General features: G+C 66.7%; 105 protein-coding genes, 2 tRNA genes, 1 other RNA gene and 2 pseudogenes (2 of these 110 cut by a window edge). 46 read left to right on the top strand and 64 right to left on the bottom strand.

Translation table 11 applies throughout. The features are described 5' to 3' along the window. The 5 genes and pseudogenes from ABID97_RS14765 to moeA form a co-directional block, all read left to right on the top strand. Positions 1-69 (top strand): annotated as a pseudogene (locus ABID97_RS14765) (aldehyde dehydrogenase family protein); it begins 1366 nt to the left of the window's first position. Between the two features lie 69 nt (positions 70-138). Then, positions 139-900, top strand: a complete 762-nt coding sequence (locus ABID97_RS14760) for an SDR family oxidoreductase (RefSeq protein ID WP_354399198.1) — start codon at positions 139-141, stop codon at positions 898-900. A gap of 64 nt (positions 901-964) precedes the next feature. Then, positions 965-2120, top strand: a pseudogene (gene moaA, locus ABID97_RS14755) (GTP 3',8-cyclase MoaA). Beyond that, a complete protein-coding gene (mobA, locus tag ABID97_RS14750; protein WP_354399197.1) occupies positions 2117-2764 on the top strand; it encodes a molybdenum cofactor guanylyltransferase MobA in 648 nt (215 codons plus the stop codon). The pseudogene moaA and the gene mobA overlap by 4 nt, the downstream one beginning before the upstream one ends. Next, complete coding sequence (moeA, locus tag ABID97_RS14745; RefSeq protein ID WP_354399196.1) at positions 2761-4083, top strand: molybdopterin molybdotransferase MoeA; 1323 nt, start codon at positions 2761-2763, stop codon at positions 4081-4083. Before mobA ends, moeA begins: the two co-directional genes overlap by 4 nt. A gap of 21 nt (positions 4084-4104) precedes the next feature. On the opposite strand, the gene rnhA is transcribed toward moeA, so the two are convergent. Beyond that, on the bottom strand, positions 4105-4554 hold the full coding sequence (gene rnhA / locus ABID97_RS14740) for a ribonuclease HI (protein WP_354399195.1): 450 nt from the start codon (positions 4552-4554) through the stop codon (positions 4105-4107). Between the two features lie 43 nt (positions 4555-4597). Continuing rightward, positions 4598-5365 (bottom strand): class I SAM-dependent methyltransferase, encoded by a 768-nt coding sequence (locus ABID97_RS14735; RefSeq protein WP_354399194.1) that lies wholly within the window; start codon positions 5363-5365, stop codon positions 4598-4600. On the opposite strand from ABID97_RS14735, the gene gloB reads away from it, so the two are divergent. Continuing rightward, entirely contained in the window at positions 5364-6143 is a 780-nt protein-coding gene (gene gloB, locus ABID97_RS14730) for a hydroxyacylglutathione hydrolase (RefSeq protein ID WP_354399193.1), read from the top strand. The genes ABID97_RS14735 and gloB overlap by 2 nt on opposite strands. Beyond that, positions 6140-7756, top strand: a complete 1617-nt coding sequence (locus ABID97_RS14725) for a transglycosylase SLT domain-containing protein (RefSeq protein ID WP_354399192.1) — start codon at positions 6140-6142, stop codon at positions 7754-7756. The genes gloB and ABID97_RS14725 overlap by 4 nt, the downstream gene beginning before the upstream one ends. Before the next feature lie 13 nt (positions 7757-7769). Here ABID97_RS14725 and ABID97_RS14720 read toward each other — a convergent pair whose 3' ends face one another. The 7 genes from ABID97_RS14720 to dnaX all read right to left on the bottom strand — a co-directional run bounded on the left by ABID97_RS14720 (position 7770) and on the right by dnaX (position 14004). Further along, positions 7770-8603, bottom strand: coding sequence for an ABC transporter permease (locus ABID97_RS14720; protein ID WP_354399191.1), 834 nt, complete (start codon positions 8601-8603; stop codon positions 7770-7772). Further along, positions 8600-9415 (bottom strand): ABC transporter ATP-binding protein, encoded by an 816-nt coding sequence (locus ABID97_RS14715; protein WP_354399190.1) that lies wholly within the window; start codon positions 9413-9415, stop codon positions 8600-8602. The genes ABID97_RS14720 and ABID97_RS14715 overlap by 4 nt, the downstream gene beginning before the upstream one ends. 74 nt (positions 9416-9489) lie before the next feature. Continuing rightward, positions 9490-10524, bottom strand: coding sequence for an ABC transporter substrate-binding protein (locus tag ABID97_RS14710; protein WP_354399189.1), 1035 nt, complete (start codon positions 10522-10524; stop codon positions 9490-9492). A gap of 159 nt (positions 10525-10683) precedes the next feature. Further along, on the bottom strand, positions 10684-11076 hold the full coding sequence (locus ABID97_RS14705; protein ID WP_354399188.1) for an MAPEG family protein: 393 nt from the start codon (positions 11074-11076) through the stop codon (positions 10684-10686). Positions 11077-11122: 46 nt separating this feature from the next. After that, a complete protein-coding gene (gene recR, locus ABID97_RS14700) occupies positions 11123-11713 on the bottom strand; it encodes a recombination mediator RecR (RefSeq protein ID WP_354399187.1) in 591 nt (196 codons plus the stop codon). Between the two features lie 7 nt (positions 11714-11720). Beyond that, positions 11721-12053: a YbaB/EbfC family nucleoid-associated protein gene (locus ABID97_RS14695; RefSeq protein WP_012747441.1), complete on the bottom strand. Its 333-nt coding sequence runs from the start codon at positions 12051-12053 to the stop codon at positions 11721-11723. Positions 12054-12150: 97 nt separating this feature from the next. Beyond that, positions 12151-14004 (bottom strand): DNA polymerase III subunit gamma/tau, encoded by a 1854-nt coding sequence (gene dnaX, locus ABID97_RS14690; protein ID WP_354399186.1) that lies wholly within the window; start codon positions 14002-14004, stop codon positions 12151-12153. 124 nt (positions 14005-14128) lie between these two features. Here dnaX and ffs point away from each other — a divergent pair. Continuing rightward, an RNA gene (gene ffs / locus ABID97_RS14685) (signal recognition particle sRNA small type) lies at positions 14129-14225 on the top strand. Positions 14226-14299: 74 nt separating this feature from the next. Here ffs and ABID97_RS14680 read toward each other — a convergent pair. After that, positions 14300-15172, bottom strand: coding sequence for a class I SAM-dependent methyltransferase (locus ABID97_RS14680; RefSeq protein WP_354399185.1), 873 nt, complete (start codon positions 15170-15172; stop codon positions 14300-14302). A 109-nt stretch (positions 15173-15281) separates the two neighbouring features. On the opposite strand from ABID97_RS14680, the gene ABID97_RS14675 reads away from it, so the two are divergent. Next, positions 15282-15971: a winged helix-turn-helix transcriptional regulator gene (locus tag ABID97_RS14675; protein ID WP_354399184.1), complete on the top strand. Its 690-nt coding sequence runs from the start codon at positions 15282-15284 to the stop codon at positions 15969-15971. A 24-nt stretch (positions 15972-15995) separates the two neighbouring features. Here ABID97_RS14675 and ABID97_RS14670 read toward each other — a convergent pair whose 3' ends face one another. The 3 genes from ABID97_RS14670 to ABID97_RS14660 are packed head-to-tail and all read right to left on the bottom strand — an operon-like array spanning position 15996 to position 23076. Next, entirely contained in the window at positions 15996-17234 is a 1239-nt protein-coding gene (locus tag ABID97_RS14670) for a TIGR03862 family flavoprotein (protein WP_354399183.1), read from the bottom strand. Continuing rightward, on the bottom strand, positions 17231-20494 hold the full coding sequence (locus ABID97_RS14665) for a UvrD-helicase domain-containing protein (RefSeq protein WP_354399182.1): 3264 nt from the start codon (positions 20492-20494) through the stop codon (positions 17231-17233). Before ABID97_RS14665 ends, ABID97_RS14670 begins: the two co-directional genes overlap by 4 nt. Continuing rightward, positions 20491-23076: a PD-(D/E)XK nuclease family protein gene (locus ABID97_RS14660; RefSeq protein WP_354399181.1), complete on the bottom strand. Its 2586-nt coding sequence runs from the start codon at positions 23074-23076 to the stop codon at positions 20491-20493. Before ABID97_RS14660 ends, ABID97_RS14665 begins: the two co-directional genes overlap by 4 nt. 157 nt (positions 23077-23233) lie before the next feature. Here ABID97_RS14660 and trxA point away from each other — a divergent pair, with 157 nt between their 5' ends. Together trxA and rho are read left to right on the top strand one after the other, a co-directional pair. Beyond that, a complete protein-coding gene (trxA, locus tag ABID97_RS14655; protein WP_055800184.1) occupies positions 23234-23566 on the top strand; it encodes a thioredoxin TrxA in 333 nt (110 codons plus the stop codon). Between the two features lie 182 nt (positions 23567-23748). Further along, positions 23749-25014 (top strand): transcription termination factor Rho, encoded by a 1266-nt coding sequence (gene rho / locus ABID97_RS14650; RefSeq protein WP_021007063.1) that lies wholly within the window; start codon positions 23749-23751, stop codon positions 25012-25014. A gap of 55 nt (positions 25015-25069) precedes the next feature. On the opposite strand, the gene ABID97_RS14645 is transcribed toward rho, so the two are convergent. After that, positions 25070-26128, bottom strand: a complete 1059-nt coding sequence (locus ABID97_RS14645) for an oxidoreductase (RefSeq protein ID WP_354399180.1) — start codon at positions 26126-26128, stop codon at positions 25070-25072. 156 nt (positions 26129-26284) lie between these two features. Between ABID97_RS14645 and ABID97_RS14640 the strand changes: the two genes are divergently transcribed. The 3 genes from ABID97_RS14640 to ABID97_RS14630 all read left to right on the top strand — a co-directional run bounded on the left by ABID97_RS14640 (position 26285) and on the right by ABID97_RS14630 (position 29741). After that, a complete protein-coding gene (locus ABID97_RS14640) occupies positions 26285-26554 on the top strand; it encodes a type B 50S ribosomal protein L31 (RefSeq protein ID WP_055800191.1) in 270 nt (89 codons plus the stop codon). A gap of 85 nt (positions 26555-26639) precedes the next feature. Further along, positions 26640-28391, top strand: coding sequence for a glycosyltransferase family protein (locus ABID97_RS14635; RefSeq protein ID WP_354399179.1), 1752 nt, complete (start codon positions 26640-26642; stop codon positions 28389-28391). 3 nt (positions 28392-28394) lie between these two features. After that, positions 28395-29741: an MATE family efflux transporter gene (locus ABID97_RS14630; protein ID WP_354399178.1), complete on the top strand. Its 1347-nt coding sequence runs from the start codon at positions 28395-28397 to the stop codon at positions 29739-29741. Here the strand turns inward: ABID97_RS14630 and phoR are convergent. The 7 genes from phoR to pstS are packed head-to-tail and all read right to left on the bottom strand — an operon-like array spanning position 29727 to position 36379. Further along, positions 29727-31067 carry a phosphate regulon sensor histidine kinase PhoR gene (gene phoR / locus ABID97_RS14625; RefSeq protein WP_354399177.1) on the bottom strand — a complete coding sequence of 447 codons (1341 nt, stop codon included), beginning with the start codon at positions 31065-31067 and terminating at the stop codon, positions 29727-29729. The two genes, ABID97_RS14630 and phoR, sit on opposite strands and share 15 nt — an antisense overlap. A 44-nt stretch (positions 31068-31111) precedes the next feature. After that, positions 31112-31804: a phosphate regulon transcriptional regulator PhoB gene (gene phoB / locus ABID97_RS14620; RefSeq protein WP_055800201.1), complete on the bottom strand. Its 693-nt coding sequence runs from the start codon at positions 31802-31804 to the stop codon at positions 31112-31114. Positions 31805-31832: 28 nt separating this feature from the next. Next, the gene (gene phoU / locus ABID97_RS14615; protein ID WP_354399176.1) at positions 31833-32534 is read right to left on the bottom strand and encodes a phosphate signaling complex protein PhoU; all 702 of its coding nucleotides are present in this window, start codon (positions 32532-32534) and stop codon (positions 31833-31835) included. A 15-nt stretch (positions 32535-32549) separates the two neighbouring features. Then, positions 32550-33329, bottom strand: a complete 780-nt coding sequence (pstB, locus tag ABID97_RS14610; RefSeq protein WP_055800207.1) for a phosphate ABC transporter ATP-binding protein PstB — start codon at positions 33327-33329, stop codon at positions 32550-32552. An 18-nt stretch (positions 33330-33347) separates the two neighbouring features. Then, positions 33348-34232 (bottom strand): phosphate ABC transporter permease PstA, encoded by an 885-nt coding sequence (gene pstA, locus ABID97_RS14605; RefSeq protein WP_354399175.1) that lies wholly within the window; start codon positions 34230-34232, stop codon positions 33348-33350. Then, on the bottom strand, positions 34229-35308 hold the full coding sequence (gene pstC / locus ABID97_RS14600) for a phosphate ABC transporter permease subunit PstC (protein WP_354399174.1): 1080 nt from the start codon (positions 35306-35308) through the stop codon (positions 34229-34231). The genes pstA and pstC overlap by 4 nt, the downstream gene beginning before the upstream one ends. 33 nt (positions 35309-35341) lie before the next feature. Continuing rightward, a complete protein-coding gene (pstS, locus tag ABID97_RS14595) occupies positions 35342-36379 on the bottom strand; it encodes a phosphate ABC transporter substrate-binding protein PstS (RefSeq protein ID WP_354399173.1) in 1038 nt (345 codons plus the stop codon). A 252-nt stretch (positions 36380-36631) separates the two neighbouring features. Here pstS and ABID97_RS14590 point away from each other — a divergent pair, with 252 nt between their 5' ends. Beyond that, positions 36632-38152, top strand: coding sequence for a Ppx/GppA phosphatase family protein (locus ABID97_RS14590; protein WP_354399172.1), 1521 nt, complete (start codon positions 36632-36634; stop codon positions 38150-38152). A gap of 17 nt (positions 38153-38169) precedes the next feature. Here the strand turns inward: ABID97_RS14590 and ABID97_RS14585 are convergent, their stop codons facing one another. The 4 genes from ABID97_RS14585 to ABID97_RS14570 all read right to left on the bottom strand — a co-directional run bounded on the left by ABID97_RS14585 (position 38170) and on the right by ABID97_RS14570 (position 42849). After that, on the bottom strand, positions 38170-38961 hold the full coding sequence (locus tag ABID97_RS14585; protein ID WP_354399171.1) for a hypothetical protein: 792 nt from the start codon (positions 38959-38961) through the stop codon (positions 38170-38172). A gap of 225 nt (positions 38962-39186) precedes the next feature. Continuing rightward, complete coding sequence (locus ABID97_RS14580; RefSeq protein ID WP_354399170.1) at positions 39187-39648, bottom strand: SixA phosphatase family protein; 462 nt, start codon at positions 39646-39648, stop codon at positions 39187-39189. Positions 39649-39667: 19 nt separating this feature from the next. Then, positions 39668-41806, bottom strand: a complete 2139-nt coding sequence (gene ppk1, locus ABID97_RS14575; protein ID WP_354399169.1) for a polyphosphate kinase 1 — start codon at positions 41804-41806, stop codon at positions 39668-39670. A 176-nt stretch (positions 41807-41982) separates the two neighbouring features. Next, positions 41983-42849 carry a GNAT family N-acetyltransferase gene (locus ABID97_RS14570; protein WP_354399168.1) on the bottom strand — a complete coding sequence of 289 codons (867 nt, stop codon included), beginning with the start codon at positions 42847-42849 and terminating at the stop codon, positions 41983-41985. Positions 42850-43005: 156 nt separating this feature from the next. Between ABID97_RS14570 and ABID97_RS14565 the strand changes: the two genes are divergently transcribed. The 9 genes from ABID97_RS14565 (at position 43006) to ABID97_RS14525 (ending at position 49547) form a co-directional block, all read left to right on the top strand. After that, complete coding sequence (locus tag ABID97_RS14565) at positions 43006-44685, top strand: FAD-dependent oxidoreductase (RefSeq protein ID WP_354399167.1); 1680 nt, start codon at positions 43006-43008, stop codon at positions 44683-44685. 117 nt (positions 44686-44802) lie between these two features. Next, positions 44803-45507 carry a glutathione binding-like protein gene (locus tag ABID97_RS14560; protein ID WP_354399166.1) on the top strand — a complete coding sequence of 235 codons (705 nt, stop codon included), beginning with the start codon at positions 44803-44805 and terminating at the stop codon, positions 45505-45507. Between the two features lie 35 nt (positions 45508-45542). Continuing rightward, positions 45543-45619, top strand: a tRNA-Pro gene (locus ABID97_RS14555). Positions 45620-45854: 235 nt separating this feature from the next. Beyond that, the gene (locus tag ABID97_RS14550) at positions 45855-47096 is read left to right on the top strand and encodes a tyrosine-type recombinase/integrase (RefSeq protein ID WP_354399165.1); all 1242 of its coding nucleotides are present in this window, start codon (positions 45855-45857) and stop codon (positions 47094-47096) included. A gap of 188 nt (positions 47097-47284) precedes the next feature. Further along, on the top strand, positions 47285-47824 hold the full coding sequence (locus tag ABID97_RS14545) for a hypothetical protein (protein ID WP_354399164.1): 540 nt from the start codon (positions 47285-47287) through the stop codon (positions 47822-47824). Positions 47825-47923: 99 nt separating this feature from the next. After that, positions 47924-48169 (top strand): helix-turn-helix transcriptional regulator, encoded by a 246-nt coding sequence (locus ABID97_RS14540; protein ID WP_354399163.1) that lies wholly within the window; start codon positions 47924-47926, stop codon positions 48167-48169. A gap of 8 nt (positions 48170-48177) precedes the next feature. Next, the gene (locus ABID97_RS14535) at positions 48178-48540 is read left to right on the top strand and encodes a hypothetical protein (RefSeq protein WP_354399162.1); all 363 of its coding nucleotides are present in this window, start codon (positions 48178-48180) and stop codon (positions 48538-48540) included. A 7-nt stretch (positions 48541-48547) separates the two neighbouring features. Continuing rightward, positions 48548-48718: a hypothetical protein gene (locus tag ABID97_RS14530; protein WP_354399161.1), complete on the top strand. Its 171-nt coding sequence runs from the start codon at positions 48548-48550 to the stop codon at positions 48716-48718. Between the two features lie 376 nt (positions 48719-49094). Then, positions 49095-49547 carry a hypothetical protein gene (locus tag ABID97_RS14525; protein WP_354399160.1) on the top strand — a complete coding sequence of 151 codons (453 nt, stop codon included), beginning with the start codon at positions 49095-49097 and terminating at the stop codon, positions 49545-49547. 506 nt (positions 49548-50053) lie between these two features. Here ABID97_RS14525 and ABID97_RS14520 read toward each other — a convergent pair. Continuing rightward, positions 50054-50344, bottom strand: coding sequence for a hypothetical protein (locus ABID97_RS14520; RefSeq protein WP_354399159.1), 291 nt, complete (start codon positions 50342-50344; stop codon positions 50054-50056). A gap of 319 nt (positions 50345-50663) precedes the next feature. Then, positions 50664-51038: a DUF2513 domain-containing protein gene (locus ABID97_RS14515; protein ID WP_354399158.1), complete on the bottom strand. Its 375-nt coding sequence runs from the start codon at positions 51036-51038 to the stop codon at positions 50664-50666. A 629-nt stretch (positions 51039-51667) separates the two neighbouring features. On the opposite strand from ABID97_RS14515, the gene ABID97_RS14510 reads away from it, so the two are divergent. Continuing rightward, complete coding sequence (locus ABID97_RS14510; RefSeq protein ID WP_354399157.1) at positions 51668-52615, top strand: PIN domain-containing protein; 948 nt, start codon at positions 51668-51670, stop codon at positions 52613-52615. A 2-nt stretch (positions 52616-52617) separates the two neighbouring features. Continuing rightward, a complete protein-coding gene (locus ABID97_RS14505) occupies positions 52618-55032 on the top strand; it encodes a hypothetical protein (protein WP_354399156.1) in 2415 nt (804 codons plus the stop codon). 365 nt (positions 55033-55397) lie between these two features. Here the strand turns inward: ABID97_RS14505 and ABID97_RS14500 are convergent, their stop codons facing one another. Both ABID97_RS14500 and ABID97_RS14495 read right to left on the bottom strand, forming a co-directional pair. Further along, entirely contained in the window at positions 55398-56285 is an 888-nt protein-coding gene (locus ABID97_RS14500; protein ID WP_354399155.1) for a hypothetical protein, read from the bottom strand. After that, positions 56282-59710 carry a P-loop NTPase family protein gene (locus tag ABID97_RS14495; protein WP_354399154.1) on the bottom strand — a complete coding sequence of 1143 codons (3429 nt, stop codon included), beginning with the start codon at positions 59708-59710 and terminating at the stop codon, positions 56282-56284. The genes ABID97_RS14500 and ABID97_RS14495 overlap by 4 nt, the downstream gene beginning before the upstream one ends. A 189-nt stretch (positions 59711-59899) precedes the next feature. Between ABID97_RS14495 and ABID97_RS14490 the strand changes: the two genes are divergently transcribed. Both ABID97_RS14490 and ABID97_RS14485 read left to right on the top strand, forming a co-directional pair. After that, on the top strand, positions 59900-60058 hold the full coding sequence (locus ABID97_RS14490) for a hypothetical protein (protein ID WP_354399153.1): 159 nt from the start codon (positions 59900-59902) through the stop codon (positions 60056-60058). Between the two features lie 126 nt (positions 60059-60184). Further along, the gene (locus tag ABID97_RS14485; protein WP_354399152.1) at positions 60185-61183 is read left to right on the top strand and encodes a hypothetical protein; all 999 of its coding nucleotides are present in this window, start codon (positions 60185-60187) and stop codon (positions 61181-61183) included. A gap of 274 nt (positions 61184-61457) precedes the next feature. Here the strand turns inward: ABID97_RS14485 and ABID97_RS14480 are convergent, their stop codons facing one another. Continuing rightward, complete coding sequence (locus tag ABID97_RS14480; protein ID WP_354399151.1) at positions 61458-65246, bottom strand: hypothetical protein; 3789 nt, start codon at positions 65244-65246, stop codon at positions 61458-61460. 422 nt (positions 65247-65668) lie between these two features. Here ABID97_RS14480 and ABID97_RS14475 point away from each other — a divergent pair, with 422 nt between their 5' ends. Both ABID97_RS14475 and ABID97_RS14470 read left to right on the top strand, forming a co-directional pair. Then, positions 65669-66412: a TIGR02391 family protein gene (locus ABID97_RS14475; protein ID WP_354399150.1), complete on the top strand. Its 744-nt coding sequence runs from the start codon at positions 65669-65671 to the stop codon at positions 66410-66412. After that, a complete protein-coding gene (locus tag ABID97_RS14470) occupies positions 66413-67321 on the top strand; it encodes a DUF4238 domain-containing protein (RefSeq protein WP_354399149.1) in 909 nt (302 codons plus the stop codon). It begins immediately after the preceding gene. Between the two features lie 138 nt (positions 67322-67459). Here the strand turns inward: ABID97_RS14470 and ABID97_RS14465 are convergent. Then, positions 67460-67536 (bottom strand) — tRNA-Arg (locus tag ABID97_RS14465). A gap of 189 nt (positions 67537-67725) precedes the next feature. Between ABID97_RS14465 and ABID97_RS14460 the strand changes: the two genes are divergently transcribed. Together ABID97_RS14460 and ABID97_RS14455 are read left to right on the top strand one after the other, a co-directional pair. Next, positions 67726-68040 carry a hypothetical protein gene (locus tag ABID97_RS14460; protein WP_354399148.1) on the top strand — a complete coding sequence of 105 codons (315 nt, stop codon included), beginning with the start codon at positions 67726-67728 and terminating at the stop codon, positions 68038-68040. 30 nt (positions 68041-68070) lie between these two features. Continuing rightward, positions 68071-69213, top strand: a complete 1143-nt coding sequence (locus ABID97_RS14455; protein ID WP_354399147.1) for a DSD1 family PLP-dependent enzyme — start codon at positions 68071-68073, stop codon at positions 69211-69213. A 27-nt stretch (positions 69214-69240) separates the two neighbouring features. Here ABID97_RS14455 and ABID97_RS14450 read toward each other — a convergent pair whose 3' ends face one another. Further along, the gene (locus ABID97_RS14450; RefSeq protein WP_354399146.1) at positions 69241-69555 is read right to left on the bottom strand and encodes a hypothetical protein; all 315 of its coding nucleotides are present in this window, start codon (positions 69553-69555) and stop codon (positions 69241-69243) included. A 262-nt stretch (positions 69556-69817) separates the two neighbouring features. After that, positions 69818-70645: a crotonase/enoyl-CoA hydratase family protein gene (locus tag ABID97_RS14445; protein ID WP_354399145.1), complete on the bottom strand. Its 828-nt coding sequence runs from the start codon at positions 70643-70645 to the stop codon at positions 69818-69820. A gap of 99 nt (positions 70646-70744) precedes the next feature. Here ABID97_RS14445 and ABID97_RS14440 point away from each other — a divergent pair, with 99 nt between their 5' ends. Further along, positions 70745-72598, top strand: coding sequence for a PhoX family protein (locus tag ABID97_RS14440; RefSeq protein ID WP_354399144.1), 1854 nt, complete (start codon positions 70745-70747; stop codon positions 72596-72598). 31 nt (positions 72599-72629) lie between these two features. Then, positions 72630-73019, top strand: a complete 390-nt coding sequence (locus ABID97_RS14435) for a DUF488 domain-containing protein (protein ID WP_354399143.1) — start codon at positions 72630-72632, stop codon at positions 73017-73019. A 4-nt stretch (positions 73020-73023) separates the two neighbouring features. On the opposite strand, the gene ABID97_RS14430 is transcribed toward ABID97_RS14435, so the two are convergent. Beyond that, positions 73024-73632 (bottom strand): glutathione S-transferase family protein, encoded by a 609-nt coding sequence (locus tag ABID97_RS14430; RefSeq protein WP_354399142.1) that lies wholly within the window; start codon positions 73630-73632, stop codon positions 73024-73026. A gap of 58 nt (positions 73633-73690) precedes the next feature. After that, positions 73691-74593, bottom strand: coding sequence for an SDR family oxidoreductase (locus ABID97_RS14425; RefSeq protein ID WP_354399141.1), 903 nt, complete (start codon positions 74591-74593; stop codon positions 73691-73693). Between the two features lie 148 nt (positions 74594-74741). Between ABID97_RS14425 and ABID97_RS14420 the strand changes: the two genes are divergently transcribed. Continuing rightward, the gene (locus tag ABID97_RS14420) at positions 74742-75620 is read left to right on the top strand and encodes a CoA transferase (protein WP_354399140.1); all 879 of its coding nucleotides are present in this window, start codon (positions 74742-74744) and stop codon (positions 75618-75620) included. A gap of 3 nt (positions 75621-75623) precedes the next feature. Here the strand turns inward: ABID97_RS14420 and ABID97_RS14415 are convergent, their stop codons facing one another. Further along, positions 75624-76544, bottom strand: a complete 921-nt coding sequence (locus ABID97_RS14415; protein ID WP_354399139.1) for a hypothetical protein — start codon at positions 76542-76544, stop codon at positions 75624-75626. A gap of 77 nt (positions 76545-76621) precedes the next feature. Here ABID97_RS14415 and ABID97_RS14410 point away from each other — a divergent pair, with 77 nt between their 5' ends. Further along, positions 76622-77296 carry a DUF1294 domain-containing protein gene (locus ABID97_RS14410; protein WP_354399138.1) on the top strand — a complete coding sequence of 225 codons (675 nt, stop codon included), beginning with the start codon at positions 76622-76624 and terminating at the stop codon, positions 77294-77296. 29 nt (positions 77297-77325) lie between these two features. After that, positions 77326-77709 (top strand): tautomerase family protein, encoded by a 384-nt coding sequence (locus ABID97_RS14405; RefSeq protein ID WP_354399137.1) that lies wholly within the window; start codon positions 77326-77328, stop codon positions 77707-77709. A gap of 22 nt (positions 77710-77731) precedes the next feature. On the opposite strand, the gene ABID97_RS14400 is transcribed toward ABID97_RS14405, so the two are convergent. Next, positions 77732-80107 carry a YgiQ family radical SAM protein gene (locus tag ABID97_RS14400; protein WP_354399136.1) on the bottom strand — a complete coding sequence of 792 codons (2376 nt, stop codon included), beginning with the start codon at positions 80105-80107 and terminating at the stop codon, positions 77732-77734. A 141-nt stretch (positions 80108-80248) separates the two neighbouring features. Here ABID97_RS14400 and ABID97_RS14395 point away from each other — a divergent pair, with 141 nt between their 5' ends. Continuing rightward, positions 80249-81208, top strand: a complete 960-nt coding sequence (locus ABID97_RS14395; protein WP_354399135.1) for a bifunctional helix-turn-helix transcriptional regulator/GNAT family N-acetyltransferase — start codon at positions 80249-80251, stop codon at positions 81206-81208. Here ABID97_RS14395 and ABID97_RS14390 read toward each other — a convergent pair. The 6 genes from ABID97_RS14390 to ABID97_RS14365 all read right to left on the bottom strand — a co-directional run bounded on the left by ABID97_RS14390 (position 81195) and on the right by ABID97_RS14365 (position 86951). Further along, on the bottom strand, positions 81195-82700 hold the full coding sequence (locus tag ABID97_RS14390) for a tripartite tricarboxylate transporter permease (RefSeq protein ID WP_354399134.1): 1506 nt from the start codon (positions 82698-82700) through the stop codon (positions 81195-81197). The two genes, ABID97_RS14395 and ABID97_RS14390, sit on opposite strands and share 14 nt — an antisense overlap. 16 nt (positions 82701-82716) lie before the next feature. Continuing rightward, positions 82717-83190, bottom strand: coding sequence for a tripartite tricarboxylate transporter TctB family protein (locus ABID97_RS14385; RefSeq protein WP_354399133.1), 474 nt, complete (start codon positions 83188-83190; stop codon positions 82717-82719). Between the two features lie 46 nt (positions 83191-83236). Then, entirely contained in the window at positions 83237-84244 is a 1008-nt protein-coding gene (locus tag ABID97_RS14380; protein WP_354399132.1) for a tripartite tricarboxylate transporter substrate binding protein, read from the bottom strand. A gap of 140 nt (positions 84245-84384) precedes the next feature. Continuing rightward, on the bottom strand, positions 84385-85167 hold the full coding sequence (locus tag ABID97_RS14375) for a 3-hydroxybutyrate dehydrogenase (protein WP_354399131.1): 783 nt from the start codon (positions 85165-85167) through the stop codon (positions 84385-84387). 79 nt (positions 85168-85246) lie between these two features. After that, complete coding sequence (locus ABID97_RS14370; protein WP_354399130.1) at positions 85247-86452, bottom strand: patatin-like phospholipase family protein; 1206 nt, start codon at positions 86450-86452, stop codon at positions 85247-85249. A 49-nt stretch (positions 86453-86501) separates the two neighbouring features. Continuing rightward, positions 86502-86951 carry a CHRD domain-containing protein gene (locus ABID97_RS14365; RefSeq protein ID WP_354399129.1) on the bottom strand — a complete coding sequence of 150 codons (450 nt, stop codon included), beginning with the start codon at positions 86949-86951 and terminating at the stop codon, positions 86502-86504. Positions 86952-87085: 134 nt separating this feature from the next. Between ABID97_RS14365 and ABID97_RS14360 the strand changes: the two genes are divergently transcribed. Beyond that, positions 87086-87637: a DUF924 family protein gene (locus ABID97_RS14360; protein ID WP_354399128.1), complete on the top strand. Its 552-nt coding sequence runs from the start codon at positions 87086-87088 to the stop codon at positions 87635-87637. Here ABID97_RS14360 and ABID97_RS14355 read toward each other — a convergent pair. Further along, entirely contained in the window at positions 87634-88557 is a 924-nt protein-coding gene (locus ABID97_RS14355; RefSeq protein WP_354399127.1) for a YihY/virulence factor BrkB family protein, read from the bottom strand. The two genes, ABID97_RS14360 and ABID97_RS14355, sit on opposite strands and share 4 nt — an antisense overlap. Positions 88558-88639: 82 nt before the next feature. Between ABID97_RS14355 and ABID97_RS14350 the strand changes: the two genes are divergently transcribed. The 3 genes from ABID97_RS14350 to ABID97_RS14340 are packed head-to-tail and all read left to right on the top strand — an operon-like array spanning position 88640 to position 90833. Then, positions 88640-89230: a chromate transporter gene (locus tag ABID97_RS14350; protein ID WP_354399126.1), complete on the top strand. Its 591-nt coding sequence runs from the start codon at positions 88640-88642 to the stop codon at positions 89228-89230. Continuing rightward, the gene (locus ABID97_RS14345) at positions 89227-89835 is read left to right on the top strand and encodes a chromate transporter (RefSeq protein WP_354399125.1); all 609 of its coding nucleotides are present in this window, start codon (positions 89227-89229) and stop codon (positions 89833-89835) included. Before ABID97_RS14350 ends, ABID97_RS14345 begins: the two co-directional genes overlap by 4 nt. Positions 89836-89867: 32 nt before the next feature. Continuing rightward, positions 89868-90833: an aldo/keto reductase gene (locus ABID97_RS14340; protein WP_354399124.1), complete on the top strand. Its 966-nt coding sequence runs from the start codon at positions 89868-89870 to the stop codon at positions 90831-90833. Positions 90834-90841: 8 nt separating this feature from the next. On the opposite strand, the gene ABID97_RS14335 is transcribed toward ABID97_RS14340, so the two are convergent. Continuing rightward, the gene (locus tag ABID97_RS14335) at positions 90842-91363 is read right to left on the bottom strand and encodes a GNAT family N-acetyltransferase (protein ID WP_354399123.1); all 522 of its coding nucleotides are present in this window, start codon (positions 91361-91363) and stop codon (positions 90842-90844) included. 158 nt (positions 91364-91521) lie between these two features. Here ABID97_RS14335 and ABID97_RS14330 point away from each other — a divergent pair, with 158 nt between their 5' ends. Together ABID97_RS14330 and ABID97_RS14325 are read left to right on the top strand one after the other, a co-directional pair. Continuing rightward, on the top strand, positions 91522-91692 hold the full coding sequence (locus ABID97_RS14330; protein ID WP_354399122.1) for a hypothetical protein: 171 nt from the start codon (positions 91522-91524) through the stop codon (positions 91690-91692). A gap of 112 nt (positions 91693-91804) precedes the next feature. Further along, complete coding sequence (locus ABID97_RS14325; RefSeq protein WP_354399121.1) at positions 91805-93010, top strand: NAD(P)/FAD-dependent oxidoreductase; 1206 nt, start codon at positions 91805-91807, stop codon at positions 93008-93010. A gap of 10 nt (positions 93011-93020) precedes the next feature. Here ABID97_RS14325 and rlmB read toward each other — a convergent pair whose 3' ends face one another. Genes rlmB through ABID97_RS14310 form a run of 3 tightly spaced genes read right to left on the bottom strand, consistent with a single transcriptional unit; the run spans position 93021 to position 95500 of the window. After that, the gene (gene rlmB, locus ABID97_RS14320) at positions 93021-93767 is read right to left on the bottom strand and encodes a 23S rRNA (guanosine(2251)-2'-O)-methyltransferase RlmB (RefSeq protein ID WP_354399120.1); all 747 of its coding nucleotides are present in this window, start codon (positions 93765-93767) and stop codon (positions 93021-93023) included. A 33-nt stretch (positions 93768-93800) separates the two neighbouring features. Then, complete coding sequence (locus tag ABID97_RS14315; RefSeq protein ID WP_354399119.1) at positions 93801-94781, bottom strand: hypothetical protein; 981 nt, start codon at positions 94779-94781, stop codon at positions 93801-93803. After that, positions 94778-95500 carry an ABC transporter ATP-binding protein gene (locus ABID97_RS14310; protein ID WP_354399118.1) on the bottom strand — a complete coding sequence of 241 codons (723 nt, stop codon included), beginning with the start codon at positions 95498-95500 and terminating at the stop codon, positions 94778-94780. The genes ABID97_RS14315 and ABID97_RS14310 overlap by 4 nt, the downstream gene beginning before the upstream one ends. Here ABID97_RS14310 and ABID97_RS14305 point away from each other — a divergent pair. Continuing rightward, positions 95499-96179 carry an arylesterase gene (locus tag ABID97_RS14305; RefSeq protein ID WP_354399117.1) on the top strand — a complete coding sequence of 227 codons (681 nt, stop codon included), beginning with the start codon at positions 95499-95501 and terminating at the stop codon, positions 96177-96179. The genes ABID97_RS14310 and ABID97_RS14305 overlap by 2 nt on opposite strands. A gap of 79 nt (positions 96180-96258) precedes the next feature. Here ABID97_RS14305 and ABID97_RS14300 read toward each other — a convergent pair whose 3' ends face one another. Both ABID97_RS14300 and ABID97_RS14295 read right to left on the bottom strand, forming a co-directional pair. Continuing rightward, complete coding sequence (locus ABID97_RS14300; protein ID WP_307574064.1) at positions 96259-96462, bottom strand: hypothetical protein; 204 nt, start codon at positions 96460-96462, stop codon at positions 96259-96261. A gap of 123 nt (positions 96463-96585) precedes the next feature. Beyond that, positions 96586-97779 carry a cystathionine beta-lyase gene (locus ABID97_RS14295; protein ID WP_354399116.1) on the bottom strand — a complete coding sequence of 398 codons (1194 nt, stop codon included), beginning with the start codon at positions 97777-97779 and terminating at the stop codon, positions 96586-96588. Between the two features lie 141 nt (positions 97780-97920). Between ABID97_RS14295 and ABID97_RS14290 the strand changes: the two genes are divergently transcribed. Continuing rightward, a complete protein-coding gene (locus ABID97_RS14290) occupies positions 97921-98370 on the top strand; it encodes a VOC family protein (RefSeq protein ID WP_354399115.1) in 450 nt (149 codons plus the stop codon). Positions 98371-98397: 27 nt separating this feature from the next. Here the strand turns inward: ABID97_RS14290 and ABID97_RS14285 are convergent, their stop codons facing one another. The 14 genes from ABID97_RS14285 to ABID97_RS14220 form a co-directional block, all read right to left on the bottom strand. Then, the gene (locus ABID97_RS14285) at positions 98398-98922 is read right to left on the bottom strand and encodes a phosphoribosyltransferase (RefSeq protein WP_354399114.1); all 525 of its coding nucleotides are present in this window, start codon (positions 98920-98922) and stop codon (positions 98398-98400) included. An 18-nt stretch (positions 98923-98940) separates the two neighbouring features. After that, positions 98941-100272, bottom strand: a complete 1332-nt coding sequence (locus ABID97_RS14280; RefSeq protein ID WP_354399113.1) for an adenylosuccinate synthase — start codon at positions 100270-100272, stop codon at positions 98941-98943. A 24-nt stretch (positions 100273-100296) separates the two neighbouring features. Continuing rightward, positions 100297-101457 carry an ATP phosphoribosyltransferase regulatory subunit gene (locus ABID97_RS14275; RefSeq protein WP_354399112.1) on the bottom strand — a complete coding sequence of 387 codons (1161 nt, stop codon included), beginning with the start codon at positions 101455-101457 and terminating at the stop codon, positions 100297-100299. Positions 101458-101500: 43 nt separating this feature from the next. Then, on the bottom strand, positions 101501-101689 hold the full coding sequence (locus tag ABID97_RS14270) for a DUF2065 domain-containing protein (RefSeq protein ID WP_354399111.1): 189 nt from the start codon (positions 101687-101689) through the stop codon (positions 101501-101503). Between the two features lie 18 nt (positions 101690-101707). Further along, a complete protein-coding gene (hflC, locus tag ABID97_RS14265; RefSeq protein ID WP_354399110.1) occupies positions 101708-102610 on the bottom strand; it encodes a protease modulator HflC in 903 nt (300 codons plus the stop codon). A 16-nt stretch (positions 102611-102626) separates the two neighbouring features. Further along, complete coding sequence (gene hflK / locus ABID97_RS14260; RefSeq protein WP_354401770.1) at positions 102627-104000, bottom strand: FtsH protease activity modulator HflK; 1374 nt, start codon at positions 103998-104000, stop codon at positions 102627-102629. Between the two features lie 74 nt (positions 104001-104074). Further along, positions 104075-105244: a GTPase HflX gene (gene hflX / locus ABID97_RS14255; protein WP_354399109.1), complete on the bottom strand. Its 1170-nt coding sequence runs from the start codon at positions 105242-105244 to the stop codon at positions 104075-104077. 53 nt (positions 105245-105297) lie between these two features. Continuing rightward, positions 105298-105543: an RNA chaperone Hfq gene (gene hfq / locus ABID97_RS14250; protein WP_012747311.1), complete on the bottom strand. Its 246-nt coding sequence runs from the start codon at positions 105541-105543 to the stop codon at positions 105298-105300. A gap of 163 nt (positions 105544-105706) precedes the next feature. Further along, positions 105707-107050 (bottom strand): ribosome biogenesis GTPase Der, encoded by a 1344-nt coding sequence (gene der / locus ABID97_RS14245; protein WP_354399108.1) that lies wholly within the window; start codon positions 107048-107050, stop codon positions 105707-105709. 51 nt (positions 107051-107101) lie between these two features. Beyond that, a complete protein-coding gene (bamB, locus tag ABID97_RS14240; protein ID WP_354399107.1) occupies positions 107102-108244 on the bottom strand; it encodes an outer membrane protein assembly factor BamB in 1143 nt (380 codons plus the stop codon). A gap of 7 nt (positions 108245-108251) precedes the next feature. Next, entirely contained in the window at positions 108252-108944 is a 693-nt protein-coding gene (locus tag ABID97_RS14235; protein WP_354399106.1) for a YfgM family protein, read from the bottom strand. A 6-nt stretch (positions 108945-108950) separates the two neighbouring features. Further along, on the bottom strand, positions 108951-110261 hold the full coding sequence (gene hisS, locus ABID97_RS14230) for a histidine--tRNA ligase (protein ID WP_354399105.1): 1311 nt from the start codon (positions 110259-110261) through the stop codon (positions 108951-108953). A gap of 15 nt (positions 110262-110276) precedes the next feature. Continuing rightward, complete coding sequence (ispG, locus tag ABID97_RS14225) at positions 110277-111554, bottom strand: flavodoxin-dependent (E)-4-hydroxy-3-methylbut-2-enyl-diphosphate synthase (protein WP_354399104.1); 1278 nt, start codon at positions 111552-111554, stop codon at positions 110277-110279. Then, a protein-coding gene (locus ABID97_RS14220; RefSeq protein ID WP_354399103.1) for a helix-turn-helix domain-containing protein crosses the window boundary here: on the bottom strand, positions 111551-112442 show its 3' portion. Its footprint extends 83 nt past the window's final position; the window shows 892 of its 975 coding nt (coding positions 84-975); its start codon lies off the right edge, out of view — the gene reads right to left on this strand; it ends in the stop codon at positions 111551-111553. The genes ispG and ABID97_RS14220 overlap by 4 nt, the downstream gene beginning before the upstream one ends.

Raw genomic sequence — 112442 nt, 5'->3', positions numbered from 1 at the left:
CGCGAAAAAGGCTTCGAGGCGCTGTACGGCTTCACGACACTCAAGACAGTCGCGATCAAGCACGGCTGACGCCGTATCGCGGGGCGTTGGCCGAGGCCGATACACTGCCCCGCAGCACTTATCCAGGAGACACAAACCGTGCGCGTCAAGGACAAATCCATCATCGTGACCGGTGCCGGCGGCGGCATCGGCGAAGGCATTGCCAAGCGGCTCGCGGCCGAGGGCGCCCAGGTGCTCGTGAACGACATCAACCCCGCGGCGGGACAACAGGTGGTGGAAGCGATCCTGCGCGATGGCGGCCGGGCCTCTTTCTTCGCGGCCGACGTGACGAAGTCTGCCGAGGTCAAGGCACTGGTCGAAGCCGCGGTCGAGCGACACGGCAAGCTCGATGCCATGGTCAACAACGCCGGCTGGACGCACCGAAACCGCCCCGCGCTCGAGGTCGGCGAAGACGAGTTCGACAAGTGCTACGCCGTCAATGTGAAGAGCATCTATCTTTCCACCGTGCACGCCGTGCCGGCGTTCCGTGCCAACGGCGGCGGCTCGTTCATCAACATCGCCTCGACCGCGGGCGTGCGCCCGCGTCCCGGTCTCACCTGGTACAACGGCTCCAAGGGCGCCGTCATCACCACCAGCAAGTCGCTGGCCGCCGAACTCGGACCCGACAACATCCGCGTCAACTGCATCAACCCGGTGTTCAACCCCGACACGGGCCTGGCCGCCGAATTTGCCGGCGGTCCGCTGACCGAAGAGCGCAAGGCCAAGTTCCGCGCCACCATTCCGCTCGGCCGTTTTTCCACCGCCCTGGATGTGGCCAATGCCGCGCTGTACCTGGCCAGCGACGAAGCCGCGTTCATCAGCGGCGTATGCATCGAGGTCGACGGCGCGCGCTGCGTCTAGGCCGTGCCCGAGTAGCCCTTTGCGGGTCGGCCCTTGCGCCATGGAGTAAATTGGCCGCTGCCCCATGAACAGCAAAAGCACCACCGTCATTCCGGTCTCCGAAATCGGCCGCGCGCGTCCGGCCGTCTCGGTGCCGGAGATCGCCGTGCCGGCTACGGGGCGCCTGCTCGACCGCCTGGGCCGCCCCCTGACCGACCTGCGCATCAGCGTCACCGACCGATGCAACTTCCGCTGCAGCTACTGCATGCCGAAGGACGTGTTCGACAAGGACTACCAGTACCTGCCGCACAGCGCCTTGCTGAGCTTCGAAGAGATGACCCGGCTCGCGCGCCTGTTCGCGGCCCATGGCGTGCGCAAGATCCGGCTCACCGGGGGCGAACCGCTGCTGCGCAAGAACATCGAGGGGCTGGTCGGGCAGTTGTCTGAGCTCCGCACCCCCGCCGGCGAGCCGCTGGAACTCACGCTCACCACCAATGGCTCGCTGCTGCAGCGCAAGGCGGCCGCCCTCCGGGCCGCGGGCCTGCAGCGCGTGACCGTGAGCCTCGACAGCCTGGACGACGCGGTGTTCCGCCACATGAACGACGTCGACTTTCCGGTGGCCGACGTGCTGGCCGGCATCGAGGCGGCGCTGGCCGCCGGGCTCGGGCCGATCAAGGTCAACATGGTCGTCAAGCGCGGCACCAACGAGCAGGAAATACTGCCCATGGCGCGCTACTTTCGCGACCACCACGGCGGCAAGGTGGTGCTGCGCTTCATCGAGTACATGGACGTGGGCGCCACCAACGGCTGGCGCATGGACGAGGTGCTGCCCTCGGCCGAGGTCGTCGCACGCATCGGCGCCGAATTTCCTCTCGTGCCCCTGGAGCCCAGCGCGCCGGGCGAAACCGCGCAGCGCTGGGCCTATGCCGACGGCGGCGGCGAAGTCGGCGTGATCAGCAGCGTGACCCAGGCCTTCTGCCATGACTGCAGCCGCGCGCGCCTGTCCACCGAGGGCAAGCTGTATCTCTGCCTTTTTGCCAGCGCGGGCCACGACCTGCGCCCCTTGCTGCGCGGCACCGCCCAGCGACGAAGACATCGCCTCCGCCATCGGCCACATCTGGCAGGGCCGGGCCGACCGCTATTCCGAACTGCGCGCGCTCCGCGGGCCCGAGAGCGCCGAGCAGGACGGCAACGACAACAAGGCGCCGCGACGCGTCGAAATGAGCTACATCGGCGGATGACCCCCACACAAGAACCCATTTCCCCCAGCGAGATCACCGGGCTGCTGCTCGCCGGCGGGCGCGGTTCGCGCATGGGCGGCGTCGACAAGGGCCTGCAGAACTTCAACGGCTCGCCGCTTGCCATGCACGCCGTGCTGCGCCTGGGCATGCAGGTGGGCGAGGTCATGATCAACGCCAACCGCAACCTGGCCGCCTACGAATCCTTCGGCGTTCCGGTCTGGCCCGACAGCCTGGCCGACTATGCCGGCCCGCTCGCGGGCTTCCTGACCGGCCTGGAACGCTGCGAGACGCCTTATCTCCTCACCGTGCCTTGCGACACGCCGCTGTTTCCGCTCGATCTCGCGAGCCGGATGGCCGAAGCGCTCGTCGCCGGCGGCGCCGAGATCGCCATGGTCAGCGCGCCCGAAGCCGCCGCCGAGCCCGGAGCCGCGCCGGTGCTGCGCCCCCAGCCGGTGTTCTGCCTGCTGCATACCGGGCTCGTCGAAAGCCTGGTGGAATTCACCCAGTCCGGCGGCCGCAAGATCGACGCCTGGACCGCGCAGCACCGCACCGTGCTCGTTCCCTTCGACCGGCCGGGCGATGCGCCCGACGCCTTCTTCAACGCCAACACACTGGCCGAACTGCACGCCCTCGAGAACCGATGAGCCGCATCGCCGACATCGCCGCGGTCCTCGACGGCTATGACCCCCACGCGCTGAGCGTCAGCGCAGTCCAGGCCTTCCTGGCGCATCTGGTGGCGCCGGCCGTGGTGTCGGCGCGTGAAGACGTCGGGGTGCGCGACGCACTGGGCCGCGTGCTGGCCGAAGACATCGTCTCGCCGGTCAGCGTGCCGCCGCACGACAACTCCGCAATGGACGGGTTCGCCTTCGATGGCGCGATCCTGCGCGACGACGCGCGCACGGACGAGTCCATCGAACTGCGCGTGGTGGGCACCGCGCTGGCCGGCGCTGCCGGGCGCGGCGCCATCGGCTGCGGCGAAGCGGTTCGCATCATGACCGGCGCGGTCATGCCCGCCGGGCTCGACACCGTGGTGCCGCAGGAATTCTGCAAGGTCGACGGCGAGCGCGTGAGCTTTCCGGCCAAGGCGCTCCGCCGGGGCGACAACCGCCGGTTCGCGGGCGAGGACCTGATGCAAGGCCACCCCGCCCTGAAGCGCGGCGAACGGCTGTCGCCCGCCGCACTCGGCATGGTGGCAAGCCTGGGACTGCCCTCGGTGACCGCATTCAAGCGCCTGCGGGTGGCTTACTTCTCGACCGGCGACGAGATCCTGAGCCTGGGCGACGCGCCGCGCGAAGGCGCGGTGTACGACAGCAACCGCTACACCGTGTTCGGCCTGCTCACGCGGCTGGGCTGCGAGGTCATCGACCTGGGCCTGGTGCGCGACGACCCGGCCACGCTTGCAGCCACGCTGAAGCGTGCCGCCGCCGAGGCCGACGCCATCATCACGAGCGGCGGCGTGAGCGTCGGCGCCGCCGACCACACACGCGCCGTGATGCAGCAGCTCGGCGACATGGCGTTCTGGCGCGTGGCGATGCGCCCCGGCCGGCCGCTGGCGGTCGGGCTGATCCAGCGCGAGGCGGCTTCTCCTTCGCAGCCCGGCGCCGCAGTGCTCTTCGGGTTGCCAGGCAATCCGGTGGCCGTGATGGTGACTTTTCTCGCCTTCGTGCGTCCCGCGCTGCTGCGCATGATGGGCTGCCACGAGATTGCCGCGGCACCGGCCCCGTTGCTGCGCGCGCGCAGCGCGAGCGCCATCCGAAAGAAGCCCGGCCGCACCGAATACCAGCGTGGTTTTGTCACCGCAGTGGCGGGCGCGCTGCCCGAAGTCCGCATCGCGGGCAACCAGGGCTCGGGCGTGCTGAGTTCGATGGTCGAGGCCAACGGGCTTGTGGTGCTGCACCACGACCAGGCCAATGTCGCCGCGGGCGACGAGGTCGACGTGATGATGTTCGAAGGCGCTATTTAGCTCGCCCCCACCCTTTACGCTTCAGAGCCGGCCCAGGGCCTTGTCCACGCCTTTGTTGGCGAGCATGTCCGCGCGTTCGTTGCCGGGGTCGCCCGAATGGCCCTTGACCCAGCGCCATTCGATGACATGGCCGCCCTCGGCCACCAGCTTGTCGAGTTTCTGCCAGAGTTCGACGTTCTTCACGGGCTGCTTGGTCGAGGTGCGCCAGCCCTTGGCTTTCCAGCCTCGGATCCACTCGGTGATGCCCATGCGCACGTACTGGCTGTCAAGGTAGAGAATGACCTTGCAGGGCCGCTTGAGCGCAGCCAGGCCCTCGATCACGGCCGTGAGTTCCATGCGGTTGTTGGTGGTGGCCAGCTCGCCGCCGAACAGTTCCTTCTCGGTAGTGCCCGACTTGAGCCAGGCGCCCCAGCCGCCGGGACCGGGATTGCCCTTGCATGCGCCATCGGTGTAGATCACGACTTCGTTCAAGACATTCTTCTTTCAATCATCGATCAATCGGCCATTCATCTGTTCAGTCGGTGCGGTCGGCCTTGTGCATCTTGCCCGCAATCGACACCGGCGCCGTGGCGCGTGCCGCGGCGCGGCGCCAGTCGGCGCTCAGCAGGCGCATGCCACGCACCCGCTTGACCGCCACCACGAAATACACGGCACCGAAGATCGGCCACCACCGCTCGCCGGCGGCGTCCATCCAGCGGCAGCGCTCGAGCCAGGCTTCGCTGCGCACCGCGGGCCGGTAGACGCCGAAGCGCCCCGACTCCACCTCGAAGCTCAGGAGCCGCAGCCAGTCCCGCATGCGCCAGTAGCCGATGAACTCCCCGCCCTCGGGCAGGAAGAGCTCGCCGAACCCGAGTCTGCGGTACAGATGCGCGCGGCGCTGCCGCATGCCCCACAGGCTGGCCGGGTTGAGCCCGCAGATCACCACGCGGCCTTCGGGCACCAGCACCCGCTCCACTTCACGCAGGGTGGCGTGCGGGTCATGGCTGAGTTCCAGCGCGTGCGGCAGCACCACCAGGTCGAGGCTGTTGGCCGAGAACGGCAGCGCCGCAAAATCGGTGAACAGGGCGGCGTCGCCGGCCTGGCCGGACTCGGGCAGTGCAAGCCACCGGTGCGGCATGCGGTTGGTGCGCAAGCCGTCGACCCCGGCCGCGCCGAGCTGCAGCGCGTGATAGCCGAAGATGTCCGCCACCGCCTGGTCGAACTGGGCCTGCTCCCACGCCAGGAGGTACCGTCCGGGGGGGGTCGCGAACCAATCCTGCAAACCTATAATTTGACCGCTCATGACCCTTGTTCCGCTGCCCGCCTTCGCTGACAACTACATCTGGATGCTGCAGGACGGCTCCAACGCGATCGTGGTGGACCCGGGCGACGCTCAACCGGTGTTCGACGCGTTGGCGCGCGACAAGCTGCAGCTCGCCGCGATTCTAGTCACGCACCACCATCCGGATCACACAGGCGGCGTGGCGGCGCTCCACGCGGCCACCGGTGCGCCAGTCTTCGGTCCGGCGCGCGAACGTATTCCCGAGCCCTTCACGCCGCTCTTGCACGGCGACAGCGCCGACGTGCTCGGCAGGCGCTTCGCCGTCATCGACGTGCCCGGCCATACCGCGGGCCACATCGCCTACTTTCTGGCCGCCAGCCAGGGCCAGGCACCGCTGCTTTTTTGCGGCGACACCTTGTTCTCCGGCGGCTGCGGCCGCCTGTTCGAAGGCACGCCGGCGCAAATGCTGGCCTCGCTGGACGCGCTCGCGGCCCTGCCTGGCGACACACGCGTGTGTTGTGCGCACGAATACACACTTGCTAACCTGCGTTTCGCCATGGCGGTGGAACCCGGCAATGCCGAGCTGACTCAGTACACGGCGCGTTGCGAAAACCTGCGCAGAGAGGGCCTGCCCACGCTACCCTCGCACATCGCAACCGAGCGCCGAATCAACCCCTTTCTTCGCAGCCGCGAAGCCTCTGTCCTTCGAGCGGTGCGCGAGCACGCCGGGCTTTCCGCCGATCGGGCCGAAGCCGACGTGTTTGCCGCGCTGCGCCAATGGAAAAACGACTTCCGATGAAATTTATCGCTGCTGTCTGCCTTGCAGGCTCACTGTTGCTCGCGGGCTGCGCGGGCACCACCACGCCGTCTTCCTCTTCCTCCTCCCCGCAAACAGCCGCCACTGCCGGCGGCACCGGCTCCAAGGCTTCGAGCAGCGCCGCGCCGGTCTACCCGGGCGGGACCCTCACCCCCATCACCAGCAGCGAAGCCCGTTCGCAAAGCGTCGTCACGCTCGCACCGCCCACCGACATGTGGGATCGCATCCGCCGCGGCTTCAAGATGCCCAACCTCGAGAGCGACCTGGTTCGCGACCGCGAGCAGTGGTATGCCAGCCGGCCCGACTACATCCAGCGCATGACCGAGCGCTCGAACAAGTACATCTTCCACATCGTCGAGGAACTCGAGCGGCGCAACATGCCGACCGAGCTCGCGCTGCTGCCCTACATCGAGAGCGCATTCAACCCGCAGGCCATCTCCAGCGCGCGTGCCGCGGGCATGTGGCAGTTCATGCCGGCCACCGGCACCGACTTCGACCTGAAGCAGAACATCTTCCGCGACGACCGGCGCGATGTGCTGGCCTCGACCCGCGCCGCGCTCGACTACCTGCAAAAGCTCTACGGCATGTTCGGCGACTGGCAGCTTGCGCTCGCGGCCTACAACTGGGGCGAAGGCAGCGTGAGCCGCGCCATCGCCAAGAACCAGCGCCTGGGCCTGCCCACCACCTACAGCGACCTTTCCATGCCGGCGGAAACGCGGCTCTACGTGCCCAAGCTGCAGGCCGTGAAGAACATCGTCGCCAATCCGCAGGCGTTCAACACCGACCTGCCGCTGATTGCCAACCACCCGTACTTCCAGACCGTGACGCTCACGCGCGACCTCGACGTCGAGCTGGCCGCCAAGCTGGCCGACGTGCGGCTCGAAGATTTCCGCGCCCTCAACCCCGCCGCGCACAAGCCTGTGCTGCTGGCCGCCGGCACGCCGCAGATCCTGCTGCCGTGGGACAACGCGGCCGTGTTCCAGCGCAACTTCGACGCCTACTCCCAAGGCCAGTACGCCAGCTGGACGGCCTGGGTCGTTCCCAACACCATGACGGTGGCCGACGCGGCCCAGCGCTCGGGCATGAGCGAGACCGACCTGCGCGCGCTCAACAGCATTCCGCCGCGCATGCTCATCAAGGCCGGCTCCACGCTCATCGTGCCGCGCGGCGCGCGCGTCAAGGAAGACGTGACGGCCCTCGTGGCCGACAGCGGCCACCTGAGCTTCCAGCCCGAGATCGTCAATCGCCGCACCACCGTCAAGGCAGGCCGCAATGACAGCGTCGCGAGCATTGCGCACCGCTACAAGCTCAAGCCCGACAGCGTGGCCGAATGGAACGACGTCAAGCTCAACCACTCGTTCAAGCGCGGCTACAGCGTGGTGGTGTACCTGCCGGTTCGTGCGGCACCCCAGGCTCGCGTGGGCTCGGGCGCAGCGCCGGCACACGCGGCCGTTGCCGTGGTCGGCAAGCGTGGCGGCGGTCCGGTGAAAGCCGTGGCTGCGCGTGGCGGCAACATCGTGAAGACGCCGGCCGGCAAGCAGCAGCAGGTGGTGCGCGAAAAGCGCGGCGGCACGCCGTCCAAGAAGAAGCGCTGAAACCGGCGAATCGCTAGAGCTTCTCGGTTTCTCCGCTGCGCGGCTGCCACTTCATCAGGCGTTTCTCGATCAGGCCGACCAGGCCGTCGAGCAGCAGCGCAAAGGCCGTCAACACCACGATGCCGGCAAACACGGTGTTCACGTCGAAGGTGCCTTCGGCCTGGAGGATCAGGTAGCCCACCCCGCGGGCCGAGCCCAGGTATTCGCCGACCACGGCGCCGACGAAGGCCAGCCCCACGGACGTGTGAAGGCTCGAGAACACCCAGCTGGTGGCGCTCGGCAGATACACGGTGCGCAGCAGCTGCCGCTGGTTGGCACCCAGCATCTTCGCGTTGGCCAGCACCACGGGGCTCACCTCCCGCACGCCCTGGTAGACGTTGAAGAACACGATGAAGAACACCAGCGTCACGGCCAGCGCCACCTTGCTCCAGATGCCGAGACCAAACCACAGCGCGAAGATCGGCGCGAGGATCACGCGCGGCATCGAATTGGCGGCCTTGATGTAGGGGTCGAGGATCAGGCTGGCCGTGGGCGCGAGCGCCAGCCACAGCCCGCAGGCCAGCCCGAGCACGGTGCCGATGCCGAACGCCAGCACGGTTTCGAGCAGCGTCGTGCCCAGGTGGCGGTAGATGTCGGCATTGCCCTTGAGGCCGTCGGGGAACAGCAGGTTCGGCGGCACCTCGAACGGCAGGAACCAGCTCCAGATGCGCCCCGCCACCTGTATCGGCTCGCCAAGAAAAAATGCGATCTGCTGGTTGCGCGACGCCACATGCCAGCCCACCAGGATGACCGCCAGCAGCACCAGTTGCCAGAAGCGTGCATTGCGTTCGTTGAGGCTCGGCATCATGCGGCCTTGCGGAGCTGCTGCGCGTAGCCCTTGAGCACTTCGTCGCGCAGCACTTCCCAGATCTGCGTATGCAGCTCGACGAAGCGCGGTTGCGTGCGCACCTCGGCCACGTCGCGCGGGCGCGCCAGGTCGATGGCGAACTCGCCGATCGGATGTGTGGCCGGTCCGGCCGAAAGCACGACCACGCGGTCGCTCATCGCAATGGCCTCGTCCAGGTCATGCGTGATGAAGAGCACTGCTTTTTTCTTTGCGCTCCACAGCGCGAGCACCTCGTTCTCCATCAGCTGCCGCGTCTGGACGTCGAGCGCGCTGAATGGTTCGTCCATGAGGATGATGTCGGGATCGAGCACCAGCGTCTGCGCCAACGCCACGCGCTTGCGCATGCCCCCCGACAGCTGGTGCGGATAGCGGTCGCCGAAGCCCGAAAGGCCCACGCGCGAAAGCCAGGCCTCGGCCTGATCCCGCGCCTGGGCCTCCGGCACGCCGCGGTATTGCAGCCCCACCATCACGTTGTCGATGGCGCTGCGCCACGGCATCAGGGCCTCGGTCTGGAACATGTAGCCCGCGCGCGCATTGACGCCCGCCAGCGGCTGGCCAAAGACCTTGATGGCGCCCGACGAAGGCTCGAGCAGCCCGGCGCCGACATTCAGCAAGGTGGACTTGCCGCATCCCGTGGGCCCGACCACCGAAACGAACTCCCCCGCGCGCACGCGCAGCGTGGTGTCGGCCACCGCGGTGTAGCGCTGGCCCGGATCGTCCTTCGAATGGAAGGTGCAGCTGATGGAGAGAAGTTCGAGTGCGTAGTCGGACATGGGTGGCAGCAATTCTGGCATCGGCCGCCGCAAGAAAAAACCCGGCCGAAGCCGGGTCGCGGGGACGTTCGGAGTCAGGCTTTGAACCTGTCTTTCGCGCGCCTAGCAAAATCGTTGGTGTAGGTTTTCATGAGATCGATCTTCTCGGGCTTCACGGCGGTGTCGAAACTCGAGATCGCCGTGAGCGCGGTCCTGGGCCCTTCGGCCGGCACGAGGCCGTCGGTGGCGATCGACTCGCGCACCTTGTCGAAGGATGCGAGGTACAGCGCGCGGTCGCCGAGCAGGTAGGTTTCGGGCACCGTCTTGATGATGTCGCCGGGGCCTGCCGTCTGCAGCCACTTGAGGCCGCGGACGATGGCGTTGGCAAGTGCCTGGCAGGTGTTGGGGTTCTTCTGGATGAAGTCGATGGGCGCATAGAGGCAGGCCGCGGGCATCGGACCACCGAACACCTGCTGCGTGCCCTTGAGCGTGCGCGTGTCGCTGATGATCTTCACGTCGCCCTTCTGCTCCAGCATGGTCATCACCGGGTCGGTGTTGCTGATGGCGTCGATCTGGCCCGAGCGCAGCGCAGTGAGCGCGCCGGCGGCCACGCCAACGCCGATGTAGCTCACGTCGCTGGCCTTGAGCCCGCCGCGCGACAACACCAGGTTGGCCACCATGTTGGTCGAGGAGCCCGGTGCCGAGACGCCGATCTTCTTGCCCTTGAGGTCCGGGATGCCGGCGTAGCCCGGCATGTTCTTGGTCGATACGCCCACCGCGATCTGCGGTGCACGCCCCTGCAGCACGAACGCCTGGAAGAACTGGTTCTTGGCCTGCAGGTTGATCGTGTGCTCGTAGGCGCCGGAGCACACGTCCGCCGAGCCGCCGACCACGGCCTGCAGTGCGCGTGCGCCGCCGGCGAAGTCGGAGATCTCGACATCGAGGCCTTCGGCCTTGAAGTAGCCGAGCTGTTCGGAGATGGTGAGAGGCAGGTAGTAGAAGGCGGCCTTGCCGCCGACGGCGACGGAAATCCTGGTCTTCTCGAGTTTGGCTTGCGCAAAGACCCGTGGCAGCGCGATCGTTGCGGCAGCGACTGCGGAGGCGGTAAGGAGGGTTCTGCGAGGGAACATGGAACGGACCTGCGGGGCTCTTTGATTCTTTGGAGTGAATCGAGCTTAGGGGTGCGCCCCCGTTGACTGCATCGGGGTCATCCCGTGCGGGTTTCCACGTAAGCATGAAGGCCTCTTTCGCCCTCTGTCGAACGGCCTGTCCAAGGCCTGTTTTGCCTCTTATCGCGCGAGAAAAAGAATGGCGATGTTGACCAGGAATCCGAGCGCCCAGATGGCGCTTCGCAGGCCGCCGGTGCCCTTGATGTAGGCCGCGATGTAGGCCATGCGCAATACGACATAGGCCCCCGCCAGCATGTCGAGCCGCGCCTGATTGGCGCCCAGCTGGTGCGCGATGATCACCGCGCCGATGAAGAACGGCAGGCCTTCGAAGCTGTTGGCCTGCGCGCTGTTGGCGCGCGCACGCCAGCCGTTCTGACGTGCGGCCCAGTCGCGCGGATGCGTGTTGTCGCGCGGGCCGAAGCTGCCGAGCTTGGCGATCCACGCCGCGAAATACGGCAGGCCGCAGGCAATGAACACGCACCAGTAGGCAAAGGTGAGCAGTGAGAAAGTCATTTGGGGTTGTTGTCTCCGTCAGGCGGCGGCCCCGGCCGCTGCACCATCAGCGGCGGTCGACCAGTGCGTGCGCAATGGTGCCGAGGTCCACGTATTCGAGCTCGCTGCCGGCCGGCACGCCGCGCGCAAGGCGCGTCACGTTGAGGCCACGCTGCCTGAGCGCCTCGCCGATCACGTGCGCGGTGGCCTCGCCCTCGGCCGTGAAATTGGTGGCCAGGATGACCTCGCTCACCGCGCCGTCGAGCGCGCGGTCGAAGAGCTTCTGCAGGCCGATGTCCTTGGGCCCGATGCCGTCGAGCGGACTGAGCTTGCCCATCAGCACGAAGTAGTACCCACGGAAAGCACCCGTGCGTTCGAGCGCGGCCTGGTCGGCCGGGGTCTCGACCACGCAAAGCTTGCTCGCGTCGCGGCGCGCATCGAGGCACACGTTGCAGACCGGCGCCTCGGTGAAGGTGTTGCAGCGCTCGCAATGGCGCACGTTGCCCGCGGCCTGCTGCAGTGCGCGAGACAGCAGCTGGGCACCTTCACGGTCGTGCTGCAGCAGATGAAACGCCATGCGCGAGGCCGACTTGACCCCGACTCCCGGCAGGCGGCGCAATGCATCGACCAACGCGTCGAGCGAACTGGCGTCGGCCATCAACGGCTCAGAACGGCAGCTTCATGCCGGGCGGAAGGCCCGGCATGCCGGCCGTGAGCTTGCCCATCTTCTGCTCGCTGGTTTCCTCGGCCTTGCGCACCGCTGCATTGAAGGCGGCGGCCACCAGGTCTTCGAGCATGTCCTTGTCGTCGGCCAGGAGGCTCGGGTCGATGGTGATGCGCTTCACGTCGTGCTTGCATGTCATGACGACCTTGACGAGCCCGGCGCCCGATTCGCCTTCGACCTCGATGGTGGCGAGTTCTTCCTGCGCCTTCTTGAGGTTGTCCTGCATTGCCTGCGCCTGCTTCATGAGGCCGGCCAGTTGTCCTTTGTTGAACATCGTTGGTCCTGATTGGTTGGAAATGGGGGAAGGATAAGAGATGGCGGTCGAACCGGGATGCCGCAAGGGTCGGCATGCGTTGTCAGTAGCGTCTCGGTCAGGCCGGCTTGAGCGTTCCGGGCACGATCTTCGCATCGAATTCGCGCATCAGCATCTGCACTTCGGGATCGCTGCGGATGGCCTCCTCGGCCACGCGCTGGCGCTCGTCGGCGGCCTGCTTGTTGCGGCGCGCGGGGCTGTCGACCACGCCGCCGATCTCGATGGCAAGCTTCACGCCATGGCCCAGCGCGGCCAGCGCATCGGTGAGCTTCTCGCGGGCCGAAGGCTGGTTGAGCAGCTCGCGCTCCACCCGAAGTATCCACTGGTCGACGTCGCGTGCGACCAGCTGCGACTGCAACGCCAGCTCGCGCGCCAAGGCGCTGATGCTCTCGGCCGCGATCATCTGCGTGACCGTGGCGTGCCAGAAGTCGCCATCTTCGCTGGGCGGAATCGGCGGCGCGGGCCCCCGCTGTTCGTCGGGGCGCGGCACGTCGCGCTGGCTCGGCGGCGGCTGCACCCGCATCGGGACGGCGAGCACCTTGGCGCCTGCTTCCTCCCATGGCGGAACCTCTGGCAAAGCCGGCGGCCTACCCTCGCTTTGCCGGACCGGTTCGCTCACCACGGCAAGACGCTGGCCCGCCGGTGCGGAAACGGCGGACCGCACCCCCGGCGCGGCGGCGGGAACCGGTGCCACGGCAAGTTCTGCGGGCCGCACCGGCGCTACGGCTGGGGCGGCCGAAGACGCCTTCGGGGCTTCATTCAGAGTTTTTTTTTCCGGGGACGCCCGGGAAGCGGCCGCGTCGGAAGGCTTGAAGGCCAGGAGCCGCAGCAGCACCATCGTGAGCGCCGCGTATTCGTCGGGCGCGAGACCCAGCTCTGCGCGGCCATGCAGGCACAGGCTGTAGAGCAATTGCGTCTCGTCCGCCGGCATCAGCGCCGCAAGCCGTGCCGTGTCGGCGGCATCGGGGTCGGTGGCCGAATCCGCCGACTCGGCGCGCGAAGGCACTGCTTGCAGCACCGCCATGGCCTGCAGCACGGCGGTCATTTCTTCGAGCGTGGAGGCAGCGGACATGCCGTCGCGGCGAAGCGCCTCGGACGTGTCGACCACCGTCCTGCCGTCGCCCTCCGCGAGCGCCTCGACGAGCTTGAACACATGGCCGCGGTCCACGCTCCCGAGCATCTGGCGCACGCCGGTCTCGAGCAATTCGCCGTTGCCGAAGGCGATTGCCTGGTCGGTGAGTGACAGCGCGTCGCGCATCGAGCCGCGCGCGGCGCGGGCCAGGAGACGCAGCGCCTGCGGCTCGGCCGGCACGTTTTCGGTCTGCAGCACGCTGGTCAGGTGCTCGAGCACCGTTTCAGGCGCCATCGGCCGCAGGTTGAATTGCAGGCAACGCGACAGCACCGTGACCGGCACCTTCTGGGGATCGGTGGTGGCGAGGACGAACTTGAGGTACTCCGGCGGCTCCTCGAGCGTCTTCAGCATCGCGTTGAAAGCGGTGTTGGTGAGCATGTGCACTTCGTCGATCATGAAGACCTTGAAGCGCCCCTGCACCGGCTTGTACACCGACTGCTCGAGCAGCGACTGCACCTCGTCCACCCCGCGGTTGGACGCCGCGTCCAGCTCCGTGTAGTCGACGAAGCGGCCCGAATCGATGTCCTTGCAGGCCTGGCACACCCCGCAAGGCGTGGCCGTGATGCCGCCCTGCCCGTCCGGGCCCTGGCAATTCAGCGACTTGGCCAGGATGCGCGACACCGTGGTCTTGCCCACGCCCCGCGTGCCGGTGAAAAGATACGCGTGATGCAGGCGCTGCGTGGTCAACGCGTTCTCCAGCGCCTGCACCACGTGCCCCTGGCCGACCATCTCACCGAAGGTTTTCGGACGGAACTTGCGAGCGAGCACGAGATAAGACATTGGGGGCATTCTAAAAGGGGCGGCGGCGGTCCCCCGGCCCCTTCCTACAAATCGAAAAAGACCCGTCCTTTCAAGGGTCACCGGTGACCCGGCTTTGCCCGGCCGCCGGGTTACAATGCGTGCTGACGGGCCTCCCTGCATGGTGAAGTGGCCAACCGGGTCAGGTGGGGAACCAAGCAGCCCTAACTGCGTAGTCAGTGCCAGGGGTAAGGCTCGTCAACCTAACATCGAAAAGCCGTGAGTTCTCAAGGACTTGCGCGCTCAAAAGGGGGCGGCGAAGCCCCCACTCCCACCCTCACGTGCTTCCCGCGCCGACCAGCATCTCGCACGGCCCAACGAAGCCTTCGCTGCCTTCGAACTGGCGCAGCGCCTCTTCAATGGCCTTCCAGGTTTCGGCGCGCTCGGCCTCGTCGAGACCTACCATCATCTGGTGCAGCGCCCCGAAGGATTCGCGTTCGAAGCGAACGCATTCGGCTGCGCTCGCCAGCCGCACCGGCGACGGCACCCGGCGTACCTCGATGTCGCGCAAGCCGGCCTTGCTGAACGCGGCCTCCAGCGCGCCTTCGGCACCGAGCGAAAACGGCCCGGGCTGCCCGGGCAGCGGCGCGGGAAGCCGCGCACGCTCGCGGATGATCTTCACCGGGATCGAGAAAAATGCATTGCGCTCAGGGGTCGAGTAGACGACTGCCGACACCCGCCCGCCCGGCCGCAAGGCCCGCCGCATGCCGGCAAGCGCGCGCTGCTGGTCGGGAAAATAGATCAGGCCCACGCGGCTGATCGCCGCATCGAAGCTTCCGGCCGGCAGCGTATCGAGCGCCTCGCCATCGAGTTCGAGGGTTTCGAGGTTCGACAGCCCCGCGGCCCCGGCATCCGCAGCCGCGCGTTCGAGCAAGGCCGGCGCGATGTCGGTAGCGAGCACGCGGCCACCGGCGCCTGCGCGCCGCGCGGCGCCGATCGACTGCTCGCCCGCACCGGCCGCGACGTCCAGCACCCGGGAGCCGGGCCCGATGCATGCCATGTCGAACATCGTTTCCGTCGCGTCGCCCAGCCAGCGGCCGAGAAACGGGCCCCAGCGATGCCAGGCCTCGGCGGCAGCCTGCCACTGCGCGCGGGTGGTGGTCTTGAAGGCGGCGGCGTTGAATGCCGGCGCGGCTGTAACGGTGTCCATGGTGAGTCTCCAGCGAGTGAGGGAGCCTCGAGAATGGCCGCACGGCCAAAGGTTCGCCAGTCCAGAATCTGTACTGGCACACGCGCCGCGCAAAGACTAAATTGGCGCCATGATCGACTACGGCCAGTTCTGTACCGTGGCGCGCGGCGCCGAGGTGTTGTGCGAGCGCTGGACACCCCTGGTGGTGCGCGAGCTGCTCTGCGGCAGTACCCGCTTCAACGACATCCGGCGCGGCGTGCCGCGCATGTCGGGCTCGCTGCTGGCGCAGCGCCTGCGCAAGCTCGAGGAAGTCGGCGTCATCAAGCGGGTCCAGGGCGATGGCGCCATGGCCGAATACCACCTGACCGCAGCGGGCGAGGAATTGCGCCCGATCGTGATGGCGCTGGGCCACTGGGGTGCGCGCTGGATCGGCAGCCGGCTCAAGCGCGACCAGCTGGACGCCGGCTTCCTGATGTGGGACGTCCGCCGCTTCGTGCGGGTCGACGAATGCCCGCGCGGGCGCTGTACCGTGATCCACTTTCGCTTCACCGACGCGCCCGAGGGCGAGCGGCGCTGGTGGCTGGTCGTCGATCAGGGCAGCGCCGACCTCTGCCGTGACAACCCTGGCGAGGAGCCGACGCTGATCGTCGAATCGACCGTACGGACCCTGACCGAGATCTGGACTGGCGATGCCGATGCCGAGGACGCACTGCGCGAGAGGCGCCTGCGCGTCATCGGCAGCGAATCCGACAGCCGGAGCCTGTGGCGCTGGCTGGGCCGCAGCGTGTTCGCCGACACCCGGGCCGCAGCGCGGACCTGAGGGGTTCGCAGCCGCGCAAAACCTTCAAATGCCCAGCCGCCTGATCGCCCCGCGCGCAGCAGCCGCCCCGCTGGCCATGGATGCCGTCAGCAGGTAGCCGCCGGTCGGCGCCTCCCAGTCGAGCATTTCCCCCGCCACGAACACGCCCGGCATCGCGGTCGCCATGAGGCCCGGGTCCAGCGCACCGAAGCGCACGCCGCCCGCCGTGCTGATGGCTTCGTCGATGGGCCTCGCTGCGACCAACCGTATCGGCACAGCCTTGATGGTCGCCGCCAGTTGGCCGGCGTCCTGCATGGCTTCCCGGCTCAACACTTCGTGCAACACGCCGGCCTTGATGCCTTCCAGGCCGAGCCGGCTCTTGAGGTGGCTGCTGAGCGACCGTGCGCCGCGGGGGTGCCTGACGGCGGCCAGCACCTGCTCGGCGCTGCGGTCGGGCAGCAGATCGAGCAGCAGCGTTGCGCTGCCCTGCGCTGCGATCTCGTCGCGCAGCAAGGCCGAGGCCGCATAGATCAGGCTCCCTTCGATGCCGGTTGCGGTTGCCACGAACTCGCCCTTGCGCGCAAAGCGTCGGCCCTGGCTGTCGGTGAAAGAGATTGCGACCGATTTGAACGGTTGGCCCGCAAAACGGCTGGAGAAATGTTCGCTCCACCCCGCCCCATCGAAGCCGCAGTTGGCAGGCAGCAGCGGCGCGACATCGATGCCGCGCGCTTGCAGCCAGGGCGCCCACGCGCCGTCGGAGCCCAGCCGCGCCCAACTCGCGCCGCCCAGCGCAAGCACCGCGGCATCGGCCTTCACGGCGATCTCGCCGGCCGGGGTGGCGAAGCGCAGCGATGCGGCCTCAAAGGGCCCATCGCCAAGCCAGCGATGGCGCATGTGAAACTGCACGCCCGCCGCGCGCAGCCGGTGCAGCCAGGCACGCAGCAACGGCGCCGCCTTCATGTCGGTCGGGAACACGCGGCCGGAGGTGCCGACAAAGGTCTCGATGCCGAGGCCGGCGGCCCAGTCGCGCACCTGCTGCGGTCCGAACGCCGCGAGCATGGGTTCGAGCTGCGCGCGCCGCTCGCCGAACCGGCTCATGAAGATGTCGAAGGGCTCGGAGTGCGTGAGGTTGAGCCCGCCGCGGCCCGCCAAGAGGAACTTGCGGCCGACCGAGGGCATGGCGTCGTACACGTGTACCTGGGCGCCGGATGCACTCAGGGTTTCGGCCGCCATCAGGCCGGCAGGTCCGCCGCCGATCACGGCAACGGTAGGGGAAAGAGTCATTCGAGATTTACCAGTTCGCCCTGCCCGGTCAGGAACGCGACGCGCACCGAAGCACCGGGATAGGCATGTTGCACGGCCGCGCGGTAGCGCTGCATCTGTGCGATGAGCGCCGCGTCGCGCTCCGGGCGCGCGGCAGATTTGTAGTCGAGGATCCACCAGGCGCCGCTGGCACGCTCGCGCACCAGGCGGTCGATGCGAAGCGTTTCGCCTTCATGGACCAGGGTCACTTCGTTGCCGTGCCAGTCGATCATGCGCTCATCCCACGCCCAGGCGCCGGCGCCCGCCCGGATGCGCTCGGCAAGAACCGCCGCGCCGCGTGCCTGTTGCGCGTCGAGCAAGAACTCGCGCGCGGCGGCGCGCACGTGCGCGGGCGGCAAAGCTTCGCCCGGCACAGCCCATTCGAGCAGCCGGTGCATCGCCTGGCCGAACGCGGCGGCGCGCGCATCGACGGTGCCTTCAGCGGCCTTGTTGAGGACCACGGGTTCCAGCACCGCGGGTGCGAGCACAGGCATCTTCTTCATCGGGAAACTGCCAGCGCCCGACACCAACGGCAGCACGATCAGCGGTTCGTCGGCTTCCACGGGTTCGCACATCGACGCGAGCCGCGACCACCAGCTGCCCTCGTTGGCGCGGGCCGGCTGCACCGACGACAGCACGAGCCGCTCGCGCGCCCGCGTGGTCGCCACGTACAGCCCGTTGAGCTCCTCGCGGTGCCGCGCCCGCTGCTCCTCCTCGAGCAATGCGGTGGCGCAGCCGGGCGGCGTTTTCTCGCTCGCCATGAACACGAAACGCGTGGGTGCGCTGTCGCTGCCCTTCCATTCGACCAGCACGCCCATGGTCTGTGCGCGCGGCGCCGCCGCGTCGCAGTCGAGCATGAGCACGGTGTCGGCTTCGAGGCCCTTGGCACCGTGCACGGTCAGGAGCTGCACCGCATCGGGCGCGGCAACCGACGGCGCTCGCACGCCGCCCGCGCGCAACGCACGCACCAGCGCATAGGGCGTGGCAAAACGCGCGCCTTCGATGTCCAGCGATGCCGCGACCAGCCCGCGCAGATTGGCCAGCGCGCCCTGGCGCATGGCCGAAGGCACGGCGGCGCCGAACCGGGCCAGCACATCGCCGTCGTGGAAGATCGCATCGAGCGCGTCGTGCGGCGGCAATGCGGCGAGCCAGCGCTGCCACCGCTTGAGTTTGGCGCCGGCTTCCACCAATTCGGGTGGCAGGCCCTCGCCCTTGCGGATCAATCCGAACCAGCTCGATGAAGGTTGCTCGCGCTGGCGCAGCGCCAGCTGCACCAGCGCATCGTCGCCGATACCGAAGATCGGCGACTTGAGCGCGCGTGCCAGCGAAAGATCGTGCGCGGGCGAAACCAGCGCATCGATGAGCGCGACCACGTCCTGCACTTCGGGCGCGTCGTGCAGTTCGTTCTTCTCGGGCTGCTGCACGGGAATGTGGCGCTGCCGCAATGCATCCTGCATGGCGGCCAACCGGTTGCGCCGGCGTGCCAGCACCATGATCTGCCGCGGCGGCGTGCCGTCGGCGATGCGCTGCGCGACCCAGCGCGCGGCCTGCTCGCATTCCTTCTGCAGCAGTTGCTCCTCGGGCAGCACGCGTGGCGTGACGAGGCTGTCGCGCCAGTGCAGCATGCCGTCATCGGCGTGCGCGGCTTCGGCAGTCGCATTCAGCGCGTCGCGGTCGATGGGCGGCAGCTTCAGCAGTTCGCCATCGTCATTGCGCTCGGTGGTGTGCGCGCGGTAGCCGTCGAACTCGCCGGCCTCCTGCGCGGCCAGCATGGCCTGGTTGACGAGGCCGACCACCGCGCACGCGTTGCGGTGCGTGTGGTCGCAGTTGAGCAGCTCCCCGCCCAGCCCTTCGCGCACGAACTTCTTCGCGGCAATGAACACCTGCGGCTCGGCGCGGCGGAAGCGGTAGATGCTCTGCTTCGGGTCGCCCACGATGAAGACGCGCGGCGCGCTGCCGCCGGCGCCGGTGTAGGCGCTGAGCCAGCCATAAAGCGCCTGCCACTGCAGCGGATTGGTGTCCTGGAACTCGTCGATCAGCAGGTGGGCGATGCGTGCATCGAGCCGCTCCTGCACCCAGCCCGACAGTGCCGACTGGCCGAGCAGCAACTGCGCGGCCTGTTCGACGTCGTTCATGTCGACCCACCCGTGGGTGCGCTTCACCCCGGCAAAAGCGGAGATCAGGATTCGCGTGAGACGCGTCATGCGCTGCTGGTAGAGCCAGGCCGCGTGCTGTGCCTGGGCCGCGCACAGGGTCTGGAGCTCGGCTTCCGTTTCTTGCGCGGCGGGGTATTTCTGCAGGTTCTTGGTGAGCCGGTCTTCGGCCGCAACGAAGAAGTTCTTGCGCAGGTGCGCCAGTGCCGCCGAACGGGCTTCCCGCGGCGGCTCGCCGGTGCCGAACACATCGATGATCGCCTCGGCGGCCTTCTGCGGCGTCTTGTTGGCCTCGCGGCCAAGCGCGGCGGCACGGTCGAGCCAGCGGCGCCTGGCGGCTTCTCCGCCCAGGGCATCGGTCGGCGCGTCCATGCCTTCGAGCGCGGGATGCATGGTGCTGAAATGCTGCACGGCCGACGCCGGATCGGACAGCGAAAACTCGACGCGGCGCGTGAGCGCTTCGCCCAGCGCCTTGGCGGTCTGGGAACGGCCGTAGGTGGCGACGACGGCGTAGTAGTCGGCCAGCGCCTCCTTGTCGGCCGTCACGGCCTCGAAGAACGGGCGCCAGGTGCGCGTGCGCGCCTCGGCGTCGTCCTCCAGCAATTCGTAGTTCGCGGGAAGACCCAGTTCGCGCAGCACCGCCAGCGGCGCGTTGCGCAGCAGGCCCGCAAACCATGCGTGAAAAGTGCGGAACTGCACCGGCCGGCCGCCTTCGAGCAAGCGCCTGTAGAGGCCCTTCAAGCGCGGTACGGCGGCCAGTGCAGCCGCAGGTTCCACGCCGCGGATCACGAGTTCGCGCGCCAGTTCTTCGGGGCTGCGCTCGGCGAACTGCTCGAGCCACTGGTCGAGCCGCTCGCGCATCTCGCCGGCGGCTTTCTTGGTGAAGGTGATCGCGAGGATCTCGTGCGGCTCGCAAGCAGATTCCCCCTCTTCGAGCAGGGCGCGCAGGATGCGCGACACCAGCATCCAGGTCTTGCCCGCGCCCGCGCAGGCTTCCACCGCGACCGAGCGCCGCGGATCGCAGGCGACGGTGTAGAAGGCTTCGCGCGTGACGTGCCGGCCGTTGTGTTCGTAGGCGGCGCCGTTCATTTCGCAAGCCCTCCAGCCAATGACGAAGGCTGTTCGACCTCCCAGAAATCCTTGCGGCAGAGGCCGCGTGCCGCGCAGTAGTCGCAGATCGCGCCTTCACCCAACGGCGGCAGCGCCGCGCCCTGCGAAATGCGGGCGAAGTCATCGAGGATGCCCGCGACCAATGCATCGCGCGCTTCCACCACCACGGTTTGCTCTACGGTCTGCGTGCCCGACGACTTCTCGCCGACGTTGACGTAGGCCGCGCGCAGCGTGTCGTCGGCCACCAGCGCGGCATAGAAGGCCAGTTGCGTGTCCTCGGTCGGGTCCTTGACGCGCTCCTTGGTGACCGCGGCCGACTCGGTCTTGTAGTCGATCACGAAGGCCTGGCCGTCGGGCATTCGGTCGATGCGGTCCAGCCGGCCGACCAGTTGCAGGTTGCCCAGAGGCTGTTCCTTCCAGGGCTCGGATTCGACGAACACGGCGCCGCCGGCCTCGTGCCCGGCGAGCCATTGCAGGTAGCCGTCGCGCACGGCGGGCCACGCTGCGGCGAACGGGAGAAACTCGGCATCCGACAGCGCGAACTCGCGCGTGGCGTGCCCGGCTGCCTCGGTGATCAAGGCAAGGCGCCCTTCGGCGTCATCGGTGGGCTTTTCCTTCAGCGCGTCATGGAAGTAGCCCAGCACGGCATGCAGCCAGTTGCCGAAGTCGCGCTTGTCGACCTCGGCATCGAGCTCGTCGGCGCTGCGCAAGCCCAGCTGCCGCAATGCAAAGAAGCGGTACGGACAGCGGCGCAGGTCTTCGTACACGGTGGTCGAGATGTTTCTGAGCGGCAGCAGCGCGCCGGAAGGCCTTGGATACGGCGTCGGCTGCAGCGCCACCTCGCGAGGCGCGCGCGGGTCCGCCGCAGGCTGCAGGGCGTGGTCGAGCTGCAGCGCCTGCACCAGCGGGCTCGGGCGAACCGGCTCGCCGCTCGCGTCGGACTGGCGCCACAGTATTTCGCAGCACGGATTGCACAGGGCGGCACCCCACGCCGCGCGCTGCGCGGCTTCGAGGGTCTCGCGCGCGGGCAGGCCCAGTTCGGCGCGCTGCGCCGCGCTCCAGTTGCCAGGCGGCTCGGGCGAGGCCGGCAGGCGGCGATCGTCGCACCCGGGAATGACCACGGCGCCGAACGCGCGGCCCAGCAGCTGGTGCAGCGGCAACACCACGACTTGCGGCGTGTCGTTGCCGGCCGGCGGTACGAAGCTCGCGTCTTCCAGCACGTCGCGCACCCAGGCCGTGAACTCGGCCAGCGTGTGGCGTCCGCCGGGAAACTCGTCTTCGCCCCCATGCGCGTCGGCATCGAGCCACAGCGCGCCGATCACCTTGGCGCCAGCCATGTCGGCTGCGAGCGGCTCCCACTGCCCACCGGCCGCCAGCAGCTCGCGCAAGGCGCGAAGCCACTCGGCCAGCGGTCTCGAACGGGCCATCGCCATGCGGCGGCCCTCGATGGCCTCGGTGAACGGCAGCAGCGCGATGTCCTGCGGCTTTTCGCTGCGCGCAGCCTGGCCGCACCATGCGGACCACTCGCGCACGCCTTCACGCCGCAGCCGCGCCTCGAGCGCCTCGACAGGCATCGCGTCGCCGTCGGCGCCGCTCTTGAGCCAGTCGAGCACCTGGTCGCTGCCGGCGTCGTGCGCACAGGCGCGCAGCCCGCTCATCACCGTGGCCGCGGCGCGGGTGGTGGAGAGCTTCCAGCCGGTCTCGTCGTGCGCCGTGATGCCTTGCGCCTGGAGCTGCGCCCCGATGCGCCGCGTGAGCGCACGGTCGGTCGTGATCAGCGCAACCGGCGCCCGGCCTTCGGCCAGGTGGCGGAGCACGCAGGCAGCCGCGAGCTCCGCTTCGTCTTCGGGATCGGCCGCCACATGGGCGCCGGGCGCCGTGGCTCGCGGGTCCGCAGGCACCAGCGAAAGATGAACCGCGCGGTCGGCCCACAAGGTGCAGAGGGTCTGCGTGAGCGGATCGGCCTGGAAGCCTTCGAGCACGATGAGCGCATCGACCTGCGCCCGCACGTTGTCGCGCAGCAGCACATCGGTGGCATAGCCCGAGTTGGCGGCCCAGGCCACCGCGATGCGAATCAGCGCGCTCTCGATGCGGAACCATTCCGACTCACTGCCGGCCTCGGCCACATGCGCCGCGCGCTGTGCCCATTCGCTGCCGCGCTCTTCGGGCAATGCGGCGGCCGCCAGGGGCGCCAGCTGGTAGGCCAGTTCGACCGCGCGGCCCGCCAACGCAAAACGCTCGGCCGCGAAGCCCGCCTGCGACAGCAGCGCCTGGGCCGTGACCAGGTCCTGCGCCATGTCGAATGCGATGTCATAGCCGGCGGGCAGGAAGCCGCCCGCGCTGCGCGCCCAGTTGCGCGTGGTCTCGAAGCGCGGCACGAAGCCCGGGTTGCCGCAGCGCGCCCACATGGCGCGTGCCACGCTCATCAATTGCGCGTACGGCACCAGCACCACCGTGCGCGCCGCATGCAGCTGGCGTTGCGCGATGGTGGCTGCGATGCGGGCCACGACCCCCGCGGCGGGGTCGCACCACAGGGCCTGGACGGGGTGGCCTTCGTTCATGTTCTATCGAGGGGTTGGGGAGCGTGGAGGCGCGACGCGCAAAGGGCTTTTGCTATCGGCGCCATAGCGTTCCCGCTGGCACCCCACCCCTTGGTTTCTGTCACAATGACCAGCACTTTAGCTGCACCGAAACTCTCCGCGCACAAGGACTCATCCCATGGCCAGCGACCTGATCAAACACATCTCCGATTCTTCCTTCGAAGCCGACGTGCTCAAGTCCAGCCAGCCCGTGCTGGTCGACTACTGGGCCGAATGGTGCGGTCCCTGCAAGATGATCGCGCCCATCCTGGACGAAGTGTCGGCCGCCTATGAAGGCAAGCTGCAGATCGCCAAGCTCAACGTGGACGAGAACCGCGACATCCCGGCCAAGTTCGGCATCCGCGGCATCCCCACGCTCATGCTGTTCAAGGACGGCCAATTGGCCGCCACCAAGGTCGGCGCCATGAGCAAGGCACAGCTCACGGCCTTCATCGACCAGCAGCTCGCCTGAGACATTTCAACCGGCCAGCGCGCAATGCGTTGGCCGGATGGTTATTTGCTGTCATAATCTCCCACAGATCACCGGCCCCTTCGAGGTAACCGGTTCGAGTTCCCCGGTTTGTGAAGCAGCTCTCGCTTCACATCAAACCTCCCCCCGTTTTTCCGATCGATTGCCCCGCAAGGGGTCGTTCCATGCACTTAAACGAACTCAAGGCACTCCACGTGTCTGAAGTCCTCAAGCAGGCTGAAGCGCTTGAGATCGAAAACGTCGGCCGCATGCGCAAGCAGGAGCTGATGTTCGCGATCATCAAGAAGCGCGCCAAGGCCGGCGAACAGGTCTTCGCCGACGGCGTGCTCGAAATCCTGCCCGACGGCTTCGGCTTCCTGCGCAGCCCCGACACCAGCTTCACCGCCAGCACAGACGACATCTACATCTCGCCGAGCCAGGTGCGCCGCTTCAACCTGCACACCGGCGACATGATCGAAGGCGAAGTGCGCACGCCCAAGGACGGCGAGCGCTACTTCGCGCTGACCAAGCTGGACAAGGTCAACGACGGTCCGCCCGAGCAGAACAAGCACAAGGTGATGTTCGAGAACCTGACGCCGCTGTTCCCCAAGGAACAGATGAAGCTGGAACGCGACGGCGTCAAGAGCGACGAGAACATCACGGGCCGGATCATCGACATCATCGCCCCCATCGGCAAGGGCCAGCGCGCCCTGCTGGTGGCGCCGCCCAAGAGCGGCAAGACGGTGATGATGCAGCACATCGCCCACGCCATCAGCGCCAACTATCCCGAAGTGCACATGATGGTGCTGCTGGTGGACGAGCGGCCCGAAGAAGTGACCGAGATGCAGCGCACCGTGAAGGGCGAGGTCATCGCCTCGACCTTCGACGAGCCCGCCGCGCGCCACGTGCACGTGGCCGAAATGGTGATCGAGCGGGCCAAGCGCCTGGTCGAGCTCAAGAAGGACGTGGTGATCCTGCTTGACTCGATCACCCGCCTCGCCCGCGCCTACAACAACGTCGTGCCTTCGTCGGGCAAGGTGCTGACCGGCGGTGTCGACTCCAACGCGCTGCAGCGTCCCAAGCGCTTCCTGGGCGCGGCGCGCAACGTGGAAGAAGGCGGCTCGCTGACCATCATCGGCACCGCGCTGATCGACACCGGCAGCCGCATGGACGAAGTGATCTTCGAAGAGTTCAAGGGCACCGGCAATTCCGAAATCCACCTGGACCGCCGCCTGTACGAAAAGCGCGTGTTCCCCTCGATCCAGCTCAACCGCAGCGGCACGCGCCGCGAAGAACTGCTGCTGGCCCCCGAGATCCTGCAGAAGACCCGCATCCTGCGCCAGCTCATGTACAACATGGACGAGATCGAGTCGATGGAGCTGATGCTCAAGAACATGAAGGCGACGAAGACCAATGTCGAGTTCTTCGACATGATGCGCCGAGGCGGCTGAGCCCCTCGCGATCGTCGCCGAAAGCGCGCCGTCCCCCAGGGCCGGCGCGCTTTTTTCATGGCGCCAGGGCGCGGCCCTCTCGTGCGCTGCGGGTGCCCAGGTCGAGCAGTTCCATGAGCGCCACGGCCTCCTGCGGCGGCACGGGATTGGGGCCGATGCCGAGGATGGCGTCGCGCACTGCGGCGTAGTAGTCGACGTAGTTGCCGCGGCGGTTGGGCACCGTGCTCTCGCGCACCCAGTTTTCGATCGCCACGGTCTTCAGCTCACCCTGCAATGGGTCGATGCCCCAGTCATCGCCGCCTGGGCGGCCACCGGCGCGCAATGCGTCTTCCTGCGGGTCGACGCCGTGCTTCACGTAGCTGCCGCGCGTGCCATGCAGGATGTAGCGCGGCGCGGCGTGGGCCGCCAGGGTGGTGGCGTGCAGCACCACTCGCAGTGGCGCATGGGGGCCGCTTTCGTAGCGCAGCACGGCATGAAAATAGTCCTCGACCTGTGCGCCCTCGCGCAGGACCGCGGTGTCCAGCTGCAGCGTATCGGGCTTGCCGAACAGTTGCACCGCCTGGTCGACCAGATGGGCGCCCAGGTCGACCCAGAGGCCGGACCCTGGCACTTTCTGCTCGCGCCAGCGGTCGCGCACCTCAGGACGGAAGCGGTCGAAATGCGACTCCAGGTACACCGGCCGCCCCAGCTCGCCGCGGGCCAGGAGGTCCTTGAGCGTCAGGTAGTCGGCGTCGAAACGGCGGTTCTGGTAGACCGACAGCACGCGGTTGTGGCGCCCTGCCAACAGCTCGAGCTCGCGCGCCTCGGCCGCGTCGAGCGTGAAAGGCTTGTCGACAACCACGTGCTTGCCGGCCTCCAGGGCGGCCCTGGCGACGGGAAAATGCTGGGCATTGGGCGTGGCCACCACCACCAGGTCGATGTCCGTCCGGGCGACGAGCGCCTCCACGCCGGGTACCACGGTCACGCCGGGCCAGTCGGCGTGGACCTTGTGCGGCTGCGAGCTGGCCACGGCCGCCAGTTCGAGGCCCGGAACCGCCGAAAGCACCGGCGCATGGAAGGTCTGGCCGGCAAAACCGTAGCCCACGAGGCCGGCGCGCAACGTTCTGGAGGTCATCTGTGGGGCCGCCTTTCGCTCAAAACGGCCAGTATGCGATAATCGCTGGCTCCGCGAAAAGTGCGGCTGGGCGTTTTGCCCGGCGATTCCCTTCCCCGGAACGGCCTGCCCCCTGGGCGCGCCTGTGGCTCTCGCATCGACCCCAAAGGAAATACCATGGCAAAAGAAGGCATTCACCCGAATTACCGCGACGTCCTGTTCGTCGACATGTCGAACGGCTTCAAGTTCGTGACCCGTTCGTGCGCGAACACCAAGGAAATGGGCAAGACCGACGACGGCCGCGAACTGCCTCTGTTCAAGCTCGACACCACGAGCGAATCGCACCCGTTCTACACCGGCACGCAAAAGTCGGTGGACAACATGGGCGGCCGCGTCGAGAAGTTCCGCAACCGCTTCGGCAAGACGACCGGCGCTGCTTCCAAGTAAAGCACGCGCTTTCGCATCGAGGGCAGCCCGGTTTACCGCGCTGCCCTTTTTCTTTCCCAAGACCGCCCCGCCCGTACACTTGCTTGTGAACCAGCCGACTCCAGCAATCGTTGCCCAGAGCGCCGTGCGCCGGTTGCCGCGCATCGCACTGCTGTTGCTGTGCGCCGCCTACCTCCTGCCCGGGCTCGTGGGGCGCGGCCCCTGGAAAAGCGCGGACATCACCTCGTTCGGCTACATGGCCGAGCTGGCGCGCACCACCGAAGGTATTGCACGCTGGTTCGACCCCATGCTCCTGGGCCTTCGGCCTGAAACGCCGGCGCTCATTCCCTACTGGATCGGTGCCTGGGCGATCAAGATCGCGCCCTCGTGGCTGCACCCCGACCTGGCGGTGCGCATCGTCTTTGCGCTGCTGCTCTGGGGCACCTTCACTGCCACCTGGTACGCCGTCTACTACCTCGCCCGCACCGCGCGCGCCCAGCCCGTGGCCTTCGCTTTCGGGGGCGAGGCGCGGCCGACCGACTATGCCCGCGCGATCGCCGACGGCGGGCTGCTGGCCCTGATCGCCTGCCTGGGGCTGGCGCAGCTCGGCCATGAAACCACGCCGGCATTGGCACAGCTGTTCTTCGCCTCGCATCTTTTCTACGGCGTGGCCGCATTGCCGTACCGGCGCTTGGGCCCGGTCATCGCATTGATGGTCGGCACCGTCGGCATGACGCTGAGCGGCGGTCCCGCGGTCGGGCTGGCGCTGGCGGTGGGCAGCGCGCTCTTCATGGCCTACGAGCGGCGCAGCGCCAAGGCCAAGGCCCGTGCCGATTCCGGCACCGCGTCCGATGAAGGCCCGGGCTACAGCCTGGCGGCACTGGCCACCATGGCCGCGGCCGCGCTGGTGGCCGGGGCGCTCGCAATCGGGCTGGGTTTGCTGGAATGGAAGATCCAGCTGCCGGGCCATCATCCGAGCAGCACCTCCGTGCTGTCCGACGTGCGCAGCCAGGCCAAGCTGCTGGTGTGGTTCACCTGGCCGGTCTGGCCCCTCGCCCTCTGGACGCTCTGGCGCTGGCGCCGGATGCTCACCGCGCGCCACGTGGCGCTGCCGTTCTGGTTTGCGCTGGTGCCGCTGGCGGCCACCTGGACCACCGATTATTCCGACCGTTCGCTGCTGCTGGCGCTGCCCGCCCTCGCCACGCTGGCCGCCTTCGCCCTGCCCACGTTCCGGCGCAGCGCGGCGGCGCTGATCGACTGGTTCAACGTGCTGTTCTTCAGCGGCCTGGCCGTGCTGGGCTGGATCTACTGGGTCGCCATGCAGACCGGCGTGCCTCCCAAACCCGCGGCCAGCGTGGCGCGGCTGGTGCCTGGCTTCGTGCCCGAGTTCTCGGCCATTCCCTTCGTGCTGGCCCTGGCTGCGACCATCGCCTGGTGCTGGCTGGTGCGCTGGCGCACCGGGCGGCATCGCTCGGCGCTCTGGAAGACACTGGTGCTTCCGGCCGGCGGAACGGCCCTGTGCTGGATGCTGCTGATGACACTCTGGCTGCCTTCCATCGACTACGCGCGCAGCTATGTTCCGCAGGTGCGGGCCGTGGCCGATCGGGTCGGACGGCCGAGCTGCGTGGCGGAACTGGCGCTCAGCCGCGCGCACATCGCGGCCCTGCAGCATCACGGCCAGTTCAACCTGCAGCCGCTGCTGCTGGGCACCAACTGCCCGTGGCTGCTGGTGAGCCCCGAGACCATCGAGCGGCTGCACACCATCATCCCGCTGGACCAGTGGCATTTCAGCGGCACCCTTCGCCGGCCCAGCAGCGCAACCGACGACCTGCTGCTCTATCAAAAGATCGCGCCGTAGCAAGTGACTGGCGAACGAGGCCTGATCGCGCGGCATGCCGGCACGGTGCTGGTCGGCCAGTTGGCCGTGATGGCGTTCGGCGTGACCGACACCATCGTGGCCGGACGCTACGCCGAAAGCGCGCTCGCCGCGCTGTCGGTCGGTGCGGCCATCTTCATCAGCGTGTTCGTCTCGCTCATGGGCGTGCTGCAGGCCTTGCTGCCCGTGTGGGCGGAGCTGCACGGCGCCGACCGCCGCAGCGAAGTGGGCCGCTCGGTGCGGCAGTCGCTCTACCTGAGCGGCATCACCATTGCCATCGGCATGGCGGTGCTGCTGTTTCCCGGCGCCGTGTTGCGATGGACCCAGGTGCCTCCAGACATGCGCGCGGGCGTGGAGGCCTACCTGGCGGTGCTTGCCTTCGCGCTTCCGCCCGCCTTGCTGTTTCGCCTCTTCAGCACGCTGAATCAGGGCCTCGGCAAGCCGCAAGTAGTCACCTCGCTGCAGCTGGGCTCGCTGGCCGTGAAACTGCCGCTGTCGATCTGGTTCACCTTCGGCGGCGCCGGCCTGCCCGCCATGGGGCTGGTGGGTTGCGCCTGGGCCACGCTGTGCGTGAACTGGACCATGCTGGCCTGTGCGGTGTGGCTGCTGCGCAGCAGCGCCTTCTACAGGGACTACCGCCTCTGGGAGCGCATCGAGGCACCCGACTGGCGGCAGATCCGCCAATTCGCGAGCCTGGGCATTCCGGGCGGCCTGGCGGTGCTGGTGGAGGTGACCTCGTTCACGCTGATGGCGCTCTTCATCGCGCGCCTGGGCACGGCCGCCGCTGCCGCGCACCAGATCGCATCGAACCTGCTGGCGGTGGCCTACATGGTGCCGCTCTCGCTCGGCATCGCCACCAGCGCGCGGGTGAGCTTCTGGCTGGGCGCCGGCCAAGCGGCCAAGGCCCGCCGCGCCTGCCGCATGGGCTTCGAGCTCACGGCGCTGTGTGCCCTGTTCTTCGCGGGCGCGCTGGTGGCGCTGCGCTTTCAGCTGGCTCATGTGTATTCCGACAACCCGGCCGTGATCGCGCTTGCCGCGGCCCTGCTGCTGGTGGTCGCTGTCTACCACCTGGCCGATGCGCTCCAGACGCTGTGCGTGTTCGTGCTGCGCTGCTACCGGGTCACGCTGGTGCCGCTGGTCATCTATTGCACGCTGCTCTGGGGCTTCGGGCTCGGCGGGAGCTACCTGCTCGCCTACCGGGGCCTGGGGCCGTGGCCCGCGATGCAGTCGCCGCTCGCGTTCTGGCTCATGAGCACCGGTGCGCTCGCGGTCACGGCCCTGCTCTTCGGCGCGCTGCTGCGGTGGACGATGCGGCGCTCAGCGCGGCGCTAGCAGCCGAGCTTCCCGCACGCGGGTGGCGGGGAACACCAGCGCGAAGCGGGAGCCCTTGCCCACCGTGCTCTCGATGCGCAATTCGGCGCCGTGCCGCTGCGCAATGTGCTTCACGATCGCGAGGCCCAGCCCGGTGCCGCCGGTCTCGCGCGAGCGGCTGCGGTCGATGCGGTAGAAGCGCTCCGTCAAGCGCGGAATGTGCTCCGAGGCAATGCCAGGGCCGGTATCGCGCACCGCGTATTCGCCGCGTCCGTCGGGCAGCAGCCGCCAGCTCACGGCCACCTCGCCGCCGCCGGGCGTGTAGCGGATGGCGTTGCTCAGCAGGTTCGACATGGCGCTCTGCAGTTCGGTCGGCGCGCCCGATATTTCGGATTCGGCCTCGATGGCGAACGAAAGGTCATGGCCGAGCGGCGCCAGCCGCCCCGACAGACCGCGCGCCTCGTCCTCGCATTGCGCCATCAGCGCACGGATGCGGATCCACTGGTTGCCCGAAGGTGCCGCGCTGCCCTCCAGGCGCGAGAGCGTCAGCAGGTCGTTCACCAGCGTTTCCATGCGGTGCGACTGCTGGCTCATGAGCGAGAGATACCGTGCGCGCTCCTGCGCATCGAGCGGCAGGTTCTGCAGCGTCTCGACGAAGCCCGCCAGCACCGTGAGCGGCGTGCGGATCTCGTGCGAAACATTGGCGACGAAGTCGCGCCGCATGGCTTCGGCCTGCTCCAGCGCCGTGATGTCGCGCGTCAGCAGCATGCGGCGGTTGCCCGCATACGGGTGCACCTGCACCGACAGGCGAACCGGATGGCTGCGCTGCTGCGCCTGGCCCGGGCCGGAGGCATCGATCACGACGTCGCGGCTGTAGTTCCACGATGCAAGGTAGGCCACGAAGGCCGGATCGCGCACGAGGTTCGCAAGATGCTGCAGCAGGTCGCGCTCGGCGTCGATGCCGAACTGGCTGGCCGCCGTCTGGTTGCACCATTCGATGCGGCCCTGCTCGTCGAGCAGGATCACGCCGTTGGGCGAGGCCTGGATGGCGGCCAGGAACTCCTGCAGCCGGTCTTCGGCCTGCCGCGTCTGCTGCTCGCGCTCGCGCAGCAGCTTGCGGATGCGCTCCGACAGCTCGCCCCACACGCCGGCGCCGCGCGTCGGCAGGCCGGCAGCGTCGTTGCGCAGCACGCGCAGCAGGCGCTCGGCGCGCCAGGCGTCCAGGGCAAGCCACAGCGCCGCGCCCAGCCAGGCACCCAGCCATCCGAACTTCCAGCCGAAGATGATTGCAGCGCCCGCTCCCATAACGATGGACGCTATGAGAAAAGTAGCGATACGAAAAGGCATGGCGGGCGATTATCCGCGCCCGCGGACCCTGGAGGCCGCTGCGTTCAAACCGTCACTTGGGCCGTCAGCCGGTAGCCGGCGCCGCGCACCGTCTCGACCATGGGCGAAGCCGCGCCCAGCGATTCGCGCAGCCGCTTGACGTGCACGTCGACCGTGCGTTCCTCGATGTAGACATGGTCGCCCCAGACCTTGTCGAGCAGCTGCGCGCGGCTGTGCACGCGCTCGGCGTGCTGCATCAGGTAGGCCAGCAGCTTGAACTCGGTCGGCCCCACCTTCAGTGCATTGCCCTGCCACGTCACACGGTGGGTGGCGGTGTCGAGCGCGAGCTCGCCGATCTCGACGCGTTCGGTGACCACCTCGGGCGCGCGGCGGCGCAGCACCGCGCGAATGCGCGCGAGCATTTCCTGCGTGGAGAACGGCTTCGTGATGTAGTCGTCGGCGCCCGCGTCGAGCCCGGCCACCTTGTCGGGCTCGTCGCCGCGCGCCGTGAGCATCAGGATGGGTATTGCCTTGGTGCGCGCATCCTTGCGCCACTGGCGTGCGAGCTGCAGTCCGCTCTGGCCCGGCAGCATCCAGTCGAGCAGGATCAGGTCCGGCAGGAAGGCGTCGATCTCGCGCTGCGCCGCCGCGCCGTCTTCCGACCAGATCGGCTCGAAGCCGTTGTGGCGCAGGTTGACGGCGATCAGCTCGGCGATCGACGACTCGTCTTCGACGATCAGGACTCTGGGTTTCTTCATGCTTTGCTTGTGAGTCTTGCCGCGCCGGTCAGCGCAGCGCGGACTCGATTTCCTGCATCGAAGTGTGCCGCACATCGGCACCCTTGACGATATAGATGATGAATTCGGCGATGTTCTTGGCGTGGTCGCCGATGCGCTCGATGGCCTTGGCCAGGAACAGCAGGTCGAGGCTCGCGGAGATGGTGCGCGGGTCTTCCATCATGTAGGTGACCAGCTTGCGCACGAAACCGTCGAACTCCTTGTCGATCAGGTCGTCGTCCTTGAGGATCGACAGCGCGGCGGCCGTGTCCAGGCGCGCAAACGCATCGAGCGCGGTGCGCAGCAGGCCCGACGCCAGGTCGGCCGCGATGCGCAGCTCGTTCGAGGGCAGCGCGCGGGCCGAGCCGCTCTCGATGATCGACTTGACCATGCGCGCGATCTTGTTGGCCTCGTCGCCCACGCGCTCCAGGTTGGCGGTGGTCTTGGAGATCGCGATCAAGAGGCGCAAGTCGCGCGCCGTGGGCTGGCGCCGCGCGATGATCGACGACAGCTCGCGGTCGATCTCGATCTCCATCGCATTCACGCGGTGCTCGGTTTCCATCACGCGGTCGGCTGCCTCGGGATCGAACTGCAGGAGCGCATACACCGCCTGGTGGATCTGCGCCTCGACCATGCCGCCAAGCTCCATCACGCGCGACGAAACCCCGTTGAGTTCGCTGTCGAACTGGCTGGAGAGATGTTTTTCAGTCATGTGTGCTCCTTGGCATCAGCCGAATCGGCCGGTGATGTAGTCCTCGGTCTCCTTGCGCTGCGGCTTGAAGAACATCTGCTCCGTCGCGCCGAACTCGATCAGGTCGCCCAGGTACATGTAGGCGGTGTAGTCGCTGCAGCGTGCAGCCTGCTGCATGTTGTGCGTGACGATGACCACGGTGTACTCGTTCTTCAGCTCGGCAATCAACTCCTCGATCTTCGCGGTCGAGATCGGGTCGAGCGCGGAGCACGGTTCGTCGAGCAGCAGCACTTCGGGCTTGATGGCGATGCCGCGTGCAATGCACAGGCGCTGCTGCTGGCCGCCCGAGAGGCCCGATCCGCTTTGCTGGAGCTTGTCGCGCACCTCGGTCCAGAGCGCGGCCTTCTTCAGGGCCCACTCCACGCGGTCGTCCATCTCGCTCGCGCTGAGATTCTCGAACAGCTTCACGCCGAAGGCGATGTTGTCGTAGATCGACATCGGGAACGGCGTGGGCTTCTGGAACACCATGCCGATCTTGGCGCGGATCAGCGCCACGTCCTGCTTGGACGTGAGCAGGTTCTCGCCGTCCAGCGCAATGGTGCCCTCGGCGCGCTGCTCGGGATAGAGCTCGAACATGCGGTTGAAGGTGCGCAGCAAGGTCGACTTGCCGCAGCCCGATGGCCCGATGAAGGCCGTGACCTTGTTCTCGGGAATTTCGAGGTTGATGCCCTTGAGCGCGTGGAACTTGCCGTAGTAGAAGTTCAGGTCCTTGACCGAGATCTTCGAGCGCGACGGTTGTGCGACGGTGGTTGGCATGGTTGTTTTGTTCCGGAATCAGAGTTTGTTGCGCGTGAGGACCCGCGCCAGGATGTTGAGTGCGAGCACGGCCACGGTGATCAGGAACACGCCGGCCCAGGCCAGCTGTTGCCAGTTCTCGTACGGGCTCATCGCAAACTTGAAGATCGTCACCGGCAGGCTGGCCATCGGCTGGCTCACGTCGGCGGTCCAGAACTGGTTGTTCAGTGCGGTGAAGAGCAGCGGCGCGGTCTCGCCGGCAATGCGCGCCACGGCCAGGAGCACACCCGTGACCACACCGGCACGCGCAGCGCGCAGCGTGATGCTCAAGATGACTTTCCACTTGGGCGTACCGAGCGCATAGGCCGCTTCGCGCAGCCCCGGCGGCACCAGCTGCAGCATGTTCTCGGTGGTGCGGATCACCACCGGGATCACGATCAGCGCCAGCGACAGCGCACCTGCAAGGCCCGAGAAGGTCTTGAAATAGGCCACCACCACCGCATACACGAACAGGCCGATCACGATCGACGGTGCGGACAGCAGGATGTCGTTGACGAAGCGCGTCACCGACGACAGCCAGCCCTTGGGGTTGTACTCGGCCAGGTAGATGCCGGCCATGATGCCGATGGGCGTGCCCACGAAGGTGGCCAGCGCCACCATCACGAAGGAGCCGAAGATCGCGTTGGCGATGCCGCCCGCCTCGTTCGGCGGCGGCGTCATCTCCGTGAAGGTGGCGAGCGCCAGGCCGCCCAGGCCCAGGCGCAGCGTCTCCCACAGGATCCAGACGAGCCAGAACACGCCGAACACCATCGCCGCGAGCGACAGCGTGAGCGCGATCTTGTTGACGCGGTTGCGCGCGGCAAACCTGGCCTGGCGGGTTTCGGCGAGCGCCTTGGCGCTCAGGAGGCTTTCGGCAGTGCTCACGACTTCGTTCCTTCGCTCTTCTTCATCTGGGCCAGCAGCACCTTCGACAGCGTCAGCACGACGAAGGTGATGAAGAACAGCACCAGTCCGAGATACATCAGCGCCGCCTGGTGCAGACCCGCGCCGGCTTCGGCAAACTCGTTGGCGAGCGCCGAGGTGATGCTGTTGGCGGCCTCGAACACGGAAAGAGAGTTGAGCTGGTTCATGTTGCCGATCACGAAGGTGACCGCCATCGTTTCACCCAGCGCCCGGCCGAGGCCGAGCATGATGCCGCCGATGACGCCGGCCTTGGTGTAGGGCAGCACGACCTTCGAGACGACCTCCCAGGTCGTGGAGCCCAGGCCGTAGGCCGACTCCTTGAGCAGCGGCGGCGTCACTTCGAAGACGTCGCGCATCACCGAGGCGATGAACGGAATGATCATGATCGCGAGGATGATGCCGGCCGAAAGAATGCCGATGCCCACCGGCGGACCCGACACCAGCGCGCCGAGGTACGGCACGCCGGCAAGCAGCTTCTGCAACGGCTGCTGCACCCAGGCCGAGAGAATCGGGCCGAACACCAGCAGGCCCCACATGCCGTACACGATGGAAGGCACGGCGGCGAGAAGTTCGATGGCCGTGCCCAGCGGGCGCTTAAGCCAGTTGGGCGACAGCTCGGTCAGGAACAGCGCAATGCCGAAGCTCACCGGCACCGCGATCACCAGCGCGATGAACGAGGTGGCCAGCGTGCCGTAGATCATGACCAGGCCGCCGTACTCGTTCTGCACCGGGTCCCACACGCTGCTGGTGAGAAAGCCGAGGCCGTACTTTGCGATGGCGGGCCAGGCGCCGGCGATCAGCGACAGCAAAATGCCGATGAGCATCGCAAGCGTGAGCAGCGCGGCGCCCTTGGCGGCCCAGCCGAACAGGCGGTCCGCCATGGGACCCGAGCGCGGTGCCTTGGCCGGCGGCGGCGCGGTGGCGCGGCCACGGCCGGCCGCGAGGTCGATCGAGGATGCGGAAGCAGGAAAAGTGGATGACACGGGGTGCTCCGGCAAGGCCGGGTGCGACGCATTCTCGAGCGAAGTGCTGCTCATGGATGCGCCGCTCCCGACTGGATGGTTGATGGCTTACTTGAACGCGACCGGCTTGCCCGATGCGTCCTTCACCTCGCCCCATGCCTTGGCGATCGTCGACTTGACCGCGTCGGGCATCGGCACGTAGTCGAGGTCGTCGGCCGTCTTGTCGCCGTTCTTGTAGGCCCAGTCGAAGAACTTGAGCACGGTGGTCGCGTTGGCCGGCTTGTCCTGCGCCTTGTGCAGCAGGATGAAGGTCGCCCCGGTGATGGGCCATGCGTCCTTGCCGGCCTGGTTGGTCAGCACCTGGTAGAAGCTCTTGTTCCAGTCGGCATTGGCCGCGGCGGCCTTGAAGGCGCCATCTTCCGGCGAGACGAAGTTGCCGGCGGCGTTCTGCAGCTGGGCATACACCATCTTGTTCTGCTTGACGTACGCGTACTCGACATAGCCGATCGAATTGGGCAGGCGGTTCACGAAGGCGGCAACGCCTTCATTGCCCTTGCCGCCCGCGCCGGTCGGCCAATTCACGGCCGTGCCTTCGCCGACCTTGGTCTTCCATTCGGCGTTGACCTTGCTCAGGTAGTTGGTGAACAGGAAGCTGGTGCCCGAGCCGTCGGCGCGGCGGACCGGCGCGATGGCGGCGTCCGGCAAGGCGAGCGAGCCATTCAGCGCCTTGATGGCGGGGTCGTTCCACTTGGTGATCTTGCCCAGGTAGATGTCGCCCAGCACCTGGCCGTTGAGCTTCAGCTCGCCCGGCTTGACACCGGAAATGTTCACCACGGGAATCACGCCGCCGATGACGGTGGGGAACTGCATCAGGCCCTTGGCCTGGAGCTCTTCGTCCTTCAGGGGCGCATCGGAAGCGCCGAAATCGACCGTCTTGGCTTCGATCTGCTTGAGGCCGGCACCCGAGCCGACCGACTGGTAGTTGATCTTGACGCCCGTGGCCTTGTTGAAATCGGAGGCCCACTTGGCGTACAGCGGCGCCGGAAAGCTGGCGCCGGCGCCGGTCACGTCCTGTGCGAAAGCGGGAACATGGGCGAAGACCGCGGCCACGAGGCCGGCGGCTGCAAATTTGAAAGTCGTTTTCATATGGCTTCCGTTCTAGAAGTAAGAAGTAGTCCCTTTCGGGCTTGCAACGGACTCTAGGAAGCTTGTGTGACATCGGTGTGACACCCCGCCATAGAGGGGAACCGGCACCGTTTCCCTTGCGGCTTGTGTGACGCTGTCACGCAACCGTCATCTGCCGCGCCTAGCCTCTAGCAGCTCTGCGCCAGCCATCCGGCCGCACGTGGCCGCCCGGCGCTACGATCGGGGACCCCCGCCTTCTCTCACGACAACTCCATGCAAAACGGCACCCGCCTCGCCGCAGTCGACCTCGGCTCCAACAGCTTCAGGCTCGAGATCGGCCAGGTCGACCACGGCCAGATCCACCGCACCGAGTACCTCAAGGAAACGGTGCGCCAGGGCAACGGCCTGGACAGCGCGCGCAATCTCACGCCGGAAGCCATGCAGCGCGGCTGGGACGCCCTCGCCCGTTTCGGCGAACGGCTGGCCGGGTTCAAGCGCTCGCAGGTGCGCGCGGTGGCCACGCAGACCTTGCGCGAAGCACGCAACCGCGAGGAATTCCTGCTGCGCGCGCGCACCATCCTGGGCTTCGGCATCGACGTGATCCCCGGCCGGGAAGAAGCCCGCCTGATCTACCAGGGCGTGGCCCACATGCTGCCGCACACGGACGCCTCCGACCGCGAACGCCGGCTGGTGGTGGACATCGGCGGGCGCTCCACCGAAATGATCATCGGCCGCGCGTTCGCCGCCGAGCTGATGGAGTCCTACCGCGTCGGCAGCGTCGCGTGGTCGATGAAGCATTTCGCCGAAGGCCTCTTCACCACGGCCGCCTTCCGGGCCGCCGAGGTGGCGGCCAAGGCCGTCCTGGACGATGCGCTGTCGAGCTACACCCGCGACCAGTGGGACGTGGCCTACGGCGCCTCGGGCACCATCGGCGCGGTCGGCGACGTGCTGGCCGCAGCCGGCGGCGAGCCCGGGCTGATCACCCGCGAAGGGCTCGACTGGCTCGTCGAGCGCCTGCTCAAGGCCGGCAGCACCGACAAGCTGCGCATCGACGGCATGCGCGAAGACCGCAAGGCCGTCATCGGCGGCGGCGTGAGCGTGCTGCGCGCAGTGTTCGACCTGCTCGGCATCGAAGAGATGAGGGTGGCCCAGGGCGCGCTGCGCCACGGCGTTCTGTACGAACTGCTGGAGCGCGACGACAGCGTGGCCGACATGCGCACCGCCACCGTGGCGCGGCTGGCCAGCCGCTTCTCGGTCGATGCGCAGCAGGCCAGGCGGGTGGGGGACACGGCGGCGGCGCTGTTCGTGCAGCTCACGCCCGCCGCGCGCGGCGGCAGCACCGGCAGCCGGGCCGCACGAGCCTTGCGCAAGCTCGGCTGGGCGGCACAGCTGCACGAGATCGGCACCCTGGTTTCGCACAGCGACTATCACAAGCACGGCGCCTACATCCTGGACAACACCGACGCGCCGGGCTTCGCGGTGAACGAGCTGCATGCGCTGGGCCAGCTGGTGCTGGGGCAGCGCGGAAAGCTCCGCAAGCTCGACGCCGCGCTCGACGACGAGACCTTCGTGATGCAACTGCTCTCATTGCGGCTGGCGGTGATCCTGTGCCACGCCCGGCGCGATCCGGATCCGCAGGCGCTGCATCTCGCGGCGCTCGGTGCCAGGGCCTTCACGATCGCCTGCGCACCCGACTGGGCGGAGGCCTATCCGCAGTCCGCGCACCTGCTGCGCGAGGAAGTGCTGGCCTGGCAGAAGACCAGCAACTGGCGCGTGGAACTCAGCGGCTGCTGAGCCGCCTTGCTTGCGGTTCAGTCCCTCGCGTCGAGGCCTGCCGTTCGCGTCGGCTCGCCACCGCCGGCCATGCGCGGCTCGTCTTCACCGAACATGGCCGCATAGGCCGGCTGGACGGCCTGGACGAATCCCTGCCTCAGCCCTTCCCGTGCCCCGGGAACGTCCTGCAGCAGGCCGTCATACATGTAGTAGGTGGGCGCCGCGAGGTCGGCGGTGTGGGTCGCCTGGTGCACCACGGCCTGCTGCTCGTTTCTCAGCACCTGCTCGACCGCGACGAACGGCGTGAAGCTCGATGTCGCATCCGGCGCGCCATAGGCCGCAGTGATCCGCATGGTCAAGGTGCTGTAGCCGGGCGCGGGCCGGTGCCCCAGCGCCTGCATCTCGGCGACAGGCCCGTTGACGCGAAAGGCCGGAATCAGCTTCACCTCGCGGCCGCTCTCCCGCAGGCGCGCGGCGAACTGCTCGGCAAACTGCCGGCTGAGCGTCAGGGCCGCTGCGCTGTCGTTTTTCACCGCGGCGGTGAACTCCTTGCTGCGCCTCGCCGTCCGGTCGGCCTGGGTCGCCCGGCTGCCAACCTCGAAGCCAAGCGACACCAGCGTACCGACCGGTCCCAGCAGACCGGCGAAACCCATGATGGCGGAACCGCCGCCATCCACGACCGTGAACTGGTCTTCCTCGTTGTAGAGCAGTTCGATCTTTGCAAGCGACCGGGTGGCATCGGGTCGTGGCTGCAGCGCGCCTTGCGTGGCGCTCGTTGCGCACCCGGCGAGCAAGGCCGCGGCAACGAGCAGGGGAACAAGCAATTTCATGGCGGCCTGCCGTGAAGGGCGGCTGCGCCAGCGTCCCTCGCCTCACGTCAGGTATCTCGGCGTCCAGGGCGCTGCCGCGCAGTCGCCCTGTGGTTGTAAGTTATCGATGCAATTTGTCACAAGTTGCGTCGGGCGTAGCCCTATTGTGCTACTTTTCCCGCCGAGCCGGCGCAAATTGAATCAATAAGTTAACATTTTTAGCAGATCCAGCGCTCAGCGCTTCCTTCAAAGAAGCTCGGGGGATTGGACCGTGACCACCACCGTCTGCACGTCGCCGTCGCGCTCGCGGGTGCGAATCCACCAGAGCGCGCCTTTTCTCACGGGACAGCTGTCCTGCTTGAGCCCGAGCAGCAGCGAGATGGCCTGCCCCACGGAAGGCTGGTGGCCGATCATCAGGACGACCGACTTGCCGTTCGGCCATCCCGCCGTGGCCAGCATCGCCTCGGGCGTGGTGTCGGGCGCGAGTTCGGCGCGCAGCTTGTATTTGCGGCCGAGCGCGAGCGCGGTCTGCTCGCAGCGCCGCGCGGGGCTGCAGATGATGCGGGTGCCGTCGGGCAGTTGCCGGTCGAGCCAGCCCGCCATGCGCTTGGCCTGCTTCTCGCCGCGTGGGGTGAGGGAGCGCTGCAGGTCGTCGCAGCCCTCCGTCCAGTCCTCGGCCTCGGCATGGCGCCAGAAGATCAAGTCCATGCGCGTGGTCTTTCGATCGTCAGTTGCTGGATGCATCGGGGCCAAGTCCCCGCGACGCGTATCGGTTCATCAGCGCGGTCTGTGCGCCATGCGCTTCGACCGCGCGCGAGGCGCCCTCCTCGCCCGGATGGGTGTCGCGGTCGACGCGCGTGTAGATGCCGTCGCCTCCCAGGTCCCAGGCATCGCGGCCATCGTGCAGGTAAGCCACCAGGCACTCGTCGATGAGCCGCTGGCGAAGATTGGGATCGGTCACCGGCCAGGCGAGCTCGATGCGCCGCATCATGTTGCGGTTCATCCAGTCGGCGCTGGAAAGATAGAGCGACTCGTCCTCGCCATTGCGGAAATAGAACACCCGCGAATGCTCGAGAAACCGCCCGATCACCGAGCGCACGCGGATGTTGTCGGTCAGCCCCGGCACCTGCGCCGGCAAGGTGCACGCACCGCGCACGATGAGGTCGATCTTCACGCCGCACCGGCCCGCGCGCATGAGCGCGGCGACCAGCTGCTCGTCCGTCAGCGCATTCATCTTGGCGACGATGCGCGTGGTCTCGCCTGCGGCGGCGGCCTGGCCCAGCGCGTCGATCTGCAGGACCAGGTTCTTGTGCAGGTCGAAGGGCGCGAGCCACATGCGGTTGAGCTTGGGCAGCCGGCTCTGGCTTGCAAGGTGGACGAACACCGCTTCCATGTCGGCCGTCAGCAGCGGGTCGGCCGTCAGGTGGCTGATGTCGGTGTAGAGCCTGGCGGTGCGCGGGTTGTAGTTGCCGGTGGACAGATGGCCGTAGCGGCGCATCTGCTTGCCTTCGCGGCGCGTCACCAGCAGCATCTTGGCGTGGGTCTTCAGGCCGACGACGCCATACACCACCTGCGCGCCGATCGACTCGAGCATTTCGGCCCAGTTGATGTTGGCCTCTTCGTCGAAGCGGGCCTTGAGCTCCACCACCACCGTCACTTCCTTGCCGCGGCGCACGGCCTCGCGCAGCAGGTCCATCAGCTCCGAATCGGCGCCGGTGCGGTAGATGGTCTGCTTGATGGCCAGCACCTGCGGGTCCTGCACGGCTTCGCGCAGGAACGCGAGCACGCCATCGAAGCTCTCGAAGGGCTGGTGGATCAGCACGTCGCCGCGCTGCAGCCGCTCGAAGAACGACTGCGCCGGCGACAGCGTGACGGGGTACGAGGCGGCATATGGCGGAAACAGCAGCTGCGGTTCTTCCAGCAGGTCGATCAGCTGCGTCAGGCGCGCAAGATTGACCGGGCCGTGCACGCGGTAGAGCGCCTGCGGGGGAAGGTTGAACTGCGCCAGCAGGAAGCTCGCGAGCGACTCGGCACAGCTGGCCGACACCTCGAGCCGCACCGCCTGCCCGTAGTGCCGGTGCTGCAGTCCCTGGCGCAATGCGGTGCGCAGGTTCTTGACGTCTTCCTCGTCCACGGCAAGGTCCGAATGCCGCGTGACCCGGAACTGCGAGAAGTCCCCCACCTCGCGTCCCGGGAACATGCCGGACAGGTGCGCGCGCACCACGCTCGAGAGCGCGACGAACAGCGTCTTGCCATCGGACACCTTGGCCGGCATGCGGATCACGCGCGGCAGCACGCGGGGCACCTTGACGATCTGGATCGGGTTCTCGCGCCCGAAGGCGTCCTTGCCGCCGAGCCGCACGATGAAGTTGAGCGACTTGTTGGCCACCTGCGGAAACGGGTGTGCCGGATCAAGGCCCACCGGGATCAGCAGCGGGCGCACCTCGCGCTCGAAATATTCGCTGACCCACTTGCGCTGCGCCGCGTTGCGTTCGCCGTGCGAAATGATGTGGATGCCATGTTTCGCAAAGGTCGGCATCAGCTCGTCGTTGTAGAGCGTGTACTGGCGCGCCACGAGTGCGTGGGCGGCCTCGGACAGGCGCTCGAACGACTCGATGGTGTAGCTGCCCTTGCGGTCGCCGGCACTGCTGGCGATCAGGTGCGGCGCGGCACGTACCTCGAAGAACTCGTCCAGGTTCGACGAGACGATGCACAGGTAGCGAAGACGCTCGACCAGCGGAACCTCGCGGCGATGGGCCCAGTCGAGCACGCGCTCGTTGAAGGACAGGATGCTGTGATCGCGGTCGAGCAGCGTGAGCGCCGAAGCCGCGCCCGCAAGCGTCCGGTCAGCGTGGGCAGATTGCATGGGCACTGATTCTGGAGCAAGCGGCACGGCAGCACATGTAGGCGGAAATATGACAGTGTCGCCCTCGTTTGTGACTGTTTCGTGACGCTCCCGTGACGCCTGCAGGCCGTCTTCCCGCGGCACCGTGCCGGATGAAGGCGCATGCGGCCCCGCGTGGGGCCGGGCAACCGCTGGCTTCATGCGCCGAGAAAGTGCTTGCGGTAGCGCGCCGGCAGGTCGTCGATGCGCATCAGCATCGGCAGGTCCGCGGTGTTGAAGTCCGGGTCCCAGGCCGGCGCGCCCAGCACCTTGGCGCCCAGGCGCAGGTACCCCTTGATGAGGGCCGGCGGCTCGACGTCGAGCGCGCCGTCGAGCCTTTCGACCGGCAGCGGCAGGCGCGGCTGGACCTGGTACTGGATCGGCGCCATGTGGCTGGCCGACAGCTGGCGCCAGATGCTCGCCGCCGCGTCGCCGCAGGTCACGCCGTTGTGCGACATGGGAATGCTGGCGCAGCCGATCATGGTGTCGAGCTTGTTGCGATGCATGAATCCGGCCAGCGCGCCCCACAATGCGAGGATCACGCCGCCCTGGCGATGGTCCGGATGCACGCAGCTGCGGCCCAGCTCGACCATGCGCTCGCGCAGGTCGCGCAGGCGGGTCAGGTCGAACTCGGTGTCGCTGTAGGTGCTGCCGACGCGACGAGCCTGTGCGGGCGTGAGTACGCGGTAAGTACCAATCACCTGCTGCGTCAGTGCTTCGCGCACCAGCAGGTGCTCGCAGAAATCGTCGAACAGGTCGATGTCGTGGCCCGCCAGGGGCGTGCTCACGCGCGCGCCCATCTCGCCGACGAACACCTGGTGCCGAAGGCGCTGGGCGGCGCGCACTTCGTCCAGGTGGCGCGCCCAGCTCACGGTGATGCCCTGCCTGGGATCGACGACCGGCGGCGCCGGCACGGCGGCAGGCGCCTGGGGCTGCGCGGTGCGTGCGCCCGACGGCGCCGGCCACAAGGCGCCTCGCAATCCGATCTGCGACAGCGGGAATGTCGGGTTGGGCAGTTCTTTCATGAGGAACCCTTTCTGCCGAGGGAGTCTGTTGGCTCGCGGTGAAACCAGCATGTCAGCGGCATTGCAATTGCATGACGCGGGTCACTGCCGGTTCGCACTGCAGGGGCGGGCCGCTTGGTTGTCTAATGCTGGGTCCGCGACAAGGAGCTTCTGTACATGGCCACAGCCGCAAGCAGCAATTTCGACAACCGTCTGCACCAGACCTTTCCCGTTCTCAGCGACGCCGAGATCGCGCGCGTCGCGCACTTCGGAACCGTGCAGCGCTTTGCAACCGGGGAGCGGCTGTTCACCGCAGGGGAAACCAGCCCCGGCATGTTCGTCCTGCTCAAGGGCGTGGTGGCGGTCACGCAGCGCGACGGCCTGGGGCACGTGGTGCCGATCGTGCGGCAGGGCCCGGGCGAGTTCCTGGCCGAAGTGGGCCAGCTGAGCGGCCGCCCTTCGCTGGTCGATGGCCATGCCGAAGAAGAAGTCGAAGCGTTGATCGTGCCGCCCGCGCAGCTGCGCGCGCTGCTGGTGGCGGAGGCCGACCTTGGCGAGCGCATCACCCGCGCGCTGATCCTGCGGCGCGTGGCGCTGATCGAATCCGGCGCGAGCGGGCCGGTGCTGATCGGCCGGCCGCAGTCGCCCGACATGGCCCGGCTGGAGAACTTCCTGCGCCGCAACGGGCACCCCTATCACCTGGTGGACGCGGCCGAAGACCCGGACGCCGCCGCGCTGCTGCAGCAGTACGGCACCTGCAAGCTGCTGGCCGTGTGCCCCGACGGTTCGGTGCTGGTCAACCCGGCCGAGGATGCGCTCGCGCGCTGCCTGGGCATGGTCGACACCGCGGAGCACAACGAGCTGTACGACGTCGCGGTGGTCGGTGCTGGCCCTGCCGGCCTGGCAACCGCGGTGTACGCGGCCTCCGAGGGCCTGCGCGTGATCGTGCTCGACTGCCGCGCCTTCGGCGGCCAGGCCGGCGCGAGCGCGCGCATCGAGAACTACCTGGGCTTTCCCACCGGCATCTCGGGGCAGGCGCTGGCCGGGCGGGCCTTCGTGCAGGCGCAGAAGTTCGGCGTCGAGATGCTGATCCCCGCCAAGGTCACCTCGCTGGACTGCTCGCGCGACAACGCGATGGGCAGCCTGCGCATCGCGCTGGCCGACGGCCGCGCCATCAACGCGCGCACGGTGGTGATTGCGAGCGGCGCGCGCTACCGCCGTCCCGACGTGCCGAGGCTGTCCGAGTTCGAAGGCCGCGGCATCTGGTACTGGGCGTCGGCCATCGAAGCCAAGCTCTGCTCGCAGCAAGAGGTCGCGCTGGTCGGCGGAGGCAACTCGGCCGGCCAGGCGGCGGTGTTCTTGTCGCGCCATGCGGCCAAGGTCAATGTGCTGGTGCGCGGCCCGTCGCTCGCGGCCAGCATGTCGCGCTACCTGATCGATCGCATCGAGGCCACGCCCAACATCGAACTGCATCCGCACACCCAGTTGGTGAAGCTGAACGGCGGCTCCGAGCAAGGCCTCACGGGTGCGACCTGGCGCTGCCAGGAGACCGGCCTGGAGCACGACTGCGCGGCGCGCAACATCTTCCTTTTCGTCGGCGCCGAGCCCGAGACCAGCTGGCTCGAAGGCTGCAGCGTCTCGGTCGACAAGCACGGCTTCGTGCGGACCGGCGACGCGGCGAGCGCCGGTTTTCCGGCGCGGCCGGCCACGGCGCTGGAATCCAGCGTGCAGGGTGTGTTTGCGGTGGGCGATGTGCGCTCGGGCTCGGTCAAGCGCGTGGGCGGCGCCATCGGCGAAGGGGCCGCCGTGGTCGCGCTGATCCACCAGCACCTGTCGTCGAACTCGGCCGTGGCCTGACCGGGGGCCCGCCCGCGTGCCGGCTCGGGCGCAATTCCCGCACCGGCGCGCGTTCGAATGGCCGCGTATATGCTGCCTGCCTCGCATCACCATCCCCCAATTTCTGGAGCCCGCGACATGCCCGCATCGCCCATCGAGGTCTACTCATGGCCCACCCCCAACGGCCACAAGATCCACATCATGCTGGAGGAGTGCGGCCTGCCGTACAACGCCCGGCCGATCAACATCGGCAAGGGTGACCAGTTCGCCCCCGACTTTCTGCAGATCAGCCCCAACAACAAGATTCCCGCCATCACCGACCCCGAAGGTCCGGACGGCAAGCCGATCTCGCTGTTCGAATCTGGCGCCATCCTCGTCTACCTGGCGGGCAAGACCGGCAAGCTGCTGCCCAAGAGCGACCGCGAACGCTACGAGGTTCTGCAGTGGCTCATGTTCCAGATGGGCGGTGTCGGACCGATGCTCGGGCAAGCGCATCACTTTCGCATGTATGCGCCCGAGAAGATCGGCTATGCGATCGAGCGCTACAGCAACGAGGCCAAGCGCCTTTACGGTGTGATCGACAAGCAGCTGTCGAAGAACAAATTCATCGCCGGCAAGACCTACTCGATCGCCGACATCGCGATCTTCCCGTGGCTGCGCAGCTGGGAGAACCAGGGCATCACCCTCACCGACTACCCGCACCTGAAGGCATGGTTCGACGGCATTGCCGCGCGGCCCGCCGTGCAGCGCGGCGTGAAAGTGCTGGCCGACCTGCGCCAGCCGATCACCGGCGACAAGGAGCGGGAGATCCTTTTCGGCAAGACTCAGTACGAGAAACGCTGAGAGGCTCGATATCCGGGCTAGAATAGAAGGCTTGTCGGGGTGTAGCGCAGCCTGGTAGCGCATCTGGTTTGGGACCAGAGGGTCGAAGGTTCGAATCCTTTCGCCCCGACCATAAGTAAAGACAAAGGCCGCTAGGTATATGTACCTAGCGGCCTTTTTCATTGGGAAATCCGTGACTTAGCGGACAGGGATGAACAGGGCGCTCCATTGACTGCCAGCGCCGGGTGGGGGTACAAATGGGGGTGCAAAGGGGTGATTTGGGGGTACGCAGAGCTCTGTACCCCCTCCCCCCAGCTGAAACGCCCCCGATCGCCCCCGCTGGAGCTGTACCCCTCGGAGTCGCCCCCATGTTGACCGACGCCCAATGCAGGAACGCAACATGCCCGCCAGACCGGAGGCAGGCGCGCTTCAGCGATTCCGGCGGCCTGTACCTGCAGGTCAGCCCGGCAGGATCGCGGCGCTGGTTCTGGAAGTACCGGATTGCCGGCGCCGAGAAAGCGCTGGCGCTGGGACGGTACCCCGACGTGAGCCTGACGGCGGCGCGCAGGGCTCGCGACGCCGCCAGGCTGCAAAAGGCCGGAGGCCGGGACCCGGTGGAGGCGCGCAAGATGGCCAAGCTGAAGGCCAAGGTGGTGGCGTCCGACACCTTCAAGGCCACCGCGCTGGAATGGTTCGGCAAGCATGAATCGCGCTGGAGCACCCACTACGGCATCCGCGAAAAACGCAACCTCGAGAAAGACCTGTTCCCGCTCTTCGCGGCGCGGCGTATCGGCGAGATCGAGCCGATCGAATTGCTGGCCGCGCTGCGCCGGGTGGAGGAGCGCGGTGCGCTCGACGTGGCTCACCGGGTGCTGATGACCGCACGCGCCGTCTGGCGCTACGCCGTGGCCACGGCGCGGGCACCGCGTGACATCACCGGCGACCTCAAGGGCGCGCTCACGCCGCACAAGAAGCGCCACTTCGCGGCAATTACCGACCCTGTGAAGCTGGGCGAGCTAGTTCGGGTGATCCGGGCCTATCAAGGTGGCCCGATCGTGCGCGCTGCGTTGCAACTCGCTCCGATGCTTTTTCAGCGCCCGAACGAACTGCGTGGCGCAGCATGGTCAGAAATTGATCTCGACAAGGCCTTGTGGACGGTGCCGGCGGCGCGCATGAAGCGGCGCAAGGACGGCAAGGAACACGGCGACCCGCACCTGGTTCCGCTGCCGCGGCAGGCCATCGAAATTCTCCGCAACCTGCACCCGATCACCGGGCATGGCGCCATGGTGTTCCCCGGCGAGCGGAGTCACGATCGGCCTATCAGCGACAACACCCTGCGGGCCGCGCTGCTGACCCTGGGCTACGGCCCCACCGTGCAGACCGTGCATGGCTTCCGTGCCACGGCGCGCACGCTGCTGGCCGAAGTGCTGGAGGTTGAACCGCTGGTGATCGAGGCTCAGTTGGCCCATGCCGTCAAGGACGCGAACGGCCGGGCCTACAACCGCACCCAGTACGCAAAGCATCGGGCCGACATGATGCAGAAGTGGGCGGACTACCTGGACAAGCTTGCGGCAGGTGCGGACGTGATACCGATTGGCCGCGCGGCATGAAAACCGAGGCCTCCCAGCTAGGCAGGGTGACATGTTGCCTGTCGTGCCGGCCAACTGGCCGTGACTCTCAGCCGAAATAGGCCACCACGCAGCGCCCTCCGGGCGTGGCAGGTATTTGTCCGGTTGACGGTGATCTTCGAAAACTCGCTGGCCTCACCTGGGGTCGGCATCCTCACGTGAGTATTTCTATGGACGAACCTTTTAAGCCCGCTTGGGGCGACCTTCAGGCCGAGGCCCACGTTCAGCGCGAGATATTCGATGAAGTCCACGACGCGCTCGAGGCAGCTTCATCGGGAAATGAACTTGATCGACTGCGAACGAACAGGGATCGCTGGCAGGCGCTGGCCTCGCTCTATGAAGTTCAGAACTCCGATCTGGAACGCGCGCTCTGGCGCGCTGAGCAGGAGGTGGTGCGCGCGCTGAACAGACTCGAAGAGGCCACCAAGAAGCTCGGGCGCGGGCAGCGCCGCAATCCCGTCCCCACGCGCGCAACGCAGCTCTACAACCTTGTGGAGCGGTACAGGTGGTATGCGGAGCTTGACGGCGAGTCCTTCAACTTGACGGAGGCCGTGCGTCAAGTCACTGCAAGGCTCTACGCTCAGGACGCGAGGGGCGTGCCGCTCCCTGCCGATCGCTTGGTCGAACTGGTGCGCAAACGTCTGGACTACAACCTCAACACCTACCGGAAGGTCAGGCGCCTTAGGGAGGGCCCCAGGGGGAGGGTCTGAAATTCCGATTTGTTGCCCTCTGCCCGAGAACGTCTGGAAAAAGGACATTCGCTCCTATCTCACAACGGCAAACAAGGCCGTATACGAAGGAGCACAGAAATGCCGATTCTCAGAATCCCCTCCATCAAGGCAGAGATGGGGCACCGCTCAAACGCGAGCGTCTACAACGCCGTCCGCGACGGCTTGCTCACCAAGCCGATCAAAATTGGTCAACGGGCAGTGGGGCTGCCCGACTACGAGGTCTCGGCGATCAATGCCGCGCGCATCGCGGGCAAGTCCGATGCGGAGATTCGCGAGTTGGTGCATCGCCTGCACGCCAAGCGCGCTGAACTCGTGACGCTGTAGGGGGCACCATGACCCCCAAAACAAAAGCCGTCCGGATGCTGGACACATCCCGGACGGCCACCAAGAAAAATCAACGCTGCCAGTTTACCGAGTGCCTGTTTTCTGAGCAATCGATCAACACCGAGCGCCCTGATAGCGTCAGCACAGTGGGGACCGACGTGAATGTGTCCCCCGATCACGACCAAAAGCGCTTCGCCACCCTGGCGGCCCAGTTCGCCATCGCTGGCCATGCGCTTGTTCGCAGCAGCCCCGCAGAGGGTGCTACCGCCTTCTACGCGATGCGGTGGGGCTGCATCAAGCCCCTTGCAAACCTCGACGCCTGCGAGCGCTTTTTGAATTTCATCAAAGGTGATCGCAATGTCGCCGATTGAGAACGTCTTGCTCCGCCTCGACCCCTTCAAGAAATCCGGATCCGGTTTCTCCGCGCGCTGCCCGGCGCATCAGGATCGCGGCGCCTCGCTGTCGATGACGGAGGGCGAGGAGGGTCGTGTGCTGCCGGGCCGCGCCGCGGGCTGGCCCCTTCACGAGGCGTCGCCGCCATCGGGCTGATATGGCCGGCCTGTTCCCGCGAAGCGGCAAGCCGCGCCTGGCCTGACCCGCGCTGCACGCTCGGATCGGCCGACCCACACCTGCCCGACGCGCTTCCCCCTGAAGGCCTTCGCTCCGGGTTGATGTGCGAGGCGTTGCGCGGCTGAACCGGCGGACATCGCCCACGGGATGCAATGCCCTCTGCGAGTCGTCGCATGGCCCCGTGAAGGCCTGCCAGGAGGCCCAGGACGCGTTTCGGGGCTCAGCGAGGCAAACCACCTTGCCTGATCAGCTGCACGCGCTCCTGCAGGCCATCCGTGCTTGCGGCGGTGGCGAAGTAGCAGGCAGCGCCGCGCGTTTTCAAACGGCCCCGAGACGGGCTCGAAACGGACCGAGAATGGCAAAGAAATCCTCACGCTACAAGAACGCGAACCGGGACGCAGGGCCCTTCATCGCCCTTCCCTACTCGGTGATCGATTCCCCTGACTACCGCCAGCTCAGCGTGCACGCGCGCGCGCTGCTCATCGACATCACTCGACAGCTGCGGGGTGACAACAACGGGATGCTGCTCTGCTCCCGGGCGCACATGCTCAAGCTCGGATGGAAATCCGTCGACATGCTGGTCAAAGCCAGGAACGAGTTGCTCCACGCAGGCCTGCTCTACCAGACCGTGCAGGGGCACCGGCCGAACAAGGCCTCGTGGTTCGCGGTAACTTGGTACGGTCTCGATAAGCTCAACGGATACGACGCGGGAGCGGCCGCGGGTTTCGTCCGCAGCGCGTACAAGCCGGCCATCGTCGCGAAAACGCGAGTCTTAGACCGCCCCACGGTACAGAAGGCCTCGCCGTAGTACCGCCTCACGGTGCAGAGGACACCGCCGCTGTACCGCCCCACGGTACTGTCATGGTCGTTTTTTTCCTCCTCCCTGTACCGCCCCACGGACACCATCTAGATAAGCCATCTCCTCAGGCATTGGATCCCCATGTATTGCTCCTGCCTTCTCGGCTGGCGATGCGAGGCCGGTCGCGCCTCACTTGGAGTCCGCCTTGTAGAAGGCGTGGTCATGCAGCGCGGTAGTACCTCGCCTTCGGGCACCCGCCGCGGCGCTCCGGAGGCTTCCCTCTCAAGCGGCAGAACGCGCGTCGAGCACCGGCCCGCGCCCCCGTAGCCCCCTCGTCACAGAGGGGCTGCCCCCCCCATCGACCACCCCGACGAAAACGGCTCGCACAGCGCCGCCGCCCGCGCCCTGGACTCGCGCGGCGCCCAAGCACCATGCACCATGCACCATGCACCATGCAGCCCAGACCCGCACCACCCATCCCGCTATCGAGAGCACACCACCACCGCGCTCACACACTACCGGAGGGCGGTGGTCATGTGTTGACGAAGGACGAGCATGGCGTCGTCGTACCGGGCTGGTCGGCGTGGGTCGGTGCCTGCGATCAGGTGCTCGGCCTTGAGCATGTTGCGGCTGACCTCGCCCTTCCAATCGCCCTTGTCGCGTCGCAGCCCCGCCGTGAGGTCCAGGCAATCGTTGAAGCTGGTGGCGTCCATGTACCAGTCGGAGAGCGCGGCGATCTGCGTGGTGTCCAGGGTCTCGTCGGCCACCAGCGTCGGGAGGGCCGTGGCGAGGCCGTGCAAGGGCACCCGGTACCCGGTAGCCGGGGGACTTCACTCGACCCCTGAGGTAGGTCTGAGCCAGATCGCGGCCGGTGCGCAGGTCGAGGCCGATCACGGCGAAGTACCCGGGTCGAACACCCCTGCGTTCACGTGCGGCCAGCCACTGGGGCGCCTTGATGGCGACGTAGAGGGCAACGATGGCGTCGACGGCCTGGACCCAGGCGGCCCACTCGCTGCGAGGCATGCAAGTCAGTTCCCAGGACCACTGTCAGAACAGGCACCACCCTGGCGGGTTCGGGATGGCGGCGACGATGGCAGGATTGACGGGCAAGGAGACTGGCATCTGCTACGCGATCCCGCCGATCACCTGGTCAAGCGCCACCTTGCCCAGGGCCTTCACGGCATCCAGCGACAGCTCCAGCCCCTTGTCCTTGGCCATCGACTTGACCTTGGTCCAGACCGTCTTGGATCGGATGATGTCCAGAAGCTCGTGCCCCTCCCAAGTCAACTCGGGACATGCAATGCCCGGCCCGCCCAGGGAGTCGAAGCGGACGCCCTGGATGAAGCCAGCATCGCGCAGCAGGAGCAAGTGCCGCACCCTCTCGGTCTCGTCGGGCGGCGTATCTTGGCCGTAGGCGTATTGAGCTCCCTGGAATTGCTGCTCGCCCAAGCCCTCAATCTCTTCGAGGACGGAGCGGATGGTGTCCCAGTCGCGTTTCATGGGAGGGCATTGTGAGGCCGAAGTCCGGGCGCGGCCAGACCGGCGACAAGGCGCTCAAACGCGCGATAGCACGTGCTGCTAGCGGTGCCCGAGTGTTCACCTTGCCTTCACCTCGTCCTTCACCTTGATCGGCACCATGCCGCTGGCTTGGTGAAGGCAAAAGGTGAGCTTCCAGGTGAATATTTCTTGCAAAATCAAATAGTTATTATTGTTTTTTAATCAACTGCATTAACTGCCAAAACTCCTAGAGGAAGAACGCGCCCAGCGGCTGACAAAACTCGCAAAGGGCCCCTGGATCGACCGGCCTAGAGTACTGTCAACGTCAACATGAGCGTGCTCGAATGGCTGATCCTCAAGGCGGTGGTGCTCGTCATCGCCGTCGCCATCTATGGCTTTTGGCTTGGCCGGAAGGACCGTGACGGCTGACCACGATCAGTTGCTAGGGGTCCGCCGCAGCACCGCGCAAAATTCGACCTCGATGCGGGTACAGTCGTCCGTGCCTCAGCAAAAAGGGACGAAGGAGGAACGATGGCGGCGCAACTGTCCATCAGGCGTATCAGCGACCTTCTGGGCGAAGGCTTCTTCATTCCGGCCTATCGGCGCGGACAACCGACGGCGCAACTTAGCCCATGGACATCTTCCACGTCATCATCGACACCAGCATTCTGAGCCGGGCGCATTTCAAGACCGGAAACTTCGAGCGGCTTCTGCGGCGCGTCCAGCAGGGAGTCCTCAGGCTTTATATCCCGCAGATAGTCATCGAAGAACGGCGCACGCGACTGCTCTTCGAGTACAGCAAGCTCGCAGAGCAGGCAAAGGCGGCGCAGCGACAGATGCAGCGCGACCATCTGGCAATGCTCCTCGAAGGCCTACCGGCGCCTGAATGCATATTCCCTACACGCGACGAAGTGGACCGCAACTCGCGTTCCGTGTTCCATCAGTACCTGGCCGACAATCGAGTCGAAGTGCTGACGTTCTCTTTCGACCATGCCTCGCGAGCGGTGGAGCGGTACATGCACGGAGCACCACCGTTCAAGCCGGCCGAGGATCGCACCGTCGAGCGCAAGCACATTCCCGACTCGTGGATCTTGGAGGCGGCCCTTGAGGTCAAGGTGAGGCCTGGCCGCCACTGCGTGCTTGTCGACGACGAGCGGTTCGAGTGGGCATTGAAGAGCGTCGAGTTCGAGGTCTTCAAGGACATCGACGCGCTGGACGCAGAGGTCGAGGCAGCCACGGCCGTCGTGCCCGTCCGCGGCGCCGCGCCGGGCGAGCTGGCCGACGCGGCCGGCAGGGAACCGGCGCCGCTGGAGAAGCTCCGAGGCGAGGCGTTCAAGAACGTGGACGTCATCGTCTTCGGCATGAACGAGGCGCTGGGCAACCCGGGCAAGGAAAAACTCTTCGCGACTTTGGAGAGCCTTGGGATTGAGCGGGCCATCGCTGAGCACGAGGCCAGGACACTGGTTCTGTCCGGCATCCTGACCGACACAGGCAGTCACCTGATCCCGACGAACGCCGAACTAGCCAGCCGCGCGGCCGCCGACCAGATCGTGCGGGACCTGCTGATGGGAATGATCTGATCATGGACCTCGACCTGCGCCTCGCCGCACTGGCAAATCTGGTACCCGTCCGAGCCGACGACGTGGAGCGGCGGCTGGCCGCCGAACTGAACCGTGTGGAAGGTATTCTGCAGAACAGTACGGACTACGACGACCTGTCGGCCGCTCTCAAGACTCTGGCGGTGCTGGCGCCCCGGTTCCACGCACGTGTGATGCCGATGCTGGTGGATTTCGTGCGGTCGGTTCCGACCCGGGCGCTGACGCAGGGCGGCGAGTTGATTCCGGCGTCATTGCGCAAATACCGATCTGCCAACCAACTGATCCGCGAAGCGATCGATGTGCCTCACGCGGTGCGTTTCGTACACACCGCTCGCTTTCTGGACTTCCTGCTGGAGCTGTCCAGCTCGAACTATGAGGAGGTCCGCGGCAAGGCGGAACGCGCGCTGGAAGCGTTGGCCGAGTTCGACCTCAACCTCTTCTATGGCGAGCGGGGCCTTGGCGCCAGACCACAGGCAGAGCTTGTGGCCTACTTCGCTAGCTTTGAGGATGGCCCGCTCTTCGACCGTGCCAATGTCATCTTGAAGATGCTGCGCAACGTCTTGTCGCCGTCAATCGAGGGCCACACGTGGACCTACAGCAGCATGACCATCAGCCGTGGAGGCATCACCGCCGTCGGCGGCGTGACCGAGATGCGCGCGGCGGCCATCGCGCTGCTCAAGCGCATGTACACGCTCAACGCCAACGTCCAATACCGAAAGAGCGTGCTGAACGCGCTGGGCGCTGCGACACGCCGCGAGCGCCCAGGCAGCGATGCCGACACCTCGGCGATGTTCGACCGCGACGCGGTGGACGTCTTGAACTTCCTGCGCGACCGGGTGGACACCGAGGAGTTGCAAGTGGTCCAGGCCATCGAGCACGATGCCTACTGGAACTACTATCATGCCGCTTCGATCCGGGTCGCCGACGCCGCGCTGGAGGTGCGCGATGCCATAGAGGGGCGAGCCGAGTACCAGATCTACAAGCAGCTGATCGGCTTCGAGGGCATACACGGGACCTGGGAGGATCTGAAGCGCTCCGAGACGGCCTGGAACTACGCCGACGACAAGCGCCTGCAAGCCGCAGCGCGGTATGTTGACGAGATCAGCGACGACACCTTCGCCGTCTGGCGAGATCGGATCCTGGCATTCTCGAGGACCCGGTCCGACGACATGGCGACCTTTCCGGTCTACTACGAGTTCCTGAAGTCCATCGGGCAGAAGCGGCCGCGCCTGGCCCTGGAGTTGGTGCGGAACCACCAGGAGGTCATGGACCCCTTTCTGATCGCGCTGTTACGTGGCCTCTGGTCCAGCGAGTGCGAAGCGGAGGCAGAGGCCATCGCGCTGCAGTGGATCGCCGACCACGCCCGTCTGGCGGACCTTGCGAAATCCCTGAACGTTGACAACCAGCCGAGGCTGGACCTGCTGACCAAGGTGATTTCCGAAGCCGAGCGTGTCGGGGACACGAGCGCCATCATTGAAGCGATGGGCGTCGCGGCCCGCCAGTACGCGCGCGGACATGCCGGAGCCAAGGACGTATTCATGCTGGGCATGCGTGAGGTAGCCAAGCGCCGCGATGCCCGCTGGGCGAATGTCGTTTGGTTCAACCGGGATTTTCGCAAGCTGGTTGAGGCGATGGCGCCGGCCGAGCGGGCCGAAGTGCTCGCCAGCATGGCACCGCTGAAGAAGGTGAGCTATCAAGCCGAAGAGGTGCTATTTGCCATTGGCCAACAAGACCCGCAGGAGCTGCTGAACTTTCTGATGGCACGTGTGCGCGAGGAACAGGCTCGCAAGAAGGACATGCTCGAGGTGGAGACGGACGAAGAAGACCGCTTCGAGGCAATCCCATACAGCCTGCACACGCTGGACAAGCTGCTGGCTGAAATGCCGGTGCCGCTGCTGTCGGCGGTGCGACGCGAATTCAAGACCGAGACCGCTGGCATGTTCCCGTACTACGGCAGCGCACGCCTCATCAAGGCCGCGTTCCCGGCGTTTGAAAAACCGCTGCAGGATCAATTGTTGACCTACATCCGGACAGGCAAGCCCGCGGACATCGAGTTTGTGGTGGCCGTCCTGCGCGCCTACGGAGGTGCGGCGCCCATCTTGCCGGTCTGCAAGGAGATCATCAAAGTCGTCCCGGAGAGGTCCAGTGCCTGGAACGAGGTAGCCGCCGCTCTCGAGTCGACAGGCGTGGTGGCCGGCGAGTACGGCATGGTCCAAGCGTTCGAGGCCAAGCACGACGAAATCGCGGCCTGGTTGGACGACGGCAGTCCGAAGGTGCGGGCCTTTGCGGCTTGGCTCACTCAGATCCTGGACCAAACGATTGCCCAAGAGCGTCAACGTGCCGACGAGAGTCTGGCCTTACGCAGACATAAGTACGGCGTCGGCAAGGACGGGGCCTAGGGCCAGGCGCGGATTTCCGTCGTCGATTCATTTGGGAGTTCGTCCTCGGCGAGAAATCGGAGGCGCGCGCGGTGCGACGCAGGGAAACCAGGCTTCAGCACGCACGTCCGCTTCGCAGCAGTTGCTGCCACTCGAAGCCGAAGCGAGACCTCCCGGTCACGCCCCTAAAGCAGTCATCCCGGCGCGGACGCCCCTGCAATGCCAACTGCGCTTCCAGAGGTTCTGCTAACAGTGACCGCACGCTAATGCCCGCACGCATCTCGAGCAAAAGGGGCGCGTTTGGAGGCATCTGCTGCGCCTGTCTTTTTCAGGTGCCGTCAGGCTTTGCGCGATACGGCAATCTCGCACAACACACCCGGGCGTGATCAGCTCGACACATTCGTCAAAGGAGTTGCCGGGGCCGTCGAAGCGCTCGACAGGTCACGCAGCCGGTCGAGGACGCTCCGGGCCGCCTCGGGCCCCGCTGCGCGCAAGGCCAGCAGCGCCGCGGCCAGGGCGGCCTTGTCATCGTAGCGTAGCAACTGGGCGATTTCATCCGCCGAGACAGGCAGCGCGTGACACATGTAATCGAGAACATCGGCCTCGATCCGCTGAGTCATCACCTGCTCGATCTCGTCCTCGCGCGCGGCAGCCAGCACCTTTCGCCATTCAGCGAGTCGCGAGCCGCGCACTTCGACGGGATTCAGGCCATATCCGAATTTTTCGACGGCCCGGTCGACGTAGCGGTCGAAGCGATGCCCGGGCCACTCGCGATCCAGGCGGAGCTGGAGCTCCACGACGAGGCGCTCGCCGTCGGTTGGATCGATGAGTAGGTCGCACGCGCGGATCGCGAGCGCCAGGAGGTCCGACAACTCCTTTAGCAGCGCGTCGAAACAAGACTTCCAGTGGCTATCGGAAACAGGGGAGCCGACACCGCACGACCTCGAATACCAGTCCGACGCAACGCGCATGGTCTTGACGTCGCGCGTGCTGTCGAAGGCGAGGTTGTGGCTCATCGACGTTCGCAACGCGCCGACGTGCGGCAGCAAGGCCGCCGCCGTGCTCCAGGGTGGCAACGATTTCAGGAACCCGAGCGGTACACGCGCCGTCTCATTGAGCATGACGTAGCCCCACGCGACGAGCCGGATAAAGGACAGCTCATCGGCATCGCCTCTCGGCGCTTCGACCGTGATCTCGGCCAGCGCCGGCTTCACGTGCACCGCGAGCCGGCGGCGGAGGGTGTTCAAATCCGAATGCAGGGTCCCGAACGTCATGACTTGGCCCCGATACGAATCGGATCGGCGATCGGCCCGAGGAAATTAAACGCGATGTTGAATCCTCTCAATTCCCGTCCCTTTTTCAGGTCCTCGCCGCTGAATTGCCGGACCTCCAGGTCGATCTTCCCGGAGAAGTTCTTCACCGAGATGGACCAGTTGCCCTCCTTGCGCAGGCGATCCGCGGTGCCTCGATAGCCCTCGGGATCCTCGCTGACCAGCAACAATCGGCGCACGACGCGCGAGCCGTCCTCGAAGTCCGAATCGCGGGCCAACTGGTTGAATTGCTCGCGCGCCAGCGAAGAATCGCCCGTGATCCATCGCAGCGCTGCCTCGAGCAGGCGGTAGACGTTCGATGCCCCGCTCCCGGCCAATTCGTTCAAAGTCCGGACATAATTCAGAATCTTGTTCTGGAACGCGAGATCCTGCGGAATGACGCATCGATCGCGCCGCAGTAGCCGCTCGCCGGACACCGCCAGCCATCGCAATTGGATCAGCAACTGCAGGGCGCGCGGATCATGGGCAATCTGTTCGTAACGATCCTCGAGATAGGCGGCGGCCTTGTCAGCGTGCTTCTTCATCGCGGCGTCCACGGCGCGCGTCGCGTCCAGCGCGTCCGGGCAGAACGAGCGTGCCCGCAGGTAATAGGCCACCGCCGGCTTAAGCCGCTCGAGTTCCTCGAACGAACTGTCCTCAAGCGCGTTGTCGCGCAGCACTTGCGCGACCCTCATGCGCCGCTCCTCGAACTCGGCGCGGTAGCGCTGCAGCTTGAGGTCCGCGCTGAAGCTGTCGAAGGTGGAATAGATGTCCGCGAGCAATTCCTGCTTCTGGTCCTCGGACAGCACGTTCTCTCTCACGATCAGTGCGGGCGCCCAGATCGCGATATCGAAGGGGTGGTAGCTGCTGGCCGTTGAGGCAGCCGAAGTGATGGCCACCCGGGCCGCGCTGTAGTGCGACATGATCTGCTCGGCATTGGTCTTGCGGCGCGCCAGCCCAACCGCCTGGTAGCAGTAGATCGTCGCGCGCTCGACGGACAGGTTCTGCCGCATCCGCTTTCCCGCGGACAGCTTGCCGTCGACGATCTCCTTTAACGCGATCTCGATCACCTCGCGCGCCTCCTCGAGGATCTGGTCGCGCTGCTCATCGGGGATGCGGTCTTCGGGATCTGAGGCACCGTCGGAGATGAAGACGGTGTCGCGGCGGAACGCCGACTCCTGAACCATCAGGCTGGCATCACGCACACTGTGTCGCGTGCGCAATTCGGTCAATGCGCGCGCGAAATCGAGGTAGCCTTTCTGGTAATTTTTAAGCCTCGGACCGTCGCGATGCATCTTATGCAGCAGGTCGCGTAGGAAATCGCGTTCGGCCGTCGCGTCTACGCTGGAGATCCGGGCCGCGCGGATCAATTCGACGATGCAACTCACCTCGCGCGAGGTGCCGGCCAAGCGTCGGGCGCAGATAAGCTCGGCCTCAAGCTGCAATCGCGGAAACACCAGCAGGTCGTTGCCCTCTCCGTCGGCCATCTTCCAGCGGAAGAGGTCCAACTGGTCGAACATATACAGGATCTGTGCGTAGTCGAGGTTGTCATTGACGCTGCGGATGGCGCGCAGGAGCAGGTTGACGGGAACGGGGCAGTCCAGCCGTCCGGCGATCATCACGTAGTCGACGAAGCGCCCGGCCGCATCCTCGCCCTCGGCCGCGAGCGTCTCGTCGGACTCGAAGATCTCCATGTCGCCCCCAGTCAGGCCGGCGTCGATCAACTTCTGCGCGAGCTGCGACTGCATCCGCTGCGGACGCGGGACGCTTCTGGCCCGCAGGCGGATCAACCCCTCCGTCGCCCGCGCCTCGTCGTTGACGCCCCCCACGATGCGCGCCCGGCTGACTGACAGATAGCGGTACAGCATGGGCAGCACCTGGTCACCGGCGCGCTGATAATCGATCTCCTCGTTCTGTCCGAACCTCTCCACCAGCGACTTGATTTGCGCGGTCTCGTTAGGGGTCAAATTCGTCGGCGCTTCGGCGTACTTCGTGTTCGACGTGAGGCCGTTGAGCTCCAGCCGATAACAGGTGCCGACGATGATCACGCGCCGGCCCCGGCTCTTGAGGCCGTCCATCAATTCGCGGTAGCGCCGGACCTCGGAATTGCAATCGCATAGGATTACCGTGCAATCAGCTCCGCTGCGTTCCGCCGTCTCGCAGAAGTCGTCCAGCTCCATCGCCAGCGGCACGCGCGCCCAGGAGTACAGCACCGGCAGGTGGAACTGATTGCGCAGCAGCCGCGCGACGCGAGCGACCGCCAGGCTCTTGCCCATGCCCGATTGGCCGTGGATGATGACGAGGCTCTCCGCCTGCCCCGGCCGCTGCACCAGCTGCTCTACCTGGCTCCAGAGCTGCGCCTCGAAGTCTCGCTCAATCGAGAACCCCCTCGCCACGCCCTCGACCAGACCGCGCGCTCCGCTCAAATCGCCGTGGAATCTGCGGAAGGCTTCCGCCAACTGCAGCTTGTCGAGCGGCTCGGGCGGATCCGTCCACATGTCGTCCACGACGGCGGCCGCTGCCTCGACTCGCAGCCGGAGGCTTGGGGTAAGGCGCAGGAACTTGTCGGTGCCCAGTGTGATGGCGCCGGAGTCGGGCTGGAAGATTGTCTGTGCGGCCTGGGGCGACCCGGACGCCATCTCGAACGCGAGCACCACCTCCTCGAGGCTGCGCTCATCGGTGGCCAGGTTGCCGCTGGCGACGAGGTCGTCGAAGAACTCGGACTGCGGTGGCTTCTGGTGCGCGAGGAACCAGAGGATGCGCATTCCCGGCTGTGCCGACAGGGGCGCGAGCAACTCGTCGACCGAGAGCCAGTCGTCGTCGCGAAAGCCCGCGATCACGAGCAGGCCAAGCGAGGTCGTGGTCTCTGGAATACGGTTGACCAGCGGATTCGTGTGGACCGCGCGTCGTATCTGTAAGTCCTTGCGCGACCGCGGCGCGCGCGTTTCCGGCGAGATCTCGTCGGCTCGGCCGAACAGATAGTGCACGCCCGGACGTGCGCGGCTGCGCGGTACCCGCGGAAAATGATCTTTGGAAAGTATGGACTCCGGGATCCTTCCGCGCGTCTCGAGCCGCATGACGATGCGCGGATCGACGGCCGACGTGAAGACCGCGCTCCACGCGACCTGGAACACCTGCTCGAGCGCTTCGGACAGCACTTGGCGCTCGAAGCGCTCGACGATCCAGGAATAGATTTCGTCGCTCAGCGGCCGCTGCAACAATGTCGTCCAGGTCGCCTCGAGATCGCCCCCGCCCAGATGCTTTTCGATCCTTGCGACGAACGGATCGGTCTTCGCTTGCGCGCTGGCATATCGCTGTCCCAGGAACAGGACGACGGGTCGATTGCTCGCGACGGCGCCGCCGAGCTCCTCCAGAACCTTGTCAGACACTCCCGACTCCTCGCGAAGGTGATTCGGAACCAGTCTACTCGACGAATTCGCGCGCTTCGCTGGTCGAAATACCTCGAGAACCAATGCCGTTCCGGACGTGTCGACAACGCGCCGTCCTGTGGACCTACGCTGCCAGAAACGGCAACGGATTGGCAGCATGGCCAATTCTCGGCTACCAACATCAAGGGCGTGCAGCGCCAGGAACTGCTCGGCGCGCGGCTCCTGGCCGTGCCAGGTACCTGGCAGCGCGAGGGGGCGGTGAAGAACCTGATCGCGGCGCGCTTGGAAGATCTGACGCCCTTGCTGGGGCGGTTGGCCGGCGCCACGGTGAGCCAGGACTTCCGATAGGGAACTTCATCGAAGGCACCGCTCGCTACTGGGAGTTCAAGCGGCTGCTCGTCTGCCCTCTTACCTCTCGGTCGCCGGAGCTGGGTTCAGTGCCGCGCTCAAGCATGTTTCGACGCAGCGGAAACGGTGACCGAAAGACGGATAGGGTGGAAGGAAGAGTTCCGCTCTAATGCGGTCTTGATCGGCGCTCTTGGTTCATACCTGTCGGCGCCATTTTTCGCGTTATTGCGCGAGGAGAAGCCGATGAAGCTGCGAACCGGATACCAAAGTCGCGACGAACAACCTGACCAGCGGCTCTGGAAGAATCTTGGCTATGGCGGCAAGACCGCCAGCCACGAAACATGGCGCTACTGGCCGCAGGCGGGCACCGGACCATGGACCATTGCAGCGCCGTTGGGAGCGGCCGAGTACTTACAAGATGGGCTGCGACTCTTCTACCGGGACGAGCTGATATACGAAGCCAAGGAAGGCGAAGGTCAGTGGGACGTGACGTGGCAAGCCCTTGCCCACTTCTACGGCGACCTCGCCCGCAAGCTGGCGCGTGATGTGCCGATGAGCGCTAGAACCTGCATGGACAACCTTGACGACATCTTGCGCGAGGCGACGGCCGCGGTAGATCTGAGCTATTTCACGCTGGACATCGCCGGGGGCGAAGCCGTGTTCCGCGAGCGCGTCTACTGCTATGAGCTCTACCACCAGATGCGGCAGTTGTGGCCGCCGAAGGATGAGTGCAGGTTCCTGCTCTCTGGCGAGGTTGACAAGTCGGGGCACATGCTGCTGCAAGAACTTGGCGCCGACGGAACCAAACCCGACCTGCTGGTGCACCGGCCGGGTTACATGGAAGACAATTTCGCGATCATCGAGGTGAAGCACTCGACCGCGCTTGAGGGCGTACGCAAGGATTTGAAGACCCTTGACCTATTCATGCGCAAGGTCGAGTACAAACGCGCGATTTATCTGATCTATGGCGGGCTTGCAACCGAGAAGGCCGCTGCAAAGATTGCCGCCGAGGCTAAGGAGTTGACGATCACAACTCCGATCGAAGTCTGGCTTCAGCCTGAATGCGGGAAGCCGGCGACCCTGTTCTCGAAGCTGGCCGGACCGCACGATGTGGCGGGCGCGTAGCCGAGATCTACAACGGCGCGCTAAGTTCACGCCCAGGTGGGGAACCGACGCATCCGGGAGGTCACCTACGGCAGCACGATGAATACGTTCGCTATCGAACCAGTTCTGACCCAGAGGCATGGCGCGTAGCCGATGCCTCGAGCATGCATGCGCGGTTGAGCAGCGGGATCAGGTAGCTGTCGCATCCTCGAGACCGTCCTGCTCGCGAGCCTTGCGCCTAGCGAATCCTGACCTCGGCCAAATCATGAACCTGATGCCGTCGTCAGGCTCCTCATCATTCGAAGCGCTCATCCCGCGCTCGGTCATGCTCGGTTTCGGACTGCCGCTCTCTTGCGACCTCTCGGGCAAGTTGAGCTTTCGCTTCGGTCACGAGCGGCATGAGGCTGGATGCAATATGTGGCTCCAGGCTGCTCAACAACTGCGCGTTCGCCTCCATGAGTGCGGCGCGCGAGCCGCTCCAGCTCATCGGGCGAAATCGTTCGATGAGCTGCACCAGCACGCTTGCGGGGTCAGGCGCGCTGGCGAGAAGTGCCTTCGCTTGTTCGGACCAGACCTGAGGACTGTTTGCTTCCGGGTGACGAGCGAACGTGATGATCGAGGCCGCAAGTGGGTAGCGACGCGCGCGATCTCCTTCACACCAAGCGACGAGCGCCTCGCAGGAGATCGCGTCAGCCGGGCTGCCCCAATTGTCATCCAGGCGTTCAAGAACGCCGGTCCCTGCGAGCTGGTCCTCCTCTCCACCATCGAACAATGCATCCAGGACGGCCGTCGGCTGCAGCTCAAACAGCACTTTGAGTAGATCGTCGTTGTCAAATGAACTGGTTTCGTAGGCCGCCACTGCCTGCCGCAATCTGACCGCAATCTCTGCTGCAACTCGGCCGGCATCTGCGCCGGTAAGACATGCCCTCGCAACCTCAGCCAATCGGTGGTCCTCGTGCTGGTTGTTGCTCCTCTGGAATGTGACCCGCTGGAGGAGCTCACGACCGGCTTCGAGGAGTTCCGGTTCGTAAGTCCGCTGCGCCCGATGTAGTCGCATGAAGAGGATCTCCAGCGCCACCTCGAAGCCCTCGGCTTCGTCGGCAATGCGCAAGAGGAGTCTCTTGAGAATCCCGCCAGGCAAGTGCTCTGTAGTTCGTCCGTACGCCAAGTGCCTGTAAGTCAAGACGGGTGCCTGCCGCATGCGCAGTGCTCGCTCCAGGCGCTCGGCACCACGCTCATCGAGTTGCACGGCCGAATGCAACATGGGAAGGATCATCAGCAAGCCAGGTTGTTCCAGCGCCGCATCGAGAAGTTGTTGCGCGAGCGCTCGGTCCCGCTCCCACAGTTCGGCCAGGAAGCCTCTCAATACTTGTATGTCTCGCTGCTCCGACCTGATCTGCTCAAGTCCTTCTACAAGCCTTGCCCAGGTACTCCGGGGGTCTGTGGACGCATCAGCGAGCCCATGGCCGAACGCCAATGCGCCGTTTCCGCCGCTGAGGAGGGCGGGGAGGAGTTCCGCGAACACCGCGTCGTCAACAACCACCGCGGCACCGAGCTCACGGGCCATGGCCTCGGAGTGTTTCATTGCACTCATTAGGTCGCCATCGCCATCCATGCTGTCCAGTTCGAGCCCGCCGGATGAGGCGCCCAGAACCACGGCTCGCACCCGCTCAGGAAGACTGGAAGGCCTCAGCTGCGCTTCAAGACCCGACAAGCGCGAAATGGCCTCCGGGGTCAGTTGATCCTTATCCACCTTCATTGTTCGCCGGCACGCTATCCAACCTTCGCGCCAGAATCCATCGGCAGCAAACCTGCGGAACAGGTCTTCGAACTCGTTGTGCTTGTTGGCCAAGGTCCACAGCCTGAGGAAGTTGCGCGCCAGCAGGTCACGTAACTCTGGTACCAACTCGTTGTTCACCGTCGATATACGCTCGATAAACGCGAGGGCGGAACCATACCATCTGCTGATTTCGTCGTCGCTACTGGGCCGGTAACCGTAGTCCCGTGACCGAGCCCCGAAGGAGAATCGATGAGCGGAACTAAAGTGCCTCGACTTCAGCATTTTTCCCAGGGCGATCAAGCCCAGCGCCCTGGCCTTGGTCTCGCCAGAGCTGAGAAGTTGCTCGATGACGCCGAGACGCTGCTCGATGCGGGCGTGCGTTCCGGAAAGGTAAATAGTGAACAACGAGACGAAGATGTTCGACGCCTCCTTGGCGTCTTCGTCTTGCGTGCTCTGCGTCGCAGCCCGCGCCAAAACATGGGCGCTCCTTTCAAACAGGAGTGGGTCGTAGGCGAGGGAGCGCAACAGGGGCAGGTGCAGACGCCACACTGCGGTGGCGACGTCAGGCTCATGGTTGCCCACGCGCTCCAGGGCCAACAGCGCCGCTTCAGGGACCACCGGCGCGATATTCTCGAACATCGCGTGGCCGAGATCGTTCAGAGCCCTCACGTCGCCAAGGAGGCCATTCGGCCCGAGCCACCCCTCTGCGATGGAGATGGCCTTGGGGTGATCGTGCAGAAACGAAAGCCGCCTCGAGAAGGACCGCGCCAGGCGATCGGTTCCGCCCTCGACGAGCTGCTGGTTGATAAGGTCGTAGGGCGTGTCTTCGAGCGCCCGGCCCGCGAGCCGATTGGCGATGGCATGTGGAAGCACCGCCCGCCAGACGCCACGCGGTTGCACAAGGTCGCGCCGTAGCAGCTCGCCCACGTGACGATAGGTCTCCGCAGCAGCTTGGCCTGCGAGCACCGCCAGGTGTGTGAGCTCAGCCTCGTCCCCCCCGAGGGCTTCGCCCTGGAAGGAGTACACGAGCGCGCACGCCTGGGCCGCTCGAAGCAGGGCGTTGTCTGGGTCATGCCGCTGTCGGAAGAGCCGCTGGAAAAGATCGTCGTTTGACAGGCCGGCCACCGTGTCCGAGCGCTCTACGGTTTCAGCAAGAGCAACGGCAATTCGGGCGTTGCCGCCGGACGCCTCCGCAATGGTGCGCGCATCCACCGGGGAAAGATGTGAGTATCGGCGCCGGATCAGCGTCTCGATCAGCTCGGGTGAGGACGTTTCCAGAGTGACGACTTGAGTCCCCTCGGGTTGGTCGTCGCGCACGTCGTACTCGACAGTGAGAACACTGACTGTGCCGGTTTGTCCGCTGCACAGGTCCGAGACCCTGCGATGGAGGTCCGGAGGGCAGTTGTCGATGATCAAGATCGCACGGGTGCGGGTTGCGATCAGGTCCGAGGCGAGGCCCGTCGGCTGAGGGTCGGGGTTGTCCGATAAGTTCGCGTAGACGGCAAGGGCTGGCGGCAGCGGGCGTGACCCGATCCGAGCGTCGAATAGGGCCTGGACGAGGCGGGTCTTGCCGACCCCTGAGAGGCCGACCAGGCGAACGATCTTGCCGGGTTGGGCCAGCTCGTCGCGAAGCTCGTCGATAACGTGCACTACCGATTGCGCGGGAGCGTCGCGGTGTCTGCCGAGGTGCAGGCGCAGCTTGTCGTCGAGCAGATATTCGGCATCGACTCCTTCGGCTACACCGCTCCACGGACCATAAGGACGCCAACCAGCAAGAGCCCTGCCCACCCTCTCTTTGACCCAGGTGATAAGCCCCGGGTAGCGTCGCACCCAGGTCGCCAGGCGCGTGCGGTCATAGAAATCGGTGTGGAGTTGGTCGCCGTTGGCAACGCCTTCGAGGGCCTCGCGCATGGCATCCCTGCGACCGCGAAGGGCGCTGTCTGCGGTCGACCCTTTGGAGCTCACGATGATGTAAGCGCCGGTCTCACCAGCAAGTTCCTGGATAACGGGACGCACCGCGCCTGTGGGCCGCATCTCGGCGAGGATCGCGCCCCTCGGCATGTCCGGCAGCTTGACTTGGAAGCCGGTCGAGCGACGGGGGACGAAACCTTCGACGAGCGCGACCGCCGGCAACGCCACGCGCACGTCCAGTCCGCCGTCAGCCGCTGTCTGGTTGCCTCCCCATGTCACCGCCGCAGGCGAAAGTCCATGACTTACCAGTTCGGCTTCGCAGAGGCGCCCGACGAGTTCCCGCAGATCGATGTCGTTCAGCTGACTAATGTCATCGGAGGTGATGTCGAACACGGAGCTCTTTTGGTAGCCGGGGGAACCGTATCGTACTTCCGGAAAACGTTGCTCCAGGTTGCTTGGGGCCGGGCCGGCAGGCGAGTGAAGAAGCCGCTCAGTGCTGTACGCAGCGTTCGTTCTTCAGCAACCGACCGCAGCAGTTGCTTGTGCGCCGACAGCCCGGATGAGGTTCTCCGTCTTCACTGCGTAGAGCGCCAGGGCCCTGGCAGCGGTCTGCACCGAAAGGCCCTGCCCTCGTGCCACTGGGGTACCCCGAGCACATCGATGGCCTGCAGATGGATCGAGAGGTCGCGCTTTTTTGCGTTGCAGCCGCAGCGTCTATCAGGGTTGCATGGCCGCGCTGAAGCAGCTCATAGCGGCCGCTTGGTCGCGTGCGCAGCACAAACAACGCGCAAAGCGCTTCCGATAGCATGCGGACCATGCCAACCCTCTACGACCTTGTGCCCGACGTGGACGTGCTTCTGGCGCTCGCGCCGGAAGACCTGGGGCGTGTTCTGTTGCGAGTTGCCAAATCAAACCTGCAACACAATGGTTTGATCCATCCGCAGAGCGTCGCCGAAGTGCTCGGCCAGCCCTGGTACCCGCCTCAGTACAGGGATCGGATCGCGAACACGCTGGCGGAGGGCTGGGCATGGCTGGATAAGAACATTCTCCTGGTGCCAGCGCCGGGCGACACAAATGGCTGGCGATTCCTGAGCCGGCGTGCCAACGAGATCGTTTCGGATGAGGACTTCGCTGCGTTCCGCGAGGCTGCGGCATTTTCGCGGTCGATGCTCCACCCCTCGATTGCGGACAAGGTGTGGCTTGGATTATCCCGGGGTGACCTCGACGACGCCGTATTTCATGCGTTCAAAGCTGTCGAGGTCGCGGTGCGGGAGGCGGGGGGATTCGGAGACGGTGACATTGGCGTGAATCTGATGCGCAAGGCCTTCGGGCCAACCGGCCCTCTCAGCGACACAACCAAGGAGGCCGGCGAACGGGACGCGCTGATGAACATGTTTGCCGGTGCCATAGGCTCCTACAAGAATCCGCACTCGCATCGCAATGTCCCCATCGAGCCGCGTGAGGCGCAGGAGATGGTGATCCTGGCATCGCATCTCTTGCGGATCATCGACTCACGCCGCCCGGCTGCGTCAGCCGGTACGCCGGTCGCGACGATCTGAATGGGCCACCACTATTTGCCGCGTCGGCTCTTGCGGGGTTTTGCGCAAGAGAATCGGATCTGGACGTTGGACATGAAGTGCGGTGGAGACCCCAAACTCCTCCCGATTGCCCGGGTGGCACAAGAGCCCGCGATGTATTCGAACGAACTCGAAGATCGCTTGAACAGCGAGTATGAGCAGCCTTTCAATGTCATTCTTGACCGCCTCGGGGCTGGTGGGGGGATAGGTGCTCAGGACATCGAAGCGATCGCACGTTATGCGATGACCATGCTCCGACGGGTCCCGGCTGGGCGTGCCCGATCGGCGAAGGCTCTGCCCGACGTTGCCGTTGCGGTCGAACGCGAGCAACTCCGGCGGATCGACATGCTTGAGCAGCTTGTGCCAGATGAGCGTGATCTTGCAGAGAAGGGGCGCGCGAACATCTCAAAGATCATGGCGCGAATCAGGGCTCAAGACAGCGATTGGCTTTGGCACAGGACGCTACTTCCGGAGAACTTTCCCCGGCTCACCGCTGCTCTCCAGCAGATGACGTGGGAGCGTTGGCAAGCACCGGCCGGGCGGCAGCTCCTTATCGGCGACAGTCCTGTGCTTTTCAACGAATACTTGGGACTGGGGCACGAAAAGGCCGAGCTGATCCTTCCTGTTCGAAGCGACACGGCACTGATAGCCACTTGGCGCCCGGGGCACCAGGGTCAGCTCCGAAAACTAAGCGTGCAGCAGACGAGGCTGCTCAATGCGCGAGTCGTCGCGCGAGCGGATAGGTGGATCTTCTTCGAGCGCCACGAAGACTGGATCGTGCCGTTTGTGTGCAAGCACTCGAAGGTACACGACGATCATGTGGACGCCACCAAGGGCAAAGCGGGGGTACAAACTGGGGTACAAAGGAGGGCGCGTGTAGTTGACCCTTAGGATCCACGCGGGTTGCAGCCCTTCTTTAGATCGGTTTCGCCGACCAAAAATGTGAACGCCTGCAATAACGTGAGTTGTTGCAGGCGTTTTGCTTTGTGCGCCGGCTGCTGCGAATGCGCAGCCCGCAAGTTCTGGTGATGGCCTGCCCGGAGGGGATCGAACCCCCGACAACCTGCTTAGAAGGCAGGTGCTCTATCCAACTGAGCTACGGGCAGATTCCGGACCGGCAAAAAAAAGACGAAGGAAACCTGGTGGGCGCGCACGGTTTTTCGGACCTTCGCACCCCGGCCGAATTCTACCTACACCCTTGCGCCATGCCGCCCTGCTCCGGCCACCCGAAGGCTTACATTTCTTCGCGCGAGCGGCTCTCGCGGCCTGATACTTCCATCTGCAATCGTCAGCATATGCACACCGCAGGCACCGACCCCGTCCGACCGCTCTTCCCATCGTGGTGGCGCACCGCCGCGCTCGCCTATACGGCCGCGGGCGTGGTGTGCGTCGTCTCGTCCGCCCTGTTCCCCGAGAGCGAAACAGCCATGCTGGCGGCCATCGCGGGCAGCTTGCCGTGGTCGCTGGCATTGCTGACGCTCGACCTGTCGCCGGGCGTTGCGCAAACCGCGCTCTTGCTGCTTGCTGCAAGCTGGGCCGCCAATGCGGCGCTCGTCTGGTGGCTGGCGCTCCGGCGCGCCGCGCGGCGCGCACCGGCGCGCGGCGACTGAGGCACCTTCCCTCCGCCCGAAAGTTTTTTCATGCTTCCTGCATCGCAAGTCAATACGCCGCTGATCGGCATTGCCGGCGGCCGGCAGTCGCTCGATACGCCGGCGCTGCTGCTCGACCTTGGCGCGCTCACGCGCAACATCGAGCGCATGGCCGCGTTCGCCAAGTCACGGGGCGTGGGCCTGCGGCCGCACGTCAAGACGCACAAGTCGGCGGAGATCGCGAGGCGCCAGGTGGCCGCGGGCGCCATCGGCGTGAGCTGCGTGACGCTCGGCGAGGCGGAGGTGATGGTCAAGGCCGGCATTCCCGACGTACTGATCACCTCCCCGGCCGTCACGCCGAGCAAGATCGCGCGCGTGGTCAGGCTTGCCAGGCTTGCGGGGCCCGGCGGAATGATGGTGGTGGTGGACGATCCGCGCAATGCCGCGGACCTTGCCGAGGCCACGCTCGGCCTGCCGCACCCGCTCGAGGTGCTCGTGGACTATGGCGCCGGCTACAACCGCACCGGCGCCGCCAGCGAGGCGCAGGTGCTCGAACTCGCGCGGTTCATCGCGGCCGAGCCGCGGCTGAAGCTGCGCGGCCTGCAGGCCTATGCCGGCAACCTGCAGCACATTGTCGACCGGGCACAGCGCAGCGCCGCGGCTGCCGGCCTGCGCCGGACCATCGCGCACATCGTCGCGGAGGCCGAGCGCATCGGCATCCCTTTCGAGATCGTCACGGGCGCGGGCACCGGCACCCACGACCTCGATGCTGGGCGCGATGCATTCACCGAACTGCAGGCCGGCTCCTATGTCTTCATGGACGCGGAATACGCACAGGTGCTCGCCGGTCCCGGGCAGGCTTCGCCCTTCGAGGTGTCACTCTTCGTGCAGACGGCGGTGGTGAGCACCCATGCGGCGGACTGGGTCACGGTCGATGGCGGCACCAAGTGCTTTGCAACGGACAGCGGCGTTCCGCTGGTGGCCCGCGGCGCCGACGCGGCGAGCCGCTATGCCTTCTTCGGCGACGAGCATGGCAAGCTGCTGTTTGCGGGAGCGCGGCCCACGCTCGGTGACCGCATCGAATTTGTCACGCCCCACTGCGATCCGACGGTCAACCTGCATGACGCCTATCACGTGGTCGATGGCGACACACTGGTTGCGATCTGGCCGGTCGACGCCCGCGGCAGGCATTGAGCGGCACGCGGACGGCGGGGCCGACCGTCAGGCGCGAGGCAATGCAGCAAGAAAGGTGGAGACGACGATGGCCGCGGCGCGATCCAGCTGAAGGACATCGGCCACCTCGAAGGAGTGCGGCACGGTGCGCCCGCTCGTGCCGAGCGGCTTGCGGATCTCGACGAGCACTTCTGCTGCCAGTTCGCGATCGCTGCGCGGGCCACCGCCGCCCGGGTGCATCACCCACGCATCGACCTGGTCGAACGGGATGCTGCGGAACACCCCGACAACGGGGACGTACTTGTAGCGATCCTCACCCACCAGGATGGGCACGTTGAGGTTGCAGAAAAACGTGGTCGACATGCAGGATCGCCATCGCAGTCAAAAGAATTAATTGTTAAGGAATGTGACAAAACTTGCCACACCCTCCCGTACCTTTACTCACCCCGATGCGTGACCTACGTCACAAAACGATCAACTTTTTGTCCAGATGGTCAATCGGGTGAAATAAAGATACTTAATTCTTACATATCGGAGCATCCTGCGCCCATCCAATACAACTTTCGGCTGAAAGACTGCCAAAAATCGCGCGGACAAGGGGCGTCGCGCCCCTCCGTGCCATTTTTCAGACCGGGTCGGAAAATCCCGGTGCGCGCCGCTCGACGTTCGCCCGCACTGCTTCGATCTGGTTCGGGCTGCCGATCAGCGCCTGCTGTTCCACCGACTCCGCGATCAGCAGCTCGCCCGCGCCTTGCGACAGCGCTGCATTGAGAAGCCGTTTGCCCGCCCTGATGGCGTCGGGGCTCCTGGCCGCGATGTCGTGTGCCATCCGGAGCGCCTCGGCGAGTGGATCGGCCGCCAGCCGGGTGGCGAAGCCGAGCTGCAACGCTTCCTCGCCCGAGAAGACGCGGCCGGTGAACGTGAGTTCGCGCACCACGTCGCTGCGCGCGAGCTCCCGCATCAGCACCATGCCGCCCATGTCGGGCACCAGGCCCCACTTGATCTCCATCACCGACAGCCGGGTGTCGGGCGCGACGATGCGGATGTCGGCGCCCAGCGCCACCTGAAGGCCGCCGCCGAATGCCACGCCGTGCACGGCGGCAATCACGGGCACCGGCACTTCGCGCCAGGCCATGGCCACATACTGGGCGGCGTTCGAAATGCCGTGCGTGCGGGCTGACAAGTCGGCCGTGCTTGCGGCTGCTCCGAGCACCGCGCTGGCCGCGCCCTGCCCCATGCGCTCGAACGAAGCCATGTCCAGGCCGGCGCAAAATGCCCTGCCCTGGCCCGACATCACCACCGCGCGCACGGTCCGGTCGGCGCCGAGGGTCTTGCCCGCATCGATGAGCGCATCGAACATCGCAGGATCGAGCGCGTTCATCTTGTCGGCGCGCGCAAGCTGCAGTTCCACCACGCCGTCAGGGTGGCGGGTCCATTCGATACGGTCGGTCATGTCAGTGTCTCCTTCGGTTTCTTCGCGCCAGTATCGCCCGCGAGGGGTGCTCGGCGATGATGGCGGCTGTCGCCTACCTAACACCCGGACCCTGCACTTATGCCCCTGGACCGCCGGATTTTTCTGCAATCGGGTGCCGCCGCCGTGGTGGCCCTGCTCCACCGGCACGGCGCCGGTGCGTCATCCGCGCCTGCGGGCCAGGCCGTGCTCGGCTTCACCGGCGTGCCGGCGTCACTGCGCGATGCCGTCGTGGTGCCGCCCGAATACGAATGGCAGCTGCTCTACCCCTGGGGCACGCCGACCGGTATCGCGGGTCAGCCGATGCCGCCCTTCGCCCCCGACGGCAGCAACGGCGCGGACGACCAGGCGCTGCAGGCCGGCATGCATCACGACGGGATGCATTTCTTTCCGCTCGCAGCGCCGGGCCGCGCGCTGCTCGTCATGAACCACGAGTACACCGACGAACAGCTGCTGCATGCCGACGGCGTCACGGTGTGGAACGCCGCCAAGGTGCGCAAGTCGCTGCACGCGATGGGGGTCTCGGTGATCGAGATCCAGTGGACACCCGAAGGCTGGCGGCAGGTCCGGCCTTCGCCCTATGCCCGGCGCGTGCACGGGCGCACGCCCATGCGCATCGCGGGGCCCGCCGCCGGCACGCCGCTGATGCGCACCGCGGCCGACCCGGCCGGCGGCGAGGTGCTCGGCACCCTGGCCAACTGCGCGATGGGCGTCACGCCATGGGGCACCTACCTGACCTGCGAGGAAAACTTCCACGGCTACTTCGGTGGGCCGAAGGAAGCGGCCAGGGACATGACGCCCGCGCAGCGCCGCTACGGCACGGTGCCGGGCTCGCAATGGGTGGAATACTGGCGCTTCGACGAACGCTTCGACCTCCACCGGCACCCGAACGAGCCCCACCGCTTCGGCTGGGTGGTGGAGATCGACCCCTTCGATCCCGCGGCCAAGCCGGTCAAGCGCACGGCACTCGGCCGCAAGCGCCAGGAAAGCGCGACCTGCACGCTGGCCGGCGACGGGCGCGTGGTGGTCTACATGGGCGACGACGCGCGCTTCGAGTACATCTACAAGTTCGTGAGCCATGGAAAAGTCTCCGCCGGCGGCGGTGCCGCGGCCAACGGGCGCCTGCTCGACGAAGGGACGCTCCACGTCGCGCGCTTCGATGCCGATGGGCGCGGCCGCTGGATCGCGCTCGTGCACGGCCGCAACGGCCTCGATGCGGGCAGCGGCTTTGCGGACCAGGCCGAAGTGCTGGTTCACGCGAGGCTGGCCGGCGACGTGGTGGGCGGCACCCGGATGGACCGTCCCGAGTGGATCGCGGTGCATCCCCGGACCGGCGAGGTGTACGTCACCCTCACCAACAACAGCCAGCGCGGCAACCTCGGCAGGCCCGCAGCCGATGCGGCCAATCCGCGCGCCGACAACTTCTTCGGCGGCATCCTGCGCTGGCGCGAGGACGATGGCGATGCCGGCAGCACTGGCTTTGCGTGGAACCACTTCGCACTCGCCGGCGACCCCTCGCAGGAGGGGAGCGGCGCGCGATATCCGTCGACCGATGCCGACATGTTCGGCAGCCCCGACGGCCTGCACTTCGACAGCGGCGGGCTGCTCTGGATCCAGACCGACATGAGCGGCCAACTCATCGGCAAGCCCCCGTATGCATCGCTCGGCAACAACCAGATGCTCTGCGCCGACATTGCAACCGGCCGCATCAAGCGCTTCCTCACGGCGCCGAACGGCAGCGAGGTCACGGGCTGCGTGGTCACGCCGGACCGGCGCACGCTGTTCGTCAACATCCAGCATCCGGGCGAGTCGCGCGACGACGGCAATGCGTCGCCCAACAGCGCATGGCCCGACGGCTCTGCGCCCGGCAGCGCGCGCCCGCGCTCGGCCACCCTGGCGATCCGCAGGCGCGACGGCGGCATCGTCGGCACCTGAAGTCCATCCACCGAACAGAAGGAGACCGCCCATGAGCATTCGCATCGTTCGCCTCAGCACGCCGCGCGCCGACGCCGAGGGCCTTCGCATCGGCACCGTGCGCCGCCCGCCGCGCGGCGTGCCCAAGACCGAGTTCGCCGCGCAGGACTGGTATGACGTGTGGTATCCGAATCTCGCGCCTTCGGCCGAGACCATGAAGCTGGGCCAGGAGGCGGAAACGCCCGCGCAATGGAACGCCTTCATGCGCAAGTACAAGGCCGAGATGGCCGAAGCCGACGCGAGCCGCAGCCTCGACCTGCTGGCCGCCCTGTCGCACGGCTCGGCCTTTTCGGTGGGCTGCTATTGCGAAGATGAATCGCGCTGCCATCGCTCGCTGCTGCGCAGCCTGCTGGCCGAGCGCGGGGCGGACATCGCGAACTGAGTCGTCAGGCCTGCGGGAGCGCGAGGAAGGCCGGCAGCTTTTCAGCCTCGGCGGCAAAGGCGGCGAGCAACGGGCAATCGGCCGGCGCAATCACGTCGGAAATCATCAGCTGCGTGAAGCTCCACGCCACGGCGCTCGTCAACGCGGCTTGCCCCATTGCGGCTTCGCCGTCCATCGAAGGCATCCTGGGCATCTCGGCTTCCAGCCCTGCATAGGCGGCATGGAGTTGGCCACGCACCCTGTCGACCCACGGCGCATGCTGCTTTTCGAGCGGACGAAGGTTGCGCTCATAGACGATCTGGATCGTCTTCTCGCAGGCGGCGAGCGCGAGCCCGAGCACCCGCAGCGCATGCTGCCGCTCGGCGCTGGCGGAAGGCATGAGGCTGCGGCCGGCGATGGTCTCGGCGTAGTCGATGATCAGCGAGGAATCCATCAGCAGCGTGCCGTCGTCGCACACCAGCGTCGGCGCCTTGACCACGGGATTGATGGCGCGGAACTGTTCGAAAGTGCTGAACACAGAAACAGACCGATGGTCGAACGCAAGCCCAAGCAGGCGCAGCGAGAGGGCCACGCGGCGCACATAGGGCGAGTCGAGCATGCCGACGAGTTGCATCTTCATTTCTCCTGGAATCCGTGGAAGCGCAACGATAACGTGCGGGCCGCGATGCCCGTCAGCGCTGCGCCTTGTCCTTCTGGTTCTGCGCCTCGATGCGCTCGCGCGCGGCCTGCCAGTCATCGTCGCTCCATTCGCGCAGCTCGTAGAAGTTGCCGCCGGTGGCCAATGCGCTGCCGCCGTCCATCATGATGCTCTGGCCGGTGAGCCAGTCGCACTGGCCCGGCGCCATGAGAAAACTCGCGAGGTTCTGCAGCTCGCTCATGCGTCCCGTGCGGGCCATCGGGTTGGTCTTCTTGCTGCGCGCACCGGGCTCCTCGCCGGGATTGAGCCGCTTGCTCATTCCCTCGGTCGGAATCTCGCCCGGGCCGACGGCGTTCAGGCGGATGCCGTGGCGCGCCCATTCGACCGCCAGCGACTTGGTCATGACCTCGATGCCGGCCTTGCTCATGGCCGATGGCACCACGTAGGGGCTGCCGTTGTCGACCCACGTGACGATGATGCTCATCACGCTGCGGAACGCATCGCCCTGCTTCCATTTGCCGGCCTTCGATTCCGCCACCCAGCGCTTGCCCACGGCCTGCGTGACGTAGAAGCTGCCGTGGAAGACGATGTTCGCAATGGCGTCGAAAGCGCGCGGAGACAGGCTTTCCGTGGGCGCCACGAAGTTGCCCGCCGCGTTGTTGACCAGCCCCGTGAGCCCACCGCTCTGGAACAGGCTTTCCACCATCTCGTCGACGTTCTGCGCATTGCGAATGTCCACGCCGAAGGTGTCGATGCGGCGATCGGGAAACTGCTGCCGCCACGTGGCCGCGGTTTCCTCGCAGACCGCTTGCCGCCGGCCGCAGATGGCCACGTCGGCACCCAGGCCGAGGAAGCGCTCGGCCATGGCGCGGCCGAGGCCCGTGCCCCCACCGGTGACGAGAATGCGCTGGCCGCTCATGAGGGACGTTTCGAACATGGTGGATCTCCTTGGTCGTTGCGGCAGCGGCAGGACGCGAAGCGCCGCCATTGGCGCATGCTACGCGCGCCGCGGCGGCCGTGGCTTGCGGAATGTGGCTCTTCGCAAGTCAAAATAGGGGCTCGCCCTGCACTCTGGATCCACGCCCATGCCAAGTTCCGCCGCCCCCTCTTTCCAGCCGCTCACGGGCGTGCGCGTACTGAGCCTCGCGCTGAACCTCCCCGGCCCGGCGGCGCTGCTGCGCTGCCGCCAATTGGGCGCCGACTGCATGAAGCTCGAGCCGCCGGGCGGCGACCCGATGGCGCACTACAACAAGGCCGCCTATGCAGCGCTGCACCAGGGCGTTGCGGTTCATGCCGCCGACCTCAAGACCGAGGCCGGCCAGGCGCAACTGCATGCCGAGCTCGAGAAGACCGACGTGCTGCTGACCTCGTTCCGGCCTTCCGCACTCGGCAAGCTGAAGCTCGACTGGGCCACGCTCCAGGCGCGGCACCCCTCGCTGTCGCAGGTCGCGATCATCGGCGCGCCCGGTGCGCGCGCCGAAGAGCCGGGGCACGACCTCACCTACGTGGCCGAAAGCGGCCTCGTCACCGGCACCGAACTGCCCCCCACGCTCTACGCCGACATGGGCGGCGCCCTGTTCGCAGCCGAAGCCGTGCTGCAGGCCACCCTGCATGCGCGGTCGGCGGCCGGCGCCCAGGGCGTCTTCCTCGAAGTGGCGCTCAACGCCTCGGCCGACTGGCTGGCGCTGCCCCGCACCTGGGGCCTGACCCGGCCCGAAGGCGCGGTGGGCGGCGCGCACGCGGGCTACCGCGTCTACCCCTGCGCGGATGGGCGGGTGGCCGTCGCGGCGCTGGAGCCGCATTTCGCGGACCGCCTCTGCGAAGCGGCCGGCGTGGCTTCGCGCGACATGTTCGCGGCCTCCACGCGCGAGAGCATCGCCGCATGGCTTCTCACCCGCTCTCGCGCCGAACTCGACGCCATGGCACGCGAACGCGACGTGCCGCTGCTCACCCTGGCCGACTGAGCCTCAACGCCCCGCGCCATCGCGCTGCCGATCCTCGCGCTTGATCGCGAGGTAGGCCTCGAGCTCGGCTTCGTGCAGTTGCCGCGGGTATTGCTCCGCGGCGGCGAACCAGAGGCGCTCGCGGCGCTCGGCCGACGCGCCAGGCTCCGACGAGAGGTGGGCATCGAGCGTCAGGAAGTAGCGCATGGCATTGCGCTCCACCAGCCCGCGCAAGCCGCGGATGTAGTCGGGTTGGCCGTCCGCGCCCTTGCCGATCACCGTGAAGCCGACCTTGTCCCTGCCGAAGGTCGCGAGGTAGGCCTGCGTGGCCATGCGGACCATCATGTTGTGGTCATAGCTGTAGCCGAAATGCAGGAAGCTTCTTCGCTCGTCGAGCGCCACCGCTTCGAGCGTGACGCGATAGTTGCTGGTGCCCAGCGGCCCGCTTGCCGCGTTCATCTCGACCGCCAGGTACTCCGGCGTCGCACTGGTCACGCGGTAGACGAAGGGCAGCTGGAAGGCTTGCTCCACGGGCTTGTCGTAGCGCCGCACGACGAACAGCGTCAGCATGTCCTGCCCCTGCGGCGTCGTGCCCACACGGCAACGCCGGTTGTTCACGTGCAGCGTGAGCAGTTCGCACCATTGGGACGATTGCTTGAGTGCGGCGCTGATCTCGGACAGCGGATGGTCCACCACCGCATGGATGTCGCCCTGCAGTCCGCCGGGCGTCTCCTGAGAATCGAGCTGCATCGGGCGCCCGAAGCCGCTGCGCCCGAGCTTGCCGCTCACGCGCTGGTGCAGCGCGCGCAGCGACTCGGCCGCAGCCGACGCGGACGCTGCCGCCGGATCGGTCGGCAAGGCGGCGGCATGGACCGAAGCGGCCAGCAGCATCGCCCCTGCCAGGTCGCGCAACCATGAAGCGGGCAGAAGGAACGGACTGCTCATGGGACCACACCATACAACGAGTGGCGGCGACAAGGGAGAATCGCGGCCATGTGTCCCACTGCTGCCCGCCACCGACCATGAAGCGCCAAGGCCGACTCGTACGCTGGGAGGCCGAGCGCGGCTTCGGATTCATCCGCTGCCCGGACGTGTCGGCCGACGTCTTCGTGCACCTGCGCGACTTCAGCGACCGGCAGCTGAAGCCGCAGCTCGGCATGGAACTGAGCTTCGAAGAGATCCATGTCGGAGGCAAGGGACCGCGCGCCATGGCCGTGCAGGCGGCATCGGCGGGGGCCTACCGAGCGCCACCGGGCCGTGTAGCGGGCAACAGCAGCCGCCGCCCCGCACCTCGCGCAGCGCCGCGCCGCCCGAGCGGGCCCGAATCACCTGCCGCGTGGGGCATGCTCTTCATCGTGGCCTACGCCGTGCTGCTCGGGGCAGCCGCCTGGTCCGGCCGCCTGCCAGCGCTGGCGCTCGGCGTCGTTCCAGCGTTGAGCCTGCTGACCTTCTGCGCCTATGCGCTCGACAAGAACGCGGCCCAGACCGGCCGCTGGCGCACGAAGGAGAGCACCCTGCACCTGTTCGCGCTGACGGGTGGCTGGCCGGGCGCCTGGGCTGCGCAAAGGCTGTTGCGCCACAAGTCGAGCAAGCGGAGTTTCCTGACCGTGTACCGCATCACGGTCGCCCTTCATTGCGCCGCAGTGCTGGCCTGGGTTTTCTGGCGTGCGGGCGCATGGCCGGCGTCCTGGCGTTAGGCTCCTTTCACTGTCTACGAGGAACCTCCATGCCATTCGTTCGAATCGAACTGTCGGATGCGTCGCCGGAAACGCTCGGTCCCGCGATCGGCGACGTGATCTACCAGGCCATGACCGAGACCATCAACGTGCCGAAGGACGACAAGTTCCAGGTCATCACGCGGCATGCCGCACAGGACCTGGTCCATCCTGGGAGCTATCTCGGGGTCGCATATTCACCGGGCTTCGTGCTGATCCAGATCACGCTGAACCAGGGCCGCACGATCGAGATGAAGAAGGCCTTCTACAAGCGCGTGGCCGACGACCTGCACCAGAAGCTGGACATCCGGCGCGAGGACGTCTTCATCAACCTCGTCGAGGTGATGAAGGAGAACTGGTCGTTCGGAAACGGCGAGATGCAGTACGCGACTTAGCGCCCGCCCGCCGCGCGCCCGCTCAGCGCACCTTGCGCGAAGGCTTGGCGGCCGGCTTGCTGCCGTTGTCCCGCGGCGGCAGGCCGGTGTGCTGCGTGAGGATGCGGCCCTTCGAGGGCTTCACCGGTGCGAGCCGGACCGGTGCCGATGCCTTGGCAGCCACTGGCGCAGTGGTGGAGTTCTTGCGCCGCGCGCTGGTGTAGCCGCCGTCGGTGAGCGGCTGCCAGGTGGGAATGAGGTGGTGCTTGCCGTTGCCGATCAGGTCGGCGCGGCCCATGCTCTTGAGCGCCTCGCGCAGAAGCGGCCAGTTGTTGGCGTCGTGGTAGCGCAGGAACGCCTTGTGCAGGCGGCGGCGCTTGTCGCCGCGCACGATGTCCACCGTCTCGCTGTCGCGCGTGATCTTGCGCAGCGGGTTCTTGTTGGTGTGGTACATCGTGGTGGCCGTGGCCATCGGGCTCGGGTAGAAGGTCTGCACCTGGTCGGCGCGGAAACCGTTCTTCTTGAGCCAGATGGCGAGGTTCATCATGTCCTCGTCGCTGGTGCCCGGATGCGCGGCAATGAAGTACGGAATGAGGTACTGCTTCTTGCCCGCCTCGGCCGAAAACTTCTCGAACATCTGCTTGAACTTGTCGTAGCTCCCGATGCCCGGCTTCATCATCTTGGTGAGCGGGCCCTGCTCGGTGTGCTCGGGCGCGATCTTCAGGTAGCCGCCGACATGGTGCTGCACCAGCTCTTTCACGTACTCGGGCGATTGCACCGCCAGGTCGTAGCGCAGGCCCGAGCCGATGAGGATCTTCTTGATGCCGCGCAGCGCACGCGCGCGGCGGTAGATCTTGATGAGCGGATCGTGGTTGGTGCCCAGGTTCTGGCAGATGCCCGGATACACGCAGCTGGGCTTGCGGCAGGCGGCCTCGATCTCGGGGCTCTTGCAGCCGAGCCGGTACATGTTGGCCGTGGGGCCGCCCAGGTCGGAGATGGTGCCGGTGAAGCCGCTCACGCTGTCGCGGATGGCCTCGACCTCCTTGATGATCGATTCTTCCGAGCGGCTCTGGATGATGCGGCCCTCGTGCTCGGTGATCGAGCAGAAGGTGCAGCCGCCGAAGCAGCCGCGCATGATGTTCACGCTGAAGCGGATCATTTCCCAGGCCGGGATCTTGGTCGCGCCGTCGTGGCTGCCGTTCTCGTCGGCATAGCGCGGATGCGGGCTGCGCGCATACGGCAGGTCGAACACGTGGTCCATCTCGGCCGTGGTGAGCGGAATGGGCGGCGGGTTGATCCACACGTCGCGCGCCGTGGCGCCCTCGCCGTGCGCCTGCACCAGCGCGCGGGCGTTGCCGGGATTGGTTTCCAGGTGCAGCACGCGGTTGGCGTGGGCATAGAGCACCGGGTCGGCGCGCACCTGCTCGTACGACGGCAGGCGGATCACGCTGCGGTCGCGCGGCGGCACCTTGATCTTGGCGCGCTGCTGGAGCGCGGGGTTCGGCACGAAGGTCAGCGGCTTGATGGCCGGATTCACTGCGCTCACCGCGGCGCCAGCTTCAGCGGCTTGCGCCACGGCCTGGGCCTCGTCTTCCTTCGCGCAGGTGGCGCCGTTGGCCTTGGCCTGCTCCGACACCATCAGGTACGGGTTGACGTGCGCCTCGACGCGGCCGGGCTCGTCCACGCTGGTGGAGTTGATCTCGAACCACTCTTCGGGCGTGTCGCGCCGCACGAATGCGGTGCCGCGCACGTCGGTGATCTCGTGCACCGGCTCGCGGGCGGCCAGCCTGTGCGCGATCTCGACGATGGCACGCTCGGCGTTGCCGTACAGCAGCAGGTCGCACTTGGCGTCGACCACGATCGAGCGGCGGACCTTGTCCTGCCAGTAGTCGTAGTGCGCGATGCGGCGCAGCGACCCCTCGATGCCGCCGAGGATGATCGGCACGTCGTTCCAGGCTTCCTTGCAGCGCTGCGAATACACGATGGCCGCGCGGTCCGGACGTGCGCCGCCCACGTCGCCGGGCGTGTAGGCGTCGTCGCTTCGGATCTTCCGGTCCGCCGTGTAGCGGTTGATCATCGAATCCATGTTGCCGGCGGTCACGCCGAAGAACAGGTTCGGCTTGCCCAGCGCCTTGAAGGGCTCGGCGCTCTGCCAGTCGGGCTGGGCGATGATGCCGACGCGAAAGCCCTGCGCCTCGAGCATGCGGCCGATCACGGCCATGCCGAAGCTCGGGTGGTCCACGTAGGCGTCGCCGGTCACGACGATGATGTCGCAGCTGTCCCAGCCGAGCGCGTCCATTTCCTTGCGCGTGGTCGGCAGGAACCTGGCCGTGCCGAAACGGGCCGCCCAGTACTTGCGGTAGCTGGTCAGCGGCTTGGCGGCACGCGCAAAAAAGGAGACGTCGACGGGGGCGTTCATCAGTGGGGAATTGGGCTGGCGGGCACGGCGCCGCAGTGGGCAACCCGCGATTTTAGGGTTTTCCATCCCTCCTGTCGCGCCGGCGCTTGTTGACGCGCGGCCTGCAAGGCCTTTAAATGGTTGCCTAAGTCAATCATCCATATGACAACAGCAACCATTCCGGCGCATACGGCAACGCCAGACCCCGCCGCGGTCAAGGCCATCCGGCGTTTCAATCGCTTCTACACCAGCCGGATCGGGATGCTCGATCCCTACCTTGGCAGCGACTTGTCGCTCACCGATGTCCGCGTGCTGTACGAGCTGGCCCACCGCCAAACGCCCGTGGCGAGCGAGATCGGCCGTGACCTGCGGCTCGACGCCGGCTACCTGAGCCGCATCCTGCGCCGCTTCGAGGCCGAGGGCTGGCTCACGCGCGAGCCTCATGGGCGCGACGGGCGGCAAAGCGTGCTGCGCCTGACGGAAGCCGGCCACGCCGCGTTTGCGCCGTTGCAACAAAAGTCGCGCGACGAGGCGGCCGCCCTGCTCTCCCCGCTGCCGCCCGCCGACCGGCAGCAGGTGGTCGATGCCATGGCACGCATCGAGCGCCTGCTCGATCCCGCCTCCGCACCGGCGCGCACCCGCACCATCGTGCTGCGCGATCCATTGCCCGGCGACATGGGCTGGGTGGTGCAGCAGCACGGCGAGCTGTATGCGCGCGAGTACGGCTGGAACGGCGAATTCGAAGCCCTGGTCGCCGACATCGTCGCCGGCTTCGTTCGCAAGTTCCAGCCCGAATGGGAAAAATGCTGGATCGCGGAGCTCGACGGCGAACGCGTGGGCGCCATCTTCGTGGTGCGCAAGTCGGCCGCCACGGCCCAGCTGCGCCTGCTGCTGCTCGCGCCCGCGGCACGCGGCATGGGCCTGGGCGCGCGCCTGACGGACGAGTGCATCGCGTTCGCACGCAACAAGGGCTACCGCAAGATGGTGCTCTGGACCAACAGCTGCCTGGAGGCCGCACGCGCCATCTATGCCAAGCGGGGTTTCAGGCTCGACAAGGCCGAGCCGTACGAAGGCTTCGGAAAGCAACTGGTGGGCGAGACCTGGTCGCTCAAGCTGCGGTAGTTGCGCCGCGCCGCGCCCGGGTCCACAAGCTCTTGAGCAGCGGCGACAGCCACACCAGCACGACCACCGCGGCCAGCGAGGCGGCGATGGGCCGCGCCACGAAGCCTGTGAGGTTGCCGTCCGACTTGATCATCGAGGTGATGAAGTTCTCCTCGAGCATGCCGCCGAGCACCACGCCGAGGATGGCGGGCGCGATCGGAAAATCGTTCTCCTCGAGCAGGTAAGCCACGATGCCCGCCACCAGCATCACGGCCACGTCGAACAGCGAGTTGTTGATGGCAAACGCACCGACGATGCAGAACAGCAGGATGAGCGGCATCAGCACGTTGCGCGGCACGCGCAGGATGCGCTTGGCCACCTTGATGCACAGGATGCCGAGCGGAATCATGATGATGTTGGCGATGATGAACAGCATGAAGACCGCATAGATGTTCTGCGGGTTCGTGGTGAACAGCGTCGGCCCCGGGTTGAGGTTCTTCATGTAGAGCACGCCGATCACGATGGCCGTGATCGAGTCGCCGGGAATGCCGAACACCAGCGCCGGGATCCATGCGCCGGCCAGTGCGCTGTTGTTGGCCGATCCCGATTCGACGATGCCCTCGACATGGCCCGTGCCGAATTTCTCGGGCTCCTTCGAGAATTTCTTGCTCATGGCATACGACATCCAGGCCGCGATGTCCGCGCCTGCGCCGGGCAGTGCCCCCACCGCCGTCCCCAGCACGCTGCCGCGCAGTATCTGCACCGGGTATTTCTTTGCCAGCGCCCATTGCCCGGCCAGCACGCGCCCCACTTTCTCGACCACGATCTCGCCCGGGGGCAGCGTGTCGACCGCGAAGCGGATCACCTCCGAGATGGCGAACATCCCGATCATCATCGGGATCATGCCGATGCCGCCGGTCATCTCGGCGTTGCCGAAGGTGAAGCGCGGAAAGCCCGCCGGGTTGCCCAGGCCCACGCAGGCGACGAGCAGGCCGAGCAGCAGCGTGAGAAGGCCCTTGAGCGGCCGGTCGGAGGTGATGAACACCGCGCAGGTCAGTCCCAGCAGCACGAGCCAGAAGTACTCGAAGGAACTGAAGTTGAGCGCGAAGTCGGCCAGCACCGGGGCCGCCACGATGAGCACCACGGTGCCGAACAGGCCGCCCACCGCCGAGAACACCAGCCCCGCACCCAGGGCCGTCTCGGCCATGCCCTTGCGCGTCATGGCGAATGCCTCGTCGGTGTAGGCCGCGGAAGCGGGCGTGCCCGGGATGCGCAACAGGCAGCCCGGAATGTCGCCGGAGAAGATCGCCATGGCGGTGGCCGTCACCATGGCCGCGATGGCGGGAATCGGCGGCATGAAGAAGGTGACGGGCACCAGCAGCGCCACTGCCATGGTGGCCGACAGCCCCGGGACCGCACCGACGAACAGGCCATAGAGCGAGGCCAGCACCATCACGGCGATGGTGTAGGGCTCGAAGACCATCGAGAAAGCCTGCATCAGTGCTGCGGACATGGGGTGATGCTCCCGCTTACCAGGCAATGGGCGTCAGGAGGCCCCACGGCAGAGGCACGCGCAACAGCTTGTAGAACGCGGCATGGATGAGCAGCGTGGCGATCAATGCGACCAGCACCGCGCGGCCCGGCGGCACGCGCATGGCAAGCATCAGTGCCAGCAGCGAGATCGCCGCGGTGGGCAGGAATCCCAGCCATTCCGAAGCAAAGATATAGAACAGCACGGCGCCCACGACCAGCGCCGCAGCCAGCATGTGGCGCGGCGATGCAGCCCAGTCGCCCAGGCGCACCCAGGCGACCGCCTGCCGCTCGCGCCAGCCCTTGGCCAGCAGCATGGCGCCGCCGATGCAAAGGCCCACGGCAATCAGCCCCGGGAACAGCGCCGGCCCAACCTGCTGGCCCGGAATGGCCGGATAGCTCCGCACCACCGCCAGCACCAGCACGCCGAGCGCCAGCAGGATCAGGCCGAACACCGCATCGTTGAATTTCATGTGGCCGCGCCCTTGCAAGGCACGCGCGCGCGCCGTGCGGAGGCCTTCACTTGACGATACCCACGGCCTTCATCGTTGCGCCGAGCTCGGCATCGGATTTCGCCATGTAGGCGGCGAATTCATCCGGGGCCGCGTAGATGACGCCGAAGCCGCGCGACGCCATGAAGTCGGTGTACTCCTTGCTGGCCACCACCTTCTTGAGCGCGGCCGCGAGCTTGTCGCGCACGTCGGCAGGCAGTCCCTTGGGCGCCACGATGCCGCGCCAGGCCGCCATCGACCAGTCGCTGCCGATGGCCGACTTGAGCGTGGGCACGTTGGGGTACAGCGCCGAGGGCTTGTCGCTCATGATGGCAAGGCTCCTGACCTTGCCAGCATCGATGAGCGAGCGCGCCTCGGGCAGCGAGACGGGCGCGATATCGACACCGCCGGCCACCACGTCCTGCAGGCCCGGCGCCGCGCCGTTGCTGGGCACCCAGGGCACCGATGCGGGATCGATCTTCTGGTCGCGCAAGAGGCCTGCAATGGCCAGGTGCCAGATACCGCCCTGCCCCGTGCCGGAGGCCTTCAACTTGCCCGGGCTCGCCTTGATGGCCGCGAGCAGTTCGGCGACGCTCTTGTAGGGCGCGTCGGCGCGCACCTGGATGCCGGCCGGGTCGAGGTTGGCCAGGCCGATCGGGGTGTACGACGCGCTGTTCAGCTGCGTGAGCCCCTGCCAGTGCATCATGCCGATCTCGACCGTGGCCATGCCGATGGTGTAGCCGTCAGGCGGTGCGGCCGCAATGGCCGCGTGGCCCACCACGCCGTTGCCGCCGGTGCGGTTCACCACGGTGAAGGGCTGGCCGAGTTCCTTTTCAAGCAGGCTCGCGATGATGCGCGCGGTGGCATCGGTGCCGCCGCCGGCGCCCCAGGGAACGATCAGCGTGACGGGCCGGCTCGGGTAAGCCTGCGCTGCCGCGGGAGCCGCCGCCGCAAGCATGGCGAGCCCGGCCGCCACACCAGCGGCATGGGCCACGAAGGAGCGGCGCGAAAAGAAGCGGGCTGAAGAAACACGCATGGTCTTTGTCTCCTGGCGAATGTCATTCGTATGACGATTGAACCGCAAGAAAGGTTTTTCTCACAGTTCGCTCGCCAGAGACATTAGGGTGAACCATCGTGTCCCGCCCGCCGCGGGTGCGCTTTGCGCTACTGCGACGGCTACTGCATGAACCAGCCGTGGCTCACGACCAGCGACTGGCCCGTCAGGGCATTGGTCGGGAAAGCCGCGAACAGCAGCGCCACGCGCGCCACGTCGTCGGTGGTGGTGAATTCGCCGTCGACAGTTTCCTTGAGCATCACGTTCCTGATGACTTGCTCCTCGGTGATGCCGAGCGTCTTCGCCTGCTCCGGGATCTGCTTCTCGACCAGCGGTGTGCGCACGAAGCCCGGGCAGATCACGTTGGCACGCACGCCGTGCTTCGCACCCTCCTTCGCCACCGTCTTGGCCAGGCCGATGAGCCCATGCTTGGCGGTGACGTACGGGGCCTTCAGCACCGAAGCCTCCTTCGAATGCACCGATCCCATGTAGATCACGCTGCCGCCGCGGCCCTGGGCATACATGTGCCTGAGGCAGGCCTTGGTGGTGAGGAAGGCGCCGTCGAGGTGGATGGCGAGCATCTTCTTCCAGTCCGAGAAACTGAACTCCTCGACCGGATGGACGATCTGCACGCCCGCATTGCTGATCAGGATGTCGATGCCGCCGAAGGCCTTCGCGGACTCTTCGACCGAGGCCTCAACCTGCGCTTCGCTGGTCACATCCACTGCCACGCCGATCGCCTGCGCGCCCGTGGCCTGCAGTTCGGCCGCGGTGGCGTCGGCGGCCTGCTTGTTGAGGTCGGCGATGACGACCTTGGCCCCTTCGCGCGCGAACAGAACGGCAATTTCCTTGCCGATGCCGCTGGCCGAGCCGGTGATGTACGCGACCTTGTCCTTGAGTTGCATGTGAATGTCCTTGAGGGTTGGAAGAAGAAAGATGCGGTTGCAGGAATCAGGCGCGCACGGCTGCCACTGCGCCGGGCATTCAGCGCGCCAGCCCGGGACGCTTGACGCGTTCGATGCCCGCTTCGCCGAGATCGAAGGTGGTCACGCCATTCACGGTGGCATCGCTGCGCAGCGTTTCGGGGTGCGCCAGGGTCCGGCGCATGTCGCGCGCGCCGGCCTCCCAGTGCTCTTCGACGGCGGCGCGCGAGAACTCGTAGTCCTTCGATTCGAGCTCGTAGGGCTTGTCGCGATAGATCAGGTGGAAGATGTCGATCGGGTGGTGCGTGAGCTCGGCCTGCACCGCCAGCACTGAAGGGTCGTTGCGCAGCCGTGCGGGCAGCTTGGAGATCAGGTCCGCGATCGCCTGCTGGAGGTTCAGGTTGGCGGCGAGCGCATCGGTGTTCATGCGGGTGCGGCTCGAGTAGGTGATGTCCTTCTGGCGTTCCATCACACCCGCGAGCGTGCGGGGCATCTCGCCGCGCGCATTGAAAAGATCGACCTGCAGCACCACCAGCGGCTCGGAGCGCGGATGGATGTCGAGCACGTATTGCAGCGGCGTGTTCGAGACGATGCCGCCGTCCCAGTAGTCCTCGCCATCGATGGTGACGGGCGCGAAGCCCGGTGGCAGTGCGCCGCTGGCCATGATGTGCTCGGGGCCGATGCGCTGGCGCGTGTTGTCGAAATACACCGAGTTGCCGGTGCGCACGTCGACCGCGCCCACGCTGAAGCGCGCCTCGCAGGCGTTGATGCGGTCGAAGTCGATCAGGCGCTCGAGCGTGAGCCTGAGCGGCGCCGTGTCGTAGTAGCTTAAAAGCGGCGCCGCAGCGCCCAGCAGCAGCGAAGGCGCGTAGCGCGGCTCGAAGAAACCGGGAATGCCCACCAGCGAAGCCATCACGGCGCTCCACTGGTTTTGCGCGGCGCGGTCTCCGAGCCAGGCTGGCAGGCGCTGCGCCGGCCCGGAGGACACCAGGTGCCAGAACTCGCGCAGCCGGTCGACCCGCTTTTCGGGCGCGTTGCCCGCGATCAACGCCGCGTTGATCGCGCCGATCGACACCCCGGCGATCCATTGCGGTTGCAGGTCGGTCTCGCTGAGTGCGGCATACACGCCGGCCTGGTAGGCGCCAAGCGCGCCTCCTCCCTGCAGCACCAGGGCCTTGCGTGCGGCGCGCATGTCGTCGCGCCGCGCCTCGAAATGGTTGAAAGGCTTCTTGCGTGCGGTGCGGGGCTTCGGGGGCTTTGTCGTCATGGGGTGTCATTTGACACCAGCCCCGCGGCCGCAAGCTGACCAGCCGCCCTTACATCTTGGGCAGCATCTGCCCGCGGATTTCACCCGCGGGATTCGCGGCGGTGTGGATGTTGGCGTACCACTTGCCGGCCATCAGGTCGGCGGCCTGCGCCGGTGTGAGCGTGGCCTGGCCCTCGATCGGGCTGGCCGGGTTGGCGAACGGCAGCACCACGCCGGCATTCGCGCCCGCGGCCGCGGGGCCGTGGAAGTGGCCCGCCGTGGCCGGGCCGCTGAGGCCGGTGTAGGTGATCTTGTACTTCAGGACATTGGTGTCCTTGTTGAGCCAGGCCTCCGCCATGCCGCTGCCGCGCGTCATGTTGGGCGGCACTTCGCTGGCGGCGTTCATGGCGCCGCTGAAGCTCGCGGTGTTCGACTTCGACATCATTCCGCAGCCGGCCAGCGCGGCACTGGCCAGGCCGGCGATGAGGGTTGCGCGCAAAAGGGTGCCATATCGGTTCATGAGCTTTATCTCCTGAGTTATGAGGACCGCCACAGCATAGGCAGCCCGCGCGCAAGGCGTTGTCGGCCACCACCGCGACTTTCACGGCCCCCTCGCAAGGGCGCGCGGGCGCAAAGCTGAAAGAAAATGCGGCGATGAACCCTCCCGACCTTTCCGCCGCCCGCGACGTGACCGGCTTCTGGCGCCATGCCGGACCCGAACGCTGGTTTGCCAAGAACGACGCCTTCGACGCCGAGTTCGGCACCCGCTTTCTCACCCTGCACGAGGCGGCCGCTCGCGGCGAACTCGACCATTGGGCCGAGGAGCCCGAAGGCGCCCTGGCCCTGCTGGTGCTGCTCGACCAGTTTCCGCGCAACACCTTCCGCGGCCAGGCGCGCACCTTCGCGACCGATGCCAAGGCGCTTGCCATCGCCCACGCGGCGATCGAAGCCGGGCTCGACCAGAAGATCGACGAAGAGCTCCGGCGCTTCTTCTACCTGCCCTTCATGCATTCCGAGTCGCTGGCGGACCAGGAACGCTCGGTCGAGCTGAACGCGGCGCTCGATGCCAACACCCAGCGCTTCGCCGTCCTGCACCGCGACATCATCGCGCGCTTCGGCCGATTCCCGCACCGCAACAAGCTGCTCGGCCGCACCAGCAGCGCGGATGAGCAGCGCTTCCTCGACGAAGGCGGCTTCGCGGGCTAGTCCTTGGGCGGAAGCGGCGCGTCGCGCGTGGGCGAGGGGTTGGCCTTTTCGCTGCCGTCCCCGGCATGCTTGAGCGAACCGTAGGTCTTGGCATACACCCAGGTGAACTCCGCGCCCAGCAGGAAGATCTGCGCCGAGTAGTACACCCACACCAGCACCACCACCAGCGAGCCCGCGGCGCCGTAGCCCGAAGCCACGCTGCTCTTGCCGATGTACAGGCCGATGAGGTGCTTGCCCACCGTGAAGAGCAGCGCCGTGACCCCGGCACCCACCCACACGTCGCGCCACTGCACCTTGGCGCGCGGCATGATCTTGTAGATCATCGCGAAGATCACCGTCACCATGGCAAAGCTGAAGACGAAGTTCACTACCTGCGCCAAAGCGGCCCAGGCCCCGAACACCGGCGACCACCATTTGCCGAGCGCCGCCAGCGCCGCGCTGGCCACCAGCGACACCATGAGCAGGAAGCCGATGCCCATGATCATGGTGAACGACAAGAGCCGCACGCGCAGCAGCGTGAACAGGCCTTTGTTCCTGGCGCGCGCCGGTGCGCGCCAGATGCGGTCGAGCGCATCCTGCAGTTCGCCGAAGACGGTGGTTGCGCCGATCACCAGCAAGCCGATGCCCACGACCGTCGCCACGACGCCTTCGGCCGGCTTGTTGACCGCCTGCAGCATGCCTTGCACCGCGGCCGCACCCTGCGCGCCCATGAGGTCCGCGAGCTGCAGGAAGATCTCGCCGCGCGCGGCTTCCCGGCCGAACACCAGGCCGGCCACGGCGATGACGATCAGCAGCAGCGGCGCGATCGAGAACACCGTGTAGTAGGCCAGCGCGGCGCCCATGCTGGGTGCGTAGTCGTTCGACCACGAGGCGACAGCCTCCTTGCAGAGATCGAACAAAGCGCGAAGTTGCATGAGCATGGAGTTTCCCGTGGAGCGTTCGAGGGGCATGTCAGCCCGATGCCCGGCACTTTGCAGGCTTGGCTACGATAATCGCTCGCACATGCATCCGTCCCCTCCAGGCGCGGCGGCGCCGACCGTCCCCGCGCAACCCACGTCGCCACGCGACCTTTTTGTTTCATTCACCTGGCTTGCGCTGCAAGGTTTCGGTGGCGTACTCGCCATCGTCCAGCGCGAGATGGTGGAGAAAAAGCGCTGGCTCACGCCCGAGCAGTTTCTCGAGGACTGGGCCGTGGCCCAGGTGATGCCCGGCCCGAACGTGATCAACCTGGCCTTGATGATCGGCGACCGCTACTTCGGACTGCGTGGCGCCGTGGCCGCGGTGGCAGGCATGCTGACGGTGCCGCTGGTCGTCATCCTGGTGCTGGCCGTGCTCTATGCCCACTATGCCGCCAACCCGCAGGTGGCCGCCGCGCTGCGCGGCATGGGCGCGGTGTCGGGCGGCCTGATCGCGGCCACCGGCATCAAGCTGATTCCGCAACTGCGCAGGCACCCGCTCGGCTTCGGTGCCTGCCTGGCGTTTGTCGCGCTGGTGTTCGGCGCCATCGTCCTTTTGAAGATTCCCCTGGGATGGGTGCTGCTGGCGGTGGGCGGCGTGGCCTGCGCGTGGACCTGGCGGAAGATCGGCGCATGAGCCACGTCGCCATCGCCATGCAGTGGCACGACTGGCTGGCGCTCTTCGGCCAGTACCTGCTGCTCTCGCTGCTGTCGATCAGCGGCGCCATCACCACTGTTCCCGACATGCACCGTTACCTCGTGGCGCAGCATGGCTGGCTGACCGACGCGCAGTTCAGTTCGTCGGTCGCCATTGCCCAGGCCGCGCCGGGGCCGAACGTGCTCTTCGTGGCGCTCATGGGCTGGAACGTCGGGCTCAATGCCGGCGGCGGCATCGGCGCGGGGCCGGGCGCCTGGCTGCTCGGCTTCTTCGGGCTCCTGGTCACCATGGTCGGCATCATGCTGCCGAGCACCACCCTCACCTACCTTGCCACGCGCTGGGGCCACCGCAACCGCGACCGGCGCGGCGTGCGCGCCTTCAAGCAGGGCATGGCGCCGGTCGTGGTGGGCCTGCTGATCGCCACGGGCTGGGTGCTGGCGGCCGGCAACCACGCGGGCGACGCGCCCGCATGGCACCTGTGGCTGCTCAGCGCGGTGGCCACGCTGGTCGTCTGGCGCACGCGAATCCATCTGCTCTGGCTGCTGGGCGCGGGTGCGCTGCTCGGCGCCGTGGGCTTCGTCTGATCCCCGTCTCTTTTCAGGAAGGAAACAATCTCATGTCGCAACTCCGCCCCCTCGGCCGCTCCGGCCTGCTGGTTTCGCCGCTCGCCTTCGGCGGCAACGTGTTCGGCTGGACGGTGGATGAAGCCACGTCGTTCCGCCTGCTCGACGCCTGGCTCGATGCCGGATTCAACTTCGTCGACACGGCCGATGTCTATTCGAGCTGGGTGCCGGGCCACACGGGCGGCGAGTCGGAGACCCTCATCGGCAAGTGGCTCAAGCAGAGCGGCAAGCGCAACCGCGTGGTGCTCGCAACCAAGGTCGGCAAGCCGATGGGCGAAGGCAAGTCGGGGCTGTCGCCAGCCTACATCCGCGAAGCGGTGGAAGCATCGCTCAAGCGCTTGCAGACCGACTACATCGACCTGTACCAGTCGCACGACGACGATGCCGCCACGCCGCTGGAGGACACGCTGGGCGCCTTCGACGACCTCGTCAAGGCGGGCAAGGTGCGCGCCATCGGGGCCTCGAACTACAGCGCCCTGCGACTGGCCGAGGCGCTCGACGTGTCGGAACGCCTTGGCATCGCGCGCTACGAAAGCCTGCAACCGCTTTACAACCTCTACGACCGCGCGGTGTTCGAAGAGGCGCTGGAGCCGCTGTGCGTGAAGCGCGAAGTGGGCGTGATCAACTTCTATGCGCTGGCGGCCGGCTTCCTGACCGGCAAGTACCGCACCGATGCCGACGCCGCCAAGAGCGCACGCGGCGCCAACACCACCCGCAAGTACCTGAACCCGCGCGGGCTGCGCATTCTCGAAGCCCTCGACAAGGTGGCGCAGCAGTACAACGCCAAGCCGGGGCAAGTGGCCATCGCCTGGCAGATCGCACGCCCCTCGATCACGGCGCCGATTGCCAGCGCAACCTCCATCGCGCAGCTGGAGGAACTCGTGGTCGCCACCCAGCTGAAGCTGGACGCCGGCACCATCCAGATGCTGGAGCGCGCCAGCGCCGAAGAAGCCGCCTGAGCGCCGGCTCAGCCGTCGACGGGGTGGAGCGGCGTCGAGAGGATGCGCTGGTAGAAGGCCACGTCGAGCCATCGGCCGAACTTGAAGCCGGCCTGCCGCACGGTGCCGGCATGCGCGAAGCCGAGCCGCTCATGAAGCGCGATGCTGCCGGCATTCGCGGCGTCGATGGCGCCCACCATGACGTGCACCTCGCGCGCCACCGCCTCGGCAATGACCGCCTCCATGAGCGTGCGGCCGAGTCCGGCGCCGCGATGGCCCGCCTCGACATACACCGAATGCTCGACCGTGTACTTGTAGGCGGGAAAGCCGCGGAATGCGCCGAAGCTCGCAAAGCCGAGCAGCTGGCCGCTGTCGTCCTGCGCGCCGATCACCGGGTAGCCGTTGGCACGCTTGGTGGCGAACCACGCCACCATGCTCTCCGGCGTGCGCGGCTTGTAGTCGTACAGCGCGGTCGAGTTGACGATCGCTTCGTTGAGGATGGCGAGGATGGCGTCCGCGTGGGCTTCCTCGGTGCAGGGGACCAGGCGCATGGGTGTTCCTTTTCGAACAGGCAAGGGCAGGACGGATTTTGTCGGACGCTGTGCCCAAGCAGTAGGCAAGTTCCCACAGAGACTGGGGACTAAGGCCTCTGCTGCTTGCCGAAGCGCCCGGGATACTGCAACTCATCAAAACTCTCGGGGGAACAAGCATGTCTTTTGCGCTCTACATGATCGGTTTTCTGATTTTCCTGGCCGGCATCGCCTGGGGTGCCTCGGTGGCCGGTGTGCCCACGCTCTATATCGGCATCGGTGCGCTGATCATCCTGGGCATCGGCATCTTCAGCGCGGTGGCGCGCACGCGCACCAAGGATCCATCCTGAATTTGCCGCGCCGTTCGGCTTCACACAGGCTTCACGCCGCACGCACATGGCGTAGCTAACTTCGCGTGCGCACCGCAAACCGCGGTGCGTTACGCAGAAGTCAGCACGCCCTATGCACGTCTCCCCTCGGTTTTCCCTCTCCGACGTTTCCGATTCCTTCACAGCAAGCGGCTTCGCGCCGCCGGCGGCGCGCGCCGTGGACACCTCGGTCGACCTGCTCGTGGTCGGCGCCAGCTTTGCCGGACTGGCCTGCGCCCGCGCTGCGGCCCTCGCGGGGCTCAGTGTGATGGTGCTCGAAAAGAAAACCACGGCCGGCGCCAAGCTCCATACCACCGGCATCATCGTCAAGGACGCGGTCGACACCGTTCCCTGGCTGGCCGAAGTGCCGCCGGCGCTGGTGCGCCGCATCGACGGCGTGCGGCTGTATTCGCCCGACATGCGCCATGTGGACCTGCACGCGCCGGGCTATTGGTTCTGGGCCACCGATGCGCCCGCCCTGCTCGACTGGATGGCCGGCTCCGCGCGCGCCAGCGGCGTCGACGTGCAGCTTGGCACCCTGTTCGAACAGGCGCTGTGGACGAACGGCCACTGGGAAGTTCCGCTCGCCCATGGACCCCACCGCGGCACCTGCGTTTCTGCCCGCTACATCGTGGGTGCGGACGGGCCGCATTCACGTGTCGCCAAGGCGCTCGGACTGTCGCGCAACACGCGCTTCCTCTACGGCATCGAACACGAATACCTGGGCGCTCGCATGGCACCCGGTTTCCTGCATTGCTTCATCGATCGCCAATTGGCGCCGGGCTACATCGGATGGGCGCTGGACGGGGTCGGCGTGAGCCAGATCGGACTCGCGCGCCGCGTGGGCCGGCAGGCTCGGCCGGCGCTCCGGCTCGATCCGCTGCTGTGCAAGATCGCCTCGGTGGTCGCGCCGGGCGATGCGCCCCCCGTGGCGATTCGCGCAGGCATGATTCCGTGCGGCGGCGTGCTGCCGATGGTGGCACGCGAGCGTGCGCTGCTGGTGGGCGATGCGGCGGGCATGGTGTCGCCGGTGACCGCGGGCGGCATCCATACAGCGCTCCAGCATGGCGGGCGCGCCGGCGAAGCCATCGCACGATTCATCCGCGGCGAGGTGGACGACCCGGCAGGCTGGTTCGTGCGCGGCTATCCGCGCTTCCGAGTGAAGCGGGCCCTGCGCTGGGCCTTCGATCACTTCCAGAGCGACTGGATGTTCAACCGCCTGCTCGGCACGCCGCTGATGCGGCGCGCGGCCGAGCGGGTGTACTTCCATCGCAAGGCCGCCCCGCTGCCCAAGGGCTAGCGCAGCGGCGTCAGGCGCCGCGCTGCCGCATGGCTTCGTAGAGGCACACGCCGCTCGCCACCGAGACGTTGAGGCTTTCGACCGCGCCGGCCATCGGAATGCTCACGAGCTCGTCGCAGGTCTTGCGGGTGAGCTGGCGCATGCCCTCGCCTTCGGCGCCGAGCACCAGCGCCAGCGGCCGCTTGAAATCGCTCTGGTAGAGCGTGCCGGGCGCGTCGTCGCTGGTGCCGACGCACCAGATGCTGCGTTCCTTGAGTTCGTTGAGCGTTCGCGCCAGGTTGGTCACCATGAAGTACGGCACGGTCTCGGCGGCACCGCTCGCCACCTTGGCCACCGTGGCGTTGATGCCTGCGGCATGGTCCTTGGGCGCGATGACCGCATGCGCGCCGGCGCCATCGGCCACGCGCAGGCAGGCGCCGAGGTTGTGCGGATCGGTCACGCCGTCGAGCACCAGCAGGAGGGGCACGGTGCCGGCTTCCTCGAGGCCTTCGAGGAGCTCGTCAAGCGAGCGGACCTGCGAGATGGGTTCGACCCGCGCCACCACGCCCTGGTGGCCGTGGCTGCCCGCGAGCTTGGCAAGCCGCAGCCCGTCGGCCTCGACCAGCCGCACGCCGGCTTCCTGCGCGCGCGCGATGAACTGTTTCATGCGCGCGTCGCGCCGGCTGGTGTCGAACATCACTTCGAGCACCGATTTCGGCGCGGTCTTGATGCGCACGCCCACGGCATGGAAGCCGAAGATCACTTTGGGAGAAGACATCCCCCGATTATCGAGGGATGCGCACCCTCGCCCTCAGGCAATCGGCAGTCCGCTGTGCGCCCGGGTCTGTTCGTCGTGCAGCTGCTGCACGGCCAGCGCGTTCGGATGCACCCGCTCGCTGTTGCCGGCGCTCTCCAGGTACTGGCAGGCGGCATGGCCCTCGGCGGCCTTTTCGTAGCGTGCCACCCAGGCATCGCGCATGGGGAGCTTTTCAGGCGCCACGGGCCACACGCCGGGGCGTGGCCGGATGTGCTCGCCGATGCCGATGCGCCAGGGCTTGGCACTCAGGCGGGCCCGGAAGCAGTTCTGGTTGCGGCACATGCGTGCGTAGGTCTTGTCCACGCCCAGTGCATGAAAGCAGTCGGCCACGGTCAGGTCCGACGGACTGAAGACATCGTGCATGGCCAGCACCCGGAAGCCCGCCGGCGTGCGGTACAGGCGCAGGTGCCAGTCGGGGTGCTGGTGGACGAAGCGCCCGATGCGCTCGGCCGCGCGTTTTTCGGGCGCGGGGTCGTGGCTGGCCTCGCCGCGCTTCCTGGCCAGGCCGATGCGGTAGGCGACGATGAAGACCACGATGGCGGCGATCAATCCGCCCAGCCAGGTCTTGGCGGTCCAGCCGCCAACGACGCCTGCGATCACCGCCGGGGCCAGCGCAAAGCCGAACACACTGCCGCGCAGGGGCTCGTCGAAGTCGATGTCGACGAACAGCACGTCAGGCGTGTTGAGGCAGCGCGCGCCGTAGCTGTTGCGCGTGATGACGGTGTCGCCCTGCCGCTCGATGATTTCCTCGCGGATCGGGACGCCCTCGGCACCGTTGTAGGCCAGCTTGCGTTCGCGGCGGTTGAGCGGCTCGCCGGCCGCGATGCGGTCGAAGGCCTCGCGCGTTCGCTGGTCGGCGTGGGCCTGCGCGGCCAGCGGGCTGTCGTCGGACCAGCCGTAGCGCCGAACGGTGATCTGCTGGCCCGCCACCTGCTCCTGGATCCGGCCTTCGGCCCAGAACCGCGGAACGATCATGCCTGGAGCGAAGCCACGAGCACGGGCTTCGACTCGTTGAGCGCCATGCGTCCGGCCTCGATGGTGATGCGCCGCTCGCACTGCGCCGCGATGCCGCGGTCGTGCGTCACGAGCACGAGCGTGGTCCCCAGCTCGCGGTTGAGATCGAACATCAGCCGCATGACCTGCTCGCCCGTCGCAAAGTCGAGGCTGCCGGTGGGCTCGTCGGCCAGCAGCAGCGCAGGCTGCACGACGAAGGCGCGGGCCAGCGCCACGCGCTGCTGCTCGCCGCCCGAGAGCACCTTGGGATAGTGGCCGAGCCGCTGCCCGAGCCCGACGCGCCCGAGCATCTCGGTGGCGGCCTTGCGCGCATCCTTGCGGTCGGCCAGTTCGAGCGGCAGCATCACGTTCTCGAGCGCGCTGAGGTTGCCAAGCAGCTGGAAGCTCTGGAACACGAAGCCCACGCGCTGGGCCCGCAGCGCGGCGCGCTCGTCCTCGTCGATGGCGAAGATGTCGTCGCCCGCGAGCCTGACGGTGCCGCGGGTGGGCGTGTCGAGGCCCGCGATGATCGACAGCAGGGTGCTCTTGCCGGAGCCGGAGGCGCCGACAATGGCGGCGGTTTCCCGCGCGCCCAAGGTGAAATCGATGTCCTGCAGAATGTCCAGCGTACCGGTCGAGTCGGTCACGGACTTGAAGACATGCTCGACAGCGACAATGGCATCAGACGGGGGTTGGGACATGAAAAGGCTTTTCGTTTTGAATCGACGTGACTTTATCTTGACCGCCGCCGCATTCGGCGCCGCAGGGACATCGAGTGTGGCGCAAGCGCAGGCCGCCCAGGCCGCGGCGCCCCGCCAGCCCCTGATTCTGGTGCTCGGCGATTCGCTGAGCGCCGAATACGGCCTCAAGCGTGGCGAAGGCTGGGTGCCCCTGCTCGAGAAGCGGCTCGCGGCGCAGAAGATCCCGGCCACGGTGGTCAATGCCAGCATCAGCGGCGACACCACCTCGGGCGGACGCGCGCGCTTTGCCTCGCTGCTGGCGCAGCACAAGCCCAGCCACGTGGTGGTCGAGCTTGGCGCCAACGATGCGCTGCGCGGCCTGCCGCTGCAGAACACCGAGGACAACCTGCTGCAGATCACCAAGGCGGCGCAGGCCGCGGGCGCCAAGGTGCTGATCGTCGGCATCCAGGTGCCGCCCAACTACGGCAGCGACTACACACGGCGTTTCGAAGCCGTCTTCGGCAAGGTGGCCGGTGCGACCAAGGCCGCGCTGGTGCCTTTCCTGCTCAAGGGCGTGGCCGATGCGCCCGATGCGCTCGCGCTGTTCCAGGCCGACCGCATTCATCCGACGGCCGCGGCCCAGCCGCAGCTGCTGGAGAACGTCTGGCCTGAATTGCGCAAGCTGCTCGCCGCCAAATAGCGCGGCCCGCAAAGCAAGAAGCCGCTGCAAGCCCAAGGGCCTGCAGCGGCTTCTCGCCAGAGATCCGGCGCCGGAAAAATCAACCGTTCTTGGTAGGCAGGTCGGGGATGGTCGGCGGATCGCGTTCCAGCGACGCGACGTCGGTTTCCGGGTCGCCCGGCGCAAGGCCATCGCTGCTCGGGGAGAGCTTCCGGTTGGCCTTCTCGCGGAGCTTTTCTTCCTTCTTCTTCTTCTTGGCCAGCTCTTTCTGGCGCTTTTCGTAGCCGTAATTTGGTGTTGCCACTGCTTCTCCTTGAGGCGAGACAGTCCGGGTGACTGTGCGTAGCCTACTGTAAGCGATAACGGTGCTGTCCCAAGGCGATGGACGGGTGCGGTTTCGAACTCGAACACACCTTGCAAAGCGGCCTTACATCCGCGCCAGGGCCTGTTGCAAGTCGGCCCGAAGGTCTTCGACGTCTTCCAGCCCGACCGAAAAACGCACCAGCGTGCCCTTGTGCGGCCACGGCGCCACGGCCTGGTCGCGCATCAGGCCGATGTCGTAGGGCACCACGAGGCTGACCGGCCCGCCCCACGAGTAGCCGAGGCGGAAGAGTTCGAGGCTGTCGCAGAAGCGGTCGACCTGCTCGGTGCTGTAGCGCTCGTCGAAGACGATCGAGAAGAGCCCCGCCGCCAGGTCGGCGCCGCCGCACAGCGCGCGCCAGTTCGCATGGCCGGGCGACCCTTCGAGCGCAGGGTGGAGTACCTGGGCGATCTCTTCGCGGCCGCCAAGCCAGCGCGCCAGTTCGCGTGCCGATCGGTCGTGCGCGGCATAGCGAAGGCCGATGCTGGGCAGCGAGCGCAGCAGCGTCTCCACGTCGCCCACGCCGACGCCGAAGCCCAGGCGCATGTGGGTGAGCTTGAGGGCTCGGTGAAGGCGATCGTCGCGCGTGATGACACTGCCCATCAGCACGTCGCCGCCGCCGCTCGGGTACTTGGTGAGCGCATGCACGGAAATGTCCACGCCCTGCCCGCTGCCGTTGAAATCGAAGGGCGCGAACGCCAGGCCCGCGCCCCAGGTGTTGTCCAGCGCGGTGACCACGCCGCGTGCGCGGCAGACGTTCACGAGCGCCGGCAGGTCGGGAAACTCCATGGTGACCGAACCCGCCGCCTCCACCCACACCAGCCGCGTGCGCTCCGACAGCTTGGCGGCCAGGTCGGCCGGGTTCATGGCGTCGTACATGCGGTGCGTGATGCCGAAGTTGGCCAGCTCGCCAGTGGCCAGCGCCTTGTTGGGACCGTAGGCGTTGTCGGGAATCAGCACCTCGTCGCCGCTCTTCAGGAACGCGAAGGACACCAGCGAAATGGCCGCGAGCCCGCTCGGCACCAGGAGGCATTCGGTTCCGCCCTCGAGCGTGGCCAGGCGCTCTTCGAGCGTGAAGGTGGTCGGCGTGCCGTGCAGGCCGTAGGTATAGCCGGCCTTGGTCTTCCAGTCGCGTGCGCGCATCGCGGCCACGTCGGCGAAGAACACGGTGGAGGCCTTGTAGATGCCGGGCTGCGGCGCCTCGAATTTGGCGGGCGGGGTGTAGGGATGATGGATCAGGGTCGTGGAAGGCTTGCTCATGCCCGCCATGCTAGCGCGGCCGCCATCCGGATGGACAGCCTGGCTGCCTCACCCTTGGGAAGGGCTTGAGAAAGCAGCGGTGCAGCACGCAGAATGGCGCCCTGCCCTCATTGCTTTGTCGTCTTCCCGAAAGGCAACCCCATGGCGATCCACGAGCTGTTTCCCTACCTCTGCGTCCACGACGCCGGCGCAGCCATCGAGTTCTACTGCAAGGTTTTCGAGGTGAAGGAGATTTTCCGCCTCACGGAACCGAGCGGCCGCATCGGCCATGCGGAACTCGATTTCCACAATGGCGCCATTCTGATGATCTCGGACGAATTCGCCGAATACAACATCCCGAGTGCGAGGACGCTGGGCGGCACCGCGGTGACGCTGCACCTGCATGTGGACGATGCGGATGCGGTGGTGGCACGCGCCGTGGCGGCCGGCGCCACGCTCGACATGGCGCCGCAAGACCAGTTCTACGGGGAGCGTTCCGGCGTATTCCACGACCCGTTCGGGCACCGCTGGAACGTGGGCCACAGCATCGAGAAGCTGACGCCGGAAGAGATGCAGCGGCGCTACACCGCGATGTTCGATCCGGCCGGTTGAGCGGGCAACCGGCGCGTGCGGATCAGGTCAGACCGACCATTTCTCCAGCAGCTTCTCCGGGCCCAGGGAGTCGTAACCTTCGAAGGGCTGGTGGATCCACGGGTTGGTGGCCAGGAATTCGACCGAGTAGTCCGGCGTGAAGGTCGACAGCGCCTTGGTCCAGAGCACTGCGCTGCGCAGCTCGCTGATGGGCTTGTAGTTGTTGCGCAGCATGTCCATCACGGCGTGCAGCGTGTGGCCCGAATCGGCCAGGTCGTCGACCAGCAGCACCCTGCCCGCGATCTCGCCCTTGGGCGTGGTGATGAAGCGTGCGATGTCCAGGTGGCCCTGCACCGTGCCGGCGTCCGCGCGGTACGAGCTGGTCGACATGATCGCCAGCGGCTTGTCGAAGATGCGCGAAAGCACGTCGCCGGGGCGCATGCCGCCGCGTGCCAGGCACAGGATGGTGTCGAACTGCCAGCCCGACTGGTGGATCTTGATCGCGAGCTTCTCGATGAGGTTGTGGTACTCGTCGTAGCTGACGTAGAGATGCTTGCCGTCTTCGGTCAACATGGTGGGGTTCGTTCCTGTTCAGTCGGCAAGGTAGGGGTGGCGCATCATGATCGTGTGGTCGCGATCCGGGCTGGTCGAGACCATGTGGATCGGCACGCCGGTGATCTGCTCGATGCGCTGCAGGTAGAGCCGCGCATTGACCGGCAGCTTGTCGTACTGCGTCACGCCGACCGTGCTTTCGCTCCAGCCTTCGAGGGTTTCGTAGATGGGCGTGCAGCGCTCGATCTCGTCCGCGCCCATCGGCAGGATGTCGGTGATCTCGCCGTCGAGCTCGTAGCCGGTGCACAGCTCGAGCTTTTCGAGGCCGTCCAGCACGTCGAGCTTGGTGATGCACAGGCCCGAAAGGCCGTTGACCTGCGCCGAGCGCTTGAGCAGCGCGGCATCGAACCAGCCGCAACGGCGGCTGCGGCCGGTGGTCACGCCCTTTTCGGCACCCACGGTGCTCATGTGGTAGCCGGGCGTGCCCGGCGTGGCCCAGTCGAGCTCGGTCGGGAACGGACCGCCGCCCACGCGCGTGCAGTAGGCCTTTGTGATGCCGAGGATGTAGTGCAGCATGCCCGGGCCCACGCCCGAACCGGCGGCGGCGTTGCCGGCCACGCAGTTGCTGGAGGTCACGTACGGATAGGTCCCGTGGTCCACGTCGAGCAGCGTGCCCTGCGCGCCCTCGAACAGCAGGTTGGCGCCGGCCTTGTGCGCGTCGTTTAGTTCGCGCGACACGTCGGCCATCATCGGCTTGAGCAGCACGGCGTGGCGCATGGCCTCGTCGAACACCGTGTCGAAGTCGATGGCGGGGGCGCCCAGCACCTGGGTCAGCACGTGGTTGTGCAAATCGAGCAGCACGCGCAGCTTGGTCGCAAAGCGCTCGGGGTGCTTCAGGTCCTGCACGCGCAGCGCGCGGCGGGCGATCTTGTCCTCGTAGGCGGGGCCGATGCCGCGGCCGGTGGTGCCGATCTTCTCGACGCCGCCCTTTTCGCGGTAGGTCTCGCGCGCGATGTCGAGCGCGGCGTGGAACGGCAGGATCAGCGGGCAGGCTTCGCTGATGCGCAGGCGCGAGCGCACCTCGACGCCGGCTTTTTCCAGGCCTTCGATCTCCTCGAACAGCTTGGCCGCCGACAGCACCACGCCGTTGCCGATGTAGCACTTGACGCCCGGCCGCATGATGCCGCTGGGGATCAGGTGCAACGCAGTCTTCACGCCGTTGATGACCAGCGTATGGCCCGCGTTGTGGCCACCCTGGAAGCGGACCACGCCCTGCGCGCTCTCGGTCAGCCAGTCGACCAGCTTGCCTTTGCCCTCATCGCCCCATTGGGTGCCGACGACGACCACGTTTCTTCCGGTGGTTACGCTCATGCTCGTTCCATTGCTTCAAAAAATTCAGATCGCTCGGACTTGCCACTGCCCCGCTTGCTCGACGAGCTCGCGGTCGCAATGGAATTCATCGATTTCGCTGCCGTGGCCCGGCAGCACGCACACCACGGTCTCGCCGGACTTGCGCAGGGCGGCGATGGCCTGGCGCAGGCCGGCGGCATCGCTCCAGGGCGCGCGGATGGCCGCGCGCAGCGGCCGTGCGGGCAGCACGCCGACCAACTCGCGCACATCGAGGCTGAAACCCACCGCGGGGCGGTTGCGGCCGAACACGGCGCCCACCTCGTCGTAGCGCCCGCCGCGCACCAGCGCATCGGCCGCACCGGGCACGTAGATGCCGAAGCGCATGCCGCTGTAGTAGGCATAGCCGCGCAGGTCGGCCAGGTCGAAGCTGATCTGCCGTGCGGAATCGCCCTGCAGGCTGGCGGCCAGCTGCTTCAGGCCGGCCAGGGCGGCGCTCACCGCGGGCGTGCCCTTGAGCGCCTTGGCGGCCTCGTCGAGTACCGACGCGTCGCCGTACAGCTGGACCAGCGCGCGCAGGCCGTCGCGCGATGCCGCCGGGAAATCGCGCGTGAGCGCATGGAGCTCGCTCGCATCCTTGGCGACCAGCGCCGCATGCACGCGCGCCAGCACCGAGGCATCGACCGGCACGCCGGCGAACAGCGCCCGCACGATGCGTGCGTCCGCCAGGTCGACGATCAGGCCCTCGCCGATGCCCGATGCATGGAGGCAATCGAGCGCCAGCAGCAGGATTTCGGTGTCGGCCTCGAGGCCGGCATGGCCGTAGATCTCGGCGCCGAACTGCAGCGGCTCGCGGGTCGCGTGCGGGCGGTCCGGGCGCGTGTGCAGCACCGGTCCGCAGTAGCACAGTCGTGCCACGCCCTCGCGGTTCAGCAGGTGGGCATCGATGCGCGCCACCTGGGGGGTGGTGTCCGCGCGAAGCCCCATGCTGCGGCCGGAGAGCTGGTCGACGAGCTTGAAGGTTTGGAGGTCGAGCGCCTCGCCGGTGCCCGAAAGCAGCGACTCGAGATGCTCGAGCAGCGGCGGCATTACCAGCTCGTAGCCATAGCCACGGGCGGTATCGAGCAGCTGGCGTCGAAGTTCTTCGATGTGGCGCGCCTCGGAGGGCAGCACATCGGCAATGTGATCCGGGAGGACCCAGGCGGACATGGGGATCGGGGGCGTGGTTAAACCGGGATTCTACCGGGACGCGCTACCCCAAAACCCAAAGCAGAAACAATCCCAGCAAGATGCTGCAAAGTCCGAAGAAGCGCAGCTGGCCATCGCGCAGTTGCATGAGCTGGCCGAAGCCGCGCCGCCAGCCCCCGGGCGACACGAACGGCAGGATGCCTTCGATCACCAGGACCAGCGCCAGCGCGCTCCAGAATATTTCGGCGCTCACGAAAAGCCCGCCCCGCGCTCAGCGGCGTGGCGCGTTGCCCGCTGGCGTGCCAGCGCCCTGCATGGCGCGGAAGAAGTCCGACGAAGGATCGACCACCATCACGTCGCTCTTCTTGTTGAAGCTCTGCTTGTAGGCCTCGAGGCTGCGGTAGAACTGCGCGAACTGCGGGTCGCGGCCAAAGGCCTCGCTGTAGGCGGAAGCGGCCTGGGCATCGCCCTCGCCCTTGATCTTCTGGGCGTCGCGATAGGCATTGGCCACGATCACTTCACGCTGGCGGTCGGCATCGGCGCGGATCTTTTCGCCTTCGGCGTAGCCGGTCGAACGCAGTTCGTTGGCCACGCGCTTGCGCTCGGCCTCCATGCGGCGATAGACCGATTCGGTGATGGCTTCCACATAGTCGACCCGCGTGATGCGCACGTCGACCACGTCCACGCCCCAAGGCTTGGCGCCCTTCACCACGGCCAGCACTTCGCGCTGCACGTCGGCCATGAGGGCCTCGCGGCGCACCGAGATCAGGTCGCGCACGGTGCGCTTGTTGATGTTTTCCTGGAAGGCATTGCGCACCACGCGGTTGAGCTGCATGGCGCCGGCGTTCTCGTCGAGGCCGACGTTGCGGATGTAGGCCCGCGGATCGCTGATGCGCCAGCGCACGTACCAGTCGATGACCACGCGCTGCTTCTCGGCCGTCAGCATCGGCTCGGTGTCGATGCTGGACAGCGTCAGCAGGCGCTTGTCGATGTACGACACGTTCTGGAACGGCGGCGGCAGCTTGAAGTTGAGGCCGGGCTCGATGATCACGTCCTTGATCTGGCCGAGGGAATAGACCACGCCGAACTGGCGCTGGTCGACCACGAAGAGGGTCGAGCTCAGGAGCACCAGCAAGACGAGGATCGACGAGGCGATGAATCCGATTCTGTTCATGTTCTTCCTGCCCTTATCAGCGGACGTCTCGGTCGCGCGAACGGCCGTCGCGGGCACGGTTGTCACCCGAAGCCGGCGCCACCGGGATCACCGACGACTGGGCCGGCGCCGTGCCGGCCACGCTGGGGCTGGCCGCATCGACCGGCGTCGCGGGGGGATTGTTGCCGCTCTGCTGGATGAGCTTGTCCAGCGGCAGGTACAGCAGGTTGGAGCCTTGCTTGCTGTCGACCAGCACCTTGGTGGTGCTGGCATAGATCTGCTGCATGGCATCGGTGTACATGCGGTCGCGCGTGACCTGCGGGGCCTTCTGGTACTCGGCCAGCACGGCACTGAAGCGGCCGGCATCGCCTTGGGCCTGTGCAACGATCCGTGCCTTGTAGGCTTCGGATTCTTCCTTCAGGCGCGATGCGGTACCGGTGGCGCGCGGCACCACGTCGTTGGCATAGGCCTGCGCATCGTTCTTGGCGCGTTCGCGTTCCTGGCCGGCCTTGAGCACGTCGTCGAATGCGGCCTGCACCTGTTCGGGCGGGCGCACGCCGCCCTGCTGCAGGTTGATGCCGACGACTTCGACACCGATCTCGTAGCGGTCGAGAATGGTCTGCATCAGTTGCCGCACGCGCGGGGCGATCTGGTCCCGCTCCTCGGCCAGCGCTGCATCCATCTTCATCTTGCCGACCACTTCGCGCACCGAGCTTTCAGCCACCTGGATGATGGTCTCGGCCGGCGACTTGCTCTGGTAGAGCCAGGCGCGCGCGTTGCTCAGGCGGTACTGCACCGCGAACTTGATCTCGACGATGTTCTCGTCCTCGGTCAGCATGGCCGATTCGCGCAGGCCGGTGGAGCGCACGATGGCGTCGCGGCCCACGTCCGTGGAGCGGATCTGCGAAGTCACGACGACTTCGTGGCGCTGGATGGGATACGGCAGCCGCCAGTTGAAGCCGGCGTTCACGGTCGCCTTGTAGTTGCCGAACTGGGTCACCACGGCCTGCTGGCCTTCGTTCACGATGAAGAAGCCGGTGCCGAGCCAGATGAGCACGGCCACGGCTGCAACCAGCCCGAGGCCGAAGCCGGCGTTCTTCATGTCGGGCCGGTAGCCGTTGCCACCACCGCCGCCGTTGTTGCCGCCCGTGGGGCGGTTGCCACCGCCGCCCTTGCCGCCGAAAAAGCCGCCGAGCTTGCGATTGAGGTCGCGCCAGAGTTCATCGAGATCGGGCGGGCCCTGGTTGGGACCCTGGCCGCGGGGGCGATTGCCGTTGTTGTTGTTGCCCGAAGGCGGTGGCGTCGGAGCGCCCGGAGGATCTGCATCCGGGGGCCGGTTGGCTGTCGGGCGATCGCCGCTGGATGACGGCTCGTCGCCGCGACCCCATCGGCCATCGTTCAGGTTGAACATGCCCAGAAACCCTCTCCACGCTGGCTTTGCATTCATTCGCTTCGTTCTCTTGTCAGTGGCGGGATTGTGCCCAATCAATTGGCGGTATCGTGCAATTCAGTGTCGGCTTCTGGGGTCATCGTATCGCCCACGGAGCCCGACCGCCGGGCCAGCTCGGCGCGCAGCAGGGGCACGCCCTCGCCGCTGCGGGCACTGAGGAAGATACGCGGGACCCGCACGCCGTCTATTTCCATTTCGTCCTGCAGATGATGCGGATGCTGCGAGGTTTCAAGAGCGTCGAGCTTGTTGAACACCAGAAGCTGCGGAACGGTGTCGGCGCCGATGTCGCGCAGCACCGATTGCACCTCGGCCATCTGCTCGGGGTAATGCGGGTTGGAAGCATCGACCACGTGCAGCAGCAGGTCGGCATCGACGGCCTCCTGCAGCGTGGCCTTGAATGCATCGACCAGCCCGTGCGGCAAGTCGCGGATGAAGCCCACCGTGTCCGAAATGGAAACCTGCCGGCGGGCATCGCCGAGATAGAGATTGCGCGTGGTGGTGTCCAGCGTGGCAAAGAGCTGGTCGGCCGCATAGGCGCGCGCCTTGACCAGCGCATTGAACAGCGACGACTTGCCCGCATTGGTGTATCCCACCAGCGAGATGTTGAAGGTTTCACGGCGCTCTCGCTGGCGTCGCTGCGTGCCGCGCTGCTTTTGCACCTTGGCCAGCCGCTCGCGCGTGCGCTTGATCGATTCGCTGATCATCCGGCGGTCGAGCTCGATCTGCTTTTCGCCCGGGCCGCCGCGCACGCCCGCGCCACCCGTCTGGCGCTCGAGGTGGGACCAGCGGCGGACCAGCCGCGTGCTCAGGTACTGCAGCCGGGCAAGCTCGACCTGCAGCTTGCCTTCGTGCGAGCGTGCGCGCTGGGCGAAGATTTCGAGGATGAGGAACGTGCGGTCATAGACCGCCACGTCGAGCTGGCGCTCGAGATTGCGCTGCTGCGCGGGGCTCAGCGACTGGTCGAAGATGACCTCGCTGGCCTGGTGCAGCGCGGCCAGTTCCTTGATTTCGTCGGCCTTGCCGCTTCCGACGAAGAGCGCCGCGTCGGGCGCCTTGCGCTTGCACACGAGGCGCGCGACAGGCACGAGGCCGGCAGTCTGCGCGAGCAGGCCGAGTTCCTCGAGTTCGCTGTCGAAATGGGGCAGCCCGAAATCGACGCCGACGAGAACGGCGGCGCCTTCCTGGCGGGAGTTCAGTTCAGACAAGCGGGATCAAATATGGAAAAAGCGCGGCGGGGTTGCCGCCGCGCTCCGCGCGATCAGGCTGCGGCGTCGTCGTTCTCGGCAGCCGAGAAATTGACGGCACGACCCGGCACGATGGTGGAAATGGCGTGCTTGTAGACCATTTGCGTCACCGTATTGCGAAGCAACACGACGTACTGGTCGAAAGACTCGATCTGGCCCTGCAGCTTGATACCGTTCACCAGATAAATGGAGACCGGCACATGCTCGCGACGCAGGGTGTTCAGAAACGGGTCTTGTAGAAGTTGCCCTTTATTGCTCACGATATTCTCCGTGTTCAAGAGTAGTTGTTGGAGAGATGACCTTAACACAGGGTTTCTGCGCCGCAGCAATCGGGGTCAAAAGCCTTTGAAAAATAACGGTTCTCAAAAGGCGGAACTTCCGCCCAAGGCATAGCTCATTGGCTGCCATCAGCAGCCAAGCCCGTTATTCGTCTTTGTCCGCAAATGGATTTTGCGAGCTTTTGAACTGGATGCGCAAGGGCGTGCCCACCAGGTCGAATTCCTTGCGGAAACGGCCTTCGAGAAAACGCTTGTAGGCCTCGGTGACATGTTCCAGCGAATTGCCATGGATGATGATCACCGGCGGATTCATGCCCCCCTGGTGCGCATAGCGCAGCTTGGGCCGGAACATGCCCGCCCGCTTGGGCGCCTGGAACTGCACGGCTTCCAGCAGCAGCCGGGTCAGCACCGGCGTCGACATCTTCCGCGTGGCCGACTTGTGCGCCTGCGCGATGGCCTGCCACACGGGGCCGAGGCCCTGGCGCTTGATGGCCGAGATGAAATGCAGCGACGCGAACTTGAGGAACGGCAGCCGGGTTTCGATCTGGCGCTGGATCTGCTCGCGCTGGTAGCTGTCGACGGCGTCCCATTTGTTGATGGCAATCACCACCGCGCGTCCGCTCTCGAGGATGTAGCCGGCAATGTGCGCGTCCTGGTCGGTCACGCCCTGGGTGGCGTCGAGCAGCAACAGCACGACGTTGGCCGACTCGATGGCCTGCAGCGTCTTGACCACCGAGAACTTCTCGATCGCCTCGAACACCTTGCCCTTGCGTCGCAGGCCCGCCGTGTCGATCAGCTCGAAGCGCTGGCCATTGCGCTCGAACGGCACCGAGATGGCATCGCGCGTCGTGCCCGGCAGGTCGAAAGCAACCAGGCGCTCTTCGCCGAGCCAGGTGTTGATCAGCGTGGACTTGCCCACGTTGGGACGGCCCGCCACGGCGAGCTTGATCGGCTTGTTGACGTCGTCTTCTTCGGCTTCGTCGTCAGGATCGGGCAGGTTCAATGGCGCGAGCGCCAGTTCGACCAGGTCGCGCATGCCCTGCCCGTGCGCGGCGGACACGCCGTGCACGTCGCCGAAGCCGAGCTCGTAGAAGTCGACCAGTTTGGTGCCGTCGTGCATGCCTTCGGCCTTGTTGGCCGCCAGCACGCAGGGCTTGCCGAGCCGCCGCAGTTCGTTGGCAATGTCGTGGTCCTGCGCCGAGAGGCCTTCGCGCGCATCGACCACGAAGATCACCACGTCGGCCTCGGCCACGGCCTGGCGCGTCTGCTTGGCCATTTCCTTGTAGATGCCGCTGCCGGCGTCGGGCTCGAAGCCGCCGGTGTCGATCACGATGAACTCGTGCTTGCCCAGGCGGCCGTTGCCGTAGTGGCGGTCGCGCGTGAGGCCGGCAAAGTCGGCGACGATGGCGTCGCGTGTCTGCGTCAGGCGGTTGAACAGGGTCGATTTGCCGACATTCGGGCGCCCGACCAGGGCCACGACCGGCTTCATGGCCGGCCTTTCGTTGGCGCGGTTTTCATGGTCGGGCCTTGCAGGAAATAGTTATTCAGGGCGGAAACCAAACACACCGCCGTTGGCGGTCACGACGACCACCGTGTTGCCGGCCATCACCGGGGTCACGCCAATGGCGGAGCCGTCGGGTGTGACGCGGTTGAGCAGCGCGCCGTCTTCGCGCGAAACGAAGTGCAGCGTTCCGGTGTTTTCGCCGATGACGAGCGAACGGCCCACGGCCAGCGGTCCGGTCAGGACGCGATTCTTGAAGCGGGTCGACTGCCAGGCGCGTTCGCCGTCGGCACGACGCCAGGCCACGACGCTGCCGTCGCTCTCGGTGCCGTAGACAAAGCTTTCGTCGCCGCTCACGCCCTCGGCGCCCACCGCGGGCTTGCTCCAGAGCAGCTGGCCGCGCGCCGTGTCGACGCAGCCGACATTGGCGTAGTAGGCCCGTGCGCAGATGACATCGCCGACGCGGCTCACGCTGCCGGTGAGGTCGACCAGGCGCTCCACGTCGTTGGTGCCGCGCGGCGCCGCGATCGGCGCTTCCCAGCGCGAGGTGCCATTGGCCGGGTTGATGCCGACCAGGCGGCCGCCGATGCCGGACACCAGCGTGTCGCCCACTGCCGTCAGGACACCCGACTTCTTCAGCACGAGATTCTCGGCGGTGCGCTGCTGCAGCCACAGGCGGCGGCCGCTCTGGCCGTCCCAGGCGCTGACGCTGCGATCGGCGGTCTGCACGAACACGCGCCGGCCGGCCACCAGCGGCGCGGTGAAGGCCTGCGCAGAGAGCCGCTGCTTCCACAACACCTTGCCGCCTTCGATGGCCACCAGCTCATTGTTGGTGGTGACCACCGCGGCGAGCGAACCATCGCTGCCGACGCCGGCCGCCAGCGTGGCACCCACGTTGGCGCGCCAGCTTTCGCGGCCCGCGCGGGCGTCGATGGCGACCACGGTGCCATCGCTGCCGGCCACGGTGACGATGTCGCCGCTGACGTCGGTGGCGAGCGGGAAGCTCACGGCCGGAATGCGCACGCTCCATGCCTGGCGCACGCCAAACAACGCGGGGTTGGCGGGCAGTTCGGCCGGCTTGGGCTTGCTGGTGCCGGAGCAGGCGGCCAGCGTTGCGGCCAGCAGAAGGGCCGAGCCCGCGCGCAGGGCGGACGATCCAGGCAAGAGACGCTTGAAATTCATAGGGCGATCAGGAAGTTTTGGGGGCTGCTGGCGTGACGGTGATCACGGGTGCCAGGCTCTTCGGGTCGACGCCGGCCGCGTTGAGCTTGAACTCCACCAGGCGGCGGTAGTCGGAAGTCGCGCCAAGGCCGGTCCAGGCCTTGCGGTATTCGGCCTGCGCTTCAGCGCGCTTGCCTTGGGCCATGTAGACGTCGCCCTTGCGGTCGGCCACCAGCGGTTCGAATTCCTTGGGCACGTTGCCCGAGAGCTGCTTGAGCGCTTCGTCGTAGGACTTGGCGTCCAGCAGCTCGGCCGCGAGCCGCAGCTTGGCGACCGCCTGGTAGCCCGGGTCGACGGCGCTTTGCGCCACCCAGCCGAGGGCCGCGCGCGAAGCGTCGAGATTGCCCTTCTCGTAGAGCGTCTTGGCAGCCAGCAAGCCGGCTTGCTGCGCATAGGCCGTGCCGGCAAAGCGCTCCTTCATGTCCCCCAGCACGCGCTGGATGCGTTCCACGTCGCCGGACTGCGTGCTGCGCTCGACCTCGTCGTAGAGCGCGGCAGCCTGCGCGGCCTTGTTGCGCTGGAAATACTGCCAGCCGTTCCAGGCCACGAAGGCACCGGCCACGAGCAGCACCACCCAGGTGATCAGGGTGCCGTAGGTGTTCCAGAAATGCTTGAGCTGGTCGAGCTGTTCCTGTTCGTCGAGATCGAGGTTGGTTGCCATGCGCTATCAGGTGTTGGAAGCCGGCGATTGTAGGGTGGCGGCCCAGGTGGCCACTTCGGCCAGCGGCCGGGCGGTCTGGGCGCCGCTGCCGTCGCGCAGCGACTTGAGAGTCGCTTCGCCGCGCGCAAGTTCATCGGCACCGAAGATCAGCGCATAGGTGGCGCCGCTGGCGTCGGCCTTCTTGAACTGGGACTTGAAGCTGCCCATGCCGTCGGCCGTGGCCGCATGCATCTGCACCCGCACACCAGCCTCGCGCAACTGCTGCAGCGTGCGCAGAACCACGGGCATGGCCGCGGCATCGGGCACCACGGCGTAGACGTCGGGCGCCGGTGCTGCAATGTCGGTGCCCTGCTCCTTCATCAGGTCGAGCACGCGCTCGACGCCCATGGCCCAGCCCACTGCCGGCGCCGGCTTGCCGCCGATCTGCGCAATGAGATCGTCGTAGCGGCCGCCGGCGCACACCGTGCCCTGCGAACCCAGCCGGTCGGTGACGAACTCGAACACGCTGAGGTTGTAGTAGTCGAGCCCGCGCACCAGCCGCGGATTGATGGTGTAGGCCACGCCATTGGCATCGAGGATGGCCTTGAGCCCTTCGAAGTGGGCCAGCGATTCGGCACCGAGGAAGTCGATGAGCCGGGGGGCGGACTCGACCACCTCCTTCATCGCCGGATTCTTGGTGTCGAGAATGCGCAGCGGATTGCTGTGCAGGCGGCGCTTGCCGTCCTCGTCGAGTGCGTCGGCGTGCTTCTCGAAGTGGGCGATGAGCTGCGCACGGTGCAGCGCGCGCTCGGCGGGCTGCCCCAGGCTGTTGAGCTCCAGTCGAACGTCCGTGAGTCCGATGGCCTTCCACAGGGCGTTGGCCAGCAGGATCAGCTCGGCATCCACGTCGGGCCCGGCAAAGCCGAGGGCCTCGGCGCCGATCTGGTGGAACTGGCGAAAGCGCCCGCGCTGCGGCTTCTCGCGCCGGAACATCGGGCCCGTGTACCAGAGGCGCTTGCCGCCGTCGTACAGCATGTTGTGCTCGATCACCGCGCGCACCAAGCCCGCGGTGTTCTCGGGCCGGAGCGTCAGGTGATCGTTGTCGCCGTACTTGTCGGAGCGGTCCTGGAAGGAGTACATCTCCTTCTCGACGATGTCGGTCACCTCGCCGATGCCGCGCACGAATAGCGCCGTGTGCTCCAGGATCGGCGTGCGCACGTTGCGGTACGCAAAGCGGCCCATCAGGTCGCGCACGGTGGCCTCGAGCCACTCCCAGCGCGCCGATTCGGGCGGCAATATGTCGTTCATGCCTTTGACGGCATTCAATTTTTCAGCCATGGATCTGCGAGAGGTTCAGGCCAGGGCAGCGTGCTCGCCGCCAAAGCGCTTTTCGATGTAGTTTTCGACGAGCTGGTGGAACTCGTTGGCGATATTGTCGCCGCGCAGCGTGAGGGCCTTTTCGCCGTCGATGAAGACCGGCGCGGCGGGCGCCTCGCCGGTGCCGGGCAGGCTGATGCCGATGTCCGCATGCTTGCTCTCGCCGGGGCCGTTGACGATGCAGCCCATGACGGCCACCTTCATCGTTTCCACGCCCGGGTACTTCTTGCGCCAGACCGGCATCTGCTGGCGCAGGTAGTCGTCGATCTGCTTGGCGAGTTCCTGGAAGGTGGTGCTGGTGGTGCGGCCGCAGCCCGGGCAGGCCGTGACGCTCGGCACGAACACGCGCAGGCCCAGCGCCTGCAGGATTTCGTTGGCGATGAGCACCTCTTGCGTGCGCGACTCGCCCGGCTGCGGCGTGAGCGAAACGCGGATCGTGTCGCCGATGCCCTCCTGCAGCAGGATGGAAAGCGCCGTGGCCGATGCCACGGTGCCCTTGGTGCCCATGCCGGCTTCGGTGAGGCCCAGGTGCAGCGCGTAGTCGCAGCGCCTGGCAAGCTCGCGGTAGACCGAGATCAGGTCTTGCACGCCGCTCACCTTGCAAGACAGGATGACCTGGTTGCCGGCCATGCCCATCGACTCGGCCAGCTTGGCGGATTCGATGGCCGAGGTGATGAGCGCCTCGTACATCACCTGCTTGGCGTCCCACGGTTCGGCGCGCTGGCTGTTGATGTCCATCAGGCTGGCGAGCAGCTCCTGGTCGAGGCTGCCCCAGTTGACGCCGATGCGCACGGGCTTGTTCCAGCGCATGGCCGCATCGATCATCTGGCCGAACTGGCGGTCGCGCTTGTCGCCCTTGCCCACGTTGCCGGGATTGATGCGGTACTTGCTCAATGCCTCGGCGCAGGCCGGATAGTCGGTGAGCAGGCGGTGGCCGTTGTAGTGGAAGTCGCCGATCAGCGGCACGTCGATGCCCATGCGGTCGAGCTGCTCGCGGATGTACGGCACCTGGGCCGCGGCTTCGGGCGTGTTGACCGTGATGCGGACCATCTCGGAGCCAGCGATGGCCAGCTCCTTCACCTGGATGGCCGTGCCGATGGCATCGACCGTGTCGGTGTTGGTCATGGACTGGACCCGCACCGGCGCATCGCCGCCCACGGTGACGGTGCGCGCGCCCCAGACCACCTGGGCCTGGCGCGAGCGGCGCGCCCTGGGCGCCGCGGATTCGATGGGTTGCGGGGTACAGTCGGTCACGATGTCACCTCGAAACGCGCCACGCCGCCACCGCGCGTGACAGGCTTCAGATCGTAGGGCTTTCCGCGCACCTGCACATCCACCGCCGAGGCCCGGCCCACCACCACCGACAACGGCAGCGCGCCGGACAACCCGATGGTTTCGCCCGCCTTGAGGCTGCGGCGCAGCAACTGCTTGCCGCCGGCTTCGGTGACCGTGATCCAGCACTCTTCGCGTGCGACGAAGACAAGCGGCTGGTTGCCACCGGCAGCTGCGGCAGCGCTAGCCGACGTGGGTGCCGCCGATGCGGCCACGGCGCTGGTGCCGGCCGCGGGCAAGGCAGCGGATGGCGCGTTGGATGCTGCGGGTGCCGCAGGCGTTGCGGGCGCCACGGGCGTCACCGGTGCGTTCTCGACCACGATGGTCGGCGCGCCCGGCGTCGATGCAACCGTGGGCGTTTCACCTGCAGGGCTCGTGTCGCCCTCCCCGCGCGCCGTCCAGCGCGAGACGGTGGCGCCGACCTGGTCGAAGACCGACTGGGGCAGCCAGAACAGCACGGCTGCGCCGACGAGCAGCAGCGCCACCACGGTCAGCAGGGGCCGCGACGGAAGCCCGCTGGAGCGGCCGCTGCTCCAGCGCGGGGTACCTGAAACGATGTTGCCCTTGAGTGTGCGGTCCGCCGACGCCAGCGCCGCGCGTTGCGCGCCCGGCAGCTTTGCGAGCACCGGCGCGGGATCGATGCGCAGGGCGCGGCAGACGCTGCTTGCCAGCGCCCGGGCAAAGACCGGATCGGGCAGCGAGGCGATGTCGTCCGCCTCCAGGGCGATGAGCTTTTGCGGCGGCACCTTGAGGGCCGCGGCCACCATTTCGATGTGCAGGCCGTGCGCCTCGCGCGCTTCGCGGAGCATG

Origin of the sequence: Variovorax sp. OAS795 (genome assembly GCF_040546685.1) — a bacterium.
GTDB lineage: Bacteria > Pseudomonadota > Gammaproteobacteria > Burkholderiales > Burkholderiaceae_C > Variovorax.
This window is presented reverse-complemented; position numbering and strand designations above follow the sequence as displayed.

Coding starts and splice junctions, on each gene's coding strand:
- ABID97_RS14550 (WP_354399165.1), top strand. CDS start 45,855: ATGTTGACCGACGCCCAATGCAGGAACGCAACATGCCCGCCAGACCGG.
- phoR (WP_354399177.1), bottom strand. CDS start 31,067: ATGCCTTTTCGTATCGCTACTTTTCTCATAGCGTCCATCGTTATGGGA.
- ABID97_RS14335 (WP_354399123.1), bottom strand. CDS start 91,363: ATGCGCCTGGTCCCCTGCACCGAGGAAGCCCACGCGGACGCCATCCTC.
- hflK (WP_354401770.1), bottom strand. CDS start 104,000: ATGTTCAACCTGAACGATGGCCGATGGGGTCGCGGCGACGAGCCGTCA.
- ABID97_RS14275 (WP_354399112.1), bottom strand. CDS start 101,457: ATGTCCGCCTGGGTCCTCCCGGATCACATTGCCGATGTGCTGCCCTCC.
- ABID97_RS14445 (WP_354399145.1), bottom strand. CDS start 70,645: ATGACCGACCGTATCGAATGGACCCGCCACCCTGACGGCGTGGTGGAA.
- ABID97_RS14395 (WP_354399135.1), top strand. CDS start 80,249: ATGACAACAGCAACCATTCCGGCGCATACGGCAACGCCAGACCCCGCC.
- phoU (WP_354399176.1), bottom strand. CDS start 32,534: ATGACTGAAAAACATCTCTCCAGCCAGTTCGACAGCGAACTCAACGGG.
- ABID97_RS14430 (WP_354399142.1), bottom strand. CDS start 73,632: ATGCAACTCGTCGGCATGCTCGACTCGCCCTATGTGCGCCGCGTGGCC.
- ABID97_RS14705 (WP_354399188.1), bottom strand. CDS start 11,076: ATGACTTTCTCACTGCTCACCTTTGCCTACTGGTGCGTGTTCATTGCC.
- ABID97_RS14590 (WP_354399172.1), top strand. CDS start 36,632: ATGCAAAACGGCACCCGCCTCGCCGCAGTCGACCTCGGCTCCAACAGC.
- ABID97_RS14570 (WP_354399168.1), bottom strand. CDS start 42,849: ATGAAAGAACTGCCCAACCCGACATTCCCGCTGTCGCAGATCGGATTG.
- hflC (WP_354399110.1), bottom strand. CDS start 102,610: ATGAACAGAATCGGATTCATCGCCTCGTCGATCCTCGTCTTGCTGGTG.
- ABID97_RS14470 (WP_354399149.1), top strand. CDS start 66,413: ATGGGCCACCACTATTTGCCGCGTCGGCTCTTGCGGGGTTTTGCGCAA.
- ABID97_RS14380 (WP_354399132.1), bottom strand. CDS start 84,244: ATGCGTGTTTCTTCAGCCCGCTTCTTTTCGCGCCGCTCCTTCGTGGCC.
- pstB (WP_055800207.1), bottom strand. CDS start 33,329: ATGCCAACCACCGTCGCACAACCGTCGCGCTCGAAGATCTCGGTCAAG.
- gloB (WP_354399193.1), top strand. CDS start 5,364: ATGACCCTTGTTCCGCTGCCCGCCTTCGCTGACAACTACATCTGGATG.
- dnaX (WP_354399186.1), bottom strand. CDS start 14,004: ATGTCTTATCTCGTGCTCGCTCGCAAGTTCCGTCCGAAAACCTTCGGT.
- ABID97_RS14425 (WP_354399141.1), bottom strand. CDS start 74,593: ATGTTCGAAACGTCCCTCATGAGCGGCCAGCGCATTCTCGTCACCGGT.
- ABID97_RS14505 (WP_354399156.1), top strand. CDS start 52,618: ATGGACCTCGACCTGCGCCTCGCCGCACTGGCAAATCTGGTACCCGTC.
- mobA (WP_354399197.1), top strand. CDS start 2,117: ATGACCCCCACACAAGAACCCATTTCCCCCAGCGAGATCACCGGGCTG.
- ABID97_RS14450 (WP_354399146.1), bottom strand. CDS start 69,555: ATGTCGACCACGTTTTTCTGCAACCTCAACGTGCCCATCCTGGTGGGT.
- hisS (WP_354399105.1), bottom strand. CDS start 110,261: ATGGCTGAAAAATTGAATGCCGTCAAAGGCATGAACGACATATTGCCG.
- ABID97_RS14365 (WP_354399129.1), bottom strand. CDS start 86,951: ATGAACCGATATGGCACCCTTTTGCGCGCAACCCTCATCGCCGGCCTG.
- ABID97_RS14340 (WP_354399124.1), top strand. CDS start 89,868: ATGTCGCAACTCCGCCCCCTCGGCCGCTCCGGCCTGCTGGTTTCGCCG.
- ABID97_RS14305 (WP_354399117.1), top strand. CDS start 95,499: ATGAAAAGGCTTTTCGTTTTGAATCGACGTGACTTTATCTTGACCGCC.
- ABID97_RS14525 (WP_354399160.1), top strand. CDS start 49,095: ATGGCAAAGAAATCCTCACGCTACAAGAACGCGAACCGGGACGCAGGG.
- pstC (WP_354399174.1), bottom strand. CDS start 35,308: ATGAGCAGCACTTCGCTCGAGAATGCGTCGCACCCGGCCTTGCCGGAG.
- ABID97_RS14710 (WP_354399189.1), bottom strand. CDS start 10,524: ATGTTCCCTCGCAGAACCCTCCTTACCGCCTCCGCAGTCGCTGCCGCA.
- moeA (WP_354399196.1), top strand. CDS start 2,761: ATGAGCCGCATCGCCGACATCGCCGCGGTCCTCGACGGCTATGACCCC.
- ABID97_RS14545 (WP_354399164.1), top strand. CDS start 47,285: ATGGACGAACCTTTTAAGCCCGCTTGGGGCGACCTTCAGGCCGAGGCC.
- rlmB (WP_354399120.1), bottom strand. CDS start 93,767: ATGTCTTCTCCCAAAGTGATCTTCGGCTTCCATGCCGTGGGCGTGCGC.
- ABID97_RS14560 (WP_354399166.1), top strand. CDS start 44,803: ATGCCCGCATCGCCCATCGAGGTCTACTCATGGCCCACCCCCAACGGC.
- ABID97_RS14355 (WP_354399127.1), bottom strand. CDS start 88,557: ATGCTCATGCAACTTCGCGCTTTGTTCGATCTCTGCAAGGAGGCTGTC.
- ABID97_RS14460 (WP_354399148.1), top strand. CDS start 67,726: ATGCACACCGCAGGCACCGACCCCGTCCGACCGCTCTTCCCATCGTGG.
- ABID97_RS14500 (WP_354399155.1), bottom strand. CDS start 56,285: ATGACGTTCGGGACCCTGCATTCGGATTTGAACACCCTCCGCCGCCGG.
- ABID97_RS14645 (WP_354399180.1), bottom strand. CDS start 26,128: ATGACCTCCAGAACGTTGCGCGCCGGCCTCGTGGGCTACGGTTTTGCC.
- ABID97_RS14370 (WP_354399130.1), bottom strand. CDS start 86,452: ATGACGACAAAGCCCCCGAAGCCCCGCACCGCACGCAAGAAGCCTTTC.
- rho (WP_021007063.1), top strand. CDS start 23,749: ATGCACTTAAACGAACTCAAGGCACTCCACGTGTCTGAAGTCCTCAAG.
- ABID97_RS14375 (WP_354399131.1), bottom strand. CDS start 85,167: ATGCAACTCAAGGACAAGGTCGCGTACATCACCGGCTCGGCCAGCGGC.
- ABID97_RS14640 (WP_055800191.1), top strand. CDS start 26,285: ATGGCAAAAGAAGGCATTCACCCGAATTACCGCGACGTCCTGTTCGTC.
- ABID97_RS14360 (WP_354399128.1), top strand. CDS start 87,086: ATGAACCCTCCCGACCTTTCCGCCGCCCGCGACGTGACCGGCTTCTGG.
- ABID97_RS14330 (WP_354399122.1), top strand. CDS start 91,522: ATGTCTTTTGCGCTCTACATGATCGGTTTTCTGATTTTCCTGGCCGGC.
- ABID97_RS14415 (WP_354399139.1), bottom strand. CDS start 76,544: ATGAGCAGTCCGTTCCTTCTGCCCGCTTCATGGTTGCGCGACCTGGCA.
- ABID97_RS14235 (WP_354399106.1), bottom strand. CDS start 108,944: ATGGCAACCAACCTCGATCTCGACGAACAGGAACAGCTCGACCAGCTC.
- phoB (WP_055800201.1), bottom strand. CDS start 31,804: ATGAAGAAACCCAGAGTCCTGATCGTCGAAGACGAGTCGTCGATCGCC.
- ABID97_RS14385 (WP_354399133.1), bottom strand. CDS start 83,190: ATGAAATTCAACGATGCGGTGTTCGGCCTGATCCTGCTGGCGCTCGGC.
- ABID97_RS14665 (WP_354399182.1), bottom strand. CDS start 20,494: ATGAACGGCGCCGCCTACGAACACAACGGCCGGCACGTCACGCGCGAA.
- ABID97_RS14535 (WP_354399162.1), top strand. CDS start 48,178: ATGACCCCCAAAACAAAAGCCGTCCGGATGCTGGACACATCCCGGACG.
- ABID97_RS14400 (WP_354399136.1), bottom strand. CDS start 80,107: ATGAACGCCCCCGTCGACGTCTCCTTTTTTGCGCGTGCCGCCAAGCCG.
- ABID97_RS14680 (WP_354399185.1), bottom strand. CDS start 15,172: ATGGACACCGTTACAGCCGCGCCGGCATTCAACGCCGCCGCCTTCAAG.
- ABID97_RS14325 (WP_354399121.1), top strand. CDS start 91,805: ATGCACGTCTCCCCTCGGTTTTCCCTCTCCGACGTTTCCGATTCCTTC.
- ABID97_RS14345 (WP_354399125.1), top strand. CDS start 89,227: ATGAGCCACGTCGCCATCGCCATGCAGTGGCACGACTGGCTGGCGCTC.
- ABID97_RS14285 (WP_354399114.1), bottom strand. CDS start 98,922: ATGTTGACCGAAGACGGCAAGCATCTCTACGTCAGCTACGACGAGTAC.
- ABID97_RS14670 (WP_354399183.1), bottom strand. CDS start 17,234: ATGACTCTTTCCCCTACCGTTGCCGTGATCGGCGGCGGACCTGCCGGC.
- ABID97_RS14290 (WP_354399115.1), top strand. CDS start 97,921: ATGGCGATCCACGAGCTGTTTCCCTACCTCTGCGTCCACGACGCCGGC.
- ABID97_RS14390 (WP_354399134.1), bottom strand. CDS start 82,700: ATGTCCGCAGCACTGATGCAGGCTTTCTCGATGGTCTTCGAGCCCTAC.
- ABID97_RS14405 (WP_354399137.1), top strand. CDS start 77,326: ATGCCATTCGTTCGAATCGAACTGTCGGATGCGTCGCCGGAAACGCTC.
- ABID97_RS14580 (WP_354399170.1), bottom strand. CDS start 39,648: ATGGACTTGATCTTCTGGCGCCATGCCGAGGCCGAGGACTGGACGGAG.
- ppk1 (WP_354399169.1), bottom strand. CDS start 41,806: ATGCAATCTGCCCACGCTGACCGGACGCTTGCGGGCGCGGCTTCGGCG.
- ABID97_RS14720 (WP_354399191.1), bottom strand. CDS start 8,603: ATGATGCCGAGCCTCAACGAACGCAATGCACGCTTCTGGCAACTGGTG.
- ABID97_RS14280 (WP_354399113.1), bottom strand. CDS start 100,272: ATGAGCGTAACCACCGGAAGAAACGTGGTCGTCGTCGGCACCCAATGG.
- ABID97_RS14735 (WP_354399194.1), bottom strand. CDS start 5,365: ATGAGCGGTCAAATTATAGGTTTGCAGGATTGGTTCGCGACCCCCCCC.
- ABID97_RS14540 (WP_354399163.1), top strand. CDS start 47,924: ATGCCGATTCTCAGAATCCCCTCCATCAAGGCAGAGATGGGGCACCGC.
- ABID97_RS14475 (WP_354399150.1), top strand. CDS start 65,669: ATGCCAACCCTCTACGACCTTGTGCCCGACGTGGACGTGCTTCTGGCG.
- ABID97_RS14510 (WP_354399157.1), top strand. CDS start 51,668: ATGGACATCTTCCACGTCATCATCGACACCAGCATTCTGAGCCGGGCG.
- ABID97_RS14565 (WP_354399167.1), top strand. CDS start 43,006: ATGGCCACAGCCGCAAGCAGCAATTTCGACAACCGTCTGCACCAGACC.
- ABID97_RS14295 (WP_354399116.1), bottom strand. CDS start 97,779: ATGAGCAAGCCTTCCACGACCCTGATCCATCATCCCTACACCCCGCCC.
- ABID97_RS14455 (WP_354399147.1), top strand. CDS start 68,071: ATGCTTCCTGCATCGCAAGTCAATACGCCGCTGATCGGCATTGCCGGC.
- ABID97_RS14315 (WP_354399119.1), bottom strand. CDS start 94,781: ATGATCGTTCCGCGGTTCTGGGCCGAAGGCCGGATCCAGGAGCAGGTG.
- ABID97_RS14310 (WP_354399118.1), bottom strand. CDS start 95,500: ATGTCCCAACCCCCGTCTGATGCCATTGTCGCTGTCGAGCATGTCTTC.
- trxA (WP_055800184.1), top strand. CDS start 23,234: ATGGCCAGCGACCTGATCAAACACATCTCCGATTCTTCCTTCGAAGCC.
- ABID97_RS14725 (WP_354399192.1), top strand. CDS start 6,140: ATGAAATTTATCGCTGCTGTCTGCCTTGCAGGCTCACTGTTGCTCGCG.
- ABID97_RS14660 (WP_354399181.1), bottom strand. CDS start 23,076: ATGAACGAAGGCCACCCCGTCCAGGCCCTGTGGTGCGACCCCGCCGCG.
- der (WP_354399108.1), bottom strand. CDS start 107,050: ATGAAGCCGGTCGTGGCCCTGGTCGGGCGCCCGAATGTCGGCAAATCG.
- pstS (WP_354399173.1), bottom strand. CDS start 36,379: ATGAAAACGACTTTCAAATTTGCAGCCGCCGGCCTCGTGGCCGCGGTC.
- recR (WP_354399187.1), bottom strand. CDS start 11,713: ATGGCCGACGCCAGTTCGCTCGACGCGTTGGTCGATGCATTGCGCCGC.
- ABID97_RS14420 (WP_354399140.1), top strand. CDS start 74,742: ATGCCAAGTTCCGCCGCCCCCTCTTTCCAGCCGCTCACGGGCGTGCGC.
- ABID97_RS14695 (WP_012747441.1), bottom strand. CDS start 12,053: ATGTTCAACAAAGGACAACTGGCCGGCCTCATGAAGCAGGCGCAGGCA.
- ABID97_RS14675 (WP_354399184.1), top strand. CDS start 15,282: ATGATCGACTACGGCCAGTTCTGTACCGTGGCGCGCGGCGCCGAGGTG.
- ABID97_RS14350 (WP_354399126.1), top strand. CDS start 88,640: ATGCATCCGTCCCCTCCAGGCGCGGCGGCGCCGACCGTCCCCGCGCAA.
- ABID97_RS14585 (WP_354399171.1), bottom strand. CDS start 38,961: ATGAAATTGCTTGTTCCCCTGCTCGTTGCCGCGGCCTTGCTCGCCGGG.
- ABID97_RS14715 (WP_354399190.1), bottom strand. CDS start 9,415: ATGTCCGACTACGCACTCGAACTTCTCTCCATCAGCTGCACCTTCCAT.
- ABID97_RS14435 (WP_354399143.1), top strand. CDS start 72,630: ATGAGCATTCGCATCGTTCGCCTCAGCACGCCGCGCGCCGACGCCGAG.
- ABID97_RS14515 (WP_354399158.1), bottom strand. CDS start 51,038: ATGAAACGCGACTGGGACACCATCCGCTCCGTCCTCGAAGAGATTGAG.
- bamB (WP_354399107.1), bottom strand. CDS start 108,244: ATGAATTTCAAGCGTCTCTTGCCTGGATCGTCCGCCCTGCGCGCGGGC.
- ABID97_RS14440 (WP_354399144.1), top strand. CDS start 70,745: ATGCCCCTGGACCGCCGGATTTTTCTGCAATCGGGTGCCGCCGCCGTG.
- ABID97_RS14410 (WP_354399138.1), top strand. CDS start 76,622: ATGAAGCGCCAAGGCCGACTCGTACGCTGGGAGGCCGAGCGCGGCTTC.